This is a genomic window from Brumimicrobium aurantiacum, assembly GCF_003402975.1.
GTDB lineage: Bacteria > Bacteroidota > Bacteroidia > Flavobacteriales_D > Crocinitomicaceae > Brumimicrobium > Brumimicrobium aurantiacum.
This window is the reverse complement of record NZ_QURB01000001.1, coordinates 1-115,343: the sequence shown is the minus strand read 5'-3', so window position 1 is coordinate 115,343 and position 115,343 is coordinate 1. Positions and strand designations below refer to the sequence as shown.

The window sequence follows — 115,343 nt, the reverse complement described above, 5'->3', positions numbered from 1 at the left end:
AATTACTTCTAGATCTCTCCAATCTGTAATTCCTCCCCAATCTTCCATGCTACCAAAAGCAATAATTTTATCGTCTTCGATAGCCAAAAAAGCATTTTCAATAATGTTGCCATTGTTCATTTCTTCTCCTTTCTTAAAAGAATCGAAATCTTCTCCTGCTTGAAAAAGTCCTTTAATATTTTTGATTAACATTTTTGCCATAACTCTCAATTCATTTTTATGTAATAGGTCAAATTTAATCTATTGAGTTCTTTTTCCAAATGTTTAGGCTTTGATTCACCAGAATAGGATGAAAAACATTGAATTTAGCCTTCGTTTTCGATTTTATTTTGAAAACGAAATAAATAGTATTGAGTAAAAACGTGTTTTTTTTAATATCTCATTAGTAGAGGTGTTGCTGAGACAATTTATTTGTGTAACTTTGTCCCCTTGAAAATAATCAAGTGATGTCAAAAGAAGTAAAAATATTTGCAGGAAGAGCCACTCAAAAGTTGGGTGAGCAAATAGCTAAAGAATTCGGTGTGCCTCTAGGAGAGGTGACTGTTTCTGAATTTAGTGATGGAGAGTTTCAACCTTCTTTTGAAGAAACGGTGCGTGGAAAAGACGTGTTTATTGTTCAATCAACGACTCCTCCTTCTGATAATTTGATGGAGATGTTATTGATGGTTGATGCAGCGAAAAGAGCTTCTGCTAGAAAAATAATCGCCGTTGTTCCTTATTTTGGTTTGGCCCGTCAGGATCGTAAAGATAAACCACGTGTTGCAATTGGTGCTAAGTTAGTGGCCAATATGTTGATGGCTGCCGGTGTAGACCGTCTGATGACTATGGATTTACATGCCGATCAAATTCAAGGGTTCTTTGAAGTTCCTGTTGATCATTTATTTGCTTCAACAGTATTCTTCCCAGAGATTCAGAAAATGACTGAAACTGGAAATGTAGTTATGGCTGCACCAGATGTAGGAGGAGCAAAAAGAGCAAACTCTTACGCGAAGAAATTAGATATTGGTTTGTGTATTTGTCATAAACAAAGAAAGAAAGCCAATGTGGTTTCTGAAATGACTGTTATCGGTGATGTAAAAGGAAAGGATGTTGTGTTGGTCGATGACATGATTGATACCGCAGGTACACTAACCAGAGCAGCAGATTTATTGATGGAAGCTGGGGCGAATAGTGTTCGTGCATACTGTACCCATGCTGTATTGTCAGGACCAGCTTATGATCGTATCAATGCATCTAAAATTACGGAGTTGATTGTAACTGATACAATTCCATTAAAAGAGGAGAGCGATAAAATTCGCGTAATCTCAATTGCTGCACTATTTGGAGATATTATCCAAAAGATGGTGCACAATGAATCAATTAGTAAACATTTTATCATATCATAATTAAAATTACAAAATGAAAGCAGTAGAATTGAGCGGTTCGCTTAGAGCGAACGTAGGGAAAAAGGATACTAAAGCTGTTCGTAGAAACGGTGGTGTTCCTTGTGTGCTTTATGGATCTGGAGAACAAATTTGTTTTTCTGTTCGTTCAGTGGACATCGAAAAATTAATTTTCTCACCAAATGTATATCGTGTAGAATTAGACATCGATGGTACAAAGAAAATGGCAATTATTCAAGCAAAACAAATGCATCCTGTTACAGACAAGCCATTGCATGTTGATTTCCTTGAATTAAGTGATGACAAACCAGTTAAGGTTGGTATTCCAGTACGTATTTCAGGGCGTTCGAAAGGTGTCTTGAATGGTGGTCGTTTAATGACGATTTTCCGTACATTAAAAGTTGAAGGTCTTCCCAAAGATCTTCCAAACGAAGTGGATATTGATATTACACCATTACGTATTGGTCAGTCTATTCGTGTAAGAGATATTAACATACCAGGAGTAAAGCCATTGGAAAATGGTAGTGCTGTAATCGTATCTGTGAAAATGGCGCGTGGTGCTGTTGACGAAGGTGACGATGACGAGGAAGAAGGAGAAGAAGGAGAAGAAGCTTCTGAAAACTCTGAAGACTAAAAAAATAAAATATAAATGTTTAGGGCCTCGACTTTTAGTCGAGGCTTTTTTTTTGGCTTTATTTCTTCAAAAGTAATTTTAGTTTATGTGTCAAATGTAGTGATTCGAATTTTGCTTTAATAGGTTAATAAGTTAAATTATTTTTGGTTTTTTAAATAAAAAATAACGTGCTTTTGTGATTCAATTCAAAATGTTTTTTTATTAAAATGTGTTTGTTCCTTGTTTTTATTTTTATATTTGGTACACTATTTATTTAAAAAACTTCAATACTTATGAAAAATAAACTACTTAAAGGTATGTTGTTACTTGCTTCTTGCGCTTTTGGTGCAGGTGTCAGTGCGCAGAGCTATTGCCTGCCAACATATAATTATTCATCCGAAAGACTTTCTCAAATTGAGACTGTAGGAGCAGTCTCTAATGTAAATTATACCTCTTCAGCTTATCCAGCTGGTGGTTTTTCTGATGAAACAGCTCAAGTTGTACAAGCTTATGAAACACTAACTTTTGATTTAAATACCGTTTACTCTCCATCTTATGGTCATATTGTCCGTGTATGGGTGGATTGGAATAATGATATGACCTTTGATCATGCCACGGAAATGGTTAGTGAGATTTCAGGTAATGGAGGTTTATTGACACAACAATTAACGATTCCTGTTGGTGTTGCAGTTGGTACTTATCGTGTAAGGGTTCGTGGAGTTTACGGATCAACAGCAGATCCGTTACCTTGTAGTTCTGAATCATGGGGTTCTGCAGCAGATTTTACCTTGGAAATAATTAATTCGCCTTCTTGTTTACCACCACAAAACTTAAATGTTTCTAATGTGACTTCAACAACATTGGATTTAGCTTGGACGGAAGTAAATTCAGCTACTGAATGGCAGATTGAATATGGTCCACATGGATACACGCAAGGTTCTGCTTCTGGTACTGTAATACCAACAACGAGTTCGAATCCACATAATATAAGTATTACAGCTGGAACAGAATATGATTTTTATGTAAGGTCTATTTGTGCCGTTGGTGATACTAGTGTTTGGTCATCTCCTTTTGAAATGAATTACTGTGATGTGTCGTCTCAATATACTTCGGAGTATTTGAGTAATATTAGTTCTGTTGGTGCTTTAGTTGATGTAAATTATACTTCTTCATCTTTCCCGGCTGGTAGTTATGATGATGCAACCGCTTTGATTTTTGAGACTTTTGAGGCACAGACCTTTGATATAAATACAACTTATTCTGCTGGTTCAAATGGTGTTAATGTATGGGTTGACTGGAATAAAGATATGGTTTTTGATGCAAGTGAATTAGTAGGTTCTGCTGCAGGATCTACGGCTTCAAATACGATTTCGGTTACTGTACCTGGAGGTACACCTCAAGATGATTACAGGGTGAGAGTAAGAGGTCAATGGGGTTCAGGAGCGAATCCACCTGCTTGTGGTCAAATTACATGGGGATCAACAGTAGACCTGACTTTAACAGTTGTTCAACCACCTTCTTGTCTTCCTCCAAATGGAGTTCAAGCCTCAAACGTGACTGATACTTCAGTGACTTTTGCATGGACAGAAAATGGAACTGCAACAACTTGGAATATTGAATATGGTCCTACTGGATTTACTCCTGGTACAGGGGCTGGAACGGAAATCAATGGTGTTACAGCGAATCCATATAATATTACTGGCCTAATGAGTAGTACAGAGTATGATTTTTATGTTCAAGCAGATTGTGGAGGAGGAGACTTAAGTTTCTGGTCTCCAGTTTTAGGCCCAGTCTTAACAAACTGTAGTATTTCTGAAGCAAATGGTTTCTGTGAAGGGTTTGATATTAATTTATCTCCATCAATTGGTTGTTGGAGAGTGATGGATGAGAATTCTGACGGTGATATGTGGACTGTTGGTACAACTCAGCCAAATCAAGGAGCTTATGCAGCTGAATTCTATTCTGATTTTAATAATGGGAATAATGATGACTATCTCGTTTCGCCACAGTTAAACTTAACTGGTATTGAAGCGATGAAGTTTGCTTATAGTGTTTATAGTGCAAGTGAGCCTAATGATTTTCAAGTGTTATTATCAACAACAGGTACTGATGTGTCAGATTTTACAGATACGTTAATGCACTTAGCACAATATTCGAATACAGATTATTTGGATACAGTTATTGATTTGACATCATTTACAGGTCCAGTTTATGTTGCATTCCATATTCCTCCAGGAGGTTTGGATGGATGGAGATTATTTATTGATGACTTGTGTTTTGGAGAGTGTGTTCCAACACCTGGTCAAGACGGTTCCTTTGATGCGTGTATGTTAGATGGTCAGATTGATTTGTCAAATAATATTATTTCAAATATTAACACCAATGGAAGATGGGAGTTCCCAGCAAATCAAAGTTTAATTGTAGATGATACTTTATTCAATATTGGTTCATTGCCATCAGGAGGGATTGAAGTGTTGTATATTGTTGAAGGTTTGTGTGTACCAGACACGACAATCGCCACAATTAATGTTTATCAACCTTCTTCAGCTGGTGAAGATGGATCGATGACGGTATGTATGAATACGCCCTCTAATTTGTTTTCTGCTTTGTCAGGAAACGTAGATATGGGAGGGACTTGGTATGATCCTCAAAACAATCCTTTGTCAAATTCGCAGCCAATTGCACCAAATGTACCAGGTAGTTATCAGTATACTTATATTGTGGATAACGGTTTCTGCCCATCTGATACATCGGTTGTTGTTTTGACTTCTGATGGAAGTTGTGATTTCTTGTCTGTAGGAACAGAAGAGTTGAATGATATTTCGGTTTATCCAAATCCTGCGACTGATGTGATATCTATTGATAATCCATCTAGCACAAGTGTCCTTAAAGTGGAAATGTTAGATATGAACGGAAGAATTGTTTTAGTTGAGAATAAGGGATTAAATAATTCTAAAAAAACAACTTTAAATATCCAAGCAATTGAAAAAGGTGTTTATACCTTGAGAATATATAATGATAATGGTCAAAGAACTTTCAAAATTGTAAAACAATAGTAGAAACTAGTTTAAACCAACAGAAAAGCACCTTCTATTTTGAAGGTGCTTTTTTTTTATCTTAATTTTTACGACGAAGAATTCTACTTATTTCTGATGATTAGTCGGAAATCAAATCTTTGGTATGTTCTAATTAACTAGAACTCTGATTTAACTGTTGTTTTGTTAAATACTAATGTTTAATATAATTATTGTTAATTTTTGATAAATATTAATTATATTTATAGTCAACTACAAATTTTTTAAAACAATACTTATGAAAAATAAATTACAAAATTATTTAATGATGTTTACCATACTTTTTGGGCTGAGTCCTGTTATGTATGGTCAATATTGTACACCTTCTTATTCCACAGCGTGTAGCTTTGGCGATGATTTGAATGATGTGTATTTGCAAGGAGCGACTGTTACTTTATCTAATTTGAACAGTGGATGTAATGGGACAGCGGGTTATTCTGATAATACCTCAATGAATGTTGCAGATTTGTCTGCTGGTTTAACTTATACGTTGTCGGTTGGGACTTCTTATGGTTCTCCGCAATATGAGTCGGTAAAGGCTTGGATTGATTATAATGAAAATGATTCTTTTGAAGCAAATGAGATCATTGCCGAAATTAGTGGTTTAAGTTCTGGATTGAATGATGTGGACTTTACAGTTCCTGCTGGTACAGCACTTGGTGTGAAACGTATGAGGGTTAAACTGGATTATACTACCAACGGAGCTGGGATTGACCCATGTGCATCATCAGTTGCTTATGGTGAAACAGAGGATTATAACGTTGATATTATTGCACCTCCAAGTTGTATTCCTGTTTCGAATATCGATTCAGTTAATGTCTCAACTACTTCTGTGGAATTAGGTTGGACTGAAAACAATGGTTCATCATCATGGGTCATAGAATATGGAGTAGCTGGATTTTCTCTAGGAAGTGGGATGCAAACTTCTGTTGCAACTAATCCTTACCTAGTTTCTGGCTTAATACCAAGTACTGAATATGATTTTTATGTGTTGACTGATTGTGGTTCTGGTGATTCGAGTTTTTGGCAAGGGCCTTATTCAACTTTTACTGATTGTGGAGTTGCTGTAGCTCCATTTTACCAAAGTTTTGATGGAACTAATGAAACGCCGCAATGTTGGGAGAATACTGTGAATGGTGGAGCTACTGCTTATAATGTTTGGCTTTTTAATAATACTCCAGGGTATGGTGCTGCAGCAAATGGTAAGCCAGCAGGTTCATATGTATGGGCGGATGGTTCTTATGAAAATGATAGCACTATGTTAACGACAACCCAGATCGATTTGTCTCAATTGACAACTCCTTATTTGTCATTTGAGTGGTTTAGCAATAATACCGATGAGCCAGGGGATAATGTACCTTTGATTGTAGAAGTGTTTGATGGAACTTCTTGGACGTTGATTGATACACTGAGAGGTGATAGTGCTGAATGGGTGTTTGTAAATTATGATTTATCTGCTTTTATGAATGATACGGTTCAAGTGCGCTTTATGGTGAATCAAAGTGTTACGAATAATTTTGCTTTTTATAATGATATCTTAATCGACGAATTGAGATTAGATGATTGTGTTAGTCTTGGTGGACAAGATGGAGTGTTTGATATATGTCGCTTAGATAGTACTGTAAATCTTGAAGATAATATTATTACTAAACCTAATGGTGGAGGCTATTGGTCTTTCCCATCGCAACCTGCATATTTAATAAATGATACTGTTTTTAACGCTACATATTTACAAGCAGGAACTTATGATGTTTATTATATTGAGAGATATGTGTGTTATGATACAACAGTAGCAACGATTAATGTTTACAGTCCTTCTTCTGCCGGTATTTCATCATCAGATTCTGTTTGTCAAAATGAGCCGATAAATCTTTTTGGAATTCTAGATGGTTCTGTTGATTTAGGAGGAGAGTGGTTTGATTATTCAAATATCCCATTAAGTGGTTCTCAACCTAATGCTCCCGTAATCCCAGGTTCTTATAATTATACTTATGTTGTTTCTAATGGAGTGTGTCCAGCTGATACTTCAATTGCCGAGGTTATTGTGAGTGATGATTGTGACTTCTTGTCTATAGGTCTAGAAGAATTCTCGAATATCTCTGTTTATCCAAATCCAACAACTAATGTGCTTAATATTGTTAATCCTTCTAACGCTACTTCACTTAAGGTAGAGATGTTAGATATGAATGGTAGAGTAGTGATGTCTGAAAATAAGGCATTGGAAAATGCTTCTGAAGCAACCATTTATATAGATCATGTGGAAAGAGGTGTTTATTCATTGCGAATTTATAATGAAGAAGGCAGGAAAACTTTCAAAATTGTAAAGCAATAAATAGATAGGCTTATATTTTTAAGTAAAAGCGTTCCTTTAAAAAGGGACGCTTTATTTTATTTAAATTAATTCATTGTTTTATTGCTTGTAATAATTATTTACTTAAATTTGCACTCTCAATGATATGCCCGGGTGGCGGAACTGGTAGACGCGCTGGATTCAAAATCCAGTTCTTTCGGGAGTGCGGGTTCGATTCCCGCCCCGGGTACAATAACCAGAGTGAAAATGAGAGCGTAAGCGATCAATTTCCTCTGGTTTTTTCTTTTGTACTCTCTTTTATTCTAAAATGCATAAATAAAGGATCAAGACTAATTGTTGGGGATTTGGCATAAATTTCGGATAATCGAAACAAAAAAACTCAACATTTCTAACACCTCTAAATTGAAATCTAAAGGCTTTAATTTTTGCATTAAAAGATTATACTGTTGCATTGGTACATCTGTTTTCGAAGTATTTAATAATTGTTGAATAGTTTAGATGGGGTGTATTAATAATTGTATTAAAACACTTTAAACTGGGATCCTTTCACATCTTTATATCAATGCGCTATTTTGGTTAAAGTCATTCCGTTATCGGTAGAATTATTATAAATCAGTCTCAATTTTTGAGACAAATCGTATGTATTTTTAATCCTTGAATATATCTTGTATAATATCTATGTGCTTTTTTCATGATTTTCTATCTGCTTTTTGCAGACATACTGTTTAAAAAATAAAAAAAAGGTGTGGAAGTTTTACATGAAAATGATTCTTATAAAACTTCCACACCTCTGCTATTCATTTTACTGTTGTTTCTTTAATTGCCAAACCAATGTAATTGATTAGTTGTTAGGCTTTAATATTAGTAGAATCTATATCCTAAAGTTAATTGCGCCCATGTGTTTTTGTATCGAGGTGTGTCGTGGGTTCCGTCTCCTCGATTATTTTGAAGATCGAAACCGACTCTTCCACCAATTGTAATGTGATCAATATTAATATTTATTCCTCCCACAAGACCCATTATGTTTTTTCGGATATTATCTTGTTCAAATGTGTTTTCATGATTGAATTCTGTTGTTCCACTTTCGAATTCATTTTTCTCACTTAATAGATATGCGAATTGTGGACCAGCAACAATTGAAACAGCATCGAAGGGTTTAAAAGCAAAAAGTACAGGAACTTCTAAGAAGGTGGTTGTTTTACTGTATTTATATTCGTTAGTCAAAATGGCGCCTCTTCCTTGGAATCCTTTTTGAGTTAGAAGAACTTCTGGGTGTACTCCTAAAAATTTTCCAATTGGAATTTCCAGATTTGCTCCAATAGTGTATCCTAATTTTGGGTCTGCCTCGAATTGTTCTCCTTCCGAATCAAACACGTTTGAAATTGATGGTCCGGCTTTGATTCCGAGTTTTAACTCTTCTCTCTGTCCGAAGGAGTTAATACCTATGACGCATGCAATAATAGTAGTGAGAATTGATTTTTTCATTTTTCTAGTTTTTATTTTAGTTAAAAATTCTGTCATTTTATAAGATACATTAATATTCTGTCTGTAAAGAACGTGTTAACAGTATTTCACAGATGAACCCTGTCTAATTAATAGTTTTTAACATTTATAGGTCGATGGATTGAATGGATTACTAGAATATATTTCGAAATATCTTGTTTAGATATTTATCGTTACAGTAAATAGGATTTTGAAAATCAGTCTTGTAAATATTTTATGTCAAATAAATGACAAATCAGTGTTTGGTTTTTTCACCCTATAATTAGGGTGGTTTTATTTTGACTTTTAAAAAAATCTCCTAAATTTGTAGATGTCGAGATGAAAATGCATTTTATTTTGACATTTCTAAATCCAATAAAGCTGATAAGTTTTTGTTTTTAATAAACACTTCTTTGTTAAAAATCAGCAAGTTTTCTCTTATAACTATTGGAATCTAAATTTAAATTCTTATTTTTGCAACCCTCAAAGTAGTTTTGAGGAGATTATTTATTGTAAAAATTTAATGTAAAAATATGCCAACTATACAACAGTTAGTGCGCAAAGGAAGAACAGCGCCGGTGAAGAAGAGCAAGTCAGCAGCACTTGATTCTTGTCCGCAGCGTAAAGGAGTATGTGTGCGTGTGTACACCACTACACCTAAGAAGCCTAACTCTGCTATGAGAAAAGTAGCCAGAGTACGTTTGACAAATGGGAAAGAAGTTAATGCTTACATCGGTGGAGAAGGTCACAACCTTCAGGAGCACTCGATGGTATTGGTTCGAGGAGGAAGAGTTAAAGATCTTCCGGGTGTTCGATACCATATCGTTCGTGGTGCGGAAGATACTGCAGGTGTTGAAGGAAGAACGCAACGTCGTTCTAAGTATGGAACTAAAAGACCTAAAAAATAAAACGTAAGTCATGAGAAGAAAAAAGGCGAAAAAAATTGAGATCTTGCCGGATCCAAAGTTTAAAGATGTTCAAGTAACTAAGTTCGTGAATAATCTTATGTTGGATGGTAAGAAAAACACTGCTTTTAAGATCTTTTACGATGCAATTGAAATCGTTGAGTCAAAGTTAGAGGATCAGTCAGGTTTAGAGGTGTTTAAAAAAGCGATTGATAACATTACACCAAGTGTAGAGGTTAGAAGTAGAAGAGTTGGGGGTGCGACATTCCAAATTCCTACTCCTGTGCGTGAGGGTAGAAAGCAATCACTAGCAATGAAGTGGATGATCACTTTTTCTCGTAAGCGTAATGAGAAAACAATGGCTCAGCGTTTAGCGAATGAGTTTATTGCAGCTTCTAAAGAAGAAGGTGGAGCTTACAAGAAGAAAGAAGATACATTAAGAATGGCGGAGGCAAACAAAGCATTCTCACATTTCAGATTCTAAAAAAAAGCAAGTTATGGCAAAAAGAGATTTAAAATATACAAGGAATATTGGAATTATGGCTCACGTAGATGCTGGGAAAACCACAACTACAGAGCGTATCCTTTATTATACTGGAATTAGTCACAAGATAGGTGAGACTCATGATGGTGCGTCAGTGATGGACTGGATGGAGCAAGAGCAGGAAAGAGGTATTACAATTACTTCTGCTGCAACTACAGCCTCTTGGAATTATTTAGATAAGGAGTATAAAATTAATATTATTGATACTCCAGGTCACGTTGACTTTACTGTTGAGGTAGAGCGTTCGTTACGTGTATTGGATGGTGCTGTAGCATTGTTTTGTGCATCTTCAGGAGTAGAGCCTCAATCTGAAACTGTTTGGAGACAAGCCGATAAATATGGTGTTCCAAGAATTGGTTTTGTAAATAAGATGGACCGTGCAGGTGCAGATTTCTTAGGTACAGTAAATCAAATTAAAGAAAGACTTGGAGGTACTCCAGTTCCACTTCAATTACCGATTGGTTACGAAGATACTTTCAGAGGAGTTGTTGACCTTATTGTAAACAAAGCATACGTTTGGAACGAGGAAGACTTAGGGATGACTTGGGAAGAGATTGATATGCCAGAGGATATGGTTGATCAGGTTGCTGAATACAGAAATTATCTTATTGAAACTGTTGCAGAGTCTGATGATGCTTTAATGGAGAAGTTCTTCGAAGATGCTGACTCTATTACAGAAGACGAAATGATCAATGCGATTAGAAAGTCTACAATCAGTATGGCAATTACTCCAATTATGTGTGGATCTGCATTTAAAAACAAAGGTGTTCAAACACTTCTTGATGCAGTTATGGCATTTTTACCTTCACCAATTGATGTTGAAGCGATTGAAGGTAAAAACCCTGTGACTGAGGAAATGGAAACTAGAAAGCCAAGTTTGACAGAACCAATGTCTGCTTTAGCATTTAAAATTGCAACTGACCCATTTGTAGGTCGTTTATGTTTCGTTAGAACTTATTCTGGTAAAATCGAAGCTGGTTCTTATGTGTACAATACACGTACATCTAAAAAAGAACGTATTTCTCGTTTGTTTCAAATGCACTCAAACAAACAAAATGCAATTGAAGTATTAGAATGTGGTGATATTGGAGCGGCAGTTGGATTTAAAGACATCAGGACAGGTGATACCTTATGTGATGAGAAAAGTCCAATCGTATTAGAGTCTATGGATTTCCCAGACCCAGTAATTGGTATTGCAATTGAGCCTAAAACAAAAGCTGATGTTGATAAATTATCAGTAGGACTTAATAAATTATCAGAAGAAGATCCAACATTCCAAATTAAATCTGATGATGATTCAGGTCAAACAGTAATCTCAGGAATGGGAGAGTTACACCTTGAAGTTTTAATTGACCGTTTAAAACGTGAGTTTAAAGTAGAGGTTAATGAAGGTGAACCACAAGTATCTTACAAAGAGAAGATTTCTACTCCTGTAGATCATAGAGAAACTTATAAAAAACAATCTGGTGGTCGTGGTAAATTTGCTGACATCGTTGTTAAAATAAGTCCTCAAGAAGACGAAGAGAAAGAAGGATTAGAATTTATCAACAGCATTAAAGGTGGTAACGTTCCTCGTGAATACATTCCATCAGTTCAGAAAGGTTTTGAAACTGCAATGAAAAATGGTGTTTTAGCTGGATACCCAATGGATTCACTTAAAGTTGAATTAGTTGATGGTTCATTCCACGCAGTCGATTCAGACTCACTTTCATTTGAGGTAGCTGCGAAAATGGCATACCGTAATGCAATTCCAAAAACAAATCCACAATTATTAGAACCAATCATGAAATTGGAGGTTGTTACTCCAGAAGAAAACATGGGTGATGTAGTTGCTGATTTGAATAGAAGACGTGGACAAATGCAAGGAATGGAAGATAGATCAGGAGCGAAAGTTGTTAAAGCACACGTTCCATTATCTGAAATGTTTGGATATGTTACAACTTTGAGAACAATTTCATCAGGTAGAGCAACTTCAACAATGGAGTTTTCTCACTATGATGTTTGTCCAAAGAACATTGCAGATGGAGTTATCGCGAAAATTAAAGGAAATGTTACAGCTTAATTTATAAGTAATGAGTCAAAAAATTAGAATAAAATTAAAGTCTTACGATTACAACTTGGTTGACAAGTCGGCTGAAAAAATCGTAAAAACAGTAAAAACTACTGGTGCTGTAGTAAGTGGTCCAATTCCACTTCCAACACACAAAAGAATTTATACTGTATTGAAGTCACCACACGTTAACAAAAAAGCACGTGAGCAATTCGAATTATGTTCTTACAAGAGATTGTTAGATATCTATAGTTCGTCATCAAAAACTGTTGATGCACTTATGCGCTTAGAGCTACCAAGTGGTGTTGACGTAGAAATTAAAGTTTAATTTATAATAAAGAAAGAATGCCAGGAATTATTGGAAGAAAAGTCGGAATGACTAGTGTCTACAGTGTCGAGGGTAAGGCAACACCATGCACAGTGATAGAAGCTGGTCCTTGTGTTGTTACACAAGTTAAAACAAATGACAGGGATGGATACGATGCCATTCAGTTAGGATTTGGAGAGCGTAAAGAAAAAAACACTCCAGGTGCATTAAAAGGTCACTTTAAGAAAGCAAACACAACACCTAAAAAGGAGTTAGTTGAATTCGATGGTTTCGAACAAGACTTAAAAGCTGGAGAAGTAATCAATGCTGATTTATTTGCAGAAGGAGATTTAGTAAATATCTCTGGAACATCTAAAGGTAAAGGTTTCCAAGGTGTTGTAAAACGTCACGGATTTGCAGGTTCAGAAAGAACTCACGGTCAACAAAGTATGAGCAGAGCTCCTGGATCTATCGGGATGGCTTCTACACCAAGTCGTGTTTTCAAAGGGAAGAAGATGGCAGGTCAAACAGGTAACAAACGCGTTACTATCGAGAACCTTGAAGTAATTAAGGTTTTAGGTGACAAAAACATTTTAGTAGTTAAAGGTTCTATCCCAGGAGCTAAAGGTTCAACAGTAATAATTGAGAAGTAATGGAAGCAAAAGTATTAGATACAAAAGGTAAAGCTACTTCAGATAAGTTGAGTTTATCTGATTCAATTTACGGAATTGAGCCAAATGATCATGCAATTTACTTAGATGTAAAGCAGTATTTGGCGAATCAACGTCAAGGTACTCATAAATCTAAGGAAAGAGGTGATATCACTGGAAGTACTAAAAAGATTAAAAAGCAAAAAGGAACAGGTACAGCACGTGCTGGTTCTATAAAAAGTCCAATTTTTAGAGGTGGAGGTAGAGCATTTGGACCACGTCCAAGAAACTACAGATTCAAACTTAATACTAAGTTGAAAAGAGTTGCAAGAAAATCTGCATTATCTCTAAAAGCTAAAGAAGAGTCAATTCTTGTTTTAGATGGATTGAAATTTGACACACCAAAAACAAAAGAGTTTTTATCAGTTTTAACAGCGTTGAAATTGGAGAATGAGAAAACATTGTTTGTTGTTGGCGACAATAATGACAATGCTTATAAATCAGCAAAAAACATCAAGAATGTAAAGGTTGTTTCTGCTGACTCACTTAACACTTACGATGTGTTGAATGCAAGAAAAGTTGTAATTGCAAAAGATGCAGTTGACGTAATTGAAAAGATTTTAAACTAATTGGTGATGAACACAATTATAAAAAAGCCTCTTATTACAGAAAAAGCTACAATGGATAGTGAAATGAATAATCGTTTTACTTTTGTAGTAGATCATAGAGCGAATAAGATAGAAATTAAAAAAGCCGTCGAGAACATGTATGACGTTACAGTGGAAGCTGTACGTACGATGAATTATGGCGGTGGAAAACCCTCTGTTAAGTTTACTAACAAAGGTATCGTTGAGCAACGCAGTAGTAAATTCAAAAAAGCTATTGTTACTGTTGCAGAAGGAGAGACGATTGATCTGTTTACTAATGTTTAATTAATTAAAAGAAATGAGTCTTAAAAAATTCAAGCCTACAACTCCAGGGCAGAGACACAAACTCATCAGTGATTATTCTGAAATTACCGCAAAAGGTCCAGAAAAATCTCTACTTGCATCTCGTAAGAAATCAGGTGGACGTAATAATTCAGGACGTATGACTATGCGTTATATCGGAGGTGGTCACAAGCAGAAGTATCGTATTATCGATTTCAAAAGAGATAAAGCTGATATTCCTGCCACTGTAAAGACGATAGAGTATGATCCAAATCGTACTGCTAATATCGCTTTACTTTTCTACAAAGATGGTGAGAAGCGTTACATTATTGCGCCGGAGGGACTAGAAGTTGGTGACACTGTTATGTCAGGAAAAAATGCAACTCCAAAAGTTGGAAATGCAATGTATATTTCTGATATTCCATTGGGAACAACTGTACACAACGTTGAAATGACACCTGGAAAAGGAGGAGTTATTGCTCGTGGTGCTGGAACATCAGCGCAATTGATTGCCAGAGAAGGTAAGTATGGTATTTTAAAAATGCCATCTAGTGAAGTTCGTATGATCTTAACTACTTGTCTAGCAACGATTGGTTCTGTTTCGAATCATAATCACAGTTTATCTGTTTCTGGTAAAGCTGGTCGTTCAAGATGGTTAGGCCGTCGTCCTCGTGTTAGAGGTGTTGTGATGAACCCAATTGATCACCCAATGGGTGGTGGTGAAGGTCGTCACTCTGGAGGACACCCAAGATCGCGTAACGGTATTCCTGCAAAAGGATACAAAACGCGTGCAGCTAAGAAATATTCAGATAAGTTTATCATTGAGAAAAGAAAGAAATAGGATATGAGTCGTTCGTTAAAGAAACCACCATTCGTGCACTATAAGTTAGTGCAAAAAATGGAGAAAGCACAGTCCACAAAGTCTAAGAGTGTAATTAAAACATGGTCTCGTGCCTCTACAATTACTCCTGATTTTGTTGGATTAACAATAGCAGTTCATAATGGGAATAAATTTATCCCAGTATTTGTAACTGAGAATATGGTAGGGCATAAATTTGGAGAATTCGCGCCAACGCGTAGCTTCAGAGGACATGCTGGTAATAAGAAAGATAAAAGAAGATAATTAAAACTTCGTATCATGGGTGCTAGAAAAAGATTAAAAGCCGAGCAAAGAAAGGAAGAAAATAAGTCGATTGCATTTGCATCACTTAAGAACTCTCCTATCGCTCCAAGAAAAATGAGATTAGTTGCTGATCTTATTCGTGGGGTTGAAGTAAACAAGGCGTTAAATATATTGCAACACAATCCAAAGGATGCTTCAAAAAGCCTTTCAACCTTATTGCGTTCAGCAATTGCAAACTGGGAAGCTAAAAATGAAGACAAAAGTTTGGAAGAAGAAGAGCTAGTGGTGAAAACTATCGAAGTTTCACCAGCTGGAATGTTGAAGAGAATTCAACCAAGAGCTCAAGGTAGAGCAAATAGAATTAGAAAACGATCTAACCACGTACGTATTGTCGTGGACGGAGTTAAAAATTAGGAAATGGGACAAAAAACTAATCCAATAGGAAATAGATTAGGATACATTCACGGTTGGGATTCTAACTGGTATGGAGGTTCTGATTATTCGGATAAAATTGTTGAGGACGATAAAATTAGAAAATATCTTAATGCTCGTTTATCACGTGCCAGTATTTCTAAAATTATCATCGAAAGAACTCTAAAATTGGTAACAGTTACTATTAATACTTCACGCCCAGGTGTGATTATTGGTAAGGGTGGTCAAGAAGTTGATAAGCTAAAAGAAGAATTGAAAAAATTGACGAACAAAGAAATCCAAATCAACATATTTGAGATCAAACGTCCAGAATTGGATGCTCATTTAGTTGCGGATAATATTGCACGTCAAATTGAAGCACGTATTTCTTTCCGTAGAGCAATTAAAATGGCTGTAGCTTCTACAATGAGAATGGGTGCTGAAGGAATCAAAGTTAAGATATCTGGTCGTTTGAACGGAGCTGAAATGGCTCGTGACGAGATGTATAAAGATGGAAGAACTCCATTGCATACATTTAGAGCAGATATTGATTATGCATTGGCTGAGGCTCACACAACTTACGGACGTATCGGTATTAAGGTATGGATTTGTAAAGGTGAGATTTTTGGTAAACGCGATCTTTCTCCTAACATTGGGCTTGAGTCTCAAAAGAAAGGTGGTCGCCGCGGCGGACCAAAAAGAAAGAAAAAATAAGTTGAATTCTTAAAAAAGTAGTGAAAGATGTTATCACCAAAGAAAACCAAATTTAGAAAAGCGCAAAAGGGAAGAAATACCGGACTTGCTCAAAGAGGAAGTACAGTTGCTTTCGGATCTTTTGGACTTAAAACCTTGGAACCAGCATGGATTACATCCAGACAAATCGAAGCTTCACGTATAGCCGTTACTAGATACATGAAGAGAGAAGGAAAAGTTTGGATTAGAATCTTTCCAGACAAACCTGTTACGTCTAAGCCTGCAGAGGTACGTATGGGTAAAGGAAAGGGTGCTCCAAGTCACTGGGTTGCTGTTGTAAAACCAGGACGTATTTTATTTGAAGCAGATGGTGTTCCTTATGATGTTGCCAAAGAGGCACTTCGTTTGGCAGCGCAAAAGCTTCCTGTAAAGTGTAAATTCGTTACACGTCACGACTATGTAGTTCCAGGAAAATAATTAGAAAAATGAAACAAGAAGAAATCACTCAATTGTCCGTAAATGATCTTAAAGATCGTCTAGACACAACAACTGAAAAGATTGGAAAATTAATGTTGACACATAAAGTATCACCATTAGAAAATCCAATGCAAATTAGAGCGTTGAGAAAGACAGTAGCAAGGTTGAATACGGAATTGACCAAAAGAAACAAGTAAGTTTTAACTTACAATTAGAAAATGCCTTGATATGGAAAATCAACATTTAAGAAAAGAAAGAACTGGTGTTGTAACTAGTGATTTGATGGAAAAATCTATCGTAATTACAGTTGAACGAAAAGTTAAACACCTGAAATATGGTAAATTCATAAAAAAAACTACTAAATTTGTGGCCCACGATGAAAAAAACGACTGTAACATAGGTGATACAGTACGTATTCGTGAATGCCGACCTTTGTCTAAAACAAAGAATTGGAGATTAGTAGAAATTTTAGAAAGAGCTAAATAATCATTAAGAAATGATACAACAAGAATCAAGACTTGCAGTTGCCGACAATAGTGGTGCGAAAGAAGTATTGTGTATCCGTGTTCTCGGAGGTACAAAACGTCGTTACGCTTCTATTGGAGATAAAATAGTGGTTTCTGTCAAGAGCGCAATGCCCTCTGGTAATGTCAAAAAAGGACAAGTAGCTACGGCTGTGGTAGTAAGAACGAAAAAAGAAATCCGTCGTCCAGACGGATCTTATATTCGATTCGATGATAATGCTGTGGTTATATTAAACCAAGCAAATGAAATGAGAGGAACTCGTATTTTTGGACCAGTGGCTAGAGAGCTGCGTGATAACAATTACATGAAGATTGTTTCATTAGCACCTGAAGTGCTTTAAAACTTAATATCATGCAAAAGAAATTACACATAAAAGTAGGTGATACCGTTAAAGTTATTAGCGGAGAACACCGTGGTCAGGATGGAAAAGTCCTATCAATAGACAGAAATAAAGAGCGTGTGCTTGTGGAAGGTGTTAACGTTGTAAAACGTCACACTAAACCAGATGCAGCGAACCCTCAAGGTGGTATTGTGGAGAAAGAAGCGGGTCTTCACATTTCCAACCTCATGCTTGTTGTCAATAACGAACCAACTCGCGTTGGTCGTAAGGAAAACAAGGATGGAAAGCTAGTTCGATTCGCTAAGAAATCAGGAGAAGAAATTAAGTAATGAGCTATACACCAAGACTTAGAAAACAATACAAAGAGGAGGTAATTCCTGCTTTGCAAAAACAATTCGGTTTCAAAACAGTTATGCGTGTACCAAAAATTGAGAAAATTATTATTTCTCAAGGTATTGGTGAAGCGGTTGCTGATAAGAAAATCATTGATGGAGCGATCGAAGATATTACAGCAATAACTGGTCAACAAGCTATTGCAACAGTTTCAAAGAAAGATATTTCTAATTTCAAATTGAGAAAAGGAATGCCAATTGGAACTAAGGTAACACTTCGTGGAGATAATATGTACGAATTTTTAGATCGATTAATTTCAATCGCTCTTCCACGTACACGTGATTTCAAAGGTGTTCCAGCAAAAGGATTTGACGGAAGAGGAAACTTTAGTATGGGAGTAAAAGAACATATTATTTTTCCAGAGATCGATATCGATAAAGTAAACAAAATTTTAGGAATGGATATTACATTTGTTACTTCAGCACAAACTGATGAAGAAGCAAAAGCATTATTAGATGCGTTTAGTTTTCCATTTACAAAAAAATAGTAGAATGGCAAAAGAATCAATGAAAGCGCGTGAGCGTAAAAGACAAGCCTTAGTTGAGAAGTATGCTGAAAAGCGCCAAGCGCTTAAGGATGCTGGAGACTGGGAAGCACTTCAAAAACTGCCAAAAAACTCATCATCAGTGAGATTACACAACCGTTGTAATTTAACTGGTCGTCCAAGAGGATATATGAGACAATTTGGTTTGTCAAGGGTGACATTTAGAGAAATGGCTCTTTCTGGTAAAATACCAGGAATTAAAAAAGCAAGTTGGTAATCTTAGAGTTTAGAAAATATGAATACAGATCCAATAGCAGATTTTTTGACTCGCATTAGAAATGCGAGCAGTGTGACTAAGAAAGTTGTTGAAATGCCTTCTTCAAACACAAAAGTAGCAATGGCAAAAATCCTTTTTGAAAAAGGTTATATTGCAAACTACAAAGTAGAAGAAGACAACAAACAAGGAATCATTAAGATTGCACTTAAATATAATCCATCAACGAAAGTTCCTGCAATTACTAAATTGCAAAGAGTTTCAACACCTGGGTTAAGAAAGTATAGTAATTCAAAGGAATTGCCACGTGTATTAAACGGTTTAGGAATCGCAATTATCTCAACTTCAAAAGGGTTGATGACAGATAAAGAAGCGAGAGTACAAAACGTTGGTGGTGAAGTTCTTTGTTACGTTTATTAATTAATTAAGAAGTAATAAGTAATGTCAAGGATAGGTAAATCCCCAATAAGCATCCCGAGTGGAGTAGAAATTAAAATGGATGGCCAAATCGTTACAGCAAAAGGACCTAAAGGAGAAATATCTCAAGAATTAGATCCTTCTATTTCTGTAGAAATCGAAGATGGTATCATAAAATTTAACCGCGCATCTGACGCGCCAGCTGTTCGTGCAAAACATGGTCTTTCAAGAGCATTAGTTTTCAACATGATCGAAGGAGTATCGGAAGGGTATAAAAAGGTATTAGAAGTAATAGGTGTAGGTTTTAGAGCTGAGGCAAACGGACAAGTATTGTCTATGTCTGTAGGTCATTCTCACCCTATTGTTATCGAATTACCTAAAGAAATTAAGGTATCTGCAGAAACCGCTAAAGGTAAAGCACCAGTTGTGACGCTTGAGTCTCATGATAAACAACTGTTAGGACACGTAGCTGCCAAAATTCGTTCCTTCCGTAAACCTGAACCGTACAAAGGAAAAGGTATCCGCTTACAAGGTGAGCATGTAAGAAGAAAAGCTGGTAAAGCTGCAGGTAAATAACCTTAAATTTTAAAAGAAATGGCATTTAGCAAAATAGCGAGAAGAGCTAAAATTAAAAAACGTATCCGTAAGAATTTGACGGGTACTGAGACACTTCCAAGATTAACAGTATATAGAAGTAATAAGCAGATATATGCACAAGTAGTTAATGACTTGAAAGGAGAAACATTAGTTTCTGCATCGTCTCAAGGAGTAAAAGAATGTGAAAACCTTCCTAAGATTGAGCAAGCTGCAATCGTTGGTAAATTAATTGCTGAAAAAGCATTAAAAGCAAACATTGATTCAGTGAAATTTGACCGTAATGGATATTTATATCACGGTAGAGTAAAATCACTTGCAGACGGAGCAAGAGAAGGTGGACTAAAACTTTAATAAAAATGGCAGCAAAAATTAATAATCGTGTTAAACCAGCAGACTTAGAACTAGTTGATAAGTTAGTTGGTATTAACAGAGTTACAAAAGTAACAAAAGGTGGACGTACATTCAGTTTCTCTGCAATCGTAGTGGTTGGTAACGAGAATGGAATCGTAGGTCAAGGATTAGGTAAAGCTAATGAAGTAACAGAAGCAATTTCTAAAGGAATTGACGATGCGAAGAAGAACTTAATTCAAGTTCCAATAATTAACAATACTGTGCCTCATACACAGAAAGGTAAATTTAGTGGAGCAAGAGTTTTACTCAAGCCGGCATCAGAGGGTACAGGTGTAATTGCAGGAGGTGCTATGCGTGCCGTTCTTGAAAGTGCAGGTATCCATAATGTATTGGCAAAATCTCAAGGTTCATCTAATCCACAAAATGTTGTTAAAGCAACAATAGATGCTTTATCTCAAATGAGAGATGCATTTTCTGTAGCTAAACAACGTGGTATTACAATGGATCAAGTGTTTAACGGTTAATATTTATAGTAATGAAGACAGTGAAAATTAAACTTGTAAGAAGTGCTATAAACCGTACACAACGTCAGAAAGACACTGTACAAGCACTAGGATTAAGAAAAATGAATCATACAATCGAGAAAGAGGCAACTCCTCAAGTAATGGGTATGATCGCTAAAGTTCAACACTTAGTTGAAATAGTTGAGTAAAACATATAAAACTAAAAAGCAATGAGTTTAAATAATTTAAAACCAGCTAAAGGTTCTACACACAGACAGCGTCGTATCGGAAGAGGACAAGGTTCTGGATATGGTGGAACTGCTACGCGTGGTCATAAAGGTGCTAAATCAAGATCAGGTTACAGTAAGAAAATCGGATTCGAAGGTGGTCAAATGCCATTACAAAGACGTGCACCAAAATATGGTTTTACGAATATCAATAGAGTTGAATACAAAGCCGTTAATTTGGATGTAATTCAACAATTAGTTGATCGTAAAAATCTTACTGAAATCAATCCTGAAGTATTACGTGCAAACGGTTTATTAGGGAATAGAGAATTAGTTAAAATCCTCGGTAGAGGTGAGCTAACAGCAAAAATTAGTGTTTCCGCTCACAAGTTTTCGGCAACTGCAAAAGCAGAAATTGAGTCGAAAGGTGGTGATTGTTCAGAAATCTAATTAACTTTGCAAACTATTTTACCCAAATGAAGAAACTAATAGAGAATATAAGTAATATTTGGAAAGTTGAAGAACTAAGGAAAAGGTTATTAATTACCTTTTCTTTAATTCTTGTTTTCCGAATCGGATCATTTATTGTGTTACCAGGTGTAGACAGTTCTAAACTAGCATCTGATGGTGCTGATGCCGGAACTATCGAAGGCCTTTTAGGTTTGCTTTCTGGTGGTGGGTTTACTAATGCATCATTTTTAGCGTTAGGTATCATGCCTTACATTTCTGCATCAATTATTATGCAGTTGATGGGAATGGCTGTTCCTGCAGTTCAGAAAATGCAACAAGAAGGTGAAAGTGGTCGAAAACGTATCAATAACTATACACGTATTTTAACAATTATAATCTGTGCTGTTCAGGCTCCAGGTTATTTGTCGTTATATGTTGCTAGTAAAAATGCGATTCCAGAAGCTTTCATTAATTCGCCATTATGGTGGACACAATCTGTACTAGTATTAGTTGCAGGGGCTATGTTTGCTGTTTGGTTGGGAGAAAGAATAACTGATAAAGGTGTAGGTAACGGAATATCATTGCTGATTACAGTTGGTATTATTGCACGTTTACCTCAATCTTTTGTGGCTGAAACAGCTCAACATTCGTTCTTAATTGTAATCATTGAGGTTATCATTTTCATGTTAATCGTAATGGCTACAGTACTTGTTGTTCAGGGTGTTCGTAAGATTCCTATGAACTATGCGAAAAGAGTTGCTGGTGCACGAGGTGGTGCGGTAGACGCTCAAGGTGCAAGATCTTATTTACCGATTAAGGTAAATGCATCAGGAGTAATGCCAATCATTTTCGCACAAGCAATAATGACAGTTCCAGTAATGTTTATAGAATCCCAATTTGGTATTTTTGGACTATGGTATAATTTAGTTTTATTTGTTTTGATTATTGTGTTTACGTATTTCTATACAGCAATTATGATCAATCCAAAGAAAATGGCAGATGACATGAAACGTAATGGTGGATTTATTCCAGGTGTACGTCCAGGAGATGAAACTGCTGATTATATCGATAATTTAGTTTCAAAGATTACTTTACCAGGATCTGTATTTTTAGCATTAATTGCTATAATTCCAGCTATCGCTGTGCAGTTTGGTGTTGGTGATGGATTTGCATTATTCTTCGGAGGAACATCTTTATTGATTATGGTTGGAGTTGTTTTGGATACTTTACAGCAAATTGAGTCTTACCTTTTAAACCGTCATTATGATGGATTAATGGAAGGAACTAAAATTAGAGGACGTCGTACCCAAGGGGAGATGTCTGGAATGTAATAAAATTAGAAAAGATGGCTAAACAACAATCGATAGAACAAGACGGTACGATTATAGAATCATTATCTAACGCAATGTTTCGTGTAGAGTTAGAAAATGGTCATATTATTACCGCTCACATCTCCGGGAAAATGAGAATGTATTACATTAAGATATTACCTGGTGATAGAGTGAAAGTAGAAATGTCTCCTTATGATTTAACAAAAGGGAGAATATCATTTAGATATAAATAAGAACAAGCGAGCGTCGTAAGGCGCGTAAATTAATAATAAAATGAAAGTAAGAGCTTCAGTTAAAAAACGATCGGAAGATTGTAAAATCGTAAAACGAAAAGGAAGAGTTTACGTTATTAACAAAAAGAATCCTAAGTTTAAACAACGTCAAGGATAAATTAACAGTATAAGTTATGGCGAGAATTGCAGGAATAGATCTACCAAAAAACAAAAGAGGTGTTATTGGATTAACATATATCTTTGGTATTGGACGTAGTAGAGCAGAAGAGATTTTAAAAGCAAATGGTATTGACGAAAATATTAAAGTTCAAGACTGGAATGATGACCAAATCGGTCAAATTCGTAATACTATCAATGAAATTAAGGTTGAAGGTGCTTTACGTTCAGAAGTTCAATTAAACATCAAACGTTTAATGGATATTGGTTGTTATAGAGGTGTTAGACATAGATCTGGTTTACCTTTGAGAGGACAACGTACAAAGAACAACTCTAGAACAAGAAAAGGTAGAAGAAAAACTGTTGCAAACAAGAAAAAAGCAACTAAATAATAGTATTTAATTATGGCAAAGTCTAATCAAAAGAAGAAGAAAAATGTTAAAGTAGATGCTATTGGTGAAGCGCATATCCAAGCTACCTTCAACAATGTCATTGTATCTTTAACCAACGCACAAGGTCAAGTTATTTCTTGGTCATCTGCTGGAAAAATGGGCTTCAAAGGTTCTAAGAAAAACACTCCATATGCTGCACAAGTTTCAGCAGAAGAGTGTGCTAGAGAAGCGCATGACTTCGGATTACGTAAGGTAAAAGTATTTGTAAAAGGACCTGGTTCAGGAAGAGAATCAGCGATCCGTGCAATACACAACTCAGGAATTGAGGTAACAGAAATTAATGATGTTACACCATTACCGCACAATGGTTGTCGCCCACCAAAACGTAGAAGAGTTTAATATTTTAACAACACGAGGATCAGTGCTGGCGAAGGAAGATGCCTTAATTCACAGCCCCTCACAATAACAATTAATAATGGCAAGATATACAGGACCAAAGTCGAAAATTGCTCGTAGATTTAGAGAACCAATTTTTGGCCCAGATAAAGCACTGGAAAAAAGATCTTATGGACCAGGACAACATGGACCAAACAAGAGAAGAGGAAAACAATCTGAGTACTCTATCCAGTTGACTGAAAAACAAAAAGCGAAATATACTTACGGTATTTTAGAGCGTCAGTTTTCAAACTTATTTAAAAAAGCCTCAGCAATGAAAGGAATTACAGGTGAGAACTTGTTGATTCTTTGTGAGTCTCGTTTAGATAACACAGTTTACCGTTTAGGAATTGCACCTACACGTAGTGCTGCACGTCAATTTGTTTCTCATAAACACATTACGGTAAACGGTAGTTTAGTGAATATTCCATCATACACACTTCGTGAAGGAGATGTTGTTGGTGTACGTGAGAAATCTAAATCTTTAGAAGCAATTACAAATTCAATTGCTGCTAAATCAACAAATTATGATTGGTTGAACTGGGATTCTGCTTCAATGTCAGGAACAGTAATGAGTACTCCTTCAAGAGAAATGATTCCTGAAAACATTAAGGAACAACTGATTGTAGAATTATATTCTAAATAAAAATTAATTTATTATTATGGCTATTTTAGATTTTCAAAAGCCGGACAAGGTGATCATGATCGAATCTAACGAACACGAAGGTCAATTCGAGTTTCGTCCGTTAGAGCCTGGTTATGGTATCACTGTTGGAAACGCTTTAAGACGTATATTACTTTCCTCATTAGAAGGCTTTGCTATCTCTTCAATTAGAATTGAAGGTGTTGATCATGAGTTTTCTACAATCAAAGGTGTAGTAGAAGACGTGACTGAGATTGTATTGAATTTAAAACAAGTTCGTTTTAAACAACAAATAGAAGACCAAGACGAAGAAACTGTTATCATCTCTGTTGGAGGACAAGATACTTTTACTGCTGGTGATATCAACAAATTTACTACGGCATTCCAAGTTCTTAATCCAGATATGGTTATCTGTAACATGGACGCTTCTGTAAAATTAGATATCGAGCTTAAAATTATTAAGGGAAGAGGGTATGTTCCTGCTGAAGAAAATAAAACAGCTAACGCACCATTTGGAACTATTTTTATCGATTCTATTTTTACACCTATTAAAAATGTAAAGTTTACAGTTGATAATTTCCGTGTAGAACAAAAAACAGATTACGAAAAATTAATCTTTGACATCTTAACAGATGGTTCTATTCATCCAAAAGATGCTTTGCAAGAAGCTGCAAAAATCCTTATCCATCACTTTATGTTGTTCTCTGATGAGCGCATAACATTGGATAGTGAAATTAAATCAGAAACTGAAGAGTTTGATGAGACTTCACTACACATGCGTCAATTGTTGAAATCTAAATTGGTAGATCTAGACTTATCAGTGAGAGCATTGAACTGCTTGAAAGCTGCTGACGTTGATACTTTAGGAGATTTGGTAGTCTATAATAAAAACGATTTATTGAAGTTCAGAAACTTCGGTAAGAAATCCCTAACAGAGCTAGAAGATCTAGTTGATGCTAAAGGATTGACGTTTGGAATGAATACGTCTAAATATAAATTAGACAAAGAGTAAAAACTGATATAAGACTTTAAAATGAGACACGGTAAAAAAAATAATAGTTTAAGTAGAACATCAGCACATAGAAAAGCTATGCTTTCTAATATGGCTTGTTCACTTATCGAGCACAAAAGAATCAATACAACCGTTGCAAAAGCAAAAGCGCTACGTGTTTATATTGAGCCTTTGCTAACGAAATCAAAAACAGATTCTACACATTCACGTCGTATTGTATTTAAATACTTACAAAGTAAAGAAGCAACGACTGAATTATTTAGAGAGATTTCTCCTAAAATTGCAGATCGTCCAGGAGGTTACTTACGTATCATTCGTACAGGAAACCGTCTAGGAGATAACGCTGAAATGTGTATGGTTGAATTAGTTGATTTTAACGAATTGATGACTAAAGAACCTAAAGAAAAGAAAACTCGTCGTTCTAGAAGAGGTGGTTCATCAAATGCTTCTACTGAGGCTAAGAAAGAAGAAACAACTTCTAATGAAAAGAAAGATGATACACAAGATGATTTGACTAAAATCAAAGGTATTGGACCAGTTTACGCTAAAGAATTAGCTGCTGCAGGTTTCACTACTTATGAACAAATTGCTAATCTTTCTGAAGAAGACATCAAGAAAATTGGTGAATTAGAAGGACTAAGTGAAGATAGAGTTGAGTCTGACGAGTGGATTTCACAAGCTAAAGAATTAGCAAAAAAATAAATAGGAGGTAAAACCTATTAATTAAAATATTAAGAGGCTGTCTGATCTTTTCGGCAGCCTCTTTTTTATTTATAGCAATATATTTTGCAAATTTGCAAAAGAATAATTTTGAATATGAGTCACAAATCTGGTTTTGTAAATATAGTTGGTAGTCCAAACGTTGGGAAATCAACACTAATGAATCAACTTTTGGGTGAAAAGCTTTCTATTGTTACATCGAAAGCCCAAACAACACGTCACCGAATTCGTGGTATTTTAAACCATGAAGATTATCAAATTGTATTTTCGGATACACCTGGTGTTGTAAATGCAGCTTACGAACTTCATGAGTCAATGATGAAATATGTTAATACATCACTGAGAGATGCTGATGTCTTACTTTTTATTACTGATGTATTTGAAGATACAATGAACCATAAGGAAACTTTAGCCAAAATTAAAGAGCTGAATACCCCTGTTATTTGTCTTGTAAATAAAATGGATCTTCGCGATCAAAAAGTTGTAGGTGAAAGATTAGAATATTGGCAGAAAGAATTACCAAACGCTACTGTTTTACCTGTTTCAGCTTTACATAACTTTAATGTGGATCCGATCTTGAAATTAATTCTTGATCAATTACCAGATTCTCCAGCCTATTTCGATAAGGAAGCCATTTCAGATCGTCCTATGCGCTTCTTCATTTCAGAAATTATTCGTGAAAAGATATTTTTGAACCTTAAGAAAGAGGTTCCTTATGCTTGTGAAGTTGAAGTGACGGAATATATAGAAGAAGATGATATTATTCGTATTCGTGCGAATATTATTGTAGAAAGAGATTCTCAAAAAGGAATCTTAATTGGTGCTAAAGGAAGACAACTGAAATATATCGGAATTGATAGTCGTAAGGACATTGAAAAATTCCTGGATAAACATGTTTTCTTGCAAACCTTCGTTAAGGTTGATAAAGATTGGAGAAATAACGAAGGTAAACTTAAAAAATACGGATATTAGTTATGAGTAATATAGTTGCAATTGTCGGAAGACCTAACGTAGGTAAATCGACCTTATTTAACAGATTGACAGAATCAAGAAATGCCATCGTTGAGGAAATGAGTGGTGTTACACGTGACCGAATTTATGGTAAAGGTGACTGGGTAGGATACGAATATTCAGTTATTGATACTGGTGGTTATGTAAAAGGTTCTGATGATGTTTTCGAAAGTGAAATTCGTAAACAAGTTGAATTGGCTATAGATGAAGCTAACGTAATTGTATTCGTAGTTGATGTAACTACGGGGATAACCGATTTAGACAATAAGGTTGCCAAAATGCTACGAATGACGAATAAAAAGGTGTTTATTGCTGCTAATAAAGTGGATAATACCTCTAGAGTTGGAATGTCTTCTGAATTTTGGTCATTGGGAGTCGGCGATGTTTATGATATTGCTGCAACAAATGGTTCTGGAACTGGTGAATTACTTGACGACATGGTTAAAGAGTTCCAATCTAAAACCATCGAGTCAGATAGTGAATTGCCAAGATTCGCAATTGTAGGTAAACCTAATGTTGGAAAGTCATCTCTAGCTAATGCCTTAATTGGTGAGGACAGAAATATTGTAACTCCTATTTCTGGAACAACTCGTGACGCTGTGAATACACGTTATTCAGCCTATGGTTTTGACTTTTTATTGATTGATACTGCTGGAATAAGAAAACGTGCCAAAGTTCAAGAAGATATAGAATACTATTCTGTTTTAAGATCAGTACGTACAATTGAAAATTCTGATGTTTGTATCTTTATGATTGATGCCACTGAAGGAATTCAAAAGCAAGATTTAAACATTTTCTATATGTGTGAAAAAAATCACAAAGGAATTGTTGTCCTTGTAAATAAGTGGGATTTGGTTGAGAATAAGAATAATCAATCAACGAAAGAAGCCGAAGACCATATCCGCGAGCAATTGGCGCCATTTAACGATGTTCCAATCGTCTTTACCTCTGCCTTAACGAAACAAAGAATTCATAAGGCACTAGAAGTAGCCATGAAGGTTTATAATAACCGTGTGAAAAAGATTCAAACAGCTGTACTTAATGAAGTGATGTTAGGAGAGATAATTAATTTCCCTCCACCATCTCTAAAAGGTAAATACGTGAGTATTAAATATGTCACACAATTACCAACCCATGCTCCAGCATTTGCTTTTTATTGTAATTTACCTCAATATATACCTGATAGTTATAAACGCTTTTTAGAAAATAAAATTAGAAAGAATTTCGATTTTGAAGGAGTTCCGGTACGCGTATTCGTGCGTAAGAAGTAGCATAAACAGAGTTCTCAAATTATAAAAAAGGCGCATTTCAATATGAATTGCGCCTTTTTCAACTATGTATCAAAAGTAAACCTTAATTAAAAGACGTCTAAAAATGTCAATAGGTTGGAAAAAAGATTAAAATATTCTCAAATTATTATTTGTTCTTTGTATCTTCATCCAAGTAAAAAAATCACACTATGCCCTTTAATGCAATTTTTGGATGGATCATTAAAAAGCGAATACACCAAATCGATTTGTTTCGTATGCATCCGGCTGAAGTTCAAAAAGAATGGTTTGAAAGACTGGTTTTGAATGGAAGAAAAACCAAATTCGGAGCTAAATACCATTTCGATGATATCAATCATTATTATGAGTTTAGAGAAAAAGTACCTCTTCAAGATTATGACGATCTGAAAGAATGGGTTGAAAAGGAGGTGAAAGGTGATGAGGATGTACTTTGGCCTAAAGAAACACAATGGTTCGCGAAATCCTCAGGAACTACTTCAGATCGAAGTAAATTTATTCCGGTAACCAAAGAATCGCTGGAAGAATGTCATTACAAAGGAGGAAAAGATTTATTGGCTATATATTATTCTCATTTTCCAAACACAAAGCTTTATAAAGGGAAACATTTGGTGGTTGGCGGAACTGCCGAACACAATAAGTTACGACCAGATAGCTATACTGGAGATTTATCTTCTATCATTTTGAAGAATTTACCCTGGTGGGTCGAAATAAAACGTGTTCCTTCGCGAGAAACGGCTCTAATGAGTGAATGGGAGGAGAAGATTGAAAAACTAGCAGAAGAGACCATTAATGAAGATGTTTCGAGTATTTCTGGTGTTCCGAGTTGGACATTAGTTTTGATGAATCGAATCTTAGAAAAAACAGGTAAATCAGACATTAGAGAAGTTTGGCCAAATCTGGAACTATTTATGCACGGTGGTGTAAGTTTCAAACCTTATGAAAAAGAATTTGAGCGTATCATTCCACATGAAGATATGCACTATATTGAATCTTATAATGCATCTGAAGGCTTTTTTGGAATACAAGATCAATTGGGTGGAGACTTGTTATTGATGCTCGATTATGGAATTTTCTTCGAATTTATTCCAATGTCAGATTATAAAGGAACGCAATCAGAAAAAGTCATAGAATTAAAAGATGTCGAAGAAGATGTGAATTATGCCATGGTTATTTCAACCAATGGAGGTTTGTGGAGATATATTGTAGGGGATACAGTGAAGTTTACAAGTTTAAAACCATATCGCGTTAAAGTAACTGGAAGAACCAAACACTTTATCAACGTTTTTGGAGAAGAGGTGATTGTAGATAATACAGACAATGCTATAAAGGTTGCTTGTCAGCAAACCAATGCACTTTTAAAAGATTATACTGCCTGTCCTGTTTATATGAAAGAAGGTAATCATGGAGGACACGAATGGTTAATAGAGTTTAATCATGAACCATCTGATATGAAACTATTTGCTCAAATCTTAGATGATGAATTAAGAAAAATCAATTCTGATTATGATGCAAAAAGGACGAATGATTTAACGTTGAACTTTCCAATCGTACGAAAAGCACGAAAAAATATTTTTGATGATTGGTTGAAGAGTAAAGGGAAATTAGGTGGGCAACATAAGGTTCCAAGGTTGTCAAATGATAGAAAAATTATGGAAGAAATTCTTGTGTTGAATTCTCGCATGATTGTTGAAGATAAAAAATCATGATGAAAATACTTTACCTTTTTCTGTTGTTTACGCCATTTTTGGTTAATTCCCAAACATTGTGTTGGAAGCTCGAACAGTCTTTTCAAAATTCAGAAATAGAAGCTTGGGATATTACTCCTCTTGGTGAAATTGTATATTCAAAAGGAGGTAATCTTTTTAAGCTTGATACCAATTTAAATCAAGCCTTTACGCAAAGTCGAAAAGATTTCGGATTAATCACAAAGATTGATGCCAGACACTCATTAAAAGCATTGCTCTTTTCTGAAAATCAACAGATGATTGGCTTTGTAGATAATACTTTGGCTTTTCAAGAAGGGAAAGTTGATTTAGCTTCCGTAGGAATAGGATATGGGACTCACGTATGTTATTCAAATCAAACAAACCGATTTTGGGTATATGATGAACAGAATGCTCGACTCGTACGATTTGAAGGAATACAATCTACAGTAGCTCAATCAGAAATTTCCAATTTAATGAATATTACCTACAGTAATGAACTGGTTTCAATGATCGAAAAGCAAAATCAACTTTTTTTATTTTATGAAGATCAAGGCGTTTTTGTCTTCGACTATTATGGTTCTTTATTAAGAAAATTTGATACCAAGGAAGCGTTAAATATTTACCCAACAGAAAAATTTCTTTATATCCTCGAAAAGAAAGACATTATACGATTGAATATTAAGTCGGGAGTAGAAGAAAGAATTGCTTTACCTCAATCAGATATCATCGATTTAAAAGTATTTGGGAATGTAGTTTACTTTAAGTTGACCAATGGAATTAGCAAATATTCCTTAATTCCTCAACCTTAAAACTTATTTTTAAAACTATATTAGTATTTTAGTCCATCATTTAATTAGTTGAATTATGCATATTGCAGTTGCAGGAAATATAGGATCAGGAAAAACAACTTTAACAGAGTTATTGTCAAAACATTTCAATTGGGAAACACATTATGAGAATGTATCTCAAAATCCGTATTTGAACGATTTTTATGAAGATATGCAGCGTTGGTCATTTAATCTTCAAGTTTATTACTTAAACAGTCGATTCACGCAAATTCAAGAGATTCAACAAACTGATAAAGTGGTAATTCAAGATAGAACCATTTATGAAGATGCATATATTTTTGCTCCGAACCTTCATTCGATGGGCTTAATGACAACAAGAGATTTTGAAAATTATTTCTCATTGTTTAATCTTATTGAGTCTTTTGTTTCTCCTCCAGATTTATTGATCTATTTGAGGGCGAGCGTACCTACTTTGGTGAACCAAATTCAAAAAAGAGGACGTGAATATGAGGAATCAATTCGATTGGATTATTTGAAGCGTCTAAATGAAAGGTATGAAGCATGGATCAGTACTTACGATAAAGGGAAACTACTCATCGTTGATGTTGATAACAATAACTACCATGAAGACCCTGAAGATTTAGGAAAGATAATCTCTGCAATTGATGCTGAAATTAATGGTCTTTTTTAGCATTCAAGTGCTATACGAAAGTTGAGAAACACATTTAGTTTTCCGAACTTTAAGTATGAAAATTACCTTGTAAAAGTACTACATTATATGTTCATCAAAGGACTTAATTAGTTTAGAAATTTCAAGAATCATTTGAACTTTTTTATCGTCATCTGACTTCTCTTCATTGTGTTTTTCAGCGTATTCTCTCAATGAAATTTCAGCATCTAACATGTGATGTTCTTCGAAAGGACCTTCCATGTTTTCAATGATTGTTAGACATTCTAAAGCTACCATGAAATCGTGTTTGATGGCAATGTTTACAAAATCAACAATATACTCTGAATAGTCCACCTTACTGTTCCAAATTGTTGTAAGTAATGGCAAATGAATATTGTTATATTGATCATCTAAAAGCACATCCATAATTGTTTGAGCACTTGTCGTAGACTTTATATCGCCAATAAATGTAACGATTTCATCTGCAGTTTTTTGTGAAACCCCTTTAGACCAAACTTCAATAATAGGAAGAATCACTTTATCATCTCCATTGACCTTTAATGCTTTTAGCCCTTCTAAGACTTTCTTTTCATCTCCTGAAGAAATATCATTTAATATAAGATTGATTTTCGATTTCTTTTCTGCTGCTCTTTCTGCTGATGCCATAACATTTGTTTTTTGCAAAGTTAATGAATTCAATTTCTTTTAACTTAATTCCTTTACTTCTAATTTCTATTCATATTGTTAATTAAGTGGAAGGTTTGAATTTTAACCCAAACCATAATTAAACTTAGTCTTGTACTAGCTTGAATAATTAGGAATTTAACATCGATTTTATTGCTATCTTTACCTGAATAAAAATATAATTAGATTCGAATTATGGTGTTGTATTCAAAAGAATTGAGATTTAGTAAATCAATAAGTACACTGATTTTAAGAGCTGTGTTAGGTTTAACTATGTTATTTGGTCATGGTCTACCAAAGTTGGATGTATTATTGGGAGAAGGAGAAATTCGATTTGCCGATCCATTAGGAATTGGAGTGATGCTTTCTTTAATTTTGGCCGTTTTTGCAGAAGTTGTTTGTTCAGCCTTATTAGCTATAGGATTGTGGACAAGATATGCAGTGGTTCCTTTAATTGTGACAATGATTATAGCTGTATTCGTTGTTCATGCTGGAGATGGATTAGGGAAGATAGAATTACCATTACTTTATTTAGCGGGTTACATGGGAATATTTTTCTTAGGTTCTGGTAAAATTTCGGTTGACCACTTAATTAAAGGCAATCTGTAATAATTAAATCGGTTTCCCCTTTAATACTCATTTTCATAAATTACAATTTTACACATTTAAAGCCTTTATTATAATTAATTGTTGTTTTGTTCTTAACAACTGAAATTTTAATTGAAAATAAGAATTGATCAATTATTCAGTATATGTTTGCCGTTGGGGGGAGGCGCTAGAGTTTTTTGTTTCTTTTTTTGGCAACGGACCGAAGGAAGCTCATGAATACAAATAAAAATAGGCAGAAATGAATAATGCAAAAAAGAAAGGAAGTTAATTATTGCAGTAGAGTTAATTTGAAAGGCTATCATTAGTATACAAGCGTATAAGAATTTTATTTAAATAAGTTAATAATTAAGATTAATGAAAGTAAAACCAGACGAAGCCAATTATTTCGGCATAGGAATTATTCAACATAAACGCGGACACAATATCGGAACCTTATGGCGATCAGCCTATATACTAGGAGCTTCTTATATTTTTACAATTGGTAAAAGTTACAAAAAACAAACTTCGGATGTTTTAAAGTCATGGCGAGAAATCCCTTTATTTCATTATGATGACTTTGAAGATTTCTATAAGCATTTACCCTACAATAGTAAGGTAATTGGCGTGGAATTAGATGATCGTGCAGTGATGCTTAGTGAATATGAACATTGGCCACGTGCAGCGTATTTATTAGGTGCAGAAGACAACGGAATACCACCAGAAATTTTGGATCAGTGTCATGAATTGATACAATTACCCGGAACGAATTCTTTAAATGTTGCTGTGGCAGGAAGTATCGTTATGCATGATAGAATTACGAAGCTACCCACAAAATTGCCATAAAAAAACCGTCTAAACATAATGTCTAGACGGTCTCCTAAAATATTGATTTCAAAGATTACTCTTCGATAACTTCAAATTTGAATTCAGCAGATACTTCTTTGTGAAGATTAGCTAAACCTGTGTAAGTTCCAACTTCTTTAATTGGCTCCTCAACAATTTTCAATGATTTTCTGTCTACATCAACACCTTCTGCTTTTAAAGCTTCAGATAATTGGATAGTGTTAACAGATCCGAAAATACGTCCGTTTTCACCAACTTTAGCTCCAATTTTAATTGAAGTAGCTTCAATTTTCTTAGCGATTTCCTGAGCTTCTTCTTTAACTTTAACCTCTTTGTGAGATCTTTGTCTTAAAACTTCTTCGTGCGCTTTCTTAGTTGATTTGTTTGCGATTATTCCGTATCCTTGAGGAATTAAGAAGTTAAGCGCATATCCTGGTTTTACTTCAACGATATCGTCTTTGTAACCTAGGTTATCAACGTTTTTCTTTAAAATGATTTCCATAATTGTCTTTTTAATGTGTTAATAATTAGGCTTATCTTAATTGATCTCCAACATATGGAAGGATTGCAATGTGACGTGCACGTTTAACAGCCTTGTTAACTCTACTTTGAAACTTAGAAGAAGTTCCTGTAATACGACGTGGTAAAATCTTACCTTGCTCGTTCAATAGTTTTAATAAAAAACTAGCGTCTTTATAGTCAACGAATTTAATACCACTTTTCTTAAAACGACAGTATTTTTCTTTTTTGATATCAATGTTTACCGGCGATAAATATCTTACATCTTGTGCCATAATTGTAATTTTTTTTGGTTCTTTACTTTAATTACTTTGCTTCAGCCTTTGCAGGTTTAGCATTTTTCATTCTTGACTTTCTTTTTTCAGCCCACTCTTTGTGGTGTTTGTCCATCTTCACAGTTAAGAAACGCATTACACGCTCGTCACGTTTGAATGTAACTTCTAATTCAGATACTAAATTACCTTCACCTTCAAATTCTAAAAGGAAGTAAAATCCAGTTGTTTTTTTCTGAATTGGATAAGCCAATTTTTTCAAGCCCCAAGACTCTGAGTTCGTAAGTTTTCCGCCTAGAGATTTAATCTCTTCTTCAAACTTCTTTACTGCTTCCTTTGTCTGGTCTTCAGACAAAACGGGAGTTAAAATGAAAACAGTTTCGTAGTTATTCATATTATTTTGTTTTTAATTAAGGCGACAAAGATAGACAAAATTCTTTTAATTGCTTCATTTTTAATTTTTTTGTTTTCGTAGGGACGTTTTGCAAAACATCCCTACTTTGTAAAACAGGGAATTATTCTTATTTTAGTTGAAACTAAATATTTACACTTATGAAAAAGAACCTATTAATTTTGTGTATACACACAGATTCGCAGTTAAAGGTCTAGATATCGAAATTGTTTTGTTCGGTTTGAAGAACAGAAAAGAGTTTTTAAATTAATTAAGCAATGAAGAACTGAAAACTTATATCAATTATTAATTCATTTCCGAAAATACACGTATGGATTCTTTACTTATAGCTCGAAAGTGGCTTGTACCTTGTCGTTTACAAAACACCTACAGAAATGCAAACAACAAAATTAATAATAAACTAATGAAAAATTTAATTTTTATAACTCTTCTATTCTTCTTTGGAGTATCGTGCAAAAAGGAAACATCCGTAGTAATCCAAGCGCAAGGCTATAACACCAGTGAAGGCACGGCCTACGCAGGTCAAGAATATGCAGTTTCAGAATCGTGGACTCCTTTTTTTGAAACGGGAACATATTTTGCTATAATACAAACAAGAGATGGAATTATTCACCGTAAAAAAATTGTAATATTATGAAATCACTTTTCTACATATCAATGCTATTGGTTTTCTTGTTATTTTCTTGTACTAAATTTGGGAGAAATATCAAGTTAGCTATCGACAGTAAGCCCAATGCCTAAAGCTTATTGCCTACAGCCTACTGCTGATACCGCCTACCGCTAAAAACCGAAATAAATCCACCCGTTTAAACATTTTTACATAAATATCGTTACATTTATGTCAAAGGTATTTACCTAACATATTCCAAACGTTAAATCCACATTCAAACTCTATTTTGTTGAGGTGGAATATCGAGTTGTCAATTGTTTACCTTAAAAAGAAAATTATGCGTAAAAAATTTGTAATCTTAAGTAGTGTTCTCCTTTTAATTACCTTGGCACTTACATTTTACATTAGCGAATATTGGGTTGTAGCATTTTGTCTCGTTTTTATTGTTACAATAATGGGATACAATGATATGTTTCAAAAAAAGCAAACCATTAGGAGATTGTATCCGGTATTGGGTAGGTTGAGATATGTAATGGAAGAATTGAGACCTAAAATGTACCAGTATTTTATTGAATCGGATATTGATGGTCGACCATATAACCGTTTAGATCGTTCTTCGGTTTATCAAAGAGCGAAAAACGTTCGCGATACTATTCCTTTTGGTACGCAACTCGATCTTTATGCTGAAGGCTATGAATGGATGTGTCATTCTGTTGCACCAAAGGCATTTGATAAACTAAATCATGACCCTCGTGTTTTAATCGGTAATAAAGATTGTAAACAACCTTATTCTGCAAGTATTTTAAATATTTCAGCCATGAGTTTTGGTTCTTTAAGTGGAAATGCTGTTGAAGCCTTGAATGGTGGAGCAAAAATAGGTGGTTTTGCCCATAATACAGGTGAAGGAGGTTTGAGTTTCTACCATTTAAAACACGGTGGTGATATTATTTGGCAAATCGGAACAGGTTATTTTGGTTGTAGAGATGAATATGGGAACTTTAATCCAGAATTGTTTGCTGAAAAGGCAAGACATGAGAATGTGAAAATGATAGAGATTAAACTCTCTCAAGGAGCCAAACCGGGACACGGTGGGATTTTACCCGCTTCAAAAAACTCGGAGGAAATTGCAAAAATACGTCATATTGTTCCACATACAATTGTTGCCTCTCCACCATTTCATTCTGCGTTTGACACACCCCTAGAAATGATTAGATTCATTAAAAAGTTGAGAGATTTATCCAACGGAAAACCAATAGGTTTTAAAATGTGTATTGGACATAAAAGTGAGTTTATTGCTATATGTAAGGCGATGATTCACCTTGATATTTATCCAGATTATATTGCTATTGATGGAGGTGAAGGAGGAACTGGAGCTGCACCACCAGAATTTAGTAACTATGTTGGGGCTCCTTTGATTGATGGATTGGATTTTGCCCACAATATTTTAAATGGTTTAGGAATTAGAAACCATATTAAACTGATTGCATCTGGAAAGATTTCTTCGGCGTTTCATGTGGCACGTGCAATGGCAATTGGAGCAGATGGCTGTTATCAGGCGCGTGCAATGATGTTGGCACTTGGGTGTATTCAAGCTTTGATTTGTAACACGAATGAATGTCCAACAGGAATTACAACTCAAAAAAAAGAACTTGCAGTTGGACTAGATGTAACAGACAAGAAAACTAGAGTGGCAGAATACCATAAAAAGTTGATTAAAAATTATGTTGAGCTTCTAGGTGCTTCCGGATTAGATGAAACCCATAATTTAACGCGTTCTCACATTTATCGTCGTGTTTCCTTAAATGAAATGATTACCTACGAAGAATTATTCCCGTCTATTGAGTTTGGAAGTATGCTTGATAATGATGGAATTCCTGAAAAGTACAGACTTGACTTTGCGAATGCAGATATGGAAAGTTGGGGGATAAAATTTCATAAATTATGAAATTTTCAGTGATGAGAGTGAGACTCGAGTAAGGAGGACCAAAGGTTAGAATGATGCTTTTTCTAAATTCTGAACTTTTACTTTTGAACTAGAATTAAAGCATGTTTTTTGCTCTCGTGCAAAGCACGATAACTACATCCTTACGTTCGTCTTTTCGAACAACATTTAATGTTGGAGAAATCTTTGGAGTGTTTTTTCAAGAAGTATGCAATATTGGAGAAATTTGTTATAATGTTTTGGTTTCTTGTGCTTTTAGTTTTATCATAAATTATGAAATTTTCAGTGATGAGAGTGAGACTCGAGTAAGGAGGACCAAAGGTTAGAATGATGCTTTTTCTAAATTCTGAGCCTTTTACTTTTGAACTAGAATTAAAGCATGTTTTTTGCTCTCGTGCAAAGCACGATAACTACATCCTTACGTTCATCTTTTCGAACAACATTTAATGTTGGAGAAATCTTTGGAGTGTTTTTTCAAGAAGTATACAATATTGGAGAAATTTGTTATAATGTTTTGGTTTCTTGTGCTTTTAGTTTTATCATAAATTATGAAATTTTCAGTGATGAGAGTGAGACTCGAGTAAGGAGGACCAAAGGTTAGAATGATGCTTTTTCTAAATTCTGAGCCTTTTACTTTTGAACTAGAATTAAAGCATGTTTTTTGCCCTCGTGCAAAGCACGATAACTACACCCTCACGTTCGTCTTTTCGAACAACATTTAATGTTGGAGAAATCTGTTATAGTGTTTTGGTTTCTTTAGTTTTATCATAAATTTTTAAATTTTCAGTGTGAGTGTGAGTCTTGGGAGCAGAGGACCAAAGGTGGGATTATGCTTCTTCTATATTTTTTAAACTTTTACTTTCTTGAGTCAAAGCGAATGCATGTGTTTGGGTCAAATCAAATTTTCAATTACTGCGGGTTTCAACCCGCAGTAATTGATGAATGAAAAAAGTTTATTTTGGCGCGAATTTTTGAAAAAAAATCGTGACAAAATATGAGGTTTTCAATTTGAAGTTTGAGTCTTAATTCTCATTCTGTTTCTCACTCTAAATACTCCCCTTATGTGGTCGTCTTTTCGAACAAAACTCAATATTGGAGAAATCTATGGTAAGTTTTTATGTTTTTATTTTAAAGTGTAGCTTTTTAACCAACATCTTCGGATTGTATTTTATGAAATTTTCAGTGTAGAATTTGAGTCTTCATTCTCATTCTGTTTCTCACTCTAAACACTCCCTTTTTGGTTTCTTATTTTCGAAAAAAATCCTGAAATATATAAGAAGTCTATTGAACCGTTTATCTCATCAATTGTACATAGTATTGTGTCATTATTTTGTGGCGCTAAAAAAATAAGCAATTATGAAAATAAGATTATTCCATGTTTTACTAGTTACTCTTTTTTCTTTATCAATTCATGCGCAATGCGATACGAGGCAACTGGGGTTATTGGATTCCTTAGATAATGAAGTTAATTCTAATGAATTATTCTTCGTTTTCGAATGGGAGGATAAATTAGATTCAGTCAAATTAACTCAACTATATGATAATGAATATACCAAAAGCGTTTCAAGAAACTTTTTTTATTCGTTTTCGCAAAATGCAATTGAAATAGATTCAGTGGGTAATTTATCTGATTCATCTTTAGGGTTGTGTGTCGTCTGTGTAAAAGATGAAATTAAAATCATTGATTCTATAGATGTAAATTCAGATGGAATTAAAGAAATGATCTTGTTTCGTCAATGGAATTGTACTGCGAGTCCACCCGTTTATCAACCATACGGAGTAGGAACGCATCAGCAAGAATATGGACGATATGAAGTTTGGGATATTAAAAAGAAACAACAGTTATTTGAAGTAAATAATATTCGAAAAGGAGGAGTAGCCATCACTACAAATGACGGAAGAATCTATGGTTATCATTTTAAAGTTGACATAGATGAAAAAGGGAGCTTTATACTTTCAGATTTAAAAGGTGTTGGAAACAAACTAGAATTGGGGAATTATATTTATGATGATGTGAATGAACGTTATAACATTGAATAATTTCATCTCTTTGGTTAACTTGATATTATCGACCTATAGCATACTGCTTAAAGCCTTCAGATAATAGCTAAATTGAAATAAATAATCATTTTGGAATCCGAGTTAAGTTTCGATAGGTGAAATACCTTCCAAAATCCTTAACTTTACCCTGTGAAAGTAATCAAAAAAATTATCCGATTTCCTTTTATAGTGTTGATTCGCTTGTATCAATACATCATCAGTCCAATTTTTCCTGCAAATTGTAGGTATAATCCGACATGTTCCCAATATTCAGTTGAAGCAATCAAAGAATGGGGCGTCTTGAAAGGCGGTTGGATGGCGTTAAAAAGAATTGGTTCGTGTCATCCATGGGGCGGTTTTGGAGATGATCCTGTTCCGAAGAAGGAGTCCAAAGATTCATGAAATAAAAATATAAGGATTTTATAACCTTTAGTTTCAAATAAACTATAACCTTATAATATAGAAAAAGCCTCATTTCAAATGAGGCTTTTTCACTAGTGAGATATTGTTTTTCTACTGAACTACCATTTTTTTAGTGTCAGCAATATTTTGATTAACATAAAGTGAATAGTAATAAGTACCAGTACTCAATCCTTCTGCATTTATATGACTGTTTCCGTAGTCTCCTACTTCTTGGATAGAAATGTTAGAAACGATCTTACCCATTCCGTCAGATACGACTAAATTTGCAGAAGTCGCCCAGCTAGGAATGTAGTATTTTATTGTTGAAGTGTTGTTGAATGGATTTGGAATGTTTTGATATAAGATTGGCTTTTCGTGATCTATACCAGACCCTACTAGACCCAATGTTCCATCACATGCACAGTCTTCAATTACTTCTACCCTTGATTTAAGTTCGTTAATTTGATTTTGTAAATCTTGAAGTAATGGAGATAAATCAACAGTTACAGATGCTCCGTTCTCTATCTCAATCTGTAAATTAGTACCTGATAAAGTTGCAGAAGTTAAGTCTTGTTCATCAGTATCAGTATCGATTCCAGAAAGATCAATCGTAGAACCACTTGTCAATGATAAATCTGTTCCAGTTAAAGAGATATCTTGAATCTCATTGGTAACACTTCCGTCAACCTCTGTAAATGAAGTCAAGTAACCATTATTTGCTACAAAACCATCTACTTGTGCTTCTGATAACTGCGTGTCAGTGTTGATGCTTGAAAGATCAATCGTAGAACCACTTGTCAATGATAAATCTGTTCCAGTTAAAGAGATATCTTGAATCTCATTGGTAACACTTCCGTCAACCTCTGTAAATGAAGTCAAGTAACCATTATTTCCAACAAAAGCATCTACTTGTGCTTCTGATAACTGCGTGTCAGTGTTGATGCTTGAAAGATCAATCGTAGAACCACTTGTCAATGATAAATCTGTTCCAGTTAAAGAGATATCTTGAATCTCATTTGTCACACTTCCGTCAACTTCTGTAAAAGAAGTCAAGTAACCATTATTTGCTACAAAACCATCTACTTGTGCTTCTGATAACTGCGTGTCAGTGTTGATGCTTGAAAGATCAATCGTAGAACCACTCGTCAATGATAAGTCAGTACCAGAAAGCGAGATATCTTGAATTTCATTGGTAACACTTCCGTCAACTTCTGTGAAAGAAGTCAAGTAACCATTATTTGCTACAAAGTTATCAACTTGCGCTTCTGATAACTGCGTGTCAGTGTTGATGCTTGAAAGGTCAATTGTAGAACCACTTGTCAAAGATAAGTCAGTTCCAGTTAAAGAGATATCTTGAATCTCGTTTGTAACACTTCCATCCACTTCTGTGAAAGAAGTCAAGTAACCATTATTTGCTACAAAGTTATCAACTTGCGCTTCTGTTAACTGAGTGTCAGTGTTGATGCTTGAAAGATCAATCGTAGAACCACTCGTCAATGATAAGTCAGTACCAGAAAGCGAGATATCTTGAATCTCATTTGTCACACTTCCGTCAACTTCTGTGAATGAAGTCAAGTAGCCATTATTTGCTACAAAGTTATCAACTTGCGCTTCTGATAACTGCGTGTCAGTGTTGATGCTTGAAAGATCAATTGTAGAACCACTTGTCAATGATAAGTCAGTACCAGAAAGCGAGATATCTTGAATTTCATTGGTAACACTTCCGTCAACTTCTGTAAAAGAAGTCAAGTAACCGTTATTTGCTACAAAACCATCTACTTGTGCTTCTGATAACTGCGTGTCAGTGTTGATGCTTGAAAGATCAATCGTAGAACCACTTGTCAATGATAAATCTGTTCCAGTTAAAGAGATATCTTGAATCTCATTGGTCACACTTCCGTCAACTTCTGTGAATGAAGTCAAGTAGCCATTATTTGCTACAAACCCATCAACTTGCGCTTCTGATAACTGCGTGTCAGTGTTGATGCTTGAAAGATCAATTGTAGAACCACTTGTCAATGATAAGTCAGTTCCTGTTAAAGAGATATCTTGAATTTCATTGGTCACACTTCCGTCAACTTCTGTGAATGAAGTCAAGTAGCCATTATTTGCTACAAAGTTATCAACTTGCGCTTCTGATAACTGCGTGTCAGTGTTGATGCTTGAAAGATCAATTGTAGAACCACTTGTCAATGATAAGTCAGTTCCTGTTAAAGAGATATCTTGAATTTCATTGGTCACACTTCCGTCAACTTCTGTGAATGAAGTCAAGTAGCCATTATTTGCTACAAAGTTATCAACTTGCGCTTCTGATAACTGCGTGTCAGTGTTGATGCTTGAAAGATCAATTGTAGAACCACTTGTCAATGATAAGTCAGTTCCTGTTAAAGAGATATCTTGAATTTCATTGGTCACACTTCCGTCAACTTCTGTGAATGAAGTCAAGTAGCCATTATTTGCTACAAACCCATCAACTTGCGCTTCTGTTAATTGAGTGTCAGTGTTGATGCTTGAAAGATCAATTGTAGAACCATCAGTCAAAGATAAGTTGGTTCCAGTTAAAGAAATGTCTTGAATTTCATTGGTAACACTTCCGTCAACCTCTGTGAAAGAAGTCAAGTAACCATTATTTGCTACAAAAGCATCTACTTGTGCTTCTGATAACTGCGTGTCAGTGTTGATGCTTGAAAGATCAATTGTAGAACCACTTGTCAAGGATAAGTCAGTACCAGAAAGCGAGATATCTTGAATTTCATTTGTCACACTTCCGTCAACCTCTGTAAAAGAAGTCAAGTAACCATTATTTGCTACAAAAGCGTCTACTTGTGCTTCCGATAATTGAGTGTCTGTGTCAATTCCTGAAAGATTAATTGAATTTCCATTAGAAATTTCCAATGATGTTCCAGTTAATGTTAAAGTTTGTTCGTCAGTGTTGTTGCTAGAAGTCCAATCTGTTCCATCCCAAGAATAAATAGCATTAAGATCTGTATCAAAAACTGACATTCCTTGATCATTAGCTCCTAGCGTCCCTCCGAAAGTAGTTCTTTCAGCAGTTGTCATTTTGTTGATCATGAATCCTTTATCTGAATCTGCAAGTGTTAAAGAGGCTTTAGTATTTGGGCTAGAAGTTCCAATACCAACAGACATTCTGTTTGAGGCAGTTGCCCCCCCTAAAACCAAGCTGTTATTTTGAGAAGTTGAAGCACCATTTCCAATAGCAACGGAATTTGAACCTGAAACTTTAGTATTAGCACCAATCGCTATTGCCGAGTCAGAGGATACTACTGAAAAAGCACCAAGTCCTATAGATCTTTGCCCTGTGATTGAGTCATTGTATCCTATTCCAACACTATAACTATCAGAAAGATAGTTTAACGCTCCGATTGAAACACCATAATCTCCTGCATTGCTTGTATTTAATTGTTCACCCATTGCAACGGTATATATACCTCTTTGATATATGTTATTACCAATAGCAATTCCATATTGTCCTGTATTTCGAGCTCTATACCCCATCACAATAACATCACTAGCGCCTACCATACCGAAGCCATCAAACCGTCCATCATTGTCCCATCCTTGACCACCACTTCCAATAAATGTACTTCTAGAAAAATTATTGGAGGTAAAGTTTGCAAAAGTACCTACTCCTGTATTGTCTGAACCCGTACGATTAATAGAACCCGTTTGTGTTCCTAAATAGGTGTTTCTTTGTGCATTGTTAATATTATCTACATTCGTTCGGTTATTATCTCCACCAGCTTTAAAGCCCACAAAGGTATTATTGCTCGCGTGTTCATTAGCACTACCCGCCCCCTGACCGATGAATGTGTTTTTTTTCCCAGTTCCATTATCTACTCCAGCTGAATCACCTACGAAGGTGTTCCAATACCCAGTTGTATTATCGTAACCTGCTGAGGCACCAAAAAATGCATTTCGATAACCAGTGGTCATTCTAGCGCCTGAAGATGAACCAACAGCAGTATTGTCTGATCCTTGCATATAAGAATTGAACGGAGATTGTGATGAACCTGAACTTGGATATACATAACCTGAAGCACTCCCGGCTTGAGCCCCTATGTATGTATTGTCATCCCCATCAACTACTCGAGCTCCTGCTCTTTCACCAATAAAGGTATTGTCATTTCCACTAGTGTTTTCGAAACCAGCTCCGTTTCCTATAAATGTATTGTCTCCACCAGTATTATAGTATCCTGCTCTAAAACCGATCATTACGTTGTCAAAACCATTATCATCCGAAAATCCTGCTTCATAACCAATATAAACACCTTCACTACTTGAAGTTAAATTATACCCAGCTTTCCAGCCTAATGCTGCGTTGTAAGAGCCAGAAGTTAAGTTAGTCATTGCCGAGTCTCCGATAGCAGTGTTGTAATCTCCCGTTGTTAAAGATGCCCCGGCTCCTGTTCCAAGATTTTCATTACCTGTTTGAGCATTTAGACCAAACGTAATTGCAAAAAAGGTGGTCGCGATTAGTATTCGTTTCATAATTAAATGTTTTAAGTTGTTTTAACAAATCTACATAAAAATTAACTTTTATTATGGCTTTCTGTTTTTTTAAAAATTCTATTAATTTGAAAATCAATACTCACTCCATAAGGAGGAGGTAGAGTAAAATAATTCGGAATTAACTTTTTTCTGAAAGGCCATTGCGTGTCTAAAAAAAACACACACAATCGTTGATACGAAGCGAAGATTAAACTTTCTAATTCTGGTTGTACTTTGATAATATTAGGGTTTAATTTTTTTGTAATAAAAATCCGTAAGAATCCGCGATCGAAGATCTGTGTTCCCGAAAGTTTTCGGGACCGCGTTCCATCATGTGTAAAACCTGAACCAAACAATTCGTAAATTATTATTATTTTATGAACTTGGTACTTTATTTGCATCCAAACAACAACTCACATAATTGATAAAACATGAAGATTCAATATTTCGCACTAATTATAAGTTTAATTTTTTCATTTACATTATTTGGTCAGCAAGATGAACCACTTATAAAAGTAGATTCTTTACTTGAAATTCGTCAGCCTAATGCAGCACAGAAAGAGTTATGGTCGGTAATTGAAAAAGCGAAATCAGAGAACGATCACCAAACGCTTTTAAAAGCATATCCTTATTTTTATAAAATGCTTTCTCCACTCGAAATGGAAGAACGAGCAAGCTTATATTTTAAAGTGCTGAAAAGTACACAAACGCTACCCGAACCATCAAATGCGATAGCTCAATTACAATTGACAGAGCAGATTGTGTATAACAAATATCAATGGTTGGGAGGGAGTTATCTTAAAATCTATGATTCACTAAATTTAGGAGAAGATACCGTTCGATATAACTTTGTTTTAGATCAAATGAAATCTATAGAAAAGCAATTGACAACCCTACGAAGCTATGACTTTAAACCTTATCAAGAAGTGCTGTTAAAAGAAAACGACAGTCTTTTTATACTTCAATCTGTTGCCGATTATGCCATTTATAAATTGATCAACTTTTATGAATCTCCGTTAATTCAAAATAATGGAACATTGAAAAATGCTAATATAGATCATAAAGATTGGTATGGATTATCAACGGATTTTAGTGCCTTAAATTTTAAGGAACAGAATATTACAACCAAGATTTTAAGCCTTTTCCAATCGCTCGAAGAAAACAATAAAAATATCCCCAATTATTTAAGTACTTCCGTTCACCAACGTTTACATTATTTAAAAAGAACTTTTGGGAATGATTCATTAGTTGAAAAAGCTTGGGAAGAACAATTTGTATATTTCAAATCAACTTCTGCACGATCAAAATTCCTTTTTGAAATTGCTAGAAATAAATACAAGAAAGGAAAAGATTATCATTTTGAGTTAAAACCAGAAGTAGAGCATTTGATTAAAGAAGCGCATGATGAATTAGAAGCTGAACTTAAAAAATACCCAAACAACGATTTTAAACACGAGATTACTTCATTGATTTCAATTATTGAAAACAAAGAACTATCGATTAGTTCTCCAAATATTTACGCTCCAAATCGAAAGATTCCATTTTTGATTAACCATAGAAATTACTCAAGTCAAGTACTTCGTTTGTATCGTGTTAAAAATTATGATCCAAAAAAGAATACGAATCTAAAGGAGTATGCATTAAGTGAAAATTTAGTTTTAGAACGAACTTTAAATCTTGCGTTGAAAAATGATAAGTTGTTCCAAAAAAGAAGTTCCGAACAACTGTTAGATGGAATAATTAAACCGGGTAAATATTTTATTGTAGCAACCAATGATGATGAATCTTTAACGGAATTAGCCAAAGACAGGGAAAAATGGAATGACAAAAACATTCATTCTAATACGTTGACCATCTCTCAAGTTAGTATTTCAACGACCTCTTTTGAAAATGAGTTTACAATTTTAGCAGTTGATGGAATCTCAGGACTCCCAATTGAAAATGCTGTTGTTCAATTGTATTATTATGATGTAAGAGTTAGCGATGATTTTATTGAGTTTGCAAATGGAGAAACAGATGAAGAAGGACTTTTTAAAATCGATACAAAAGGTTATCATAGGGTATTGTATACCGTTAGTCATGAGCATTCCTTAATTAAAGGGACTAGTTATGTAAGAGATGCCTGGAAGGAAGAGGAGGCGAAAAAAGTGGAGCTTTTTACTGATCGTTCTATTTATCGACCTGGACAAACGGTTTACTTTAAAGGAATAGTTTTTAAAGGAAAGAACAATGACTTTGAGGTAGTCGCCAATCAAAAAGTTGAATTGGTTTTAAAAGACGCAGCTTATCAAGAAGTGTATCAATCTACTTTCACGACAAATAAATTTGGTAGTATCGACGGTAGCTTTCAATTGCCATCAGGATCTGGATTAGGGAGATATAATTTACAAGTGCAAGGAACGAATGGATTAACAAATTCTGGAACCAACTTTTCAGTTGAAGAATACAAACGTCCAAGCTTTGAAGTTGAACTCAATCAACCGAAAGAAGAAGCACGATTAAATGATACCGTTTCAGTATCTGGAAGTGCAAAAGCTTATGCTGGTTTCCCAATTACGAACGCTAATGTTGAATATACTGTATATAGAAAATGGAATCGCTATTGGAGGTATTTTAGTTCTCCATTTGGCAGTGATCTAGGTGACCTTTTAAGTGAAGGAAGTTTGAAAACTGATGAGAACGGAGCGTTTACCATTGACTTTTTTGCTGAAAAGGATCCAAATGCAGTTCAAAACGCTTACTATTCTTATGAGGTTCAGGCGAAAATCACTGATTTATCAGGAGAAACACATGAAGAAACGATAGCACTTCAATTAAGTGAAATTGGTGTTTCGATTCAATTTAACGCACCAATGAAAATGTTAACTCATGATGAAGAATACGCAGTAATCGATGTTGTGAATTTATCTGGAGAAAAGCAGTCAGATTATAGCGGAAAAGTAGAGATCTATAAGGAAGTTTCTAATCCATTGTTTTTAGATCGTATTTGGAACAATGCTGAAGTTTCTCAAATTGAAAAAGATGAATTCTTAGCGTTATTCCCTAATATGGAATGGAATGTTTTTGAAGATCATTCAAATCAAAAAGAATTAATCAAAACAGTTTCATTCAATAGCGGAGACTCCATAAAATTGAATGATTGGATCAACAATGAACAGGGTGATTATATTTTTGAGATGTATGTTGAAACAAAAAATGGCGATTCAATTCAAACTTCTGCCAAGTTGAGCGTTATCGATGTAGAATCTAAAGAAATACCTACTCATTCTGCTTTGTGGAGTTTTGTGTCTTCAAATGAAGTAAAGGTAGGTGAGGCTGTTGACTTTCAAGTTGGAACATCGTTTAAAGATGTAAAAGCGCTTGTTTCCTTTTATAGAAAAGACGAGTTGATTAGTCGAGAATGGGTTGACTTGAAAAACAGATACTCTAAATGCTACACTGTTCAAGAAGAAGACAGAGGTGTTTTAACTTATGAAGTGGTGCTTTTCCATAATGGTGTTTTCTATAAAGAAACAAAGACGATACAAGTTCCATTCAGCAATAAAGAATTGAAAATTAAAACTTCAACTTTTAGAGATTTGTTGGAGCCAGGGCAAAAAGAACATTGGAGTTTTACAATTCAAGATGAAAACCAAGAATTTGTAAAAGCGGAATTGGCAGCAACTTTATATGATGCTTCTTTAGATCAGTTTAGGGGACACTCTTGGAATTTGTTTCCATATTATGGTAGAGGAAGTTATAGCTATTGGACGAATAACTGGAGTAGATCAATAGTAAATGATGGTTCTGGTAGTTTTGGCTGGGAGCTGCGATCTATTTTAAATCAAGATAATTTGAGATATAATTATGTTGAAATCGGAAATCGATATAGGATCATGGATTATAATGATAGAGAAATGTCAGAGGTAAGTATTAAAAGAGAAAATGATCGACTTTCTATGAGTAAATCTAATGTTTTGTCTTATCCAGATTCAGGTAGTGGTTATGGAGTAGACGCAAATTCAAAAAATGAAGAGGAAGAAGGTTTTTTAGTTGAGAGTACTAAATCAAGTAAGTCTTCTCAGCCTGTTGCTCCAAGATCTAATTTCAATGAAACGGCATTTTTCTATCCTACGATTTATGCCAATGACACTAATGAATATGTGTTGAATTTCACTTTGCCAGAATCATTAACGAAATGGAAACTGTTGATGTTGGGGCACAACAAAGAAATGCAAATTGGAACATTCCAAAAGGAAATTATTGCTCAAAAAGAGTTGATGGTTACGGCCAATGCGCCAAGATTTGTGAGACAAGGAGATGCGATAGATTTTTCTGCGAAAGTGGTAAACTTAACCAAAGAAGAACAAAGAGTTGAAGTGTTTTTAAATTTAGAAAATCCACTTAACGGTGATAGATTAAATTTAATTGGTCGTCAACCACTAAGTAAAATGGTAACCATTGCCGCTGGAGCTTCTGAAGAAGTCGTTTGGAATATGATTATCGGAGATCAAGATGTGATTCAATATACAATTACCGCTTCAAATGAAAGTTTTAGCGATGGAGAACAAAACAGTATTCCAGTGCTTAGTAATCGTGTTTTGGTGACAGAAACGAAGCATGTTTTATTGCGCGATTCAGGAAAGTCAACCCACGAATTTGATGCGTTTAAAAATCAAAATTCTTCAACCTTAGATAATAAATCCTTTACGATTGAATACACGGATAATTTAGCGTGGAATGCGGTAATGGCTTTGCCAAATTTGAGTAAGCAGAATGATCAAAGTATCACCACGCTTGTGAATAGTTATTATGCCAATGCAATCGCGATGGATGTTGTTGCTCAAAACCCGAGAATTCAAACCATTTTTAATCAATGGAAATCTAAAACGCCCGATGCTTTATTGTCGGAGTTAGAGAAAAACGAAGAATTGAAAACGATTCTTTTGGAAGAAACGCCATGGGTGATGGAGGCTAAAAACGAAACAGAACAGCGCCGAAGAATCGCACAATTATTTGAGCTGAATCAGTTGCAAGACAATCAAATTAATTTCTTGGTTGAAATCTTAAAAAAGCAAAATACTGATGGTGGTTTCAGTTGGTTTAGTGGTGGGAAATCTAATTTATACATTACTCAGAACATTTTAACGCGTTTTGGACAATTACGTAGATTAGAAATTTCAATTAAAAAGGCAATGCCAATCATTGAAAAAGCTGAACGTTTTGTAGCCAATGAGCAAGTGAGAAGGTATAAAAAATACATCGAAGGCGTTGAAGATTATCGATTGTCCAGTTTAGATGTGTATTGGTTGTATTCTAGAACTTTCTTTAAAAATGAGAGAAGTGAAGCCATTGATGAGGTAGAAGGTTTTTTCAGAGAAAAAGTGAAAACACAATGGACTCAATTCAACCCTTATTTACAAGGAATGATCGGAATGTATTTTAAAAGTGAAGGATTGAGTAAGGAAGCGAATTTGGTTTTAAGTTCATTAAAAGACAGGTCAAAGAAAAACAGTAATATCGGAACCTACTGGGTAGAAAATAGTGGGTATTACTGGCATCAAAATAAGATTGGAAGTCAAGCGATGCTTATTTCATTCTTTGAAGTGATGGACGTTTCTTCGGAGTTGTTAGAAGAAATGCGTTTGTGGTTAATTCTCAATAAAGAGAGTAATTCTTGGGGAGAAAGTGTAGCAACAGCCGATGCAATTTATGCGATTCTATCTTCAAACAAAAACTATTTGAATGCAACAGAAAAGCCAACGATAACAGCTGGAGGAAATCAGTTTGTTTATTCAGAAGTAGCCCAAGAAAATGAAGTTTCTGTTGAGTATGTTGAAGGTTTAGGGCAGGTAAAAAATAAATGGGTAGGAGCAGAAATTACTTCGCAATTAGGAAGCGTTGAAATTGAGCGAACTTCAAATGCACCGGGCGTATTGAATATGTATTGGCAATACACCGATGAACTATCGAAAATTAAGAGTAGTCAGAATGAATCGATGCAAATTGAAAAAACATATCGAAGAATAGAAGCCGGAAAAAAGGGCGAACAAGGCATTGAAGATTCTACATTCGTTGTTGGTGATAAAATCGAAATCGAATTAATTGTAACTGTTGATCGTGATTTAGAATTTGTTCATATCAAGGATTTACGTCCAGCAGGATTTGAACCAATAGATGCGATAAGTGGATATAAATACAATCATAAGCTATCGTATTATCAAAGTCCAAAGGACGTCTCAATGGATTATTTTGTAGACAACATGCCGAAAGGATCGTATAAATTTACCTATACCGTTTACGCAACGCACAGCGGGAACTTCAATAGTAGCGTTGCTGAAATTCAATGTCATTACGCCCCGAAATTTTCTGGATATAGCGGAACGGTTGGTGTTAGGATTGGTAGGTAGGCTTTTTTTATATATTGTAGAAGCGCGGCCGTACGTTTCTACAATATATAAAAACAACCTAATACTCAACTCCCAAAATCTCATCAACAGTATTAAAGGAAATTGCATGGTAAAAAGGTCTAGCTTCGCTATAAACCTCTTTTGCCCATTCATGATTTTCTTCGGTTTGGATAAGTGTCGTGTAAATTGGTTCTAAGAATTTTCTTCTTCCAACTTTCTTTAAAAATGCTTTGATTTCTGGACGAAGTGCTTTGTAATCGTTTTTAATTCCAAGTACAAACCATTCTGTCATGATTTCAGAATTACCGCTGTTTTTGAAGTTTAATTGTGCATCAATGGCCTCCATTTTTTCTACACTTAACTCTCCTTCGAATCCACGAATAAATGCCATCCATTCTTGTGTTGTTTTGTCCTCTCTTTTTAAATCTTTTGGTAAAGATTCTCCGTTTTTAATTACTTTAGAAAGCGCTTGGACTTTTGCTAATCTATCGGATTCAATTTGAACAACATTATCTGGAATTCCTGCACCATAAATCCATTCTTCAGTATTGAATTCGACATTGTTTGGCTCTAGTAAATTAGTCTCTAAATATTTTAAGAAATCCTCTGTTGTTAATGTCTCAAATTTATAAGCGTTAAAATAATCATTGATGAATTGGTCAAATTTTTCTCTTCCAACTTCTCTTTCCAATGTTTTTAAGAAAAACGCTCCTTTTACATAGGCTATGTCCGTCATTCCATCATCAGGATTTCTTTCGTCTAGGTCAAGCTTTAAGTGTGTGTCTTCAGCTCTTCCTTCCTCTTCCATTTGTTGAACAGTGTTCTGTAACTCTTGGTATTCGATAATGGCTAACATTTTCGCCACTTCCTCACCATATACTTTCTCCATGATTCTGTTTTCAAAATATACCGTGAATCCTTCATTCAACCAGAAATCATCCCATGTTGAATTGGTAACTAGGTTCCCTGACCAAGAGTGAGCCAATTCATGCGCAACTGTACTCACCAAACTTCCATCACCGGCAATCAATGTAGGCGTTAAGAAAGTTAATCTAGGGTTTTCCATTCCACCAAATGGGAAAGAGTAAGGCAATACTAAAACATCATAAACGTCCCATGCATACTTACCATATAATCCTTCGGCTGCATCAATCATTTTCGGAATGTCTTTAAACTCTTTTGCTGATGCATCAATCAAGTGAGGTTCTGCGTAAACTCCGCTGTTGTGACTTAATTGACGATATTCAAGTTCTCCTGCAGTTAGTGCCAGTAAATAACATGGAATCGCTTGTTGCATTTCATAAGTATAAACTCCCGAGTCGTTCAATTCTGTTGGATTTGTCGCACTCATTAATGGTAAAATTCCTTTTGGTGCTTTAACCTTTGCCGAATAAGTAATTCTGTTTTCTGGAGTATCTTGAACAGGAATCCAAGAACGTGTTAATATGGCTTGACCTTGTGTGTAAAGAAATGGGAATTTACCACTTCCTGTAAGTTCAGGATCTAACCAACCAAGTGCTTCTGCATCTGGATTTGTCGAGTAGTAAATGTTAATCAATTCATCTGTTTTATTGATGTTAATAGACAAAGGTGCTCCAAGCAAAGTATCACTTTCTCCAATTTCAAACTGAACTTCTTTTTCTTCTCCTTTTTTACCTGTTGTAACTTTTGAAATATTCAGGTTTTTAACGTCAAAATATGCTTTTTCAAAACCGTTGTTTTTCACTTCATGTCGGGCAACACCATCAATCACACGATCATTCATATTTAGTGTTAATTCCAAATTTAAATGAGTTGTTTTTACTTCGTCTAATTTACTGTAGCTGTGATTGGTGATTTTTTGAGTTTCATTATTTTCTTGGTCAGAATTTGATTGAACTTGAACTTGATCTTGTCCTGTATTTTCTTGACACGAGAATAGAATTGAAAGTGCAATTAAAGGAAGTATTAACTTAAACATATTTTGATTTATTTGGATTATACAACTTGTAAAATTAAAGAATTTTGTCGATTGACAATAAGCGAAAGGTATAGACGGTGAAATAGGTTTTTAACCATGAGTTAACACCAATTTAACAACTGTTTCATATCTGTCTTTTTGTTAAGTAAAGTGTTGTCTATATAAGGATCTCGAAAATTGACTGTTTGACACATCGAACTAATTTTAACGTATTTTAGTTAAGGCTCAAAAAATTTAATTATTTTCACGATCCAAATACTAACGAAAAAACAAGTATGAGTTTAGATTCAAGTGTCAAAAAGGAGTTTATGGGACATCCAATGGGGTTGTTCATTTTGTTTTTTACAGAAATGTGGGAACGTTTCTCTTATTATGGAATGAGAGGAATTCTTACTTTATATATTGCGGCATCCGCTTCAGCTGTAGATCCAGGTTTGGGATGGAGTAGTAAAGATGCTATTTGGTTATATGGATGGTATACAATGTTGGTTTATGTCGCTTCTATTCCTGGTGGATGGATTGCAGATAAATTCCTCGGTCAGAAGAAAACTGTATTATATGGTGGTCTTTTATTATGTTTAGGTCATGGTGTAATGGCAATTCCTCAAGATTGGGCTTTCTTTACAGGGTTAACTCTTATCATTTTAGGAGTTGGTGGATTAAAACCTAATATTTCTACTATGGTTGGTGGACTTTATGAAGAAGGAGACATCAGAAGAGATAGTGGATTTACTATTTTCTATATCGGTATTAATATCGGTGCTTTCTTAGCAAGTATTACAGTTGGTTTAGTTGCTTATTACTATGGATGGCACTATGGATTTGGACTTGCTGGAATAGGAATGTTATTAGGTCAAGCAGTTTATATGTGGGGTCAAAAATACCTAGTAGGTGTTGGTGAATTCAGCGGAGGAGACAAAGTGAGTGAAGCTGAAAAAGAAGCGGCAAAACGTCCATTAACGAAGATAGAAAAAGACAGAGTAATTGTTTTATTGATTTCTTTCTTAATTGTTATCGTATTCTGGGGTGCTTTTGAACAAGCTGGAGGGTTAATGAACCTTTATACTGATACGAAAATTGACCGAACTACTGGATTGAGTTGGATGAAAGAAATTCCAGCTGCTGTATTCCAATCATTAAACGCTGCGTATATTATTATATTCGGTACTGCAATTGGTGCTTTCTGGGTATGGTGGAAGAAAAAAGGACGTGAGTCATCATCTCTATTTAAAATGGCTGTTGGTACGATCATCATGGGATTGGGATATATCTTTATGATGTTCGCTTCTCAAGAAGCAAGTTCTGAAACTTTTGGAAAAGCAGCAATGTTCTGGATTTTCCTAGCTTATTTATTCCACACAATTGGAGAGTTGTCTACATCTCCTGTTTCACTTTCATTTATAACGAAATTGGCTCCGCTAAAATATGCTTCTATAATGATGGGAGTTTACTTTGCAGCGACTGGATTTGGTAATAAATTGGCAGGAAGTATCGGTGAATCTTCTCAGTTGTCTCCATATGAAGGTGTTGTAGTTGCTGAAAAAGGTGAGCTAATCACTTTCATGGAAAAGGATACAATGGAAGTGAAAAATGATAAGAATAAGGTCGTAGAAGTGGTTGATTACCGTATTAACGAAGACAAGACTTTTGAAATCAAGAGTAATGTATACCTTGAAGGAAATCAATTGGCTTTTACTGAATATGAAACACAAAAGGACCTTAATTCAGTTTTTGATCTCAAAGGAGAAAGAGTAGATGAATTAAAGAACACTTTAGAAGAAAATAAAGTAACACAAGAAAATCCATATCATGCACGCCTTGTATTTGAAAAAGATGGTGAATATGCAAAAGACCTAGCAAATAAAGGTGATGGAAAAAACTACAATGTTTCTTTTGTTTTGGAAGAAGAGCAAAACGAACAAGAGTTTAATACTTTCATGTGGTTGACAATTTTTACTGTTAGTTTTGGACTTTTATTGATTATTTTAATCAAACGACTGAAAAAACTTACGCATGGAGCAGAGGATAAAGAGATTGAAAAATTAGAACAAGAAGGCTATGACATAGCTGATGAAGATATTAATTAATAACTTGAATAAATAATTATGGCAGAAGCAGTTGATAGATCTCAACATGATGAGTTCTTTAAAAGTAAGGTTTTAGGTCACCCAGCAGGGTTATTCGTCCTTTTCTTTACAGAAATGTGGGAGCGATTCTCTTTCTATGGAATGAGGGTCTTGTTAATTAACTTCCTAACTATGGCAGTAATTGGAAGTAACCCAGGTTGGGAATGGTCAGCAGAAAATGCTGGTGCTTTATTCGGTACTTATGCCGGTTTACTTTACCTAACACCAATTTTGGGAGGTGTAATTGCTGATAAATTCACAGGTTACCGTGTTGCTGTTTTAATTGGTTGTGTGATCATGACTTTAGGACACGCTTCCATGGCTTTCGAAACAGAGTTTTCATTATACATGGGACTTGCTTTGTTGGTTTTAGGTACAGGTTTCTTTAAGCCAAACATTACCTCCATCATCTCTGAAATGTACACTTACCTTCCCGAAAAGAAAGATGGTGCTTATACCATTTTCTATATGGGAGTTAATGCAGGTGCATTCTTTGGAATGATGCTTTGTGGTTACCTTGCAGAACGTGTAGGTTGGTCATGGGGATTCGGACTTGCGGGAGTATTTATGTTGTTTGGTACAATTCAATTCTTATTGGCTAAGCCATTGTTTGGTAAAATTGGAGGAAAACCTATTCGTCAAACAAAAGAAGAAAAAGCTACTGAAGTTAAAGATTACAAAGAGAATAAATTTACTGTTGTTGATAAAGTTTTAATCGTTGTTACGGCGATCATTGGATTGTTATACTTGATTAATGATCCTGTTTCAAAAATTGGAGGAGTTAATCTTTTACCAGAAGAATTCTTACTTTCAAAAGACACGCTTTCAGGAGACCTTGTGATTATTATCGCAGGTGTAATTCTTTTCTTGTATTTGATTATCACGCGTATTATTCGTTATGAAAAAGTAGTGCGTGATAGAATGATTGCGGTAATTATCTTTGCATTCTTTACCGTATTGTTTTTTATTCCTTTCGAGCAAGCGGCAACTTCAATGGTGATTTTCGCCAGAGATTATACAGATCGTGTGCTTACAGGTAATTCTGCCTTGATTTTTAACATTATCAATACCTTGTTGACAGTAATTCCATTGATGATTATTACTTGGGTATTGTACCTATTAAACAAAAGGTCTTTTAAGAAAATACCAGGAAGTAATATCACTTTAGCACTTTGTTTTGCTTTAGTTTGGGGTGTTGTAGTTTGGATGTTAGTAAGAGATTTCTCAACTAAATCGTATGAAGTGGCTTATCAAGCTGTAGAAATAGAAAACGAAGTTGATGGAGAAATGATAAAGGAATTTGTTCCAATCACAGAAGCTCGTCCGTTACAGGAAGGTGAGGTAATAACAACCCAAACATTGAAAATTTCATCAAGTGATGATTTAAAGGTTGGTGATCCTGTTGCGGCACACTTGGAGCTTGGTAAATATCAATATCTGGATGAACAAAAGGAGAATACACTTGCTTTAGATTACGAAGAGGAAGGCTTACATTCACAAATTGTTTCAGGAGAAGTTACAGAAATCAAGGATAATGAAGTTGAAATAACTGTTTCATGGTTCAGTATCTTGAACTCCTTCTTTATTATTGCTTTTGCTTCCTTCTTCTCTAAATGGTGGGAAAGTAAATACAATCCTTCTGCAGCAATGAAATATTCATTAGGATTAATCCTTGTTGGGGTTGGTTTTGCAATTTTGGCTTATGGTTCAAGCTTTATTCCAGCAGGAGCTGAAGCAGGAATGGTTAAAGTGAGTATGGTTTGGCTTGTATTAGCATATTTATTCCACACAATTGGAGAGCTTTGTTTATCTCCAGTAGGATTGTCTTATGTGAGTAAATTGGTTCCTGCAAGAATGATTGCCTTGATGTTCGGTATGTGGTATTTAGCCATTGCAATTGGAAATAAAACAGCAGCCTCATTAGGGGGAATGGTTGAAGAAATTCAAGCAGAACACAGTTTATCTACATTCTTCTTGATCTTTACTGCAATTCCAGTTATTGCTGGTGTATTGATTGCATTACTTAATCCAGTGTTAAAGAAATTAATGCACGGAGTGAAGTAATCTTACCAAAAATATAGACTAACTTATTAAACATTAAATGCCGTTTCAACACCATTGGAACGGCATTTTTTAAACCCATATTATGGAAACAATAGAATTTAACCTTGAAGGAGAATACATAGAATTAATTCAACTCTTAAAAGCACTTACCATTGCCCAAACAGGTGGTCATGCAAAGATGATTGTCGAAGATGGAGGAGTTGTAAGAGCTGGAGAAGTAGAAACTCGTAAAAGAGCCAAAATTAGAAAAGGTGAGGAGTTAGAAATTGAAGGTGCCGTAAAAGTGGTTGTTGTTTAAAGGGGGGGATTGCTATGGGTTTCAACCTACTGTAATTAATGCGTTTATCAAGGTGCAACCAGTTTGTCCTTTGCTTAAGATTTCTTTAAACATTAGGAAGTTTAAAAACTGTTTGGTTAAGCGATAACAAATGAATGTATTGATAACACTTCACTTTTAGTACAGAAACAGTGTGGAGGTGTATTAAAAGAACATCTCATCTAATGCCGAAATATTACGAAGATGTACCGAAACCTAGCGTTTACTTCTTTGCATAGGGTTTTCCTTCATCTTTTGCTCTTGGAATAACCTAAAACGCGTCGGTTCCACCTTTCTTGGCCAACTGTTGTTACTCAAATCGGTGTCTGCTGTTTCTAAAAATGGATCTAAAGTAAATCCTACAACCTCTTTTTCAAAATACAATACTTTTGAAGTTTTGTAGTTGTGTCTTCTCCAAATTTCAGCAGGAATGCGAATTACTTTGTCTGTTCCGTCAACAAACTTCGCTTGAATAATTAAAGGCATAACTAAACCTCCTTTGTTTTCAAAGTTCAATTCATAAAAGTGTAATCCGCTATTTAATAAATCGATGTCCTTTTGACTTAAATTTTTCTGTAAGGCATCAAAATCTTGCCTGTCTGCTGGTTCAATGGCGTATTCATCTTTTTCATTATAATAATCTGACAACTCTGGTTTTCTTTCTAGACGTGTTTTATTCGTGTCTGCATTATTTCTGATGTCACCAATAAATTGCGACTTGCTTTCTTTTTGTTCTTTCATCCATTGTTTTTCAATTGATGGATCTCCTGTATTCAATTGAAACCATTTTACATCAGTCATTGAGATATCTACATGATCGGTAGAGTAGAACCAACCTCTCCAAAACCAATCTAAATCAACTCCAGAAGCGTCTTCCATTGTTCTAAAGAAATCGGCTGGTGTTGGATGTTTAAAGGCCCAACGAGTTGCATAAACTTTGAATGCGTAATCAAAAAGTTCTCTTCCCATTATGGTTTCTCGAAGAATGTTTAAAGCTGTTGCTGGTTTACCATAAGCGTTGTCTCCAAACTGCCATATAGATTCTGAATTGGTCATAATCGGAGAAATAAATTCTTTGTCTCCACCCATATAATCGCTAATCATGTAAGCTGGTCCTCTTCGTGACGGGTAATTGCGTTCCCACTTTTGTTCAGCTACATATTGTAAAAATGTATTTAATCCTTCATCCATCCATGTCCATTGACGTTCGTCTGAATTAATGATCATTGGGAAAAAGTTATGTCCAACTTCGTGAATAATCACTGACATCATTCCATATTTTACCCTTGGAGAATAGGTTCCGTCTTTTTCTGGTCGTCCAAAATTGAAACAAATCATTGGATATTCCATTCCAATAGATGCTGCGTGAACTGAAATAGCAACGGGGTAAGGATAAGGAATTGTATGGTCAGAGTAGACTTCTAAGGTATGTGCTACAACTTCAGTTGAATATTGCTCCCATAATGGGTTTCCTTCTTTTGGGTAAAGTGACATCGCCAAAACTGTTTTGTCTTCAATTTTAACCGGCATAACATCCCAAATGAATTTTCTAGAGGAAGCAAAAGCAAAATCTCTTACGTTTTCAGCTTCGAAATGCCATGTTTTTTTTGATTTAGCTCTACTTTTTTCATTTTCGGTAGCTTCATCCTGAGTGATAATGAGTGTAGGCTTTGAAAAGTCTTCTTTAGCTTTTGCTAAACGCTCTCTTTGTTTACTAGATAAAACTTGTGACTCATTTTGTAAAACACCAGTAGCAGTTACCACATGGTCGCTTGGAACTTTGATTTTAACATCATAGTCTCCAAAGGGTAAAGAAAATTCTCCTCGTCCTAAAAATTGTTTGTTTTGCCAGCCTTCCACATCGTTGTAAACACACATTCTTGGGAAGAATTTCGCAATTGTATAAAGGTAGTTATCATCTTCCGGAAAGTATTCGTAGCCAGCACGACCACCAATTTTCATTCTGTCGTTGATGTTATACCACCATTTTAGATCAAAACTGATTGTTTTTCCAGGTTGAAGTGGTTCTTCCAAATCAATACGCAACATTGTCTTGTTGATTGCGTATTCCATGTCCTCGCCATTCGTAGCTTTAATGGATTCAATTTTATATCCACCATCAAACTCAAACATTTTTTTATGAACCTTTGATAAGGTATTGAAATCCTCCATGCGCTCAACACGAATCAGTTTAGAATCAGAATCCATTGCACGAACATTCTGATCCAATTGCAACCATAAATATTCTAATTGGTCTGGAGAATTGTTTTCATAGGTAATTCTTTCTTTACCTTCTATGCTTTGTTTTTCATCGTTAAGCTCAATTTCAATTTTGTAATTTGCACGTTGTTGATAATATTCATGTCCTGGCGCTCCAGCTGCAGTTCTGTATACATTAGGAGTTGGTAATTCTTGTTTAAGTTGTCTAAACTTATTTTTGTTAATGTTTTCAGGATTAACATGTCCCTGACCAAAAACAAAAAGTGTACTGAATGCTAAAACAACTGTAATTATATTTCTCATAGTGCAACGGTTCTATTAAAACGAGTATTGATAAAAGTGACAAATTTCTTTCCTTCAGGTGTGAATAAGGTAAGCTTATTTTGTTGTAAAGGAAAAAAGTCCATCAATAAATTATATTGAATATCTATATTTTCAGGTTTTTCAATCTTTGAAGAAGTAAGGAAGAAAACAACTTGATCATTGTCATTAATATCCATCCCAACAATGTTTAAAGTGATTTCACGGTCTTCAACTAGAATTTTAAATCCTTCTTTAATTTCATTTTGAATGATGTTGAGGTAAATAGGATTGTCTTTACAATCTTCTAATTTCGGAATATTGATTTCTTTGTCTTTAAGATAAGCCTCGAAATCATGTCCAGTCACTTCTAATGATATTTCAAATTTTTTAGCGCTATCATTGTATTGCATTTCTGCAAATGAAAAATAAAATTCATGTGCCTGTGATTGAAACGCTAACAAAAATATAAATGAAAGGAAGAAAAGCTTTAGTTTCATATTGTGCTCGAAATTACTTAAAAAATGCTAAATATAAAAGAAGGGTTGAAGGAAACTATATTTAGTTTAAGGAGTAATATTTGAATCCTATTTTTAGAACTAAACTTAACTGTCACTTTTTAAATGATTCAATTTTTATAATAGTTTTCATCCGTGAAAATTGATTGGCATTATTATCAATTGTAGTATATTTAGAGTGTAAACATGAATTATAATCAGATGAAAAAAAATAAATTGCTACTTGGTGTTTTAGGATTAGCTGCTTTAGGGCTCACAAGCTGTTCAAAATGTAATGATGATGATCCTTTGGCGAGAATTGCAAATAACGGAACGTCAACAGCAAATCTTCAAATTACAGCTTCGAATGGGGATGTTGTTTCTATAACAGAATTGGAAAAAGGAACTATTTCTTCTGAAAAGGTGTATTCTGTTGGAACAACAATTTTAAATGGGACCATTGAAAATGAACAAATTTCTGACACTTTCGAATTGTCAACATGTACTGCTTATGACATTACCATCAATAGCGATAATGAAATTGTTTTGTTCTCCCAGACAGTTGAATAAAAAGGTTTTCCAAAAAAGTTTAAGACAAAAAAAATCCTCGTTATTGACAACGAGGATTTTTTTATAATATCTAGATTAATGCTTACAAAATAGCATCTAATTTTCCCGTTAATTGTTCTTTAGGAACAGCTCCGATTGATTTGTCAGCAACTTCACCATCTTTAATGAATAATACTGTTGGGATATTACGTACACCAAACTTAGCCGATACTCCAGGATTTGCATCTACATCAACCTTACCAACGATTGCTTTACCGTCATATTCACCGTGCATTTCGTCGATAATTGGCCCGATTAATCTACATGGTCCACACCATTCTGCCCAGAAATCAATTAAAACTGGTTTGTCTGATTTCATTACTACTTCGTCAAAATTTGCATCTGTTATTTCTACTGCCATTTTCTCTTTTTTATATGGTTATTTTCTATTCTATTTTTTAAACAGTTTATAAATATAAATGTTCAACTCGAATTTATCAAACTTTTTGCCAATTCTAATTTGTAGACAAATTGGCATAAATTCAATGTTTTTGAAATTTTAATTGTCTATAAGTCCCATTTTACGGAGTAAGAAGCTTGCATTCATGTTTTTTGCCACTCCGTTACGAATACAATAATCAAAGGAAATATCATCACCATTAATTTCCGTATCAAAATACTTGTTGATCACACTTGTATACACATTTGCCAACTGAGTTAATGATAAATCATGAGTTGCAATAATTCCTCTCGCTTCTAATTGATTAAGTTTTTGAAGGAAACGTGCAGAACCTTCTTCTTTGTCTTTAGAATTTGTTCCTTTTAAAATTTCATCAAGAATGATAAACACTTTTTCCCCTCTTTCAATGGCGTCAACAATAAATCTTAAACGCAATAATTCTGCATGGAAATATGAGGTTTCATCTTTCAAATCATCACTTGTACGCATACTTGAATACAATTTCATATCTGGAAACTCAAATTTTTCTGCCATGACATGAAAACCAGCTCTTGCAATCATTAAATTTATTCCTATACTTCTTAAAAAAGTACTTTTTCCTGCCATGTTAGGTCCTGTAACAATTGCAAACTGTTCTGCAGAGGATAGATTGAAATCGTTGCGAACCAGTTTCCTTGTTGGAATTATTGGATGACCGAGCTGAGTTAAAGTGATTGCTCCTTTTAAGTCAGAATGTAATTTTGGCGTAGTAGTGAACTTCTTGAAATTATATCTGTAATTTGCTCCACTGATTAATGCTTCCATTTCATAGACAATCTTTTCCCATTCTTGTACTTGTGATGAATAATTGTTATTCCATTGCTCCATTTTGATCAACAATCTAAAATCCCAAGCCAAATAAAAGTTTAATAGAATAGCCACCAAAATGTTATTTCTGTATTCGGCATTCTTCACAAGCTTCGAAAGTTCTGTTAAGCCTTGTTTTGCATTTTTGTCAGTATGAAATAACTTCTTCTTGTATTCAGTCATTAATTCAGAAGTAAAATCCTCTTTTTCCATGATGGTTAACTGATTGCGCATGGCTTCAATTCTTTGTCCAACTTTCGAAAGTGATTGATGTAAGGCGTTTGTTGTTTTTAAAGACTGACGAACAGGAATAAATAAAAGAATGAATCCTATTGAAAAATACAAACCAGAAATAAAATCATTCAAATAGGCAATACTCAAAAGTAAAGCGACAACTGGATAAATGAATATCAAAGCTTTCATCCATGACTTTGAAGGATGTTTTTCTTTGACCAACTCTTCTATACTCACCTCCGTTGCTTCTTTTTCTAAAGTTCTTCCGTGCGCTAAATACCCTTGATACCATTCTTTTTTATTAGTTAATTCGTCAACAGCTTCAGCACTTTTTGAAGGATTTTCAACACCATTTAAAAGACGATTAACCAGTGCTTTTTCACCTTTCTTTGTTACAGTTCTATTGAACAATTGAAAAAAACTACTGTCTCCAAAAACATCCATGTCATAACTAAACGGGTGCTGTGGATCGATATATTCTTGACCATTATCGAAGCTCGAAAAATCATGTTGACTTCCTTTAATTTCATTTTCGTTAATCTCAATTAATGCTTTGATGTAATTTAATTGCTCTTTGTTTTCAGCACTTTTTCTAACAAAAACTAAAAACAAAACAACTGTAGCGATAATTCCTAATGCCGAATATCCACCATAAGGATATGTGAAATAAGCCAAGATACCAATCGATAAAAACGAAAGTAGCCTAACTACAACCCATATTCTAGCACGTTGGGTATATTTTTTCTCTTCTACACTTAGCTTTGCTATTTGTTGGTTATAAAATTCGGTTGAATAATTCTCTTTTGCCATTTCTCTGTTAACTCTAATTATATCTTTGCGCCCATGAATAAGGGAATACTTTATATGATTTTGTCTGGACTTTGTTACATTATAGTAAATGTCCTCGTGAAAATTCTTGGACAAGGTCCAGATCAAGAAATCATATCCGGTTTACAAAAATACCCAATCCCTGAGATAATCCTATTTAGATCCATCATAACATTTTCGATTTGTTTAGCGGTAATTAAACAAAAAGGTCTTCCGCTTTTGGGTAATAACAAGAAGTGGCTGGTGATTAGAGGAATTTCAGGAACCATTGCGCTAACCTTGTATTTTTACACCTTAAATAATTTACCCATTGCAATTGCAGCTACAATACAGTATTTAAGTCCTATTTTTACCGTTTTGTTGGCTATATTTATATTGAAAGAGAAAGTAAAACCAATACAAGGACTCTTTTTTCTCTTGGCATTTTTAGGAATTGTATGCATTAGTTTTTCTAAATCTTTAAGTGAAGAAGCTCAGATTTCTCAAATTGATCCTTGGTGGATTGTGGTTGGTGTATTTTCTGCAGCTTTTGCTGGAATGGCGTATAATGCAATTGCAAAATGCCGTACAACTGATGCTCCGATAACTGTAGTGTTTTATTTTCCGATCATCGCAATTCCAGTAATGGCTATTCTCACCGCTTTTGATTATGTTGTTCCACAAGGAAAAGAATGGGGAATCATTTTGGTGATTGGTGTATTTACGCATATTGCACAAATCTTTGCGGCTAAATCTTTACACTTGGCCAATACCGCAACAGTAACTCCTTTCAAATATCTAGGTTCCATCTATGCTTTTGTCTTGGGACTTTTCTTATTTGATGAAGTCATTTCTCTTTATGCCATTGCAGGAATGCTCTTGATTATTGTCGGGGTATTAGGGAACACTATGGTGAGGAGTCGGATGTTGAGAAAGGAACGTTTGCAAAAATGATATTGTCTTATTTATTTTTATAGTGTTTCTTTGAATCTCAGCAATGGGGACTGTTTCAATTTTTAAACAATTCTAAGCTGCTTTGTGTTAAGTATTTTCAAGAATTTTTTGTAAAATCGTAAAAAGATTGTGATCAAATGGAGAATATAAAGAAAGCATATATAGCAGGAGGTTGTTTTTGGGGAATGGAAGAATTATTTCGTGTTCGTCCAGGTATTGTTGACACAGAAGTTGGTTATATAGGAGGGGAGAATCAGAATCCTACTTATAGAAATCATCCTGGACACGCTGAAGGTATTGAAATTTCTTATGATGCAACACAAACTTCATTTGAAGAAATATTGGATTACTTCTTTAGAATACATAATCCTACAACTGTTGACAGACAAGGAAATGATATTGGATCTAGTTATCGCTCAGCTATTTTTTATCAAAACGAGGAAGAACTAGAAATAGCCAAAAAGGTAATCAAGATTGTGAATGATTCAAATAAATGGGAAGGTGAAGTAGCGACCACTTTAGAGCCATTTTCACCATTTTGGGCTGCTGAACCAGAGCACCAAGATTACTTGCAAAAGCATCCAAATGGTTATACGTGTCACTTTGAAAGGTTCGACAGTAGTTTTATTTAAACAAATGAATTGATGGTGACCTTTGAGTACAAAAGGTTAACCATCAACTTCGTCGATTGACTTTTCAAATAAAATACCTCCTTTAAACATCGATTTTAAAACTGGATGTATTTCTGTCCCAAGATCTGATAAACTATATTCTACTCTAGGAGGTACCTCAGGGAATACTGTTCTTGTAATTAATCCATCAGCTTCTAATTCTTTCAGTTGTTTCGAAAGCATACGTTCACTGATATCTGTTAATAATTTTGCTAATTCACTATACCTTTTATCACCTTGAAAAAGATGCAAAATAATTGTTGCTTTCCTTTTTCCTTTCACCACATTGATAAATGTATCGATCGGACAGTAACTTTTTTTCATTTTTTTTCTTCAGTTTAAACGGTGTAAATACTAAAAACAGCACAAAATGTTCATTTTAGAACTTTTTGTAAGGTATTGATTAGCAGTGTTTTTATTTATGTGTTTGTATGAAAGTAAACATTTAAAACAAATTCACATGAAAGGTAACAACAAGACTTTTAGAGCATATCGCGTTGAAAACATAAACGATCAATTTGTAGGAGAAGTAAAAGAATTGAAATTTAGAGCCTTAGAAAATAATGAGGTGCTTATTAAAATACATTTCAGTTCTTTAAACTATAAAGATGCATTATCCGCTTCAGGAAATAAAGGGGTGACAAGAAATTTTCCTCATACCCCAGGAATCGATGCTGTAGGTGTAATCGAGGAATCTAATAATGATGAATTTAATGTTGGAGAAGAAGTCATCGTTACAAGTTATGACTTAGGAATGAATACGGATGGTGGCTTCGCTGAATATGTTTATGTTCCTGGTGATTTGGTTGTAAAACTTCCTACTAAAATGTCTATGAAAGAAGCCATGATTATAGGTACAGCAGGATTAACTGCTGGTATGTCAGTGTTGAGATTGAGTGAGTTCATACAGCCTGACGCCGGTAAAATTGTTGTTTCTGGTGCGACAGGTGGTGTTGGCGCATTAAGTGTCGCACTTTTAAGTTGTTTAGGTTATTCTGTAATTGCAATAAGTGGAAAGGAAACTGAACAAGATTACCTTTATGCTTTGGGTGCAAAAGAGATTATGTCAAGAAAGGAGGTAGAAGACTTTGCTAAAAAGCCATTATTGAAACCATTGTTTGCTGGAGCAATTGATACGGTAGGAGGAGTTATTTTAGAAAATATCATTAAATCAACAAATTCTTTGGGAGTGGTAACAAGTTGTGGAAACGTTGCTTCACCAAAATTAGAGTTAACCGTGTTCCCTTTTATCTTAAGAGGTATTAATTTAATAGGAATTGATTCTCAAAACTATCCAATGAAATACAGGAAAGAGGTTTGGAGAAAGCTATCAGATGAATGAAAACCATACGAACTAGAGGAACGCTGTAATGAAATTAAATTTAATGAGATTGATCGTAAACTTGAGTTAATGTTACAAGGTAAGATGAAAGGAAGAACTGTATTAACTGTTTTAAGTTAATACGTTGATTTTTTAAGTGAATTCTGACTTTTGTCTTATCTTTGCGTTTCAATGCAAAGATTGATATCCATATCGCTTTTGACAATTATATTGAGTTATTCATTTAATCAACTCGGTATTTTTGTTGAGTATGTTATGGATATTGAACGTTTTACGGAGCTTTATTGTGAAAATAAAGATAAACCAAAAATGAAATGTAATGGTAAATGTCACCTTGCAGATCAATTGGCCGAAAACGAGGAGAAAAAACAGAATAAAGAAATTCAAACTACTCCTGAAATCATTCTTTTTGTGAAAGAACTAAAATTCGAAGTAAAACATGAAAAAGGTTTTGCTGTTGAACTTGATAATTCTTTCTATTACAAAAATAAGCTTACCGAAGGTGTTCAGTCTAACATTTTTCATCCCCCACAACTTTTTATTTAATGTTTAACCATTCTGTTTAAAGTAGTTTTGTACTGCTCTAAATGGTCAATTAATATTATTAAAAATCGTAATCGACGCAAATTAAATTTATAGTGCGTTTGGTTATACTTTACATTATTTTAAAAGTTTAAAATGAAAAAAATATTTTTATTCTCGTTAATGAGTTCGTTCCTATTTGTATCCTGTAAAAAAGATGAAGAAAAAAATACATCAGAAGATTCTTCAAATGGAGGTTCTACTCCAGCCGAACAATATAAATTAATTGATAGTGAAAACGCTGCAAATGATTTGATAATCGAATTGTATGCTGATTCTGAAATGATTGAAGTTGGTTATACGCCAATCTATGTTAAAGTAAAAGATTTAAATGGTGATGCCGTTTCAAATGCAACTGTTGAATTGATGCCAATGATGGACATGGGAATGATGCAACACAGTAGTCCTTTGGAACAACCTAATTATAACTCAACTTCTAAATACTATGAAGGAATGGTCATTTTTACAATGCCATCAGGAATGAATAGTTGGACACTGGATGTAATGGCAAATGGAGAAAGTGTAACTTTTGACATAGAAGTAAATGATAGTCCTGCTAATACAAAATATGTAGGTTCTTACACAGGAACAGATGGTGAAAGCTATATTGTTTCTTTAGTTAAACCTAATGATTGGGCTGTTGGAATGAACGATGTTTCGTTCATGGTACACAAGAATGAATCTATGATGTCTTATGTTCCAATGGATAACTTTACAATGGAAATGGGTCCACAAATGACTTCAATGGGACATGGTTCACCAAATAATATTTCTCCATCAAATCAAGGTAATGGTTATTACCAAGGAGAAGTAAACTTTACAATGACGGGTGACTGGAGATTAAACCTTGACTTGGTTGAATCAAATGATACTATCGTTTCTGCGAACATCGACATCTTGTTCTAAACCAACTATTCTAAAATACTACAGACTTTACTTAGTGCATTGCAGTGAGTAAAGTCTGTTTTAAAGAAAAACACATGAAAAAAATAGTATTTATTGGTGCTTTATGTGCCTTGAGTAGTTATGGTTTTTCTCAAGATGATACTTTACGTTCAACTCAAAACTTTAAAGAAGTTCAAATACAAGGTGAATTTAAAGTTGGAGATATAGATTCATCATCAAATCTTCAAAATTCAATAGATCATTTATTGTCAACAACTCCTGGAATCACAATGATAAAAAGGGGGAATTATGCTTTGGAACCTACCATAAGAGGACTAAATGCAGGTCAAATAAATGTTACCATAGATGGAATGCAAATGTTTGGGGCGTGTACTGACAGGATGGATCCAATAAGTTCGTATGTAGAGCCAACAAATCTTGAGAAAATTAAATTGAACACCACTCCAAACGGAGATCAATCTGGAAGTTCAATCGGAGGAGAAATTGACTTTTCATTAATGAAAGCCAAAATAGGAGCCTCAAAAAAGATAAGTGGAAAAGTGGGTGCTGGATATCAAACCAACGCCAATAACATTCAAACTTTAGGTACAGTGCAATACAGTGCCAAAAAGTGGGCGTTATTGGTGAATGGAATATACCGTAAAGCAGATAACTATTACGCTGCCAATAGAAAAGAAATTCGCTTCTCTCAGTTTGAAAAATGGAATGCTGGAGCAAATCTTGCTGTGGCTTTAAATAAAAACAATAAGATTTATCTCGACTATATTCAGGATGAAGGTTATGATATCGGTTATCCTGCTCTAACAATGGATGTTGGATTTGCGAAAGCTTATATTTCAGCCTTTACCCATAAATATGAGAATAAACTGAATAAGTTTAGAAGTTTAGAGACTAAATTGTTTTTTAACTATGTTAACCATACTATGGATGACACAAAACGTCCAGAAGAATTAGTTCCTATGCACATGGATATGCCAGGTACTTCAAGAACTTTTGGTGGATTCAGTAAGGCGAAATTTTTGTTGAGTCCAAAGCATATTTTGAATGTTAAATTAAATGCATATCAAAATGATTTACATGCTGAAATGACAATGTATCCTGACTTTGGTTCTGAAATGTTTATGCTAACTATACCAGATGGTGTGAGAAGAACTGCAGGAATTAATGTTTCTGACACATGGTTTGTGAACTCAAAGTTGAAATTGACTTACGGTGCTAGGGCAGAAGTAAACGCTTCAGATATCACCACTGAAATCGGAGAACAAACATTGACGAGTTTTTACAATGGTGATGCAGCACAAGTGAGGTACTCAGGGAATGTTTTTGCTCAAGCAGATTATTCCTTTACAAGAAAAGTAGCTGTTTTTGGAGGGGTGAATTATGCACAAAGACCGCCTTCGCTCCAAGAAACTTATGGATTCTACCTGTTCAATAGAGTTGATAATCATGATTATATTGGAAATCCAGATATTATGAATGAAACTTCTATCAATACGAATATAGGTATAGAATTGAAGTACTCAAAAGTAGCTGTTACTTTGAAAGGGTTTGCCAATTATTTTTCGAATTATATCATCGGAATGGTACTACCTTCATATTCTAACATGACGATTGGTGCAGATGGTGTAAAACAATATACTAACATCGATAATGCTTTGTTGACTGGAGGAGAATTAACTTTAAATTGGAAACCAGTAGATAATATCACTGTGAATTCAGTGAATAGTTATTCTTTTGGAACAGATGATCAAGGAGGATATTTACCGTACATTCCACCTTTTAAGTCGATCAATTCTATTCAGTATAATTACAAAATGTGGTCTGTAAAAGTAGAGCATATTGGTGCAATGGCTCAAAATAATGTAAGTACAGAGCGCTATGGTGAAGGAACTACTCCGGCATTTAATATTATGAACTTTTCTGTTCACAAGCATTTCAAATTGAAAAAAGACAAAGCTATTCATGCTCAGTTTGATATTCAAAATATTTTTGATACTCCATATTATGAGCATCTTGATGTTCTGAAAATTCAGCGTCAGGGAATTAATTTCGTGTTTAAAACAACTTTTGTTTTTTAATTACTTATAGTTGATAAGAAATAAAAAAAGCTCCCTAAATCAATCAAGATTATTCTAGGGAGCTTTTTTATCGTCTAATTTTATTTCTCAGTATATCCTGATATTTCAGCGCAACCAACTCTCGTTCCTGCGTCTCCAGTAGGCTGCGTTTCAAAATCATCACCACCTTGGTGTACAATTACCGCTCTACCAACAATGTTTTTGGTTGTATCATCACAACCTATACACCATTCATCAGTTTCGAAATTTACTGTGGCTGTTCCATCTTCATCTACGTCAAAGTTTCCTATATCTCCTTTGTGATATCCTTCTTTGTCACCCCATTTACCATGTTGTTCATCAGTTGGATTCCAATGTCCTCCTGCGGATTTTCCATCTGCTGATGAACAATTCGCTGTTTGGTGTAGATGTATTGCGTGTTTTCCAGGGTTCATTCCAGAAAAATTCGCTTTCATTACAACTTGATCACCGTCTTCTCTGAATGTTATTTTACCTGTTGCTTGACTCTCACTTTTTGAATTTAATGACGTTTCAATCATTCTGTATTTTTCTTCATTTGAACTACTTGACTTACTGTCATTGTCAGTTATCATTGAAGTTGTGTCTGTTTTATTACCTCCGTTTTCGTCTACCTTTACAACATCATTTCCACAACTTGAAGTAAGTAATCCAAGTGTTGCTAATGATAATGCGTATGTTTTCCAATTGCTCATAATATCTGTTGTTTTTTTTGATAAATTAAGCCTTAAAGCTAGATAAATCAAATCATTGATATTAAAAAAAGTTAATCGCAAACATTGTGAAAGACTGAGTCTTGAAAAGGATTTTATTATGATTTCCCTTTATAGTTTGCTTTCCCTGGAAATTTTTTAGGTTTAGGTTTACCGAGCATTAATGACAAATGAGATTTCAGTATTCTCCCCATGTGTTTGTATTTTGAAAAACGTTTGGTATCGTGATACGCATTTAAATCTTGTGCCAGAGAAGCAATTTTTTCTGGCGTCGACAATTCTTGATATAGCATCGAGTCTAATAATCGATTTAAGCGTGCCAATGCAAGTTTGTAACGTCGTTTCATTAAGGTTCGCTCCTCATATTTATATTGTTCTACTGTTTCAGGAGTAAGGAGTTCTATACAGAAATCAATAATTTTATTATTCTCTTTATAGTATTGTGGCTTGTAATGATTTTTTCTTCCTTCGTATGCCGTCTGATCAAAGTCAATTGGTCGGACACGGTATTGTTCTTTATCAAAATCGGGTGTTACAGCAACTACATAATTGTAAGAACGCATATCACCAAGTAACATTACAAAACAACGTTCGTTGAATTTTACAAATTCTTTGGCCATTCCGGTTGGGTAAAAGTTTGGAGAGTCCATATAGCTACCCATAAATTGATCTCCCGGTATTCCCGCGATATGAGCTTCAACCAAGGTATTTCCATCTACCATATAATCCATTCTGTTTGGAGAAAGAATGTGTTCTAATTCCAAACCATAAACTCTTGAGGCATCAGCTTTTTTGACATAGAAATAATCGTGATGGTCATTGAGTCGGTTTACAATCTTAATTCTGAAAGGATTTGAATTTCCGAATAAACAATAATCAATCGCGCCTACAGTTAAGTGACTAATAATTTCGGTGTCACCATCAGTTTTTAGTTCAGCATAAATCTCTTTTAAACCATTGAGTATTTCCTCTTGGGTTCCCATGTCATAAATCACACTTTCCCAATAGGTGTTCTCCCCATTTGCATCATAAACAGGACTACTGTCGTTCCAACGTAACATATCTTCATATGTTAACGACAAACTATCTTCACGTCCATACTTTCGTAAGTACTTTCGCAGTCCTTGATTGATGGGGAAAGGTGGCTTCTTTTTGGAGATATCCATTTAAAAATTACTTTGATTATAAATTGTGGTGAATCTCAAATATACATAGAATTTCTATAGAATAAAATAGTAAAGGGGTTTCATATCGATGAAACCCCTTTACATTTAAACAAATAAAGTAGTGTTAAACCTTAAAATAAACTACTACTCTAAAAAGAAGGACAAGAAATTGTTCTAAAGCTTGGTTTTTTAACCTTACAAGATAAGTCTAATCCTAATGATATTTCATGTGAACCTCCAGACACACCGTTGTTCAATGCAGATACCGTAACATCATAACTGTATCCTACCTTAAATTTTCCTGTATTTACTCCAGCTGATAAAATAAATGCATCTCTAGAACGGAACCATGCACCAGCTGTTAATGCACCATATTGTACATATGTTCCCAATAATGTTTCCATAAATCCTTGTTGATATTGGAAAATCATATTAGGCATAATAGATACATTGTTGTTGTATTTTGAACTTGAACCAAGAGGGATTTTAGCTCCTGCATGTCCAGTAAAACGGATAGGCATTCTACTTTGACCAATTATCATTGATTCATCAGGCATGTTTAAGTGATGTGCAGATACTCCAAAGAAAAACTGCTCAGTAAATCCAACCATTCCTGCTGACACATCAAAAAATCCTCTCGAACCACCTCTTGGCACATCTCCAGTAGCATATATAAAACCTCTACGTGGGTCAATCATATCACCAAAAGTTAAACGATCCCAATCCAATGATTTTTGATTCCAAGTTGCTTTCCCGGCAAACATCATTGTGAATTTACGGTTTACCTTTAAGTGATAGTTGTAAATCAAACTTAAAGTGGTGTGGTTAATTGTTCCTTTTCCTTGCTGGTCATGCGTCATTATAACACCAATTCCGCCATTCATTCCTTTGATGTATTGATCATAAGAAGCTGAATATGTAACATAAGATCCCGAAAGGGCTGGCCATTGATTTCTGTAGTTTACAGCAAATCGTGGACAACCATGACTACCCGCAAATGCAGGGTTTAAATAGATTGGATTCGCATAAAATTGCGAAAATTGTGGGTCTTGTGCATAGCTTTCTCCAATGAAGAAAAACATAAATATGATGAGTAATTTTTTCATAATTTCTGTGGATCTTAAAGTTTTAAAAATTTGGCTGCATATCTACTAGGCTTTAGCAGTACACGAACCGATAATTGGTGTGATAATATTTGTTTGTTAAGAAGTCTACTCTGTGTATAATCAACATTGTAGTTAATGTTTAATCTATTGAATGTTGTACCTAGCGTTCCAGCCCAATCTAATTCATCATTTGCGGCAACACCCAAGTGTAACCATTCGTAACGTATGTTTGTACCTAGCCAAAATTCTTCTAAATTGCCGTACTTTTGGTACAATCCATATCCGCTTAATTTTAATTCTTTAGTTCGTGCAGCATATTCCGTTCCTATTATTGCTGTATAGTAGATGTCAGACTTATATTCTTTATGGATATCACTCGAAAAATAATTGTTGTTATGACGTCCTATGTTATCTGCATTAAATCCTGCATAAAAACTTTTGGTGTTGATCATAAAACCAAGTCCAAGGTCTCTATACCATAATTGAGATCCATTCGCTACTTCTTGTTCATCAAATAAAGGCACAACATTATTTCTATTTACCTCAATCGAATTACCAATAATTTCAGACTCTTGATTTAAATTGATAACTCCCATTTTGAAATTAATCGCAGGTTCAAATGACACTTTCTTATTAATTGAAAACTTAGGAGAGTAGGTAATTGCTGCTGAATAATTATTCAATTCATTGTTTTTGTAATTGTTGTAATTTACTTCAACACCTAGGCCTCCTCGAATGGCGTAGATATATCCGTCCCAAGATAAAGTGTTTAGCAATTGACTGTTTTCGCTATCTGTCCATTGTGAGCGTGAAGTTGCTTGAATTCTATTTCCAGGAGCATTTCCAACCATTGCAAAATTAGCTTTATAACCAGTCATCATCGGTGCATGGAAATAAGGTGTTTTTGTGTTTTGTAAGGCCAATGGGTAATCTGCCATTCTTTTGATCTTACGTAAAGTCTTGTTGATAGACTTTTTTAAACTCGATTGTTTTGCTAAAGAACTATTTTGACCACTTTTTCTTGTTGTATTCTGTGCTATTTTTTCAATTGAAGTTGAACCTTGTCCTTTGTCTATCCTTTTGGTTAAGTAATTGGTGATTTTTTCTAAATCATTGGTACGAACTTCAGCATTTAATTCCTCGTTGTACGCGAATTCATCAATGATTAAATCTTTAGATATTGTCTTGTAAAACTCATCGAAATTAGGTTTGTCTGATTGCTTTTTATCAGTTAAATTCTTCTTTAGCTCACTTTTAGAAGAACTTTTATTTATAGCCGAATTAAATGTCGTGGATTCAACAATAGATGAACTTAAATTTGTCTTTTTGAAATTGTTATTGATGTTTTCCGATGTGGTGTGGTGCTGACTGTCATTTTCATCATCCTGATCTTGTGATTGATTTCGTTGCGCAAATAAAAACTCCGTCTCTTCATCTGTTTCAATTATTTTTGCATCAATATTAGTCTGTACATATAATGGTGAAACTGGAATTACTGAATAACCTAGCCAGATAGAAATTAATGCTAAAAACGAAACAAATGCGAGTGGGATTGGTCGTAACAATACAGGGGCCTTTTTTATAAGAGGAGCTGTATTTACAGAAGTATTCACAGGTGCTTTAACCTTAGATGATTCCCAAATGTTTAATTCAGACATCAACTCCGGATGAAGCTCCAGAAAACTCATAAGTTGATTTTCTTGAGATGCAGTAAGGTTGCCCTCTGTATACTCAAAAAACCAACGGTCTATATTTTCAAAATTTGGATTACTCATTGAATTAATGTTAAATCGCCTAACTGTTTTTTAATTTTTTTTCGCGCTCTATAGAGGTAGACTTTAACTTGGCTATCTGAAATCTCTAAAATTTCTCCAATCTCGTCATAACTATAACCTTCCAAATCTCTTAAAAGAATAATGCTTCTTTGAAGTGGTGGAAGAAGAGAAAGTGCCAAATCAATAATTTCTTGATTTTCAAAACTATTGTCGGTTTTTGTTTCCTCTGGAATCTTGTCTGTATTATAAACAGTACGTTGTTTCCTCTTTGTGAAGTTGATTAATGTATTGTGACCTGTTCTAAACATCCAGGCTTTACATTTCTCAAATTCCACTTTCTTCTTGTTTTTCCACAATTTTTCAAAAACATCTTGAACAATATCCTGCGAATCCTCACTATTTCTAAGGAAGCTAAAAACATATCCGAATAAATTCGAAGCATGCTTTTCAACAGCGATATTATATTCTTTACGATTCAAAAAGTGTGCATTTAACAGTAAAACAATTTAACAAGGGTAAAAGTTACACCCCTATTCAATTATTTTCTAAATTAAGTAATTTTTGTTAAACCCTTGTATTTCTTTCTGTTTAAATATAAAGTTGGACTTCAGCCATGAATTTAATTTCCATAAACGTATAAATTATCTTAATTTTTAGTAGATTTAAACAAGAATTAGACAGATTGTTGGAGATATTTTGTTCGATAATAATAACTAGCCTTTAGCGAAAACGAACAATATCAAAGGAAAGTCACCAACTTCATCTTTTATTTCTATTTATAAAATCATAAATTATGGAAAAACAACAAAGACTATTTGATATACCTTATTACCAGCTTCAACATTTCCCCCAAGACACAATGTTCTCGACCAAAAGGAATGGAAAGTGGGATGCGGTTAGTACGCAAGAATTTTTAGACAAAGCCAATTTAATTTCAAGAGGATTGATTGCCCTTGGTGTTGAAGCTGGTGAAAAAATTGCTTTGGTATCATCAAATCGTGTGGAGTGGAATATTATGGATATTGGAATCCAACAAGTAGGTGCGATAGGTGTACCTATTTATCCAAATATTTCAACCAAAGATTATAAATATATTTTTGGAGATGCTGACATCAAAATGTGTGTTACTGGTGATGAGGAATTATATTCAAAAATTACTAGCATAAAAGATGAGCTTCCAAATTTGAAAAGAATTTACTGCTTTGATGAGGTTAAAGGTGCAAATCACTGGACAGAAATAAGTGATGAAGCTGAAAAGGTGGATATCGCAGAGGTTGAAAAAAGAAAGTCGGTGATTAAAAATGGTGATTTAGCTACGATGATTTATACTTCTGGAACAACTGGAAATCCTAAAGGTGTAATGTTGTCTCACAATAACATTCTTTCGAATGTATATGGAAGTTATCCTTCTATTCCTGGTGATTCTAATAGTAGATCGTTGAGCTTCTTACCTGTATGTCACGTATACGAAAGAATGCTTCACTACCTCTACATGCGAGCAGGATTTTCAATTCATTTTGCAGAAAGTTTAGATACGATAGGAGAGAACATTAAAGAAGTTCGTCCGCATGTATTTACGGCTGTTCCTCGTTTAATTGAAAAGGTTTATGAGAAAATTATTTCCAAAGGAGATGAACTATCTGGAATTAAAAAAGCACTTTTCTTCTGGGCAGTTTCTATAGGAGAAGAGTTTGAACAAGAAGGGAAATCAGCTTGGTATAAATTTAAATTGAAGATTGCCCGTAAGCTGATCTTCTCTAAATGGAAAGAAGCACTTGGAGGAGAGGTTTTAGCCATTGCGTCAGGAGCAGCGGCATTACAACCTCGTTTGTCAAGAATATTCTTAGCAGCTGAAATACCGATTTTAGAAGGTTATGGTTTAACAGAAACATCTCCAGTAATATCAGTGAATTGTTTGAAAAAAGGAATTGAATTTGGTACAGTTGGACCGGTCCTTGATAATGTTGAAGTGAAGTTTGCAGAGGATGGTGAAATTATTGTCCGTGGACCTAATGTAATGATGGGATATTATAATCAGCCTGAAAAAACAGCAGAAGTATTAACTGATGATGGTTGGTTCCATACTGGTGATATAGGAGAAATGATTGATGGAAAATTCTTGAAAATTACCGACCGTAAAAAAGAGATTTTTAAAACTTCAGGAGGAAAATATATTATTCCTCAAATGATGGAGAATAAATTCAAAGAATCTCGATTCATCCAGCAAATTATGGTTATTGGAGAAGGGCAAAAACACCCTGCAGCTTTAGTAATTCCATCTTATGACTTCTTGAGGGAATGGGCGGATAGAAAAGGTATTTCCGTTGGAAAAACCAATAAAGAATTGGTAGAACATCCTGCAATTATTGATCGAATTCACCAAGAAATAGAAGAGTACAATAAGTTGTTTGGAAACTTTGAGAAGATTAAGAAAGTAGAACTGTTAGAGGAAGAATTCTCAGTGGAGAATGGTGAAATCACTCCAACATTGAAGTTTAAACGAAAGAAAATATTGGAAATTCACAAAGATAAAGTGAATAAGATTTATAATATTTCGTAATCAAAAGGAAAATAAAATGGAAAGGGACTTACAATTGTGAGTCCCTTTTTCTTTTTATTCTTTTACCATATGAATAACAATTGTAGCTTGATGATATTTAGGAAACCATGTTCCGGGTTCAAACTTAAATTTTGAGACGTGGTTTACTGCTTTGAGTTTTGCAGGTGTACTTCTAACGGTTGTATTATTCTCATCAACCTTTTTGGAAGTTATATTTCCGAGGGCGTCTACTGAAATGTCTATGGTGATCAGTCCTTCTACATGTCCTGTTATTTTGTATGAGAGTTCCTTCGTGAGTTTTCTGTTGTCATTTACAACATCACCGCTTATTTGAGCAAAAGCAGGTGCTGTAAAGAGCAATAAGAAAAGTGTAATAATGTTTATCTTCTTCATAATTCTAAATTAAGAAATTTTACTCCAATTTGGTTTTGATTTTAATTGTCTTTTTACTTCTTGACGCAAAAGACGATGCTTTTCTAGTTTTATTTTTGGGTCTTCGTTCAAAATTGTTTTTGCGGCATCACGTGCCAAACTCAATACCTGACCATCCGTGGCTAAATTAGCCAAGTTTAAATTTAAAATTCCACTTTGTTGGGTTCCCATAATATCTCCAGGGCCTCGTATTTCTAAATCTACTTCTGCTATTTTGAAGCCATCATTAGTTGATACCATTGTCTGAACTCTCTTCTTTCCTTCTTGAGATAGTTTTTCCCCTGTCATCAATATACAGTATGACTTTTCGGCACCACGACCAACTCTTCCCCTTAATTGATGAAGTTGCGACAATCCAAATCTTTCTGTACTTTCAATAATCATTACAGATGCATTTGGAACATTTACTCCTACTTCAATTACAGTCGTTGCCACCATGATGTTCGTGTTTCCTTTCGCAAACTGATCCATTTCAAATGCTTTGTCTTCAGGTTTCATTTGGCCATGAACAATACTAATTTGGTAATCCGGTCGAGGAAATGACCGCGATATAGACTCGTATCCTTCCATTAGGTTATTGTAATCCAAAGTCTCTGACTCCTGAATTAGTGGATAGACAATATAAATTTGTCTTCCTAATGCAATTTCTTTTTTGATCAATTCAAATACCTTTAAACGACTCTTCTCGAAAAAATGCATGGTAGTTATTGGTTTTCTACCAGGAGGAAGTTCATCAATCACAGAAACATCCAAATCACCATAAAAAGTCATTGCTAATGTTCTTGGAATAGGTGTCGCTGTCATGACCAAAATATGGGGAGGCTTTGTATTCTTCTTCCATAATCTAGCCCTTTGAGCAACTCCAAAACGATGTTGTTCATCGATGACAACCAATCCTAAATTATGAAAGTTTACAGTGGGTTCTAACAAAGCGTGTGTACCAATTAAAATATGTATTTCACCTTTTTCTAGGGCTTCAAAGAGTACTTTTCGCTCAGATTTCTTAGTTGAGCCTGTAAGTAATGCAACATTAATTGCTAATGGTTCTAATAGTTCTGCAATGGTTTTATAGTGTTGTTGAGCCAATATTTCTGTTGGAGCCATTAGTGCCGATTGAAAACCATTTCCAATACCAAATAACATGCTCAATAAGGCAACAAGTGTTTTTCCACTTCCAACATCACCTTGCAAAAGTCTATTCATGTGAATTCCTTTTCTTAAATCTTTTCTGATTTCCTTTACTACTCGCTTCTGAGCATTGGTAAGTTCAAATGGTATGTGATTTTGATAAAACTCATCAAAATAAGGACCTGTTTGTTCAAACTTAAATCCTTTCGTTTTTTCGGTGTTGGCATTTTTACGGAGCAATAATTCCAACTGTAAGAAGAATAATTCCTCAAATTTTATTCTGAACTGCGCTTTTTGAACATCCTCAGCCTTGCGTGGAACATGAATGTGATAATAAGCTTCCTCTCTTGAAATTAAATTATATTGTTCTAGAATCTCTTTGGGTAAAATCTCATTGATTTGTCCTTTTGTTGTTGAGGCAAGTTGATAAGTTAAACGTTCAATTCCCTTCGAATGTAGTCCCTTTTTAGTTAGTTTTTCAGTACTGTTGTAAACTGCTTGTAATCCTTTTTCTTGGGCAACTTGTTCAAAAGGGGTGATTTCAGGATGGGCAATATTCCATTTACTACCAAAACGAGTTGGCTTACCATAAACTCTGAAAAGTACGCCAGGAGTTAGCTTGTTTTTAATCCACTTGGCACCTTTAAACCATACTAAATCTATGACTCCAGACTGGTCACGGAAACTAGCTTGTAATCTTTTGCCTCGTCCTGTTCCCATTTCACGAACTCCCATTATTGTTCCTTTCAATTGAACGGATTGTCCTTCGTAATTTGGGAGCTCTCTAATGTTTACATAGTTTGATCTATTCACATAACGAAAAGGAAAATAGTTTAATAAATCCCATAACTTATCGATTTTAGCTTCAGAACGGAGCAAACTACCTCTTTCGGTACCTACACCTTTTAAATATTCGATAGGAGTATTGACTAAGTAATCCATCTGTTGAAACGCTGCTTATTGATTGATTTTTTTGATTAGAATCGGCAAATTTATTTTGTCATCGAAAGTAAACAATAGCATACCACCTTGCAAAGTTGATTTTTCTATAATTAAATCCGCTAGTTGTTTTTTCGAACTAAAAAGTGTTCTTCCTTGGATGTCATAAACTGTAACTTCACCAACGTTTTCTGTAATTACCTTGAAGTTACTATCTTCAGAATACACTTCAAAATATGGTGGTGTTATCGCTTGATCAATATTAGAGAGATCGGGATTGTGTAGTAAATAAGTTTCATTAGACGCTTTCAAACTGTCAATTCCGCCAGCAATGATCCAATTACCTCCACCAATTTTCGCAATACCCCTAAGATCCATAACTCTATTTTGTTCATTAAATAAATTGGATTGTTGTTGGGTTTGAAAATTAATCTCAAATATTCGTGAATTCGAGTAAACAGTGTCATTCGTGTAGTATTCTATAGCATTATAATTGTAGGCTTCTTGCGTTCCCCCAATCCAAAAAACAGAATAGTTATGACCTGAACAAGCGCTTCTATATATAGGAAGACCGCTGTTAATATTGATAATTGACCAGTCAATTTGTGTTGGATTATTGGGGTCAATAACGCCTTTCCTTAAGAAGTTGGTCGTTTCAAAATTGGGAGCGTCTTTTACACCTCCGAAATAAAAAATAGTGTCACCTAATATATAACCTGAAGCACCAAAGCTTTTAAATTCTGAAGTGTTTGGAGTTGACTCACCGAGTGTCCAAGTATTCGTATATGGGTTATAAATTTGAACTGCTGGAGAGTTTGAAGTATTGCTCCATCCTGTAACAACATATATAAGGCTGTCTTTCCAAACGGCTTGAACATGATCGTCTATGGGAATTGGTAAATTTGTTCCATTCGGTTCAAATTCATCATTCAAAGGGTTGTAAATATGGACTTTTTCTGAACTGGTTTCATCTCCATTGGCTTCCACATGATATCCGCCTATCAAATAGATTTTACCATTTACGAAGCTTGCAGCACTTCCGATTTTTCCCAGTGTATCTGGAATAGGATCCATTTCACTCCAAATGTCCTGACTCACATTGTATTTGAATACACGTTGATGTATATCTTGATGTGTTAAGGAATCGGTAATTCCACCAAAACTATAAGCAAATTTTCCATTCGGTGTTGATGCTTCAACAAGTGCATTATTTGAAGTTGGAATGGGCAGATCAGCCAATTGAGTCCACGTCCAACTCCCTTGTGCTTTCATTACAAAGGGAATAAGAATGAGTGAAATAAGTAAAACCAATTGTTTCATTCTACGAATTTAATGAATTTAATGCAGAGATAGATATTTCTTTTTTTGCTTTCAAGATAACTTTCACAAAGTCTAAAGTTAAAGTAATTTTTATGTAAACTTTCAGTGGCATGTTTTAGAACTGTTAAGAAATTCTTTTTTCTTTTGAAAAGCTGCTTTTATCGTTAGATTTGTTTTAGACTAAATTTTATTATCATGAAAAAGATAGGTGTTAATGGTTTTGGTAGGATAGGAAGGTATTTTACACGTATGAGTTTAAAGCAATCGGATGTCTCTGTTGCTGTAGTTAATGATTTGGCAGATATAAAAACTTTGGCTCATCTCTTAAAGTACGATTCTGTGCACCGTCAAATTGATGAGTCCTTTAAAGTTGTTGATGATGCAATCGTTTTTGACAATGGGAATAAAATTATTTTCACTCAATATTCTGATCCAGCAGAGATTCCATGGAGTGATTTTGATATTGATATCGTTCTTGAATCAACAGGATTATTTAGAACTGAAGAGGATGCTTCCAAGCATTTTAAAGGTGGGGCCAAAAAAGTAATTATTAGTGCACCAGGCCAAGGAGAAAATATTAAGTCTGTAGTTTTGGGGGTAAACGATGAGGTTTTGACTGCCGATGATAAATTAATCAGTAACGCTTCATGTACTACGAACTCTGCTGCACCAATGGTTAAATTGATTTCAAAACTATGTCAAATTGATAGTGCTTATATCACAACAGTTCATAGTTATACTTCAGATCAACGCTTACATGATGCTCCACACAAGGATTTGAGAAGAGCAAGAGCTGCTGCAGAATCAATTGTTCCTACCACAACGGGAGCAGCCAAAGCACTTACCAAAATTTTTCCAGAATTAGATGGGCACATTGGAGGTTGTGGAATTCGTGTTCCAGTCCCAGATGGGTCTTTGACTGATTTAACGCTAACAATAGCTGGAAATGTTCCAACTTTAGACGAGATAAATGCTGAATTTAAAAGAGCAAGCGAACAAGAGATGAAAGGAATTCTATCCTACATTGATGAACCATTAGTTTCCTCAGATATTATAGGGAATTCTCACAGTTGTGTTTTCGATAGTCAATTGACTTCTGTTGTCGGAAATCTAGTAAAACTTGTTGGATGGTATGACAACGAAGCGGGTTATTCGAATAGATTAATAGACTTGATAAAAGCAATTTAAATTGGGAAAAGAAATCGAAAGAAAGTTTTTGGTTGATGAAGAGATTTGGTCTGCCTTAAAACCTCAAAAAGGTGTGGAAATCATACAAGGGTATATTTCAAAGGTTCCTGAAAAAACTGTACGAGTACGTATCAAGGGAGAGGAAGCTTTTATTACCATCAAAGGAATTACAAAAGGTGTTTCACGCTCAGAATTTGAATATCCTATTCCAAAGGAAGATGCCTTAGAAATGTTAGAAGAATTTTGTGATCAGAAAATTGTAAAAACACGGTATTTTGTTGAACAAGGCAATTACACTTGGGAGGTTGATGAATTCGATTCACCACAACCAGGTCTTGTATTGGCCGAAATTGAATTACAAAATGAAAATGATACTTTTTCACGTCCAAAATGGTTGTTAGAGGAAGTGTCAGATCAGCCTAAATATTTCAATTCGAACATGATTTAAATCATGAATATTCTATGATTTTATAAAGTGAAAAACGCCATTGATTTCTTTTGTGAAATAACTCTAGGATATAAGAAATTCAACTAACTTTGGCGATTAAATTTTTTTGAAACTAAAGTATTTATTTAAATGTTAAACTCATTAATATAGATGTTATGAAGCCAAGAAGTATATTTATTTTGTTATCGTTTTTAATAGTAGGAATTGTTGCTGCCATTTATCCATTTTGGAATAATGTACTCTGGCTTATGCTGCTGTTTGGTCCGTTAATCATAATTGGTTATTTTGATATTTTTCAGAAAAAACACAGTATCCGAAGAAACTTTCCTGTAATAGGAAATTTGAGATTTATCTTAGAATCAATTCGTCCTGAAATAATGCAATATTTTGTGGAAAACGATACTGATGGTAGACCAATTAATCGTTTAGATCGTTCTTTAATTTACCAAAGAGCAAAGAAAGTAAATGATACTGCACCGTTTGGAACACAATTGAACGTTTATGACATAGGTTATGAATGGATGGATCATTCAATTTATGCAAAAAACCGTAAGGAGATAGATCATGATCCTAGAATTATGATAGGAGGTTCTGATTGTTTGCAGCCATACGCAGCAAGTTTGATGAATATTTCTGCAATGAGTTTCGGATCTTTGAGTAAAAACGCTGTTTTAGCTATGAATAAAGGAGCAAAATTAGGTGGATTTGCTCAAAATACTGGAGAAGGTGGAATTTCTCCTTATCATATGGAAAATGGAGGAGACCTGATTTGGCAAATTGGAACAGGATATTTTGGCTGTCGAGATAAAAAAGGAAACTTCAATCCTAAAACCTTTAAGGAGAATGCCAATAATCCAAACGTTAAAATGATCGAGTTGAAAATCTCTCAAGGAGCGAAACCTGGTCATGGAGGTTTGTTACCAGCATCTAAAAATACTGAAGAAATTGCTGCAATTCGTCACATTGAGCCACATACGACAGTGCACTCACCAAACACGCATTCTGCTTTTACAAATGCAAAAGAATTAATGTATTTCATCAAGGAAATGCGAGATTTATCAAATGGAAAGCCTATTGGTTTCAAAATGTGTATTGGGAAGCAATCTGAATTCACTGATATTTGTGAGGCAATGATTGAAACAGGAATTCGCCCAGATTTTATAACGATTGATGGAGGAGAAGGAGGAACGGGTGCTGCACCTGTTGAATTCTCAAATGCTATTGGTATTCCTCTTCGTGATGGGTTGGCCTACGCTGTTAACACATTGAGAGGATACGATTTGAAAAAAGAAATCAGTATTATGGCTTCTGGTAAAGTCTTTAGTAGTTTTGATATTGCAAGATTAATTGCAATCGGAGCTGATACTGTTTATTGTGCAAGAGCTATGATGTTGGCTACTGGATGTATTCAGGCACTGCTTTGTCATAAAAATGTTTGTCCTGTTGGAGTTGCTACCCAAGATAAAAGCTTGATGAAAGGATTGGATGTTGAGGATAAAGCCCAACGTGTAGCAAACTATCACTCTCAAACAGTTTATAGCTTTATTGAATTGATGGCAGCAAGTGGAGTAACCACACCTCAAGGATTAAAGCGTAAACACATCAACAGACGTGTTGAAATGGATATGATTAAGAAGTATAGCGAAATTTATCCACTAACAGCTGTAGGTTCTTTATTGAAAAAAGAAGAATTAGAAGTTTCAGAAGCATAGTCGTCTGAAATCAAATATATTGAAGGAGGTCTCTAAAGTTGAATTGTTTATCAACGATAAAGTGACCTCCTTTTTTGTTTAAGATTTTAAACGGTCTTTTACATATTCCACTTCCGTTTTTCCGTGTGGTTTTGCATTTCCATTTTCGTCGAGACTCACCATGATGATCTTATCTACTGTGATAATCGTTTTACGGGTCATTTTATTTCTAACCTCACATTTTAGGGTAAGTGACGCAGTTCCGAATTTTGTGACTTCCATTCCTATCTCAATAATGTCTCCTTGCTTTGCAGAGCTTTGAAAGTCAATTTCACTAATGAATTTAGTTACTGTTTTTTGGTTTTCCAATTGAATGATGGCATAGAGCGCAGCCTCTTCATCAATCCACTCTAGAAGTCTTCCTCCAAATAAAGTTCCATTAGGATTTAAGTCTTCTGGTTTGATCCATTTTCTTGTGTGGTACTTCATATTTTTTTGGAGTAATTTAACTAAAATCATTCGATTTTAATCCTAAAAAATGCCAATTTAACAACTGAATTACTTTGAAGATCTCTTTGATTCAAAGATTTATCAAGACCAATTAATCATCTTTATTGTGATTTAAACTGTCTTTAATTTCGGTATACATTTCAATAAGTTGTTCTTGTTGCGTTGAATAATAATTGAATGAATTTCGATATCGTATACTGTCAATCTTGTATTTCTTGAAAATGGAGTCCACCGCTTCAGGTAGGGTTTCAGCATATCCTTCAACGTTGTTTTGTTGGTGTTTTACGTATGATTCAACTATCATAACTTCGTTGAGTATTCTTGTAAAAGAATCTCTTGGAATCAAGTCTACAGGTTTTTCATCAGTTTTTAACTCATATGAGCAAGCACCAAGTAAGGTTGAGATTAACAAACCAATATATAAAATGAATTTACTCATTAATCAAACCTATTGAATGAAAGCCTACGTCCATTACTTTGATCAATCACTTTATGGTTGTCATAAACCATATTTCCATTGACAAAAGTTTTTTCTATCTGATGATTAAAAGTTGTTCCTTCGAATGGCGACCAACCACAGTTGTAAAGAATGTTATCTTTTGAGACTGTTGTGGTTTTGTTAGGATCGATGATTACTAAATCGGCAAAATATCCTTCACGAATAAATCCTCTATTTTCTACACCAAATAAAGTTGCTGGAGCATGAGCGGTTTTTTCAATTACTCTTTCTTTACTGATTACTCCTTGTTTAGATTTCTCAAGAAGAGCAAGAAGAGCATGTTGAACCAATGGACCTCCAGATGGTGCTTTGAAATATGTATTGTTTTTCTCTTCAATGGTATGAGGAGCATGATCTGTTGCCAATACATCAATTCTATTGTCTAAAACAGCTTGCCAAATCGCTTCACGATCAGTTTTCTTTTTTACCGCCGGATTCCATTTGATTAATGTTTGCTTTTCAGCGTAATCTTCTTCTGAAAACCATAAATGATGAACACACGCTTCTGCTGTAATTCTTTTTTCAGCCAAAGGAGTTTTGTTTTCAAATAGTGAAAGTTCTTTCGCTGTAGAAATATGTAAAACGTGTAGTCTAGCATTGTGTTTTTTAGCTAACTCAACCGCCATTGATGAAGATAGATAACAAGCTTCCTCACTTCTTATTTCTGGATGGTATTTTATGGGAACATCTTCTCCAAATTTGGCTTTATACGTCTCCATATTCCTACGAACCGTTCCTTCGTCTTCACAGTGTGTGGCAATGAGCATAGGTACTTCACCAAATATTTTGTTTAAAGTTGTAGGCTCATCTACAAGCATGTTTCCTGTGCTCGATCCCATAAATACTTTTACTCCACAAACATCCTTAGGATTGGTTTTAAGTACTTCTTCAATGTTGTCATTGGAAGCGCCCATGAAAAAACTGTAATTGGCAATACTTGAATTGGCCGCTATTTCATATTTATCAGCAAGCAATTCTTGAGTTAATGCATTAGGAACAGTGTTTGGCATTTCCATGAATGAAGTAATTCCTCCTGCGACAGCAGCTCTACTTTCTGAATGGATATTCCCTTTATGGGTTAATCCTGGCTCTCTAAAATGAACTTGATCATCAATACTTCCTGGAACAAGATATTTTCCTTCACAGTTAATTTCTTTAGCGGTTCCATCTTCAATAGTAGATGCAATTTTTTCTATTCTATCATTTTGAATTAAAACATCGCTTACAGTTGATGTTCCTTCGTTAATAATCGTAGCTTGTTTTAAAAGATATTTCATAGAATTATAATTTCATTTTTTTCATTTTCCAAACACCAAAAAGTGCTTCTTTGAATATGCCAGAACTCATTTTTGATGTCCCTTCTTGTCTATCAATAAAAGTAATTGGTACTTCTTTATAAGCTAATTTGTGTTGTAAAACGCCATATTTCATGCAAATCTGAAAAGCATATCCTTTAAAAGGAATGTTATGATAGTTTACTTTCTGTAGTGCTTCTTTGGAATAACATTTAAATCCAGCCGTTGTATCCTTAATTCCTATCCAAAGAATCATTCGAACATAAATGGAAGCGAAGTAAGACATCAATACACGCATAATTGGCCAATTTTTCACCTTACCTCCTTTGCAATAACGAGATCCTATAGCCATGTGTATATCCTTTTTTGAACATGCTTCATACAATCGAATCAAATCATCTGGATTATGCGAAAAATCGGCATCCATTTCGAAAAGGTATTCGTAATCTTTGTCTAGGCACCAATCAAAACCAGCCTTGTAAGCTGTACCTAATCCGTTTTTTTCGGGTCTTTGAAGAAGATGAAGTTGTGTGGGATATTCTTTTTGAAGATCAATGACTTTTTGAGCTGTTCCGTCTGGAGAGTTATCATCAACGATAAGTAAATGAAATTCTTTTTTGTAGCTAAACACCTTGCGAATCATTCGTTCGATGTTTTCAATTTCATTGTATGTTGGAATAATAATAATACTATCAGACACGACTTAAAAATCTTATATTTCGCTAATATAATATTAAAATTTTTTGAGCTACCTTATTCAGGTGTTAATTATCTTAAGAATTATTCTTTTAAGTTGTTTTCAACGTCTTCCAATGCATTATAAATTAATTCAAATTCATAACCTTTACTCACTAAATACCGTTGAACTTTGATTTTGATTTCGAAGTTTTTCCCTTTTTTGGACTTCCATTTAGATAATGCTAACTGATAAAGGATTTTGTTATATTCTTCAGGATCAATTTCCTTAAGTGCTGTTTGGATGATTCGAGATGGAATTCTCTTTTGCTTAAGATGGGCGATGATTTTATTACGACCCCATTTTTTTATTCTATGTTTTCCTGATACAAAACTTTCAGCAAAGCGTTGTTCATCTAAAAAACGATATTCTATAAGGTGTGAAAGTAAAGCGTTGGTGTCCTCATCGTCTATCCCGTAATCCCTTAGTTTTTGATAAACTTCATGATGACAGCGATCTCGATAAGCACACCAAGCTTCAATTTTTTGTTTGGCTTCTAAAAAGGAAAGTTTTTCCTCTTCTTTCATGCCTAAAGTTTTATTATTTTCCCTTCTTTATCTTTAAAGGCATATTGCAGTAAATGGAAGTTAGTTACTCCTGTAACACGAACCCATTTTTTATATTTCAAGAACCATTTCATTTGTTTAGAAATTAATCCTCTTTTGAAATGAGATTCTATGTAAGGGTGTACTTCTAAAGATACTTCCTTTACTTTTCTATCCTCTAATAAATAAGATAAATTGTTTTCCACTTCATCAGCAAATAAAATACTTGCTGTAATTTCTCCTGTACCTTCACAAACCGGACATTTTTCTGATGTTTCAATGTCTGTTTCTGGTCGAACACGTTGTCGCGTAATTTCAATTACTCCAAAACGTGATGGAGGGAGAATGTTATGTTTTGCACGGTCAGGCTTCATGAACTCTTTCATTTTGTCGAAGAGAGCACGGTTGTTTTCCTTTTCATGCATGTCAATAAAGTCCACCGCTACAATACCTCCCATATCTCTCAATTGGAGTACTCTAGCAAGTTCTTCAGCAGCTTCAAGATTTGTAGCCAAGGCATTGCTTTCTTGACCTTTTGCATCTTTTCTGTTACCGCTGTTTACATCCACCACGTGCATGGCTTCTGTGTGTTCGATTATCAAGTAACCACCACTAGGTAGTGGTACCTTTTTACCGAAGAGGGTTTTAATTTGTTTGTTTATTCCAAATTTTTCAAAAATATCTAGCTTACCATTGTAGCGCTTTAATATGCTTTCCTTGTCAGGAGCAATTGAAGCTACGTAAGTTTTCATCTTATCGTATAAATCATCGTCATTCACATGAATATTTGTGAAATCTGAGTTTAATAAATCCCTTAATAATGATGAAGCTTTATTGATTTCTCCTAAAATTCTTCTTGGAGGCTTAGAATTAACTAAATTTCCATGTAGTTTATTCCATTTCTCAAGAAGGTTTTTTAGGTCTTGATCAATTTGCTCGATTTTTTTGTTTTTCGCAACCGTACGAATAATCACACCAAAATTCTTTGGTTTGATATTTTTCATAAGATCACGCAGACGTTCACGCTCTTCAGGGTCTTTCAATTTTTGAGAAATTGAGACCTTGTTTGAAAACGGAACAAGTACTAAATACCGACCTGCTAGTGTAACTTCAGCACTTAATCGAGGTCCTTTACTCGATATTGGTTCTTTTGCTACTTGAACCATGATGTGTTGTGAGGAAGAAACCACATCTGTGATTTTTCCATCTTTAGAAATGTCTTCTTCTGGTTTGAAGTACAATAGGTCGGCTACGTTTTGTTTACCTTGCAGCGTATGTTGGGTAAACTTATTGAGTGATAAATACTGAGGTCCTAGATCTAAATAATGCAAAAATGCATCTTTTTCATATCCGACATCAACAAAACACGCGTTAAGACTGGGTACTACCTTTCTAACCTTACCGTGGTATACATCGCCCACAGCAAAGTCGGATTGTTCGCCCTCTTCGTGTAATTCAATAAGCTTTCCATCTTTTAGTAGTGCAAGCCAAACACTCCCTTTTCGGGAGTCAACTACTAATTCGTAATTCACGGAAGCCGTTTTTAAGTTTGTATAATACAAATAACTTAGCATGAAAATGCCAAGTTATTTGGTGAATTGTCTAAAAAAAAGAAAAATCTATTTTTTCTTCTTGTGACGGTTTTTTCTTAAACGCTTCTTTCTTTTGTGCGTTGACATCTTGTGTCTCTTTTTCTTTTTACCACTTGGCATAACTATATGTTTTAAGTATTAATATTCAGTGTGTTAAGTGTCTTTTTGCGAAAAAAAACACTCCTGTCTTTAATAAAACAGGAGTGCAAAGATATAAATAACTTTTATAAGTCCCAATAAGTGAACAATATTTCAACTATTTTACCTTAACATTTGACTTAACGTCTTCAACGAAAGTCTTTGCAGGTTTAAATGATGGAATATTGTGCGCAGGAATAATGATTGTAGTGTTTTTTGAAATGTTACGTCCAGTTTTTTCCGCTCTTTCCTTAACAATGAAGCTACCAAAGCCTCTTAAGTAAACGTTTTCACCCTTTGTAAGAGATTTCTTAACTGTATTCATGAAGGTTTCAACAGTTTTTTGAACTTCGTTTTTTTCTAGTCCAATTTCCTCAGCAATCTCAGCTACTATATCAGCTTTTGTCATAATTTAAATTTTTAACTTTTAACAACTTAATGATTTTCAGCCACAAAGATACTTAGCTTATTCCTTTTATCTTTGTGATTTAAATAATAATTTCAAAAATTTATTTAAATGTCTGATTTTTACCCATTAATAAGCCAATGGTATCGACGAAACCATAGAATTCTTCCATGGAGGTTGACTGAGGATCCGTATAAAATATGGTTGTCAGAAATTATTATGCAACAAACAAGGGTGGACCAGGGGTTAGCTTACTATAATAAATTCGTCGAACACTATCCTGAAGTTAGTGACTTAGCGGCTGCAGATGAACAAGAAGTACTTCGTTTGTGGCAAGGGTTAGGATATTACAGTCGTGCAAGAAACCTATGTTTTGCCGCGCAACAAGTTGTAGATGAGTTTGATGGCATTTTTCCAAGTCGATTTGAAGATATTAAAAGTCTTAAGGGTGTGGGTGATTATACAGCCTCTGCAATAGCTTCATTTGCTTTTCAGTTGCCCCATGCTGTAGTTGATGGAAATGCTTTCCGTGTTTTATCTAGATACTTTAATGATGATACACCAATTGACACAGGTCAGGGAATGAAGGTTTTTAAGGCTTATGCTGATGAAGTATTGAGTGTCGAAAATCCTGCTGAATCTAATCAGGCGATTATGGAGTTAGGCGCAATGGTTTGCAAGCCTAAGAACCCTGATTGTGAAAATTGTCCCCTAAATGGAACTTGTCTATCTTTAAAAGAAGGGGATCCGAAAACTTTGCCTGTTAAATCGAAGAAGATTAAAGTAACGAAGAGGTATTTTCATTTTCTAATTTTTCCTTCTGCGAATGTTCAATTGGAAAAAAGAGAGGGTAAGGGAATTTGGATGAATATGTATCAATTTCCGATGATTGAATTGAAAGAGAAAAAACTAAAATCGGAAGTTAGTGCAATTGTAAAAAGTGAGTATGATTTGGATTTAGGAACAAAAATTTTTGCGGAAAAACATATTTTAACACACCAACATATTTATGCGACTTTTTGGAAAGTAAATAAGCCCGTTGAAAAAGAAGGTTTGATTGAGTCCAATCTTGTTGGGTTGGATCAATATCCTTTGCCTAGACTCATCGAACGGTTTCTCGAAAATTACAGCGAGGTGTTTTCTGATTAATTTGAATTGAGTGAGTTGTTGCTAATGAACGCGTTTAATTTTTCTTTGTATTGTTCAGAAACGGTGATGCGTTGGTCGTTAATTAAAATTTGACCTCTTTCAATGGTTTCGATGTTTCTTAAAGAAACTATAAATGAGCGATGAACCCTTAGGAATTGTGTTTCTGGGAGTTCTTCTTGTATTTATTTTAACACTAGTGTCCCATTAAAATCTGGACATCAATCGAAGTTGAATAAATTTGGCTCATTGAGCTTAAATTGTACTTTGTAATTTTGAAATTTAGTTTTTTCAAAGAGTTCTCTAAGTTGAGTTTTATCTGTTAGTAATATACTTAATATCTGCAAAACCTCATAAGTACTTCTGTCAACTTGCATTTCTTTTTGGACGATTGCAACTAGGCAATAAGTGCTAATGGCAGCATAGATCTGAATCCGAACTGCGTTTTCAGTAGTTCCCCAAAATTTCTTGATTTTTAGATGTTGTTTTAACCACTTAAAGAAAAGCTCAACTTGCCACCTGTTCTTATAAAGTTCAGCTACTTTAAGTGCAGTGATGTGTTTTGCATTGGTTAGAAACATAAGTTCACGCTCTTGTTCTTCATCCCAATATCTAATCAATCTAAGAACTGCTGGATAGTATTGTTTAGGATAAAATCCAGTCAGTTCAATTGTCACATCTGAAAGTACGTTTTTGGGCAATCTTCGTTTCCATTTGATTATCTGATACTGAATATTCTTCTTTGCTCTTACAACGAAGAAAGCTTCTATTTGGTGAACTTTATACAACATTTTAAAGTGATTGTATGCGCGGTCGAATATGTAATAAGAACCTGTTTCATAAGGAATCTCTTTCATAACGGTAGAGTCGTGCACAGAAGCTTCCGTAATATGAAAAAATGCGGGAATTTGTGTTTCTATATCATATAATGTATGCACCTTAATTCCACCTTTATTCTTACGAAATTTCGCCCACCAAAATACAGAAAGACATAAGTCAATAGTCGTTGAATCAAAAGCATATACATTACCTTCAATCTTGAATATTTTAGAAACTCGTTTCTTCCTAGCTTCGTTTACTAAATAGTAGGCATACTCTTCAAAGATGCGATAGTCTCTGTCTTGATTGGCTCTAGCTAGAGATGATTTTGAAACATTCTTGCCTAAGCCTAAATGATAAGATTTAGAGTGATGAGCATCAAGTGCGACAATCAAATCTCTCAGACTTTCACGATTTGACAGTTGCCCAAACATCATAGAAAGCAGTTGATTCCAACAAGTGAAATGTTTTACGTATTTATCTCCATTATATTTACGAACAATGTAGTTAAACTTATTCCTATCAAGAAAGGATGCTAATTGAGCGAAAACGTATTTATCCTTATGCATTTGCTAATATCTTTAAGAGTGCAAAATGCAAATTGAAATCCGTTTAATTTTAAAACAGCTTTAATTATTTGATATATACTTATTTAAAAAGGTGGTTTCAGATTTTAATGGGACATTAGTGATACCAAAAGGAGGTTTTTATCGATGAGAATTTGATTGGATTTTCAATATTTACTTAGATCAACTCATTTAAAATGGATTAAGGACGAAACATGAAAAGTTGAAAATGATACTCATTTATAGATTATTAAAATTTTTAAAAAATAAATGATTGTATGTTTAAGTGAAATATTTTTACTTTTGTGATATGGCAGGAAGTGTAAATAAAGTAATATTGATTGGTAATTTAGGAAAAGATCCTGAAATCAGAGTATTAGAGAACGGTACAAAGTTGGCTCGTTTTCCAATTGCTACATCTGAAAGTTATACAGATCGAACAACAAATGAACGCAAAGTAATTACAGATTGGCACAATATTGTAGTTTGGAGAGGCCTTGCAGATGTTATTGAGAAGTATGTTACTAAAGGTCAAAAAATTTACATTGAAGGAAAACTAAAAACTCGTTCTTGGCAAGATGAGTCAGGTGCTACACGTTATTCAACAGAAGTAGTAGCAGATAATATGACGATGTTGTCTTCTAGGAATGAAAATAGTGCCAATACACCTTCTAATCAGCCTGATTTTAATACTGGTAATACACCATCGAAACCAAAACCGATGGATAGCAGTGTTTTGTCTGATGATGACGATGATGATTTACCATTTTAAAGTGCAAATTTAATGGATGACATAGAGCCCCTTAGTTCTTTTTTCCTTTCAATTCCTTCTGCAGATTTTGGAATAAGTTTTTGGATTTCAATAGCTGTTCTCCTTCTGCTTTTAATTGCTTCTGCATTAGTGTCTGGTTCTGAAGTAGCTTTCTTTTCTTTGTCTCCAGAAGACAAAGAATCAGTTAGAGAATCAGCTGCTCCAAGTTCAGATACTACGCTTAATCTTTTAAATAATCCAAAGGATTTGTTGGCAACGATATTGATTACAAACAACTTTGTAAACGTTGCAATCGTAATTTTGTCGAGTTTTATTTTTAACCAAATTTACCCTGTTAATCCTGATGTCACTGGAGTTGATTATCTTCGAGCGGCTGTCGAAATTGGTGGAATCACCTTTGTCCTTTTACTAATTGGTGAGGTTATTCCAAAGGTGTATGCCAACAGAAACAGTTTGACCCTAGTTAAGTTAATGTCTTCTCCACTTAGTGTTATAGGAAAGATACCTCCATTTTCATGGTTGCGCATCTTTTTGGTAAATGGAACTGATGTTATTTTGAAATATGCGCGTAAGCGTCAAATTGATGTTTCTACTGATGATTTGGAGAATGCTATAGCGTTAACAAGAGAGGAAAATACAACAGCTGATGAACAACGTATACTGGAAGGAATTGTCAATTTTGGTAATACAGATGTTCGTCAAATTATGTGTTCTAGGGTAGATACAGTTGCTTTAAACGAAGAGCTTTCTTATGAGGAGTTGATGGAAGTGATTTTGAATTCTGGATATTCAAGAATACCTGTTTTTAAAGAAACCTTTGATAACGTAACCGGAATTTTGTTTGTAAAAGATCTTCTGGCTCACCTTAATGCACCTGCAGATTTTGCCTGGAACGAAATCATTCGTCAACCGTTTTTTGTACCAGAAAACAAAAAGATAGATGATTTACTGAAAGAATTTCAAGAAAAGAAAATGCACATGGCTGTCGTTGTGGATGAATATGGAGGGAGTTCAGGTGTAGTTACATTAGAGGATGTTTTAGAGGAAATTATTGGTGAAATCACTGATGAGTTTGACGATGAAGATATTATCTACACTAAAGTTGATGAGTCAACCTATGTTTTTGAAGGAAAAACCTCCCTTGTAGATATGTATAAAGTTTTAAGTATCGATGGGAAAGCTTTTGAGGAGGTTAAAGGTGAAAGTGATTCTATTGGAGGTTTTTTAATTGAACAGTCTGGGAGGATCCTTAAGAACAACGAAGCATATACTTTTGAGAACTTTAAGTTTGTTGTGGAAACATCAGATAAAAAGAGGGTGAAAACAGTTAAAATTATAATATTATAACACAGTTCCATGTTAAAGCATTTTTATTTCTTATTTTTTGGATTATTGATTTTTACAGCTTGTGGAGGGGAAGAAACCTTTGTTCCAAAACCACAAACTTATTTAGCATTAAATTTTCCTGAACGAGTTTACGAGAATTTTAAAGATAGTTGTGGGTACTCTTTTAATAAACCAACATACTTTAATGTAGAAAATGTTGCTGGATCTAAATGTAATAGAGATATTAAGTTTGATAAATTGGACGGGACTTTGCATTTAAGCCGAATTGAAATGGATACAACTTTGGCTGAATATGTAAATTATGCCATAGATAAAGTAGGCGAACATAAAGTTATGGCTACGGCAATTCTTGATACTTCTTTTTATAGAGATGATGCAAATGTGTATGGTACTTTCTTTGAATTAAAAGGAAATGTTGCCTCTCCTTTTCAATTTTATATGACCGATAGTACCTCTAGGTTTATTAATGGTGTTGTGTATTTCAATACACGACCAAATTATGATTCAATTAAACCTACACTTGATTTCGTTAAGAAAGATCTTTTTGAGATGATCAATACAATTGAATGGGATTAGTTAATATTAAATCTCATTTTCTTAGGATGTAAATCTCTAGTTTTAATCTTCCTAATAAACTTTATCTCTTTTGTTTCTTACAGTAAAAGAGTTGTTCAAAGTTCTCTATTTTCAGATCATTATTTAATGAGAATTATTATTAAGATAATACCAAAAAAAAAGAGGAGGGAAGTCCCTCCTCAATTCAAATATACTTAATTTCAATTTACCAAATTATTTCATAAGGTAATCTCGCTTGAATGCCTGTCATTTGTTCAACATTTTTAACTCTGTTGTACATGTTAGTTAGTTCTTCAGGTACCATATTTCCTTTAACAGCTTCTTCATTCTCTTCGAAAGCTTCGATAAATTCCATCCATGCTTCTTTCTCTACTTTTGGATAATAACGAATAATTGGGTGTTCAATTTTAGCGTCTTTTGCAGCATATGCAATGGCATCATTGATTCCACCTAGTGTGTCAACCAAACCAACTTTGAGAGCGTCAAGACCTGTCCAAACCCTTCCTCTTGCTACTTCATTTACTTGGTCAACAGTCATGTTTCTTCCTTCAGCAACAATATTTAAGAAATTACTGTATGTATGGTCAACCTCTTTTTGGATTAAACTCATTTCTTTTTCGGTTAGTTTCTTGTTGGTACTAAGCACTGAATGCTTGTTTGTAGAAACTCGGTCGAAAGTAAGACCAAGCTTGTTTTCCAACATTTTTCCTGTGTAAGGAATTACTCCAAATACACCAATTGAACCTGTAATTGTAGTTTCACGAGCAAAGATTTTACTTGCTGGTGCAGCAATGTAGTATCCACCAGATGCAGCAAGATCTCCCATAGAGACAATAACTTTCTTTTCTTCATTCGCTAATTTTACTTCTCTCCAAATTTCGTCACTCGCTAAAGCACTTCCTCCAGGGGAATTAACTCTAAAAACAATTGTTTTAATGTCTTTGTCTTTTCTTGCCTCTCTTAAAAGTTTTGTAATGTTGTTACTAGCTAAACCGTCTCCATCAACTGTTACTGCTCCTTCAGCAACGATTACAGCGATGTTTGCTTTTTTGGTATGTGCAACATTTTGTTGAGCTTCAAATTTCTTTTTTGCGTATTTCTCGAATCCTTTAAAATTTAGGTCATCAGTGTTTTCGATTTTTATTTTATCGGCTAATAATTGAATTACTTCATCTCTGTATTTTACCCCATCTAATAAGTTGTATTTAACCGCTTGTTCAACTCTTTTAATCAAGCTGCTGTCTGCAATTCTATCCAATTCTTCTGTTGGGATACCTCTCGCTTCACCAATGTCTGATTTAACCGCAGTCCAAATGTTATTAAGGTAAGTTTGTAATTGCAGTCTACTAGAGTCACTCATTTCAGTTAGGAAATAAGGTTCTACAGCACTTTTAAAATCGTTATTCGATCCTCTAATCACTTGCATTTCTAAATCAAGCTTATCGAACATACCTTTATAGAACATTAGTTCAGTACCTAAACCTAAAAACTCAAACATTGAAGAGTGGAATCCGTAATTTTCAGAAGCTGCTGATGCAATGTAATATTGTTTCAAACTTACAAATTCGCCACTGTGATAAGCCACCACAAATTTACCAGATTCTTCTTCAAAGCGGTCAATTGCTTTTCTGATTTCAGTTGCAGTACTGTATCCACAGTTGGCTCCTTTCAGTTCTATAAAAACACCCTTGATTCTATCGTCTTTGGCAGCTTTTTCAAAACCATAAAGTAAGTCAACTAAACCTGTTTGATTGGCCATTCCAATTGTTCCGAAATTCATCTCATGGCGAGTGATTTCATCTATTTGACCACTTAACTCAAGGTGTAATATCGTTTTGTCTTTTACAGTGTAAACAGGCTTGCTGTTCATCAGTGAGCCAATCGCACCCATGAATAATACGAAAATTAGAATAATTATGGTTAAACCTGCGACCAAGCTAGCCCAGAATATACGCCAAAATGAAACTTTTTTGTTTGTCATAATTTACTTTTATTTGTAGTATAAATATTGAATTACTGTTCTAAACAGTTATAAAGCAAATGCTTTAATTATAAATATACAAAATATAGGTAAAATATTTTACGTTTTTGGTTGAAAGGAAAGCTTGCTGTTTAATTGGTGAATTTTTAAAGATGAAATAAAATGGTTGAAGTGATATTGGGCTTGGGAAGTAATTTGGGAGATAAAAAATCCAATATTGAAAATGCCGTTTATGCCATAGAAACAGCGTTTGATTGTGAATCCAAAAGTTCTCGATTATTTCGTTCTAAAGCGTGGGGTTTTAACTCAGATTCCTATTTTCTTAATAGTTGTATCTCTATCAAGACAAGTTTGTCTCCTTTTGAGGTTTTATCCATTACAAAATCAATAGAGAAGCAGATAGGAAGAGTTAAAAAAAGTAAAAATAACACCTATGAATCGAGGGTGATTGACATCGATATTTTGTATTATGGAGACAAGCAAATAACGCATTCAGAATTGACTATTCCACATCCTCATATAAGTTCTAGAGCCTTTGTTATTACTACGATAAAGGATCTAAATCCAGAATTTATGGATCCCGTTAACAATCAATCAATTGAACGAATGTTAAGTGTTTGCAACGATAAAAGTAGTGTCATATTGTATGAGGATTGAATATTAACAATTGAATTATTCGACTAAACTTCTTTTAAGTGGTCAAAATAATTATTATTATTGCATTCAATAACACGGATAGAAAAAAAATATGATAATGAAAAACAAAGGAATCAAAAGTATAGCATTTGTTGCTGCAGCTGGTTTGATGGCCACAAGCTGTGATCTTATTAAAGATGTAGAATACGTTGTAAAACCGTCTCCTCTTGAGTTGCATGGTGATAGCGTAAGAGTAAAAATTGACGTTAATGTTCCAGAAAAAGGAATTAACAAAAAAGCATATGCTGAAATTGTACCAATGTTAGGAACTCACCCATTAAAACCTGTAACTATTGTAGGTGAAAATGCAACAGCAAATGGTGCGGTTGTTCCTTATAAACCAGGTGGAAAGGTAGTATATGAAGATGTTATTGCATATACACCTGATTTGGAAGTTGCAGATTTAACTTTAACTGGAACTGTTTATAAAAAAGGTAAGGAAAAAGGTTTTATTGACACTTTGAAAGTTGCTGATGCAACTGTTATCACTCCATTATTAGTGGAAAAAGATTTCCGTGTAATTCTTGCAGCTGATGAATTCCAAAGAGTAACTAAAGAAGAGCAAATTGCTGAAATTAATTACTTGAAAGGTTCTCCAGTTGTTCGTTCTTCTGAAAAATCAGATGAAGATATCAAAGAACTTGAAGCATTTATGGCTGCTGCTCAATCTAATCCGAAAATTAAAATCAACGGAATTAAAATTGAAGCATTCGCATCTATTGAGGGTGAGGAAGACAAAAACAACACTTTATCTCAAGACCGTTCAAATTCAGCAAAAGAAGTTGCAATGGAGTTAGCTGCTAAGAAAAAAGTAGCAAACGAAGCAGGTCAAGATGATTCAAACTATACTACAATTGGTAAAGGTGAGGATTTCAAAGGATTCAAACGTGCTTTAAAAGCATCTGATATGGATAAAGGTGATAAAGACCGTATCTTAAGAATCTTAGAAATGCAACAAACTCCTGAAGCGCGTGAGCAAGCTATTCGTGACTTAAGTACTTACTTGTACTTAGATAACAATATCTTCCCAGCACAAAGACGTTCTGAAATTATCGTTGATTATGACTTGACTGGTTATTCTGATGAAGAATTAACTGCTTTGTCTAAGTCAAACATCGATACTTTAAATGTTGAAGAAATCTTATTTACTGCAACATTAACAGATGACTTAAACGAAAAATTACGTTTATACAAAGAAGCTGAGCGTTTATACCCTGAAGATTACCGTCCTTCTAACAATGTTGGATCAGTATACTACATGCAAGGTAAATTGGCTGAAGCTAAAACTCAATTTGAGAAAGCAAACAACATCGAAGAAAACGAAATCTCTAAAAATAACTTAGCTGCAATCGCAGGAACGAACGATGAGCGTCAGAAAGCGAAAGATTTATTAAGTGAAGCATCAGGTGCTGGTAGCGAAGTTTCTTATAACCAAGGAGTGTTAAACATTCAAGATGGTAAATATGACGAAGCTATTGCTAACTTCGGTAGCGAAGATACATTCAATAAAGCACTTGCTCAATTGTTAAATAAAGACGATAGCGGAGCAAAAACAACTATTGATGCTTCTGCAAAAGCAGAAACTGCTAAAGGATATTATTTGAAAGCAATTATCGCTGCACGTCAAGATAACATCCAAGAGGTGTTAACAAACCTTGAAGAGGCAATTAAATTAGATTCTACATTGAAATCTAAAGCAGATAGAGACCGTGAATTCATTAACTATGAAGAAAACCCTGGTTTCATTGCGTTAGTAAAATAAAGAGATAATTTTTCAAAGAGGATGGGAACACGTATGTGTTCCCATTTTTTTTTGTATCTTTTTGACGCAATTGTATTTAGTTTAGCCTATTTTAGTTTTATTTTTTCTAAAATAGTAACTTAACCACCAATTAATCATAATAGCTTCGTTTTGAATCAAGTTATCGACAAAAAAGCAAGAACCCACCTTTTGTATCTTTGTACCATTGCTGCACCACTTTGGCTTGCAATAATACCTTTCGACTATTATTATAGAAACGATCATTTTTTTGATTTCCTAATCTTTCGAATTATTGGAACTGTACTTTCTTTAATTATGATCTATTTATTAAAGAAAGGATATTCAGTGATGAAACTGCAGTTAATTTTCTTTGCTTATTATGTTTTTACAAAAACATATATGCTAATGTACATTGATCCTGATGCTGTTTCAGTCTATTTCCAAGGTTATACGATGACTTTGATGTTTATTTTCTTTATCTTGGTTCTTAGGCCTATTGAGATGTTTCTTAATGTTTTAATAGGAATTTCGTCTATTATATTCTTTATTGTTTATAGTGATTTTGAAACTTCTTTCATTTTTGCAAACGGAGGATATGTATTTCTTACTGTCATGCTCTCAATGCTAGCGATTGGAATATTAAGATTCAAAGGTGTTTTGCGTGATGCTATTCTAGTTGAAAAAATAAAGGAAGCTGAAGTAGTGGAAAAACTGAATACCTCTTTAGCAGCATCGTTGAAAGAAAAAGAAACCTTATTGCAAGAAATACATCATCGTGTAAAAAATAATATGCAAATTATTTCAAGTATTTTAAGACTTCAAAATAATTATGTTGAGGATCAGGAAACAAAGGTGATTTTAAGTGAAAGTATTAATAGGATTAGAAGTATGTCTGGTATTCACGAGCGTTTGTATAAGTTTAAGAATTTTGAATCCATTAATTTTTCAGATTATTTGTTGGAATTAACCAATGAGGTTATCTATACCTATAAACAAGACACTAAGCTTAATATTGAAATTGAAGACGATTTAGCTGATATTCGATTTAATATCAAGCAAGCAATACCTTGTGGATTATTTGTAAATGAGATCATTTCTAACGCCGTTAAATATGCTTTTAAAGGGCGTGAAAAAGGGAATCTTTTTTTAAGTTTAAAACATATTGATGGGAACATCGAATTGGCTATTGGTGATGATGGAGTTGGTTTCCCCAAAGATTTCTCAATTGAGGATTCTGAAACGCTTGGTATACAGTTGATTGATTCTCTTGTCGATCAGTTAGATGGAAGTTTGGAAATTAAAAATGAAAATGGAGTGAAGTTTAAAATTGTATTTCCTCTTGATGAAACAAAAGACGAATTCGCTTCTCAGCTTAATTAAGTTGGTCCTTTTCGTATTTTTCAAATGCTAATTTTGCACTGTTTAAAGCCAATGGAATTCCACCTCCTGGATGTACAGTAACACCTGTAAAATATAAACCCTTTATGTCTTTACTAAAATTGGGATGACGTAAAAATGCAGCATATTTGTTGTTCGATGCATTTCCATAAATGGAACCTTTAGCGCCAAAATAAGTGTTTTCAATAAATATTGGATCCATAATAAACTCTTCTTCTATTAAAGGTGCTATTGATACTCTAAGTTGCTTTGAGAGCTTTGTAAGAATGTTGTTTTTTGTTACTGCTACTATTTTCTCCCAATCTTGTCCTTCATTGATAGGAGCATTTACCATTACAAACCAATTTTCTTTACCTGAAGGTGCATCTCCGTTCTTTTCTTTTGAAGTTATATGTAAATATATAGAAGGATCATTATTCATGATTTTATTCTCAAATATATCTTTGAACTCTCTTTTGTAATCAGAAGCGAAAAACATATTGTGTACATCAAGGTCTGGGAACTCTTTATTTATTCCCCAATAAAATACAATTGCTGAAGACGACTTTTCTTGATTTAGTGTCTTAAACGGTTTGTTTTTATAACTCTTCAGTAGTCGATGGTAAGTGTAGGCCACATCCATATTGGAAACAACAACATCGTAATTTTCCTCAGCTTTTTCTGTAATTAGAGTGTTAACCTTTTGGTTGAGGAGTTTAATTTCTTTTACCTTTTCATTGAAATTAAATTTTGCACCTTGTTTTAATGCTAATTCATAAAGTGATTTTGCTATTTGTACCATTCCATCTTCTGGCAGATATACCCCTTCATTAAGTTCTAAATGCTGTATCATGTTGAGCATTGCTGGAGACTTGTATGGACTGGAACCGTTATATGTTGCATAGCGGTTAAATAATTGAACTGTTTTCTCGTTTTTAAACGTTGAATAGTTCTCTTCATGCATTGTTGAGTTCAACTTGTATTTAGGAAGTCTAAACAATGCACTAAGTAGTTTTCTTGAAAGTAAATTGCTAAGGCTATTAAGGGAGTTTTCTATAAAGATAGGGGTGATGTGTCGATAATTTTTAGCTGATTTATCGAGATAGCGTTCGATTACTGTTTTGTCTTCACCTAATTCTTCTTCAAAAACTTTCAACATTTCTTTACGCTCTAATGGTAATGAAAAACATGTACCATCATTGTAGAAATAATTGAATGTGTTTTTAAGGCGTTTAAATTTAAATGTAGAGAAGTTTTCTCCGCAAAGCTTATATAAGTCTTCTATGTAGTGCGGTGCGGTAAAAACCGATGGCCCCATATCCCAACGAAATTCACCAAGGGAAAGATTGTTGATCTTTCCCCCTGGATGTGAATTTGCTTCGTAAACAGTTACATCATGTCCAGCATTAGCAAATCGAATAGCACTTGCTAAACCTCCAACACCAGCTCCGATGACTGCAACCTTTGCCATGATTAGTTATTTACCGTGACATTGTTTGTATTTTTTCCCGCTTCCGCATGGACAAGGGTCGTTTCTACCTGTTTTCTTTTCAGTGACTACAGGTTGTTGCTTTGGCATACTCTGTTGTTGAGAGTTGGCCATAGCTTCATCATAACCTTGGCTTCCTTCAAAGTTTTTTTGCTCAGTAGCTTGTGGTTGTTTTTCATTTACTTTTGCTTGAGCATAATTGTTGCTTTGTTGAGAAGCTTGGTTTTGTACAGATGAAGTATTCGCTTGAACTGGAATTGCTCCTTTTACCAAGAACTCTACAGTATCTTGATTTAATCTGTCTATCATGTCCTTAAACAAATTAAATGATTCAAGTTTGTAAACCAATAATGGGTCTTTTTGCTCGTGTTGTGCTTGCTGAACTGATTGTTTTAAATCGTCCATTTCACGTAAATGCTCTTTCCATTCATTGTCAATTAATCCTAAAACAATTGCTTTTTCAAATTGACGAATTATAGAATATCCTTTAGAATTAAATGAATCTTCAATTGTTGAAGACACTTCAATACCACGTTTTCCATCTGTAATAGGCACACGCATATGACGTGCTCTGTTTTCTTCTTTTTCGTAATGTGGTTTTACATTTTCAAATACTAATTCAGCAATCTTGCTGTTCTTTTCGTCGTATCTATCTAATGCAGCATTGTAAATCGCGTTAATTGTATCTTGTCTGTTTTGACTTGCGAATTGATCAGCAGAAACAGGTGATTGAACTCCAATAACTCTTAACAATTCTAGTTCAAACTCTTTGAAATCATCTTTCCCGTTATATTTGCTAACAATAACTTCTACCGTATCGTAGAACATGTTCGCTATGTCAAGGTCTAAACGGTCACCATATAACGCGTTTTTACGTTTTCTGTAAACAGCTTTACGTTGCGCGTTCATTACATCATCATATTCCAATAGATGTTTACGGTTACCAAAGTTGTTTTCTTCAACTTTTTTCTGAGCTCTTTCAATAGACTTAGAGATCATTTTGTGTTGAATAACTTCTCCTTCTTTTAATCCCATTCGGTCCATCAATTTCGCAATTCGCTCTGAACCAAATTTACGCATTAAGTCATCTTCAAGAGAAACGAAGAATTGAGAAGATCCTGGATCACCTTGACGACCAGCACGACCTCTTAACTGTCTATCAACACGACGTGAATCGTGACGTTCTGTACCAACGATAGCTAAACCTCCGTTTTCTTTGACATCTTCTTTTAATTTAATGTCAGTACCACGACCTGCCATGTTCGTTGCAATAGTTACAGTTCCCTTAGTTCCTGCTTCAGCAACGATTTCAGATTCCTTTTGATGATGTTTCGCATTCAAGACATTATGTTTAATGCCCTTCATTTTTAACATTCGACTCAATAATTCAGATATCTCAACTGTCGTTGTACCTACCAATACTGGTCTGTCCTCAGCTACTAGTCGTTCAACTTCTTGTATTACCGCATTGTATTTTTCACGTCCTGTCTTGTAAACCATGTCTTCAAGATCTTTACGTGCCAAAGGCTTATTCGTGGGAATAACAACAACATCTAATTCATATATGTCCCAGAACTCCTTAGCTTCTGTCTCAGCTGTACCTGTCATCCCTGACAATTTATGATACATTCTGAAATAGTTCTGTAAAGAAACACTAGCATAAGTTTGTGTTGCGGCCTCAACTTTTACATTTTCTTTTGCTTCAATCGCTTGGTGTAGACCATCAGAATAACGTCTACCTTCCATAATACGACCTGTAGATTCATCTACAATTTTTACTTTGTCGTCAGCAATAACATATTCTACTTCTTTCTCAAAAAGAGTATATGCTTTTAATAATTGGTTGATACTGTGAATTCTTTCAGATTTAACTGAATAATCACGGATTAATTCATTCTTCTTTTCTGCTAAAACATCATCAGCTAATCCTTGGTTCTCCAATTTGGCTAACTCAGTTCCGATATCAGGCATAATGTAAAAATTAGGATCATTTTTACCTGACATTAAATCAATACCTTTATCGGTAAGATCGATGGTGTTGTTTTTTTCATTGATTACAAAGAATAACTCTTTATCAATGATTGGCATTTGCTTATTTTGCTCTGCCATATAGAAGTTTTCAACCTTTTGTAAATGTGCTTTTACACCTGGTTCTGATAAAAACTTAATTAATGCTTTGTTTTTAGGAAGACCACGGAAAGCACGCAAAAGTTTCTGACCTCCTTCGTCCAGTAATCTTTTTTGCTCTTTTTTATCGTCTAAAGGTTGATTAATAACAGCAAGGTCTTTTTTTGCTTCAGCCAAAACCTTGTTGATATATGCTTTTTGTGCGCTAACTACCTTTTCAATAAGTGGTTTTAAAGCTACATATTCTTGTTGATCACCTTTTGGAGTTGGACCAGAAATAATTAAAGGTGTTCTTGCGTCATCAATTAAAACAGAATCGACCTCGTCAATAATTGCATAATGATGCTTTCTCTGAACAAGACTTTTAATATCACTTGACATGTTGTCACGTAGGTAGTCAAAACCAAACTCATTATTGGTACCAAAAGTGATGTCTGCTTTGTAGGCTTTTCTTCTTGATTCAGAATTTGGCTTATGTTTATCAATACAATCTACAGACAAGCCATGGAATTGATAAAGAGGTCCCATCCATTCACTATCACGACGTGATAAATAATCATTCACTGTTACCAAGTGAACACCTTTCCCTGCGATAGCATTCAAATAAACCGGTAGTGTTGCCACTAAAGTTTTACCTTCACCTGTTTGCATCTCTGCAATATTTCCACCATGTAAAACAGCTCCACCCATGATTTGTACATCATAATGAACCATGTTCCATTCAACATCAGTTCCAGCAGCAGTCCATTTGTTTTTCCAAATGGCTTTATCTCCTTCAATGACAAGTCCATCATGTGAATTTGCCATTTCTCTATCATAGTCAGTAGCTGTGACAACGATTTGTTTGTTTTCAGCCCAACGTCTTGCCGTTTCTTTAATTGTAGCAAAAGCATCTGGCATTATTTCTTTTAAAATTGATTCAATTTTCTCATCTAAGTCATCAGTCAACGCATCAATTTTCTCGAAAATATTCTCTTTTTCTAAAACTGCAGTGTCTGGATGATGTGCTTGGTCCTCTAGCGTTTGTATCTCTTTTTCTATATCAGCTGTTTCTTTAGCTATTTTTGCCTTGAATTGCTTTGTTCTATCTCGCAACTCATCGTCAGAAATATCACGTAAAGTAGCATAGACTTCATTTACTTTATCTATGATTGGCTGAAATGTTTTACGGTCTTTTACCGATTTGTCGCCAAGTATTTTTTTTAATAGTCCTCCTATCATTTTTTTGTCCTGTTATTTAGACCTCCAAAAATAACGGATTACTTTTAATCGAGGCCTTAAAATTCATATAAGATTAGTGTTATCATAAATTATTCCACGAAAGAATAACTGTCATATTGACGTAAGTTGTAATCAAAAAAAAGCTCCAAGTTGATTTTGGAGCTTTAGAATAAATCGTTTAGTATTCATCTTCGTTGAAGAAAAAATCTTCTTTTGAAGGATAGTCTGGCCAGATATCTTCAATGTTTTCATAAATTTCTCCTTCGTCTTCAATGTCTTGTAAGTTTTCCACTACTTCAAGTGGTGCTCCTGTTCTAATCGCAAAATCGATTAATTCGTCTTTAGCGGCTGGCCATGGCGCATCCTCTAAATATGAAGCTAATTCTAATGTCCAATACATAATATGTTTGTTTTAATCTTGTTATCAATAATTGTGTAATCAGTGCGCAAAAGTAATTTTATTTTTTTAAAAACCAAATTGAATTTTGATTTTCAGTATAAAATAGCATTAATGCCTTTTAAACCCTTGGTTTCCATTGAATTTCTTCAATGTTGAGGTCTGTGGCTATCTTGCGTGAAAGCACAAACAAATAATCACTTAATCGATTCAAATATTTGAGTGCGATTTGATATTGATCACTTTCGTCTTTCAATCCAGTTGTGAGTCTTTCTGCTCTACGACAAACACATCTTGCAATATGGCAGTGTGACAAAATTTGTTTCCCACCTGGCAACACAAAATTTCTCATTGGAGGAAGTTGGTCATTCATTTCGTCGATGGCTTCCTCTAAAAATTGGATGTCACTTTCTAACACTAATGGTAGTTTCATTTTTGTTCCTTCGGGTTGTGTTGCTAGCAAAGAACCAATGGTGAATAGTCTGTCTTGTATTTCAATTAATTGGTCAAATTGTTTTTTTGGTATTTCATCATGGTCTCGAATTAAACCTATCCAAGAATTTAATTCATCAACGGTTCCATAGCTGTCAATGCGAATATCATTTTTTGAAACACGTTGACCACCGATTAGAGAGGTTTGACCTTTGTCTCCGGTTTTCGTATATACTTTCATTTTTAATTAGTTTCTATTTAATCCTACTTTAAATTAATATATGAAAAATTCTTTGAATGAATCATTGGAATAATTAAAAATTTAATAGAATTTATTGAAGATGAATACTACAAAAAAAGCACCGATAAAAATCGATGCTTTTAAGTATTAATATTTGTTGATTGTATTTATGAATTTAAAACACCTCTAGAAATTACAATTTTTTGAATTTCAGAAGTTCCTTCATAAATTTGAGTAATCTTCGCGTCACGCATTAATCTTTCAACATGGTACTCTTTTACGAATCCGTAACCACCGTGGATTTGAACAGCTTCTACTGTTTGTTCCATCGCCACAGATGATGCGTATAATTTTGCCATAGCTCCAGATTGGTCGTAATTTAACCCTTGATCCTTTTCCCATGCAGCTTTATGTACCATTAATCTTGCAGTCTCAACAGCTGTTGCCATATCAGCAATTTTAAATGCTATCGCTTGGTGTTGGTTAATTTCTTTACCAAAAGCTTTACGTTCTTTAGAATAAGCTACTGCTAAATCCATTGCACCTGCTGCAATACCTAAGGCTTGTGATGCAATTCCAATTCTACCTCCAGAAAGTGTTTTCATAGCAAATTTGAAACCAAATCCATCTTCACCAATTCTATTTTCTTTAGGTACTTTTACGTCAGTAAATAGTAAAGTGTGTGTGTCACTTCCTCTAATACCTAATTTGTCCTCTTTTGCTCCTACTTCGAATCCTTCCATTCCTCTTTCTACGATGAATGCGTTGATTCCTCTGTGACCTTTTTCAACGTCAGTTTGAGCAATAACTATATAAGTCGAAGCTGAAGAACCATTTGTAATCCAGTTTTTAGTACCGTTTAATAAATAATGGTCTCCTTTGTCAATTGCAGTTGTTCTTTGAGAAGTAGCATCAGATCCTGCTTCTGGCTCAGATAAACAAAAAGCACCGATTTTTTCACCTGATGCAAGTGGAATTAAGTACTTTTGTTTTTGTTCTTCCGTTCCATATGTTTCAAGTCCCCAACAAACTAAAGAATTGTTTACACTCATACAAACAGATACCGAAGCGTCAACTTTAGATATTTCCTCCATTGCCAAAGCATATGAAATAGTATCCATTCCACCACCTCCATATTTTGGATCAACCATCATTCCTAGGAAACCTAACTCACCAAGTTGTTTGATTTCTTCCTTAGGAAAACGTTGTTCATTATCTCGTTCTATAACTCCTTCTTTTAGTACGTTTTGAGCAAAATCTCTTGCTGCATCACGTACTGCTAATTGTTCTTCTGTTAATTCGAAATTCATACTTTATTATTTGTTCATATACCTTGATTTTGGACTGAAGTAATTCATGGTATTCCAGAATCTATATCAAGGAAATCTAAATTTATTTACTTAATATTGAGGTCGTAAAATTAGCGTAATTATTCATATTTCACACAATAAGTACAATAGAAATGAAAACTTTTCGAGCAATTGGACTTATGTCAGGTACTTCTCTCGATGGAGTAGATGTTGCCGATGTAACGTTTTCTCAAGTAAATGCTAATGATTGGACTTTCGAAGTTAACCACGCATGTTTATATCATTTTGAAGTTAGTTTACTTCACAGGTTGAAAAAAGCCCATCTTATTCCTGCTCCTGAATTAATGGAACTTAGTGCTGATTTGGGAAAGTTTTATGCCGATGTTGTAAAGCGTTTTCTTGAAGAGTTTAAAATTTCACCTTCTTCATTTGATTTTATCGCTAGTCATGGTCAAACCGTTTTTCATCAACCAGATAAAGGCTATACTTTGCAAATAGGAAACGGTCCTGAACTTGCAGTTCATACAAAAATTCCAACTGTTTTAGATTTTAGATCAATGGATGTTGCGTTAGGAGGTAATGGAGCTCCTTTAATTCCAATGGCAGATCATTTCTTGTTTCAAAAATTTGCAGATTCCTTCCTGAATTTAGGTGGGTTTAGCAACTTGTCTTTTAAGAAGGAGCAGCAGATTTTGTCATTTGATGTTTGTCCAGTAAATATTGTGATCAATGATTTGATGAGAAAGATGGGTGAAGAATATGATGATGGAGGAGCGTTTGGAAAACTAGGTAAAGTAGATGAAAGTTTACTTCGTCAATTGAATGCACTTGATTTTTATAAAAGTGATGGTCCAAAATCATTGGGGCAAGAATGGGTTCAGGAACATGTGTGTCCATTATTGGATGTTGATGTTCCTCTTGAAAATAGTGTACGAACTTTCTATGAACATATTGCTTATCAAATTAGCAAAACTTTAGATAAAACAGAAGTCTCAAGTGTTTTGATTACGGGTGGAGGTGCAAATAACAGTTTCTTGGTGGAAAGGATTCAGTCTTTGTCCAAATGTGAGATTGTTGTACCAGAAAAAACGCTGATAGACTTTAAAGAAGCGATTGGATTTGCTTTTTTAGGTTTGTTAAAGTGGGTGGGTGAAGTTAATGTTTTATCAAGTGTAACAGGTTCTATAACAGATTCATCTTCAGGGGTGATTATATATCCTTAAATAAATATAAATAGGAGTGAACCTCGAATGAAATTGTTTTTTATTTTTGCTGCTGAAATTTAACAAATATTAATATTGGTTTAACACATCATATTGAATAAAGTCGACACTGTTTATTATGGAATTATTTATTGTTTTTGTTTTTATTCTAGGGTATTTAGCAATCACCCTCGAACATAGTTTGAAAGTTGATAAGCTTGTCCCTTCACTGTTGATGATGGCACTTGCTTGGGCAGGAGTGTCAATTGGATTAGATGACTTTTCCTTATGGTTTGATACTGCAGGTCATGAGTTGTTAGATATTACAGGTATGACTCATGAAGATCGTAGTCATTTAATGGACGAAACCCTTTTGCATCACTTTGGAAAAACATCAGAGATTTTAATATTTCTAATTGGGGCAATGACAATTGTTGAGATAATTGATCATTTTCACGGTTTTTCAGCAATTAAAGGATTCATTAGAACAAATAAAAAACGTACCCTCTTATGGATTGTTGCGTTTTTAGCTTTCGTGTTATCAGCAATTATCGACAACCTTACAGCAACGATTGTATTAATCACAATTCTTAGAAAATTGTTAAATAATCCGGAAGATCGAATTTGGTTTGCAGGTCTAATTGTTATTTGTGCGAATGCAGGAGGTGCATGGTCACCAATCGGTGATGTAACCACTACAATGCTTTGGATGGGTGATAAGGTTACGGCGATTAAATTGATGGAGTATTTATTGATTCCTTCTTTAATATGTATGCTGGTTCCCACATTTATTGCAAGTTTTATGAAGCCGTTCAAAGGTGATTTTGAATTACCAGAAGAAGAGGGAGAGGTAAATTCAAAGGCATCATTGATGTTATATTTAGGACTAGCGATGATTGTTTTTGTTCCTATTTTTAAAACGATTTTCCATCTACCACCTTATGTAGGAATGATGCTATCCCTTGGAGTTGTTGCTCTTTTCGCTGAAACTATCAGTGTTCGACAATTTAAAATGGCATACATGGGAGTTGTTAAAAAAGATAAAAATCAAGATTATATTCAAAATAAACCTGTAGAACATCACGAAAGTCCTACCTTTAGGGCGTTAACTAAAATTGAAATGCCTTCGATTTTATTCTTTTTAGGTATTTTGATGACTGTAGCAGCCCTAGAATCATTAGGAATGGTGTTCAACTTTGGTCAGTCGGTTCAAGAAAGTATGCATGACGATATTTTCGTTTTACTACTTGGAGCTGGATCTGCTGTAATTGATAATGTTCCATTGGTAGCTGCAAGTATGGGAATGTTTAATGCACCGATGGATGATCATATTTGGCAATTCATCGCTTATTCTGCAGGTACAGGAGGTTCAATGTTGATTATTGGATCAGCCGCTGGAGTTGTTGCTATGGGAATGGAGAAGATTTCGTTTTTCTGGTATTTGAAAAACATCTCATGGTTGGCATTAATTGGCTATATTGCTGGTGCAGGATTTTATTTATTAGAAAGAGCATTGTAACAAAATTTAATTTAATTCGTTATTGAAAGTATGAGAAGTTCATTTTTACTACAAGTTGTACAAGATTCCACGGATGTTGGAGTTGAGGAAGGATTTAAAGAAGTTGCGATTTGGCAAGCTGTTTCAGATGCTGGAAGTGATGTTATGGGATTGGTGATTTTATTGTCATTAGCTGTAATGTCTATTTATGCTGTTTATGTTTTTGTTGAACGTTTACTTGCTTTAAAAAGAGCTTCAAAGAAAAGTCCAAATTTTTTATCTGAGGTAAAAAGATATTTATCTGAAGGAAAAATTGATGAGGCCAAAAATCTTTGTGCACGTACTGATTCTCCTTCAGCGAGAATGTTAGAAAAAGGGATTTCTAGATTAGGTAAGCCAGTAGATGTAGTGGCTTCTACAATCGATAACACGGGAAAACTTGAAATATCCAGATTAGAACAACGATTAAGTTTTCTTGCTACTGCAGCTGGTGCCGCTCCAATGATCGGTTTTTTGGGAACGACAATTGGTATGGTAAAAACTTTTAATGCAATGAAAAACCTAGATTCTTTAGATTTAGGAACAATTGCTCCAGGTATTATGACTGCAATGGTAACGACAGTTGCTGGTTTGATTGTTGGTATTATTGCTTATATGGGCTATAACTATTTGGTATCTCAAATATCAAAAGTTGTTTATCGAATGGAAAATGATGCAATGGAGTTTATGGATGTACTCCACACACCTTCAAAGTAATTGAATAAATATGGGATTTGGTACACAAAATAAAATAAAGATCGAAGGAGGAATGGCCTCCATGACGGACTTGGTGTTCCTGTTACTTGTATTCTTCATTATTATGAGTACAATGGCAGAAAAGAATACGCCTGTAGAATTGCCACAACCCAGTGAGAGTTTAGAAACTTCTAAGGTCAACACAACAACAACAGTAGTGATTACAGATAATGATTTGTATCAAATAATGTTGAGTGATGCAAGTAATTCAGATAATCCATTCGGAGTTAAAACTGATGGAGTAAGTTATGAAGAAATTCGTGATTTTCTGATTACAGAAGTAGAGAAAACACCTGAAATGAAAGTTAAAATAGCTGGAGCCAGAAAAGCGAGTTATGAAGCTGTTTTTCAAATTCTGGCTTTGTCTAAAACAAAAGGTTGGAAGCCTGTTTTAGCTTACGATTAAATAATTGACAAATTTATGGCACAAGTACCAGTAGTAAGAGAATCGGATAACCGTAAAGGAATCATCGCAGCTGTTGCGTTCCTTCTTATTACTTTGTTTTTGCTTTTTTTTATTAAGTATAGCGAGCCAGATCCTCCAAAAGTTACGATACCTATTCCAATCTTAATGGGAGAAAGTGGAATCGAGAATTTTGAAGTAAATAATGGTGGAGGTGGTGCGCCAAGTCAAAATGTTGAACCAACGCCAACCCCTGTAGAAAACCCTGAAGAACAACCAACCCAAGATGAGTCGGTAATTCAAACTCCAACTGGAACAGGAGATTCTCAATCTGATAATACAAGTTCTCAAGAGGCAGAAGCTGCAAATCCATTCTCAGGAAGTGGTTCTGGTGGTTCTGGAACTAGTGGTTCTGGTGGAGGTTTTGGTTCCGATGATGGGCCAGGTAGTGGTGCTGGTGAGGCTGGAACAGGTGCTGCGGGTGATCGTGTAAGAATTTCCAATATTCGTTCAAAACCAAAGACGCCTAATGATGAAGTGTGTAAAATTTCATTGAAGTTAACGGTAAACTCTCAAGGATCAGTTTTAAGAGCTGATGTGATTAGAAGTCAAACCACAGCAACAAATCAAAGATTAATTGATGAAGTAATTGGACTTGCGAAAAAGGAGGTTCGTTATAAAGAGAAGCCAGGCGCTAAAAATGAAATCACTTATTATACTGTTACCGTTCAACCAGGTTAATCAATGAATATTTCTGATTATTCCAACAAAGTCAATTGGCTTTTTAATCAATTTCCAGTTTTTCAAAAGGTCGGAGCGAAGGCATACAAGCCAACCTTAGACAATACAAAGTCATTAATCTCGTTTTTTTCTATACCTATTGATGAGATGAGTTTTGTTCATGTCGCTGGAACAAACGGAAAAGGGACAACATGTTCGATAGTTGCTAGTGCTCTTACAGAGTCTGGTAAAAAAGTAGGACTGTTTACTTCACCTCATATTAAAGATTTTCGAGAACGCATTCGTGTAAATGGTAAAATGATTTCTGAAAATGAAGTTGTTCATTATATAAACATGGTTCAATCTCATTCATTTGAGTTTTCACCATCTTTTTTTGAAATAACTTGGGCTATGGCACTTGCTCATTTTTATAAAATGGATTGTGATGTAGTGGTAGTTGAAACAGGTTTAGGTGGTCGTTTGGATGCAACCAATGTAATTATTCCTGAACTGTCTATCATTACAAATATAGGGTTAGATCATGTTGCAATTTTGGGGGGTACTCGAAAGTTGATTGCTGGTGAAAAAGCTGGTATAATAAAGAAAGGTGTTCCTGTAGTAATTGGTGAAGGTGATGAGGAGGTTGCTCCAGTATTTAAAGAAGTAGCTGAGGCTATTGAGGCTCCGATATATTTTCTAGAGAATTTGCAAGAAGTAGATGCTTTTCAGCAAAATTCAAATTTAGCATTTAAAGCATTGGATATTTTACTTGGTGATATATCAGGTAAAGAGACCTTATATAGTAATGCTATTTCAAAGTTGTATGAAAATACTGGTTTGTTCGGTAGGAGTCAAGTTTATAGTGAGTCGCCATTGATTATATTGGATGCAGCTCATAATCCAATGGGAGTCGAGAAGTTGATACGTAATATTCAGCTCAATTATTCTTATCGTAACGTTCGTGTCTTATATGGTACTTCAAATGATAAAGATTTAGATGCGATATTAGGTTTGTTTCCAGTTGAATGGAAGTACTTCTTTACAGAATTCAGTAATAATAGGTCGACAAGAATACAAGATTTAAAAGAGAATAGTAATGTTAAGCAATTAAATGCAAAATATTTTTCAAATGCAAAGAAAGCTTTTACAGAGGCTAAGTCTATTGAAAGTGAGTTAGATATGATTGTCGTTTTTGGTAGTTTCTTCTTGCTGGAAGATATTATTTAATTATTTTTTAATAATTATGCGCTTGATTGGAAAATTGTGCTTATATTTGCACCCGCAATGGGATTAAACGAAATCTTGTAATTGAAATAAAAAGAGGGCCCTTAGCTCAGTTGGTTTAGAGCACCTGCCTTACAAGCAGGGGGTCACTGGTTCGAATCCAGTAGGGCCCACAATTTATGTTTTTAATTATTTCAATTATTGCGAATTTTATAGACGTAATTCATGTCTAGAGTCGGGCCCTTAGCTCAGTTGGTTTAGAGCACCTGCCTTACAAGCAGGGGGTCACTGGTTCGAATCCAGTAGGGCCCACAAGAAAAGCTTTCCTTTTAGGAAGGCTTTTTTTTTGTGTTAAACTTTTTTTTTTGAATTAAGATTTCGGTGGAGATGTGTTTTGAATTGAGTGTTACCTTCTCTATGATGTGTTTTTTGGTTGTCGGCTTCTAGTGGTTTTGTTCTTAGTAGGTTGTTTTTTAAACAATAACCCGTTAGTAATAAGCGGTTAAGGATTAAGATTAAAAATAAATTAAATAAAGTTTACCAAAAAGCTTGTTTACTGATAGAAGCTCAGTATCTTTGCACCCCGCAAACGAGCGGTGAAAAACTTGAAAAGCATTTAAGATTACGAATTAGCGATAAGGAGTGAGATTAAGAAAAGATTAAATAAAAAATTCAAAAAAGCTTGTTACTTTAAATTTAGTGACTATCTTTGCATCCCCGCAAACGAGCGAGGTAAGAAAGTTTAAAAAGACTTCAAAAATCTTTTTTAAAATTTAATTCAAAAAAAAGCTTGCAGGTTAAAAAATTATTACTAATTTTGTCCTCCTCGAAACAAACGAGTTTAGGGGGAACAAGGTAAGGTTTTTAGTTATTAAATTAACGAGAAACAACAAATAAGTTCTTTGATAGATTGAGAAATAAGGAAACAGCGTAAATAAACGAAATTAAGAGCCACAACAAAATTCAAAGTCTTTTACAACGGAGAGTTTGATCCTGGCTCAGGATGAACGCTAGCGG

The 115,343-nt window shown here is 34.5% G+C and carries 111 protein-coding genes and 3 tRNA genes (1 of these 114 running past the window's edge); 78 read left to right on the top strand and 36 right to left on the bottom strand.

The window, feature by feature from the left end:
* On the bottom strand, nucleotides 1-201 hold the 5' portion of the coding sequence (gene hutI / locus DXU93_RS00590) for an imidazolonepropionase (RefSeq protein WP_116879301.1). 1,059 nt of this gene lie to the left of the window's left edge; the window shows 201 of its 1,260 coding nt (coding positions 1-201); its start codon is at nucleotides 199-201; its stop codon lies beyond the left edge, outside the window.
* Between the two features lie 245 nt (nucleotides 202-446).
* On the opposite strand from hutI, the gene DXU93_RS00585 reads away from it, so the two are divergent.
* From DXU93_RS00585 to DXU93_RS00565, 5 genes are all read left to right on the top strand, one after another.
* On the top strand, nucleotides 447-1,385 hold the full coding sequence (locus DXU93_RS00585; protein ID WP_116879300.1) for a ribose-phosphate diphosphokinase: 939 nt from the start codon (nucleotides 447-449) through the stop codon (nucleotides 1,383-1,385).
* A gap of 13 nt (nucleotides 1,386-1,398) precedes the next feature.
* Nucleotides 1,399-2,016, top strand: a complete 618-nt coding sequence (locus tag DXU93_RS00580; RefSeq protein WP_116879299.1) for a 50S ribosomal protein L25 — start codon at nucleotides 1,399-1,401, stop codon at nucleotides 2,014-2,016.
* Between the two features lie 272 nt (nucleotides 2,017-2,288).
* Nucleotides 2,289-5,051 (top strand): GEVED domain-containing protein, encoded by a 2,763-nt coding sequence (locus tag DXU93_RS00575; RefSeq protein WP_116879298.1) that lies wholly within the window; start codon nucleotides 2,289-2,291, stop codon nucleotides 5,049-5,051.
* Between the two features lie 256 nt (nucleotides 5,052-5,307).
* Nucleotides 5,308-7,401, top strand: coding sequence for a GEVED domain-containing protein (locus tag DXU93_RS00570; protein WP_116879297.1), 2,094 nt, complete (start codon nucleotides 5,308-5,310; stop codon nucleotides 7,399-7,401).
* A 126-nt stretch (nucleotides 7,402-7,527) separates the two neighbouring features.
* Nucleotides 7,528-7,609: transfer RNA gene (locus DXU93_RS00565), tRNA-Leu, on the top strand.
* 632 nt (nucleotides 7,610-8,241) lie between these two features.
* Here the strand turns inward: DXU93_RS00565 and DXU93_RS00555 are convergent.
* Nucleotides 8,242-8,865: a porin family protein gene (locus tag DXU93_RS00555; protein ID WP_165851302.1), complete on the bottom strand. Its 624-nt coding sequence runs from the start codon at nucleotides 8,863-8,865 to the stop codon at nucleotides 8,242-8,244.
* 530 nt (nucleotides 8,866-9,395) lie between these two features.
* Here DXU93_RS00555 and rpsL point away from each other — a divergent pair.
* From rpsL to DXU93_RS00370, 37 genes are all read left to right on the top strand, one after another.
* Complete coding sequence (gene rpsL / locus DXU93_RS00550; RefSeq protein ID WP_107038330.1) at nucleotides 9,396-9,770, top strand: 30S ribosomal protein S12; 375 nt, start codon at nucleotides 9,396-9,398, stop codon at nucleotides 9,768-9,770.
* 10 nt (nucleotides 9,771-9,780) lie between these two features.
* Nucleotides 9,781-10,251 (top strand): 30S ribosomal protein S7, encoded by a 471-nt coding sequence (gene rpsG, locus DXU93_RS00545; protein ID WP_116879295.1) that lies wholly within the window; start codon nucleotides 9,781-9,783, stop codon nucleotides 10,249-10,251.
* 13 nt (nucleotides 10,252-10,264) lie between these two features.
* Nucleotides 10,265-12,373, top strand: a complete 2,109-nt coding sequence (gene fusA / locus DXU93_RS00540) for an elongation factor G (protein ID WP_116879294.1) — start codon at nucleotides 10,265-10,267, stop codon at nucleotides 12,371-12,373.
* A gap of 10 nt (nucleotides 12,374-12,383) precedes the next feature.
* Nucleotides 12,384-12,689 carry a 30S ribosomal protein S10 gene (rpsJ, locus tag DXU93_RS00535; protein WP_107038327.1) on the top strand — a complete coding sequence of 102 codons (306 nt, stop codon included), beginning with the start codon at nucleotides 12,384-12,386 and terminating at the stop codon, nucleotides 12,687-12,689.
* A 17-nt stretch (nucleotides 12,690-12,706) separates the two neighbouring features.
* The gene (gene rplC / locus DXU93_RS00530; RefSeq protein WP_116879293.1) at nucleotides 12,707-13,321 is read left to right on the top strand and encodes a 50S ribosomal protein L3; all 615 of its coding nucleotides are present in this window, start codon (nucleotides 12,707-12,709) and stop codon (nucleotides 13,319-13,321) included.
* Nucleotides 13,321-13,947 carry a 50S ribosomal protein L4 gene (gene rplD, locus DXU93_RS00525; protein ID WP_116879292.1) on the top strand — a complete coding sequence of 209 codons (627 nt, stop codon included), beginning with the start codon at nucleotides 13,321-13,323 and terminating at the stop codon, nucleotides 13,945-13,947. Before rplC ends, rplD begins: the two co-directional genes overlap by 1 nt.
* 6 nt (nucleotides 13,948-13,953) lie before the next feature.
* Nucleotides 13,954-14,250, top strand: coding sequence for a 50S ribosomal protein L23 (rplW, locus tag DXU93_RS00520; RefSeq protein ID WP_116879291.1), 297 nt, complete (start codon nucleotides 13,954-13,956; stop codon nucleotides 14,248-14,250).
* A gap of 13 nt (nucleotides 14,251-14,263) precedes the next feature.
* On the top strand, nucleotides 14,264-15,088 hold the full coding sequence (gene rplB / locus DXU93_RS00515; RefSeq protein ID WP_116879290.1) for a 50S ribosomal protein L2: 825 nt from the start codon (nucleotides 14,264-14,266) through the stop codon (nucleotides 15,086-15,088).
* Nucleotides 15,089-15,091: 3 nt separating this feature from the next.
* On the top strand, nucleotides 15,092-15,370 hold the full coding sequence (rpsS, locus tag DXU93_RS00510; RefSeq protein WP_116879289.1) for a 30S ribosomal protein S19: 279 nt from the start codon (nucleotides 15,092-15,094) through the stop codon (nucleotides 15,368-15,370).
* Nucleotides 15,371-15,385: 15 nt separating this feature from the next.
* Nucleotides 15,386-15,784 (top strand): 50S ribosomal protein L22, encoded by a 399-nt coding sequence (rplV, locus tag DXU93_RS00505; protein WP_116879288.1) that lies wholly within the window; start codon nucleotides 15,386-15,388, stop codon nucleotides 15,782-15,784.
* A gap of 3 nt (nucleotides 15,785-15,787) precedes the next feature.
* Nucleotides 15,788-16,495: a 30S ribosomal protein S3 gene (gene rpsC, locus DXU93_RS00500; protein WP_116879287.1), complete on the top strand. Its 708-nt coding sequence runs from the start codon at nucleotides 15,788-15,790 to the stop codon at nucleotides 16,493-16,495.
* 27 nt (nucleotides 16,496-16,522) lie between these two features.
* Nucleotides 16,523-16,951, top strand: coding sequence for a 50S ribosomal protein L16 (gene rplP / locus DXU93_RS00495; protein WP_116879286.1), 429 nt, complete (start codon nucleotides 16,523-16,525; stop codon nucleotides 16,949-16,951).
* 8 nt (nucleotides 16,952-16,959) lie between these two features.
* Nucleotides 16,960-17,148, top strand: a complete 189-nt coding sequence (gene rpmC, locus DXU93_RS00490) for a 50S ribosomal protein L29 (RefSeq protein WP_116879285.1) — start codon at nucleotides 16,960-16,962, stop codon at nucleotides 17,146-17,148.
* 31 nt (nucleotides 17,149-17,179) lie between these two features.
* Nucleotides 17,180-17,437, top strand: a complete 258-nt coding sequence (gene rpsQ / locus DXU93_RS00485; protein WP_116879284.1) for a 30S ribosomal protein S17 — start codon at nucleotides 17,180-17,182, stop codon at nucleotides 17,435-17,437.
* Between the two features lie 10 nt (nucleotides 17,438-17,447).
* Nucleotides 17,448-17,816, top strand: a complete 369-nt coding sequence (gene rplN, locus DXU93_RS00480) for a 50S ribosomal protein L14 (RefSeq protein WP_116879283.1) — start codon at nucleotides 17,448-17,450, stop codon at nucleotides 17,814-17,816.
* An 11-nt stretch (nucleotides 17,817-17,827) separates the two neighbouring features.
* Nucleotides 17,828-18,145: a 50S ribosomal protein L24 gene (gene rplX / locus DXU93_RS00475; RefSeq protein ID WP_116879282.1), complete on the top strand. Its 318-nt coding sequence runs from the start codon at nucleotides 17,828-17,830 to the stop codon at nucleotides 18,143-18,145.
* Nucleotides 18,145-18,696, top strand: coding sequence for a 50S ribosomal protein L5 (rplE, locus tag DXU93_RS00470; protein ID WP_116879281.1), 552 nt, complete (start codon nucleotides 18,145-18,147; stop codon nucleotides 18,694-18,696). Before rplX ends, rplE begins: the two co-directional genes overlap by 1 nt.
* Before the next feature lie 4 nt (nucleotides 18,697-18,700).
* The gene (rpsN, locus tag DXU93_RS00465) at nucleotides 18,701-18,970 is read left to right on the top strand and encodes a 30S ribosomal protein S14 (protein WP_116879280.1); all 270 of its coding nucleotides are present in this window, start codon (nucleotides 18,701-18,703) and stop codon (nucleotides 18,968-18,970) included.
* Nucleotides 18,971-18,988: 18 nt separating this feature from the next.
* Nucleotides 18,989-19,387, top strand: a complete 399-nt coding sequence (gene rpsH / locus DXU93_RS00460) for a 30S ribosomal protein S8 (protein ID WP_116879279.1) — start codon at nucleotides 18,989-18,991, stop codon at nucleotides 19,385-19,387.
* A gap of 21 nt (nucleotides 19,388-19,408) precedes the next feature.
* Nucleotides 19,409-19,960, top strand: coding sequence for a 50S ribosomal protein L6 (gene rplF / locus DXU93_RS00455; RefSeq protein ID WP_116879278.1), 552 nt, complete (start codon nucleotides 19,409-19,411; stop codon nucleotides 19,958-19,960).
* 18 nt (nucleotides 19,961-19,978) lie between these two features.
* Nucleotides 19,979-20,332 carry a 50S ribosomal protein L18 gene (gene rplR / locus DXU93_RS00450; RefSeq protein WP_116879277.1) on the top strand — a complete coding sequence of 118 codons (354 nt, stop codon included), beginning with the start codon at nucleotides 19,979-19,981 and terminating at the stop codon, nucleotides 20,330-20,332.
* A 5-nt stretch (nucleotides 20,333-20,337) separates the two neighbouring features.
* Complete coding sequence (gene rpsE, locus DXU93_RS00445; RefSeq protein ID WP_116879276.1) at nucleotides 20,338-20,856, top strand: 30S ribosomal protein S5; 519 nt, start codon at nucleotides 20,338-20,340, stop codon at nucleotides 20,854-20,856.
* Nucleotides 20,857-20,867: 11 nt separating this feature from the next.
* The gene (rpmD, locus tag DXU93_RS00440; RefSeq protein WP_116879275.1) at nucleotides 20,868-21,044 is read left to right on the top strand and encodes a 50S ribosomal protein L30; all 177 of its coding nucleotides are present in this window, start codon (nucleotides 20,868-20,870) and stop codon (nucleotides 21,042-21,044) included.
* A gap of 21 nt (nucleotides 21,045-21,065) precedes the next feature.
* Nucleotides 21,066-21,512 carry a 50S ribosomal protein L15 gene (gene rplO, locus DXU93_RS00435; RefSeq protein WP_116879274.1) on the top strand — a complete coding sequence of 149 codons (447 nt, stop codon included), beginning with the start codon at nucleotides 21,066-21,068 and terminating at the stop codon, nucleotides 21,510-21,512.
* Nucleotides 21,513-21,538: 26 nt separating this feature from the next.
* Nucleotides 21,539-22,843 (top strand): preprotein translocase subunit SecY, encoded by a 1,305-nt coding sequence (gene secY, locus DXU93_RS00430; RefSeq protein ID WP_116879273.1) that lies wholly within the window; start codon nucleotides 21,539-21,541, stop codon nucleotides 22,841-22,843.
* A gap of 14 nt (nucleotides 22,844-22,857) precedes the next feature.
* Complete coding sequence (infA, locus tag DXU93_RS00425) at nucleotides 22,858-23,076, top strand: translation initiation factor IF-1 (protein ID WP_116879272.1); 219 nt, start codon at nucleotides 22,858-22,860, stop codon at nucleotides 23,074-23,076.
* A 40-nt stretch (nucleotides 23,077-23,116) separates the two neighbouring features.
* Nucleotides 23,117-23,233 (top strand): type B 50S ribosomal protein L36, encoded by a 117-nt coding sequence (gene ykgO / locus DXU93_RS00420; protein ID WP_101334172.1) that lies wholly within the window; start codon nucleotides 23,117-23,119, stop codon nucleotides 23,231-23,233.
* A 16-nt stretch (nucleotides 23,234-23,249) separates the two neighbouring features.
* Nucleotides 23,250-23,624, top strand: coding sequence for a 30S ribosomal protein S13 (gene rpsM / locus DXU93_RS00415; RefSeq protein WP_116879271.1), 375 nt, complete (start codon nucleotides 23,250-23,252; stop codon nucleotides 23,622-23,624).
* Between the two features lie 12 nt (nucleotides 23,625-23,636).
* Nucleotides 23,637-24,023, top strand: coding sequence for a 30S ribosomal protein S11 (gene rpsK, locus DXU93_RS00410; RefSeq protein ID WP_116879270.1), 387 nt, complete (start codon nucleotides 23,637-23,639; stop codon nucleotides 24,021-24,023).
* Nucleotides 24,024-24,099: 76 nt separating this feature from the next.
* Complete coding sequence (gene rpsD / locus DXU93_RS00405; protein ID WP_116879269.1) at nucleotides 24,100-24,705, top strand: 30S ribosomal protein S4; 606 nt, start codon at nucleotides 24,100-24,102, stop codon at nucleotides 24,703-24,705.
* Between the two features lie 16 nt (nucleotides 24,706-24,721).
* Nucleotides 24,722-25,714 (top strand): DNA-directed RNA polymerase subunit alpha, encoded by a 993-nt coding sequence (locus DXU93_RS00400; protein WP_116879268.1) that lies wholly within the window; start codon nucleotides 24,722-24,724, stop codon nucleotides 25,712-25,714.
* Nucleotides 25,715-25,735: 21 nt separating this feature from the next.
* On the top strand, nucleotides 25,736-26,416 hold the full coding sequence (rplQ, locus tag DXU93_RS15335) for a 50S ribosomal protein L17 (RefSeq protein WP_116879267.1): 681 nt from the start codon (nucleotides 25,736-25,738) through the stop codon (nucleotides 26,414-26,416).
* Nucleotides 26,417-26,530: 114 nt separating this feature from the next.
* Nucleotides 26,531-27,406, top strand: a complete 876-nt coding sequence (era, locus tag DXU93_RS00390; protein WP_116879266.1) for a GTPase Era — start codon at nucleotides 26,531-26,533, stop codon at nucleotides 27,404-27,406.
* 2 nt (nucleotides 27,407-27,408) lie between these two features.
* On the top strand, nucleotides 27,409-28,716 hold the full coding sequence (gene der / locus DXU93_RS00385) for a ribosome biogenesis GTPase Der (protein WP_116879265.1): 1,308 nt from the start codon (nucleotides 27,409-27,411) through the stop codon (nucleotides 28,714-28,716).
* 188 nt (nucleotides 28,717-28,904) lie between these two features.
* Nucleotides 28,905-30,440, top strand: a complete 1,536-nt coding sequence (locus DXU93_RS00380; RefSeq protein ID WP_116879264.1) for a GH3 auxin-responsive promoter family protein — start codon at nucleotides 28,905-28,907, stop codon at nucleotides 30,438-30,440.
* Entirely contained in the window at nucleotides 30,437-31,249 is an 813-nt protein-coding gene (locus DXU93_RS00375; RefSeq protein ID WP_116879263.1) for a hypothetical protein, read from the top strand. The genes DXU93_RS00380 and DXU93_RS00375 overlap by 4 nt, the downstream gene beginning before the upstream one ends.
* 55 nt (nucleotides 31,250-31,304) lie before the next feature.
* Complete coding sequence (locus DXU93_RS00370) at nucleotides 31,305-31,919, top strand: deoxynucleoside kinase (RefSeq protein ID WP_116879262.1); 615 nt, start codon at nucleotides 31,305-31,307, stop codon at nucleotides 31,917-31,919.
* Nucleotides 31,920-31,997: 78 nt separating this feature from the next.
* Here the strand turns inward: DXU93_RS00370 and DXU93_RS00365 are convergent, their stop codons facing one another.
* Nucleotides 31,998-32,564 (bottom strand): hypothetical protein, encoded by a 567-nt coding sequence (locus tag DXU93_RS00365; protein ID WP_116879261.1) that lies wholly within the window; start codon nucleotides 32,562-32,564, stop codon nucleotides 31,998-32,000.
* Nucleotides 32,565-32,777: 213 nt separating this feature from the next.
* Between DXU93_RS00365 and DXU93_RS00360 the strand changes: the two genes are divergently transcribed.
* Nucleotides 32,778-33,191, top strand: a complete 414-nt coding sequence (locus tag DXU93_RS00360; protein ID WP_116879260.1) for a DoxX family protein — start codon at nucleotides 32,778-32,780, stop codon at nucleotides 33,189-33,191.
* 354 nt (nucleotides 33,192-33,545) lie between these two features.
* Nucleotides 33,546-34,013 (top strand): RNA methyltransferase, encoded by a 468-nt coding sequence (locus tag DXU93_RS00355; protein WP_116879259.1) that lies wholly within the window; start codon nucleotides 33,546-33,548, stop codon nucleotides 34,011-34,013.
* 55 nt (nucleotides 34,014-34,068) lie between these two features.
* On the opposite strand, the gene rplI is transcribed toward DXU93_RS00355, so the two are convergent.
* From rplI to rpsF, 3 genes are read right to left on the bottom strand one after another with little or no spacing between them, the layout of a single operon-like run.
* Nucleotides 34,069-34,515, bottom strand: coding sequence for a 50S ribosomal protein L9 (rplI, locus tag DXU93_RS00350; RefSeq protein WP_116879258.1), 447 nt, complete (start codon nucleotides 34,513-34,515; stop codon nucleotides 34,069-34,071).
* Between the two features lie 31 nt (nucleotides 34,516-34,546).
* Nucleotides 34,547-34,807, bottom strand: coding sequence for a 30S ribosomal protein S18 (rpsR, locus tag DXU93_RS00345; RefSeq protein WP_116879257.1), 261 nt, complete (start codon nucleotides 34,805-34,807; stop codon nucleotides 34,547-34,549).
* Nucleotides 34,808-34,838: 31 nt separating this feature from the next.
* Nucleotides 34,839-35,198 (bottom strand): 30S ribosomal protein S6, encoded by a 360-nt coding sequence (gene rpsF, locus DXU93_RS00340; protein WP_109359079.1) that lies wholly within the window; start codon nucleotides 35,196-35,198, stop codon nucleotides 34,839-34,841.
* A gap of 328 nt (nucleotides 35,199-35,526) precedes the next feature.
* Between rpsF and DXU93_RS00335 the strand changes: the two genes are divergently transcribed.
* The 4 genes from DXU93_RS00335 (at nucleotide 35,527) to yidD (ending at nucleotide 40,210) form a co-directional block, all read left to right on the top strand.
* Nucleotides 35,527-35,853, top strand: coding sequence for a hypothetical protein (locus tag DXU93_RS00335; RefSeq protein ID WP_116879256.1), 327 nt, complete (start codon nucleotides 35,527-35,529; stop codon nucleotides 35,851-35,853).
* Between the two features lie 310 nt (nucleotides 35,854-36,163).
* Nucleotides 36,164-37,771, top strand: coding sequence for an FMN-binding glutamate synthase family protein (locus DXU93_RS00330; protein ID WP_116879809.1), 1,608 nt, complete (start codon nucleotides 36,164-36,166; stop codon nucleotides 37,769-37,771).
* 1,353 nt (nucleotides 37,772-39,124) lie between these two features.
* Nucleotides 39,125-39,808, top strand: a complete 684-nt coding sequence (locus DXU93_RS00315) for a hypothetical protein (protein ID WP_116879253.1) — start codon at nucleotides 39,125-39,127, stop codon at nucleotides 39,806-39,808.
* A gap of 150 nt (nucleotides 39,809-39,958) precedes the next feature.
* Nucleotides 39,959-40,210 carry a membrane protein insertion efficiency factor YidD gene (yidD, locus tag DXU93_RS00310; protein WP_394336292.1) on the top strand — a complete coding sequence of 84 codons (252 nt, stop codon included), beginning with the start codon at nucleotides 39,959-39,961 and terminating at the stop codon, nucleotides 40,208-40,210.
* 111 nt (nucleotides 40,211-40,321) lie between these two features.
* Here yidD and DXU93_RS00305 read toward each other — a convergent pair whose 3' ends face one another.
* Nucleotides 40,322-44,719, bottom strand: coding sequence for a beta strand repeat-containing protein (locus DXU93_RS00305; protein ID WP_116879252.1), 4,398 nt, complete (start codon nucleotides 44,717-44,719; stop codon nucleotides 40,322-40,324).
* Nucleotides 44,720-45,150: 431 nt separating this feature from the next.
* On the opposite strand from DXU93_RS00305, the gene DXU93_RS00295 reads away from it, so the two are divergent.
* The gene (locus tag DXU93_RS00295; protein ID WP_116879250.1) at nucleotides 45,151-51,108 is read left to right on the top strand and encodes an alpha-2-macroglobulin family protein; all 5,958 of its coding nucleotides are present in this window, start codon (nucleotides 45,151-45,153) and stop codon (nucleotides 51,106-51,108) included.
* Nucleotides 51,109-51,166: 58 nt separating this feature from the next.
* On the opposite strand, the gene DXU93_RS00290 is transcribed toward DXU93_RS00295, so the two are convergent.
* The gene (locus tag DXU93_RS00290; RefSeq protein WP_116879249.1) at nucleotides 51,167-53,068 is read right to left on the bottom strand and encodes a M1 family metallopeptidase; all 1,902 of its coding nucleotides are present in this window, start codon (nucleotides 53,066-53,068) and stop codon (nucleotides 51,167-51,169) included.
* Between the two features lie 275 nt (nucleotides 53,069-53,343).
* On the opposite strand from DXU93_RS00290, the gene DXU93_RS00285 reads away from it, so the two are divergent.
* From DXU93_RS00285 to DXU93_RS00275, 3 genes are all read left to right on the top strand, one after another.
* Nucleotides 53,344-55,155, top strand: coding sequence for a peptide MFS transporter (locus DXU93_RS00285; RefSeq protein WP_116879248.1), 1,812 nt, complete (start codon nucleotides 53,344-53,346; stop codon nucleotides 55,153-55,155).
* 18 nt (nucleotides 55,156-55,173) lie between these two features.
* On the top strand, nucleotides 55,174-57,258 hold the full coding sequence (locus tag DXU93_RS00280; RefSeq protein WP_116879247.1) for a peptide MFS transporter: 2,085 nt from the start codon (nucleotides 55,174-55,176) through the stop codon (nucleotides 57,256-57,258).
* An 82-nt stretch (nucleotides 57,259-57,340) separates the two neighbouring features.
* Nucleotides 57,341-57,556 (top strand): RNA-binding S4 domain-containing protein, encoded by a 216-nt coding sequence (locus DXU93_RS00275; RefSeq protein ID WP_116879246.1) that lies wholly within the window; start codon nucleotides 57,341-57,343, stop codon nucleotides 57,554-57,556.
* A 234-nt stretch (nucleotides 57,557-57,790) separates the two neighbouring features.
* Here the strand turns inward: DXU93_RS00275 and DXU93_RS00270 are convergent, their stop codons facing one another.
* The gene (locus DXU93_RS00270) at nucleotides 57,791-60,097 is read right to left on the bottom strand and encodes a M1 family metallopeptidase (protein ID WP_116879245.1); all 2,307 of its coding nucleotides are present in this window, start codon (nucleotides 60,095-60,097) and stop codon (nucleotides 57,791-57,793) included.
* A complete protein-coding gene (locus tag DXU93_RS00265) occupies nucleotides 60,094-60,594 on the bottom strand; it encodes a DUF6702 family protein (protein ID WP_116879244.1) in 501 nt (166 codons plus the stop codon). Before DXU93_RS00265 ends, DXU93_RS00270 begins: the two co-directional genes overlap by 4 nt.
* 219 nt (nucleotides 60,595-60,813) lie before the next feature.
* Between DXU93_RS00265 and DXU93_RS00260 the strand changes: the two genes are divergently transcribed.
* Complete coding sequence (locus DXU93_RS00260; protein WP_123776004.1) at nucleotides 60,814-61,161, top strand: hypothetical protein; 348 nt, start codon at nucleotides 60,814-60,816, stop codon at nucleotides 61,159-61,161.
* A gap of 82 nt (nucleotides 61,162-61,243) precedes the next feature.
* Here DXU93_RS00260 and trxA read toward each other — a convergent pair whose 3' ends face one another.
* Nucleotides 61,244-61,561 carry a thioredoxin gene (gene trxA, locus DXU93_RS00255; protein WP_116879242.1) on the bottom strand — a complete coding sequence of 106 codons (318 nt, stop codon included), beginning with the start codon at nucleotides 61,559-61,561 and terminating at the stop codon, nucleotides 61,244-61,246.
* A 138-nt stretch (nucleotides 61,562-61,699) separates the two neighbouring features.
* Nucleotides 61,700-63,490 carry a MutS-related protein gene (locus DXU93_RS00250; protein ID WP_116879241.1) on the bottom strand — a complete coding sequence of 597 codons (1,791 nt, stop codon included), beginning with the start codon at nucleotides 63,488-63,490 and terminating at the stop codon, nucleotides 61,700-61,702.
* Between the two features lie 33 nt (nucleotides 63,491-63,523).
* Between DXU93_RS00250 and DXU93_RS00245 the strand changes: the two genes are divergently transcribed.
* On the top strand, nucleotides 63,524-64,441 hold the full coding sequence (locus DXU93_RS00245; RefSeq protein ID WP_116879240.1) for a DMT family transporter: 918 nt from the start codon (nucleotides 63,524-63,526) through the stop codon (nucleotides 64,439-64,441).
* Between the two features lie 137 nt (nucleotides 64,442-64,578).
* Complete coding sequence (gene msrA, locus DXU93_RS00240; RefSeq protein WP_116879239.1) at nucleotides 64,579-65,073, top strand: peptide-methionine (S)-S-oxide reductase MsrA; 495 nt, start codon at nucleotides 64,579-64,581, stop codon at nucleotides 65,071-65,073.
* Between the two features lie 36 nt (nucleotides 65,074-65,109).
* Here msrA and DXU93_RS00235 read toward each other — a convergent pair whose 3' ends face one another.
* Nucleotides 65,110-65,436, bottom strand: coding sequence for a winged helix-turn-helix transcriptional regulator (locus DXU93_RS00235; protein ID WP_116879238.1), 327 nt, complete (start codon nucleotides 65,434-65,436; stop codon nucleotides 65,110-65,112).
* Between the two features lie 136 nt (nucleotides 65,437-65,572).
* Between DXU93_RS00235 and DXU93_RS00230 the strand changes: the two genes are divergently transcribed.
* From DXU93_RS00230 to DXU93_RS00215, 4 genes are all read left to right on the top strand, one after another.
* A complete protein-coding gene (locus DXU93_RS00230) occupies nucleotides 65,573-66,454 on the top strand; it encodes a YhdH/YhfP family quinone oxidoreductase (protein WP_240623396.1) in 882 nt (293 codons plus the stop codon).
* Nucleotides 66,455-66,625: 171 nt separating this feature from the next.
* On the top strand, nucleotides 66,626-67,000 hold the full coding sequence (locus DXU93_RS00225) for a hypothetical protein (RefSeq protein WP_123776003.1): 375 nt from the start codon (nucleotides 66,626-66,628) through the stop codon (nucleotides 66,998-67,000).
* 132 nt (nucleotides 67,001-67,132) lie between these two features.
* Entirely contained in the window at nucleotides 67,133-67,942 is an 810-nt protein-coding gene (locus DXU93_RS00220; RefSeq protein ID WP_116879236.1) for a FixH family protein, read from the top strand.
* Between the two features lie 74 nt (nucleotides 67,943-68,016).
* Complete coding sequence (locus tag DXU93_RS00215; protein ID WP_116879235.1) at nucleotides 68,017-70,020, top strand: TonB-dependent receptor plug domain-containing protein; 2,004 nt, start codon at nucleotides 68,017-68,019, stop codon at nucleotides 70,018-70,020.
* Nucleotides 70,021-70,100: 80 nt separating this feature from the next.
* On the opposite strand, the gene DXU93_RS00210 is transcribed toward DXU93_RS00215, so the two are convergent.
* From DXU93_RS00210 to DXU93_RS00190, 5 genes are all read right to left on the bottom strand, one after another.
* Nucleotides 70,101-70,733 carry a superoxide dismutase family protein gene (locus DXU93_RS00210; protein ID WP_116879807.1) on the bottom strand — a complete coding sequence of 211 codons (633 nt, stop codon included), beginning with the start codon at nucleotides 70,731-70,733 and terminating at the stop codon, nucleotides 70,101-70,103.
* Between the two features lie 116 nt (nucleotides 70,734-70,849).
* A complete protein-coding gene (locus DXU93_RS00205; RefSeq protein ID WP_116879234.1) occupies nucleotides 70,850-71,917 on the bottom strand; it encodes a hypothetical protein in 1,068 nt (355 codons plus the stop codon).
* Between the two features lie 149 nt (nucleotides 71,918-72,066).
* Nucleotides 72,067-73,023 carry a PorP/SprF family type IX secretion system membrane protein gene (locus tag DXU93_RS00200; protein WP_116879233.1) on the bottom strand — a complete coding sequence of 319 codons (957 nt, stop codon included), beginning with the start codon at nucleotides 73,021-73,023 and terminating at the stop codon, nucleotides 72,067-72,069.
* Between the two features lie 14 nt (nucleotides 73,024-73,037).
* Nucleotides 73,038-74,798 (bottom strand): type IX secretion system membrane protein PorP/SprF, encoded by a 1,761-nt coding sequence (locus DXU93_RS00195; RefSeq protein ID WP_116879232.1) that lies wholly within the window; start codon nucleotides 74,796-74,798, stop codon nucleotides 73,038-73,040.
* Complete coding sequence (locus DXU93_RS00190; RefSeq protein WP_165851301.1) at nucleotides 74,795-75,277, bottom strand: RNA polymerase sigma factor; 483 nt, start codon at nucleotides 75,275-75,277, stop codon at nucleotides 74,795-74,797. The genes DXU93_RS00195 and DXU93_RS00190 overlap by 4 nt, the downstream gene beginning before the upstream one ends.
* A gap of 314 nt (nucleotides 75,278-75,591) precedes the next feature.
* Here DXU93_RS00190 and DXU93_RS00185 point away from each other — a divergent pair, with 314 nt between their 5' ends.
* Nucleotides 75,592-77,358: an AMP-dependent synthetase/ligase gene (locus DXU93_RS00185; protein WP_116879230.1), complete on the top strand. Its 1,767-nt coding sequence runs from the start codon at nucleotides 75,592-75,594 to the stop codon at nucleotides 77,356-77,358.
* Nucleotides 77,359-77,412: 54 nt separating this feature from the next.
* On the opposite strand, the gene DXU93_RS00180 is transcribed toward DXU93_RS00185, so the two are convergent.
* The 3 genes from DXU93_RS00180 to DXU93_RS00170 are packed head-to-tail and all read right to left on the bottom strand — an operon-like array spanning nucleotide 77,413 to nucleotide 81,177.
* A complete protein-coding gene (locus tag DXU93_RS00180) occupies nucleotides 77,413-77,751 on the bottom strand; it encodes a hypothetical protein (RefSeq protein ID WP_116879229.1) in 339 nt (112 codons plus the stop codon).
* Between the two features lie 9 nt (nucleotides 77,752-77,760).
* Nucleotides 77,761-79,860, bottom strand: coding sequence for an ATP-dependent DNA helicase RecG (gene recG, locus DXU93_RS00175; RefSeq protein WP_116879228.1), 2,100 nt, complete (start codon nucleotides 79,858-79,860; stop codon nucleotides 77,761-77,763).
* A 15-nt stretch (nucleotides 79,861-79,875) separates the two neighbouring features.
* Nucleotides 79,876-81,177 carry a Kelch repeat-containing protein gene (locus DXU93_RS00170; protein WP_116879227.1) on the bottom strand — a complete coding sequence of 434 codons (1,302 nt, stop codon included), beginning with the start codon at nucleotides 81,175-81,177 and terminating at the stop codon, nucleotides 79,876-79,878.
* Between the two features lie 195 nt (nucleotides 81,178-81,372).
* Here DXU93_RS00170 and gap point away from each other — a divergent pair, with 195 nt between their 5' ends.
* The 3 genes from gap (at nucleotide 81,373) to DXU93_RS00155 (ending at nucleotide 84,525) form a co-directional block, all read left to right on the top strand.
* Entirely contained in the window at nucleotides 81,373-82,365 is a 993-nt protein-coding gene (gene gap / locus DXU93_RS00165; protein ID WP_116879226.1) for a type I glyceraldehyde-3-phosphate dehydrogenase, read from the top strand.
* A 1-nt stretch (nucleotide 82,366) separates the two neighbouring features.
* Nucleotides 82,367-82,813, top strand: a complete 447-nt coding sequence (locus tag DXU93_RS00160) for a CYTH domain-containing protein (RefSeq protein ID WP_116879225.1) — start codon at nucleotides 82,367-82,369, stop codon at nucleotides 82,811-82,813.
* Nucleotides 82,814-82,968: 155 nt separating this feature from the next.
* The gene (locus DXU93_RS00155; protein ID WP_116879224.1) at nucleotides 82,969-84,525 is read left to right on the top strand and encodes an FMN-binding glutamate synthase family protein; all 1,557 of its coding nucleotides are present in this window, start codon (nucleotides 82,969-82,971) and stop codon (nucleotides 84,523-84,525) included.
* 78 nt (nucleotides 84,526-84,603) lie between these two features.
* Here DXU93_RS00155 and DXU93_RS00150 read toward each other — a convergent pair whose 3' ends face one another.
* From DXU93_RS00150 to DXU93_RS00120, 7 genes are all read right to left on the bottom strand, one after another.
* Nucleotides 84,604-84,993: an acyl-CoA thioesterase gene (locus tag DXU93_RS00150; protein WP_116879806.1), complete on the bottom strand. Its 390-nt coding sequence runs from the start codon at nucleotides 84,991-84,993 to the stop codon at nucleotides 84,604-84,606.
* A 112-nt stretch (nucleotides 84,994-85,105) separates the two neighbouring features.
* Nucleotides 85,106-85,453, bottom strand: coding sequence for a DUF4296 domain-containing protein (locus DXU93_RS00145; RefSeq protein ID WP_116879223.1), 348 nt, complete (start codon nucleotides 85,451-85,453; stop codon nucleotides 85,106-85,108).
* Entirely contained in the window at nucleotides 85,453-86,790 is a 1,338-nt protein-coding gene (locus DXU93_RS00140; RefSeq protein ID WP_116879222.1) for a dihydroorotase, read from the bottom strand. Before DXU93_RS00140 ends, DXU93_RS00145 begins: the two co-directional genes overlap by 1 nt.
* 4 nt (nucleotides 86,791-86,794) lie before the next feature.
* A complete protein-coding gene (locus DXU93_RS00135; protein ID WP_116879221.1) occupies nucleotides 86,795-87,508 on the bottom strand; it encodes a polyprenol monophosphomannose synthase in 714 nt (237 codons plus the stop codon).
* 80 nt (nucleotides 87,509-87,588) lie between these two features.
* The gene (locus DXU93_RS00130) at nucleotides 87,589-88,071 is read right to left on the bottom strand and encodes a regulatory protein RecX (RefSeq protein ID WP_116879220.1); all 483 of its coding nucleotides are present in this window, start codon (nucleotides 88,069-88,071) and stop codon (nucleotides 87,589-87,591) included.
* 2 nt (nucleotides 88,072-88,073) lie between these two features.
* On the bottom strand, nucleotides 88,074-89,621 hold the full coding sequence (locus tag DXU93_RS00125; protein ID WP_116879805.1) for an Rne/Rng family ribonuclease: 1,548 nt from the start codon (nucleotides 89,619-89,621) through the stop codon (nucleotides 88,074-88,076).
* A 316-nt stretch (nucleotides 89,622-89,937) separates the two neighbouring features.
* Nucleotides 89,938-90,228 carry an HU family DNA-binding protein gene (locus DXU93_RS00120; RefSeq protein ID WP_116879219.1) on the bottom strand — a complete coding sequence of 97 codons (291 nt, stop codon included), beginning with the start codon at nucleotides 90,226-90,228 and terminating at the stop codon, nucleotides 89,938-89,940.
* A 108-nt stretch (nucleotides 90,229-90,336) separates the two neighbouring features.
* Between DXU93_RS00120 and mutY the strand changes: the two genes are divergently transcribed.
* Nucleotides 90,337-91,374, top strand: a complete 1,038-nt coding sequence (mutY, locus tag DXU93_RS00115; RefSeq protein WP_116879218.1) for an A/G-specific adenine glycosylase — start codon at nucleotides 90,337-90,339, stop codon at nucleotides 91,372-91,374.
* Here the strand turns inward: mutY and DXU93_RS00110 are convergent.
* Both DXU93_RS00110 and DXU93_RS00105 read right to left on the bottom strand, forming a co-directional pair.
* Nucleotides 91,371-91,556 carry a LytTR family DNA-binding domain-containing protein gene (locus tag DXU93_RS00110; protein WP_262510720.1) on the bottom strand — a complete coding sequence of 62 codons (186 nt, stop codon included), beginning with the start codon at nucleotides 91,554-91,556 and terminating at the stop codon, nucleotides 91,371-91,373. The genes mutY and DXU93_RS00110 overlap by 4 nt on opposite strands.
* A 36-nt stretch (nucleotides 91,557-91,592) precedes the next feature.
* Nucleotides 91,593-92,759: an IS4 family transposase gene (locus tag DXU93_RS00105; protein WP_116879217.1), complete on the bottom strand. Its 1,167-nt coding sequence runs from the start codon at nucleotides 92,757-92,759 to the stop codon at nucleotides 91,593-91,595.
* A 307-nt stretch (nucleotides 92,760-93,066) separates the two neighbouring features.
* Between DXU93_RS00105 and DXU93_RS00100 the strand changes: the two genes are divergently transcribed.
* From DXU93_RS00100 to gldD, 3 genes are read left to right on the top strand one after another with little or no spacing between them, the layout of a single operon-like run.
* A complete protein-coding gene (locus DXU93_RS00100) occupies nucleotides 93,067-93,528 on the top strand; it encodes a single-stranded DNA-binding protein (RefSeq protein WP_116879216.1) in 462 nt (153 codons plus the stop codon).
* Between the two features lie 12 nt (nucleotides 93,529-93,540).
* Nucleotides 93,541-94,875 (top strand): gliding motility-associated protein GldE, encoded by a 1,335-nt coding sequence (gldE, locus tag DXU93_RS00095; protein WP_116879215.1) that lies wholly within the window; start codon nucleotides 93,541-93,543, stop codon nucleotides 94,873-94,875.
* Nucleotides 94,876-94,884: 9 nt separating this feature from the next.
* Complete coding sequence (gldD, locus tag DXU93_RS00090; RefSeq protein ID WP_116879214.1) at nucleotides 94,885-95,451, top strand: gliding motility lipoprotein GldD; 567 nt, start codon at nucleotides 94,885-94,887, stop codon at nucleotides 95,449-95,451.
* Nucleotides 95,452-95,656: 205 nt separating this feature from the next.
* On the opposite strand, the gene sppA is transcribed toward gldD, so the two are convergent.
* Entirely contained in the window at nucleotides 95,657-97,432 is a 1,776-nt protein-coding gene (gene sppA, locus DXU93_RS00085; RefSeq protein WP_116879213.1) for a signal peptide peptidase SppA, read from the bottom strand.
* Nucleotides 97,433-97,594: 162 nt separating this feature from the next.
* On the opposite strand from sppA, the gene folK reads away from it, so the two are divergent.
* From folK to DXU93_RS00070, 3 genes are all read left to right on the top strand, one after another.
* Entirely contained in the window at nucleotides 97,595-98,089 is a 495-nt protein-coding gene (gene folK, locus DXU93_RS00080) for a 2-amino-4-hydroxy-6-hydroxymethyldihydropteridine diphosphokinase (protein ID WP_116879212.1), read from the top strand.
* Between the two features lie 97 nt (nucleotides 98,090-98,186).
* Nucleotides 98,187-99,890, top strand: a complete 1,704-nt coding sequence (locus DXU93_RS00075) for a TPR end-of-group domain-containing protein (RefSeq protein WP_116879211.1) — start codon at nucleotides 98,187-98,189, stop codon at nucleotides 99,888-99,890.
* A 150-nt stretch (nucleotides 99,891-100,040) separates the two neighbouring features.
* Nucleotides 100,041-101,270, top strand: coding sequence for a sensor histidine kinase (locus DXU93_RS00070; protein WP_116879210.1), 1,230 nt, complete (start codon nucleotides 100,041-100,043; stop codon nucleotides 101,268-101,270).
* Here the strand turns inward: DXU93_RS00070 and crtD are convergent.
* The 5 genes from crtD to DXU93_RS00045 all read right to left on the bottom strand — a co-directional run bounded on the left by crtD (nucleotide 101,263) and on the right by DXU93_RS00045 (nucleotide 108,484).
* On the bottom strand, nucleotides 101,263-102,738 hold the full coding sequence (gene crtD / locus DXU93_RS00065; RefSeq protein WP_116879209.1) for a 1-hydroxycarotenoid 3,4-desaturase CrtD: 1,476 nt from the start codon (nucleotides 102,736-102,738) through the stop codon (nucleotides 101,263-101,265). The two genes, DXU93_RS00070 and crtD, sit on opposite strands and share 8 nt — an antisense overlap.
* Before the next feature lie 6 nt (nucleotides 102,739-102,744).
* Nucleotides 102,745-106,104, bottom strand: a complete 3,360-nt coding sequence (gene secA, locus DXU93_RS00060) for a preprotein translocase subunit SecA (protein ID WP_116879208.1) — start codon at nucleotides 106,102-106,104, stop codon at nucleotides 102,745-102,747.
* Between the two features lie 178 nt (nucleotides 106,105-106,282).
* Nucleotides 106,283-106,504 (bottom strand): DUF2795 domain-containing protein, encoded by a 222-nt coding sequence (locus DXU93_RS00055; RefSeq protein ID WP_101335370.1) that lies wholly within the window; start codon nucleotides 106,502-106,504, stop codon nucleotides 106,283-106,285.
* A 118-nt stretch (nucleotides 106,505-106,622) separates the two neighbouring features.
* Complete coding sequence (locus tag DXU93_RS00050) at nucleotides 106,623-107,174, bottom strand: cob(I)yrinic acid a,c-diamide adenosyltransferase (RefSeq protein WP_116879207.1); 552 nt, start codon at nucleotides 107,172-107,174, stop codon at nucleotides 106,623-106,625.
* A gap of 167 nt (nucleotides 107,175-107,341) precedes the next feature.
* Complete coding sequence (locus DXU93_RS00045; RefSeq protein WP_116879206.1) at nucleotides 107,342-108,484, bottom strand: acyl-CoA dehydrogenase; 1,143 nt, start codon at nucleotides 108,482-108,484, stop codon at nucleotides 107,342-107,344.
* A 152-nt stretch (nucleotides 108,485-108,636) separates the two neighbouring features.
* Here DXU93_RS00045 and DXU93_RS00040 point away from each other — a divergent pair, with 152 nt between their 5' ends.
* From DXU93_RS00040 to DXU93_RS00005, 8 genes are all read left to right on the top strand, one after another.
* Complete coding sequence (locus DXU93_RS00040) at nucleotides 108,637-109,707, top strand: anhydro-N-acetylmuramic acid kinase (protein WP_116879205.1); 1,071 nt, start codon at nucleotides 108,637-108,639, stop codon at nucleotides 109,705-109,707.
* A gap of 118 nt (nucleotides 109,708-109,825) precedes the next feature.
* Nucleotides 109,826-111,205: a sodium:proton antiporter NhaD gene (gene nhaD, locus DXU93_RS00035; protein ID WP_116879204.1), complete on the top strand. Its 1,380-nt coding sequence runs from the start codon at nucleotides 109,826-109,828 to the stop codon at nucleotides 111,203-111,205.
* Between the two features lie 30 nt (nucleotides 111,206-111,235).
* Nucleotides 111,236-111,940 carry a MotA/TolQ/ExbB proton channel family protein gene (locus DXU93_RS00030; RefSeq protein ID WP_116879203.1) on the top strand — a complete coding sequence of 235 codons (705 nt, stop codon included), beginning with the start codon at nucleotides 111,236-111,238 and terminating at the stop codon, nucleotides 111,938-111,940.
* Nucleotides 111,941-111,950: 10 nt separating this feature from the next.
* Nucleotides 111,951-112,385 (top strand): ExbD/TolR family protein, encoded by a 435-nt coding sequence (locus DXU93_RS00025; RefSeq protein ID WP_116879202.1) that lies wholly within the window; start codon nucleotides 111,951-111,953, stop codon nucleotides 112,383-112,385.
* Between the two features lie 15 nt (nucleotides 112,386-112,400).
* Nucleotides 112,401-113,123, top strand: coding sequence for a hypothetical protein (locus DXU93_RS00020; RefSeq protein ID WP_116879201.1), 723 nt, complete (start codon nucleotides 112,401-112,403; stop codon nucleotides 113,121-113,123).
* Between the two features lie 3 nt (nucleotides 113,124-113,126).
* Complete coding sequence (locus tag DXU93_RS00015; protein WP_116879200.1) at nucleotides 113,127-114,329, top strand: bifunctional folylpolyglutamate synthase/dihydrofolate synthase; 1,203 nt, start codon at nucleotides 113,127-113,129, stop codon at nucleotides 114,327-114,329.
* A 95-nt stretch (nucleotides 114,330-114,424) separates the two neighbouring features.
* Nucleotides 114,425-114,499: transfer RNA gene (locus DXU93_RS00010), tRNA-Val, on the top strand.
* A gap of 64 nt (nucleotides 114,500-114,563) precedes the next feature.
* Nucleotides 114,564-114,638, top strand: a tRNA-Val gene (locus tag DXU93_RS00005).
* Nucleotides 114,639-115,343: the final 705 nt, after the last annotated feature.

Coding starts and splice junctions, on each gene's coding strand:
- DXU93_RS00585 (WP_116879300.1), top strand. CDS start 447: ATGTCAAAAGAAGTAAAAATATTTGCAGGAAGAGCCACTCAAAAGTTG.
- DXU93_RS00580 (WP_116879299.1), top strand. CDS start 1,399: ATGAAAGCAGTAGAATTGAGCGGTTCGCTTAGAGCGAACGTAGGGAAA.
- DXU93_RS00575 (WP_116879298.1), top strand. CDS start 2,289: ATGAAAAATAAACTACTTAAAGGTATGTTGTTACTTGCTTCTTGCGCT.
- DXU93_RS00570 (WP_116879297.1), top strand. CDS start 5,308: ATGAAAAATAAATTACAAAATTATTTAATGATGTTTACCATACTTTTT.
- DXU93_RS00555 (WP_165851302.1), bottom strand. CDS start 8,865: ATGAAAAAATCAATTCTCACTACTATTATTGCATGCGTCATAGGTATT.
- rpsL (WP_107038330.1), top strand. CDS start 9,396: ATGCCAACTATACAACAGTTAGTGCGCAAAGGAAGAACAGCGCCGGTG.
- rpsG (WP_116879295.1), top strand. CDS start 9,781: ATGAGAAGAAAAAAGGCGAAAAAAATTGAGATCTTGCCGGATCCAAAG.
- fusA (WP_116879294.1), top strand. CDS start 10,265: ATGGCAAAAAGAGATTTAAAATATACAAGGAATATTGGAATTATGGCT.
- rpsJ (WP_107038327.1), top strand. CDS start 12,384: ATGAGTCAAAAAATTAGAATAAAATTAAAGTCTTACGATTACAACTTG.
- rplC (WP_116879293.1), top strand. CDS start 12,707: ATGCCAGGAATTATTGGAAGAAAAGTCGGAATGACTAGTGTCTACAGT.
- rplD (WP_116879292.1), top strand. CDS start 13,321: ATGGAAGCAAAAGTATTAGATACAAAAGGTAAAGCTACTTCAGATAAG.
- rplW (WP_116879291.1), top strand. CDS start 13,954: ATGAACACAATTATAAAAAAGCCTCTTATTACAGAAAAAGCTACAATG.
- rplB (WP_116879290.1), top strand. CDS start 14,264: ATGAGTCTTAAAAAATTCAAGCCTACAACTCCAGGGCAGAGACACAAA.
- rpsS (WP_116879289.1), top strand. CDS start 15,092: ATGAGTCGTTCGTTAAAGAAACCACCATTCGTGCACTATAAGTTAGTG.
- rplV (WP_116879288.1), top strand. CDS start 15,386: ATGGGTGCTAGAAAAAGATTAAAAGCCGAGCAAAGAAAGGAAGAAAAT.
- rpsC (WP_116879287.1), top strand. CDS start 15,788: ATGGGACAAAAAACTAATCCAATAGGAAATAGATTAGGATACATTCAC.
- rplP (WP_116879286.1), top strand. CDS start 16,523: ATGTTATCACCAAAGAAAACCAAATTTAGAAAAGCGCAAAAGGGAAGA.
- rpmC (WP_116879285.1), top strand. CDS start 16,960: ATGAAACAAGAAGAAATCACTCAATTGTCCGTAAATGATCTTAAAGAT.
- rpsQ (WP_116879284.1), top strand. CDS start 17,180: ATGGAAAATCAACATTTAAGAAAAGAAAGAACTGGTGTTGTAACTAGT.
- rplN (WP_116879283.1), top strand. CDS start 17,448: ATGATACAACAAGAATCAAGACTTGCAGTTGCCGACAATAGTGGTGCG.
- rplX (WP_116879282.1), top strand. CDS start 17,828: ATGCAAAAGAAATTACACATAAAAGTAGGTGATACCGTTAAAGTTATT.
- rplE (WP_116879281.1), top strand. CDS start 18,145: ATGAGCTATACACCAAGACTTAGAAAACAATACAAAGAGGAGGTAATT.
- rpsN (WP_116879280.1), top strand. CDS start 18,701: ATGGCAAAAGAATCAATGAAAGCGCGTGAGCGTAAAAGACAAGCCTTA.
- rpsH (WP_116879279.1), top strand. CDS start 18,989: ATGAATACAGATCCAATAGCAGATTTTTTGACTCGCATTAGAAATGCG.
- rplF (WP_116879278.1), top strand. CDS start 19,409: ATGTCAAGGATAGGTAAATCCCCAATAAGCATCCCGAGTGGAGTAGAA.
- rplR (WP_116879277.1), top strand. CDS start 19,979: ATGGCATTTAGCAAAATAGCGAGAAGAGCTAAAATTAAAAAACGTATC.
- rpsE (WP_116879276.1), top strand. CDS start 20,338: ATGGCAGCAAAAATTAATAATCGTGTTAAACCAGCAGACTTAGAACTA.
- rpmD (WP_116879275.1), top strand. CDS start 20,868: ATGAAGACAGTGAAAATTAAACTTGTAAGAAGTGCTATAAACCGTACA.
- rplO (WP_116879274.1), top strand. CDS start 21,066: ATGAGTTTAAATAATTTAAAACCAGCTAAAGGTTCTACACACAGACAG.
- secY (WP_116879273.1), top strand. CDS start 21,539: ATGAAGAAACTAATAGAGAATATAAGTAATATTTGGAAAGTTGAAGAA.
- infA (WP_116879272.1), top strand. CDS start 22,858: ATGGCTAAACAACAATCGATAGAACAAGACGGTACGATTATAGAATCA.
- ykgO (WP_101334172.1), top strand. CDS start 23,117: ATGAAAGTAAGAGCTTCAGTTAAAAAACGATCGGAAGATTGTAAAATC.
- rpsM (WP_116879271.1), top strand. CDS start 23,250: ATGGCGAGAATTGCAGGAATAGATCTACCAAAAAACAAAAGAGGTGTT.
- rpsK (WP_116879270.1), top strand. CDS start 23,637: ATGGCAAAGTCTAATCAAAAGAAGAAGAAAAATGTTAAAGTAGATGCT.
- rpsD (WP_116879269.1), top strand. CDS start 24,100: ATGGCAAGATATACAGGACCAAAGTCGAAAATTGCTCGTAGATTTAGA.
- DXU93_RS00400 (WP_116879268.1), top strand. CDS start 24,722: ATGGCTATTTTAGATTTTCAAAAGCCGGACAAGGTGATCATGATCGAA.
- rplQ (WP_116879267.1), top strand. CDS start 25,736: ATGAGACACGGTAAAAAAAATAATAGTTTAAGTAGAACATCAGCACAT.
- era (WP_116879266.1), top strand. CDS start 26,531: ATGAGTCACAAATCTGGTTTTGTAAATATAGTTGGTAGTCCAAACGTT.
- der (WP_116879265.1), top strand. CDS start 27,409: ATGAGTAATATAGTTGCAATTGTCGGAAGACCTAACGTAGGTAAATCG.
- DXU93_RS00380 (WP_116879264.1), top strand. CDS start 28,905: ATGCCCTTTAATGCAATTTTTGGATGGATCATTAAAAAGCGAATACAC.
- DXU93_RS00375 (WP_116879263.1), top strand. CDS start 30,437: ATGATGAAAATACTTTACCTTTTTCTGTTGTTTACGCCATTTTTGGTT.
- DXU93_RS00370 (WP_116879262.1), top strand. CDS start 31,305: ATGCATATTGCAGTTGCAGGAAATATAGGATCAGGAAAAACAACTTTA.
- DXU93_RS00365 (WP_116879261.1), bottom strand. CDS start 32,564: ATGGCATCAGCAGAAAGAGCAGCAGAAAAGAAATCGAAAATCAATCTT.
- DXU93_RS00360 (WP_116879260.1), top strand. CDS start 32,778: ATGGTGTTGTATTCAAAAGAATTGAGATTTAGTAAATCAATAAGTACA.
- DXU93_RS00355 (WP_116879259.1), top strand. CDS start 33,546: ATGAAAGTAAAACCAGACGAAGCCAATTATTTCGGCATAGGAATTATT.
- rplI (WP_116879258.1), bottom strand. CDS start 34,515: ATGGAAATCATTTTAAAGAAAAACGTTGATAACCTAGGTTACAAAGAC.
- rpsR (WP_116879257.1), bottom strand. CDS start 34,807: ATGGCACAAGATGTAAGATATTTATCGCCGGTAAACATTGATATCAAA.
- rpsF (WP_109359079.1), bottom strand. CDS start 35,198: ATGAATAACTACGAAACTGTTTTCATTTTAACTCCCGTTTTGTCTGAA.
- DXU93_RS00335 (WP_116879256.1), top strand. CDS start 35,527: ATGGATTCTTTACTTATAGCTCGAAAGTGGCTTGTACCTTGTCGTTTA.
- DXU93_RS00330 (WP_116879809.1), top strand. CDS start 36,164: ATGCGTAAAAAATTTGTAATCTTAAGTAGTGTTCTCCTTTTAATTACC.
- DXU93_RS00315 (WP_116879253.1), top strand. CDS start 39,125: ATGAAAATAAGATTATTCCATGTTTTACTAGTTACTCTTTTTTCTTTA.
- DXU93_RS00305 (WP_116879252.1), bottom strand. CDS start 44,719: ATGAAACGAATACTAATCGCGACCACCTTTTTTGCAATTACGTTTGGT.
- DXU93_RS00295 (WP_116879250.1), top strand. CDS start 45,151: ATGAAGATTCAATATTTCGCACTAATTATAAGTTTAATTTTTTCATTT.
- DXU93_RS00290 (WP_116879249.1), bottom strand. CDS start 53,068: ATGTTTAAGTTAATACTTCCTTTAATTGCACTTTCAATTCTATTCTCG.
- DXU93_RS00285 (WP_116879248.1), top strand. CDS start 53,344: ATGAGTTTAGATTCAAGTGTCAAAAAGGAGTTTATGGGACATCCAATG.
- DXU93_RS00280 (WP_116879247.1), top strand. CDS start 55,174: ATGGCAGAAGCAGTTGATAGATCTCAACATGATGAGTTCTTTAAAAGT.
- DXU93_RS00275 (WP_116879246.1), top strand. CDS start 57,341: ATGGAAACAATAGAATTTAACCTTGAAGGAGAATACATAGAATTAATT.
- DXU93_RS00270 (WP_116879245.1), bottom strand. CDS start 60,097: ATGAGAAATATAATTACAGTTGTTTTAGCATTCAGTACACTTTTTGTT.
- DXU93_RS00265 (WP_116879244.1), bottom strand. CDS start 60,594: ATGAAACTAAAGCTTTTCTTCCTTTCATTTATATTTTTGTTAGCGTTT.
- DXU93_RS00260 (WP_123776004.1), top strand. CDS start 60,814: ATGAAAAAAAATAAATTGCTACTTGGTGTTTTAGGATTAGCTGCTTTA.
- trxA (WP_116879242.1), bottom strand. CDS start 61,561: ATGGCAGTAGAAATAACAGATGCAAATTTTGACGAAGTAGTAATGAAA.
- DXU93_RS00250 (WP_116879241.1), bottom strand. CDS start 63,490: ATGGCAAAAGAGAATTATTCAACCGAATTTTATAACCAACAAATAGCA.
- DXU93_RS00245 (WP_116879240.1), top strand. CDS start 63,524: ATGAATAAGGGAATACTTTATATGATTTTGTCTGGACTTTGTTACATT.
- msrA (WP_116879239.1), top strand. CDS start 64,579: ATGGAGAATATAAAGAAAGCATATATAGCAGGAGGTTGTTTTTGGGGA.
- DXU93_RS00235 (WP_116879238.1), bottom strand. CDS start 65,436: ATGAAAAAAAGTTACTGTCCGATCGATACATTTATCAATGTGGTGAAA.
- DXU93_RS00230 (WP_240623396.1), top strand. CDS start 65,573: ATGAAAGGTAACAACAAGACTTTTAGAGCATATCGCGTTGAAAACATA.
- DXU93_RS00225 (WP_123776003.1), top strand. CDS start 66,626: ATGCAAAGATTGATATCCATATCGCTTTTGACAATTATATTGAGTTAT.
- DXU93_RS00220 (WP_116879236.1), top strand. CDS start 67,133: ATGAAAAAAATATTTTTATTCTCGTTAATGAGTTCGTTCCTATTTGTA.
- DXU93_RS00215 (WP_116879235.1), top strand. CDS start 68,017: ATGAAAAAAATAGTATTTATTGGTGCTTTATGTGCCTTGAGTAGTTAT.
- DXU93_RS00210 (WP_116879807.1), bottom strand. CDS start 70,733: ATGAGCAATTGGAAAACATACGCATTATCATTAGCAACACTTGGATTA.
- DXU93_RS00205 (WP_116879234.1), bottom strand. CDS start 71,917: ATGGATATCTCCAAAAAGAAGCCACCTTTCCCCATCAATCAAGGACTG.
- DXU93_RS00200 (WP_116879233.1), bottom strand. CDS start 73,023: ATGAAAAAATTACTCATCATATTTATGTTTTTCTTCATTGGAGAAAGC.
- DXU93_RS00195 (WP_116879232.1), bottom strand. CDS start 74,798: ATGAGTAATCCAAATTTTGAAAATATAGACCGTTGGTTTTTTGAGTAT.
- DXU93_RS00185 (WP_116879230.1), top strand. CDS start 75,592: ATGGAAAAACAACAAAGACTATTTGATATACCTTATTACCAGCTTCAA.
- DXU93_RS00180 (WP_116879229.1), bottom strand. CDS start 77,751: ATGAAGAAGATAAACATTATTACACTTTTCTTATTGCTCTTTACAGCA.
- recG (WP_116879228.1), bottom strand. CDS start 79,860: ATGGATTACTTAGTCAATACTCCTATCGAATATTTAAAAGGTGTAGGT.
- DXU93_RS00170 (WP_116879227.1), bottom strand. CDS start 81,177: ATGAAACAATTGGTTTTACTTATTTCACTCATTCTTATTCCCTTTGTA.
- gap (WP_116879226.1), top strand. CDS start 81,373: ATGAAAAAGATAGGTGTTAATGGTTTTGGTAGGATAGGAAGGTATTTT.
- DXU93_RS00155 (WP_116879224.1), top strand. CDS start 82,969: ATGAAGCCAAGAAGTATATTTATTTTGTTATCGTTTTTAATAGTAGGA.
- DXU93_RS00150 (WP_116879806.1), bottom strand. CDS start 84,993: ATGAAGTACCACACAAGAAAATGGATCAAACCAGAAGACTTAAATCCT.
- DXU93_RS00145 (WP_116879223.1), bottom strand. CDS start 85,453: ATGAGTAAATTCATTTTATATATTGGTTTGTTAATCTCAACCTTACTT.
- DXU93_RS00140 (WP_116879222.1), bottom strand. CDS start 86,790: ATGAAATATCTTTTAAAACAAGCTACGATTATTAACGAAGGAACATCA.
- DXU93_RS00130 (WP_116879220.1), bottom strand. CDS start 88,071: ATGAAAGAAGAGGAAAAACTTTCCTTTTTAGAAGCCAAACAAAAAATT.
- DXU93_RS00120 (WP_116879219.1), bottom strand. CDS start 90,228: ATGACAAAAGCTGATATAGTAGCTGAGATTGCTGAGGAAATTGGACTA.
- mutY (WP_116879218.1), top strand. CDS start 90,337: ATGTCTGATTTTTACCCATTAATAAGCCAATGGTATCGACGAAACCAT.
- DXU93_RS00105 (WP_116879217.1), bottom strand. CDS start 92,759: ATGCATAAGGATAAATACGTTTTCGCTCAATTAGCATCCTTTCTTGAT.
- DXU93_RS00100 (WP_116879216.1), top strand. CDS start 93,067: ATGGCAGGAAGTGTAAATAAAGTAATATTGATTGGTAATTTAGGAAAA.
- gldE (WP_116879215.1), top strand. CDS start 93,541: ATGGATGACATAGAGCCCCTTAGTTCTTTTTTCCTTTCAATTCCTTCT.
- gldD (WP_116879214.1), top strand. CDS start 94,885: ATGTTAAAGCATTTTTATTTCTTATTTTTTGGATTATTGATTTTTACA.
- sppA (WP_116879213.1), bottom strand. CDS start 97,432: ATGACAAACAAAAAAGTTTCATTTTGGCGTATATTCTGGGCTAGCTTG.
- folK (WP_116879212.1), top strand. CDS start 97,595: ATGGTTGAAGTGATATTGGGCTTGGGAAGTAATTTGGGAGATAAAAAA.
- DXU93_RS00075 (WP_116879211.1), top strand. CDS start 98,187: ATGAAAAACAAAGGAATCAAAAGTATAGCATTTGTTGCTGCAGCTGGT.
- crtD (WP_116879209.1), bottom strand. CDS start 102,738: ATGGCAAAGGTTGCAGTCATCGGAGCTGGTGTTGGAGGTTTAGCAAGT.
- secA (WP_116879208.1), bottom strand. CDS start 106,104: ATGATAGGAGGACTATTAAAAAAAATACTTGGCGACAAATCGGTAAAA.
- DXU93_RS00055 (WP_101335370.1), bottom strand. CDS start 106,504: ATGTATTGGACATTAGAATTAGCTTCATATTTAGAGGATGCGCCATGG.
- DXU93_RS00050 (WP_116879207.1), bottom strand. CDS start 107,174: ATGAAAGTATATACGAAAACCGGAGACAAAGGTCAAACCTCTCTAATC.
- DXU93_RS00045 (WP_116879206.1), bottom strand. CDS start 108,484: ATGAATTTCGAATTAACAGAAGAACAATTAGCAGTACGTGATGCAGCA.
- DXU93_RS00040 (WP_116879205.1), top strand. CDS start 108,637: ATGAAAACTTTTCGAGCAATTGGACTTATGTCAGGTACTTCTCTCGAT.
- nhaD (WP_116879204.1), top strand. CDS start 109,826: ATGGAATTATTTATTGTTTTTGTTTTTATTCTAGGGTATTTAGCAATC.
- DXU93_RS00030 (WP_116879203.1), top strand. CDS start 111,236: ATGAGAAGTTCATTTTTACTACAAGTTGTACAAGATTCCACGGATGTT.
- DXU93_RS00025 (WP_116879202.1), top strand. CDS start 111,951: ATGGGATTTGGTACACAAAATAAAATAAAGATCGAAGGAGGAATGGCC.
- DXU93_RS00020 (WP_116879201.1), top strand. CDS start 112,401: ATGGCACAAGTACCAGTAGTAAGAGAATCGGATAACCGTAAAGGAATC.
- DXU93_RS00015 (WP_116879200.1), top strand. CDS start 113,127: ATGAATATTTCTGATTATTCCAACAAAGTCAATTGGCTTTTTAATCAA.